This window comes from Phenylobacterium sp. (assembly GCF_036264965.1).
GTDB lineage: Bacteria > Pseudomonadota > Alphaproteobacteria > Caulobacterales > Caulobacteraceae > Phenylobacterium.
Genome location: NZ_DATAPY010000046.1, coordinates 1 through 84,004 on the forward strand (window position 1 = coordinate 1; position 84,004 = coordinate 84,004).

At 68.8% G+C, this 84,004-nt stretch carries 81 protein-coding genes, 2 tRNA genes and 1 pseudogene; 38 read left to right on the forward strand and 46 right to left on the reverse strand.

What is annotated here, in order from left to right:
* Nucleotides 1–947: biotin/lipoyl-containing protein (locus VHS75_RS06845; protein ID WP_329637864.1), on the forward strand; the 947-nt coding region annotated here is incomplete at its 5' end.
* A gap of 48 nt (nt 948–995) precedes the next feature.
* Nucleotides 996–1,406, forward strand: coding sequence for a DUF805 domain-containing protein (locus VHS75_RS06850; RefSeq protein WP_329637865.1), 411 nt, complete (start codon nt 996–998; stop codon nt 1,404–1,406).
* Between the two features lie 10 nt (nt 1,407–1,416).
* Here the strand turns inward: VHS75_RS06850 and VHS75_RS06855 are convergent, their stop codons facing one another.
* Together VHS75_RS06855 and lipB are read right to left on the reverse strand one after the other, a co-directional pair.
* The gene (locus VHS75_RS06855; protein ID WP_329637866.1) at nt 1,417–2,328 is read right to left on the reverse strand and encodes an SPOR domain-containing protein; all 912 of its coding nucleotides are present in this window, start codon (nt 2,326–2,328) and stop codon (nt 1,417–1,419) included.
* A gap of 63 nt (nt 2,329–2,391) precedes the next feature.
* Nucleotides 2,392–3,117 (reverse strand): lipoyl(octanoyl) transferase LipB, encoded by a 726-nt coding sequence (lipB, locus tag VHS75_RS06860; RefSeq protein ID WP_329637867.1) that lies wholly within the window; start codon nt 3,115–3,117, stop codon nt 2,392–2,394.
* 66 nt (nt 3,118–3,183) lie between these two features.
* Here lipB and VHS75_RS06865 point away from each other — a divergent pair, with 66 nt between their 5' ends.
* The 6 genes from VHS75_RS06865 to VHS75_RS06890 all read left to right on the forward strand — a co-directional run bounded on the left by VHS75_RS06865 (nt 3,184) and on the right by VHS75_RS06890 (nt 8,162).
* A complete protein-coding gene (locus tag VHS75_RS06865) occupies nt 3,184–3,435 on the forward strand; it encodes a FliM/FliN family flagellar motor switch protein (protein ID WP_414694250.1) in 252 nt (83 codons plus the stop codon).
* A 77-nt stretch (nt 3,436–3,512) separates the two neighbouring features.
* Nucleotides 3,513–3,597: transfer RNA gene (locus VHS75_RS06870), tRNA-Leu, on the forward strand.
* 63 nt (nt 3,598–3,660) lie between these two features.
* Nucleotides 3,661–5,082 (forward strand): magnesium transporter, encoded by a 1,422-nt coding sequence (mgtE, locus tag VHS75_RS06875; protein ID WP_329637868.1) that lies wholly within the window; start codon nt 3,661–3,663, stop codon nt 5,080–5,082.
* 85 nt (nt 5,083–5,167) lie between these two features.
* On the forward strand, nt 5,168–6,514 hold the full coding sequence (locus tag VHS75_RS06880; protein ID WP_329637869.1) for a lysozyme: 1,347 nt from the start codon (nt 5,168–5,170) through the stop codon (nt 6,512–6,514).
* Nucleotides 6,515–6,561: 47 nt separating this feature from the next.
* Nucleotides 6,562–7,728, forward strand: a complete 1,167-nt coding sequence (locus VHS75_RS06885) for an isovaleryl-CoA dehydrogenase (protein ID WP_329637870.1) — start codon at nt 6,562–6,564, stop codon at nt 7,726–7,728.
* A gap of 92 nt (nt 7,729–7,820) precedes the next feature.
* Nucleotides 7,821–8,162 (forward strand): DUF3574 domain-containing protein, encoded by a 342-nt coding sequence (locus tag VHS75_RS06890; RefSeq protein WP_329637871.1) that lies wholly within the window; start codon nt 7,821–7,823, stop codon nt 8,160–8,162.
* 115 nt (nt 8,163–8,277) lie between these two features.
* On the opposite strand, the gene VHS75_RS06895 is transcribed toward VHS75_RS06890, so the two are convergent.
* Together VHS75_RS06895 and VHS75_RS06900 are read right to left on the reverse strand one after the other, a co-directional pair.
* Nucleotides 8,278–8,883 carry a hypothetical protein gene (locus tag VHS75_RS06895; protein WP_329637872.1) on the reverse strand — a complete coding sequence of 202 codons (606 nt, stop codon included), beginning with the start codon at nt 8,881–8,883 and terminating at the stop codon, nt 8,278–8,280.
* A gap of 70 nt (nt 8,884–8,953) precedes the next feature.
* A complete protein-coding gene (locus tag VHS75_RS06900; protein WP_329637873.1) occupies nt 8,954–10,312 on the reverse strand; it encodes a S8 family serine peptidase in 1,359 nt (452 codons plus the stop codon).
* Between the two features lie 118 nt (nt 10,313–10,430).
* On the opposite strand from VHS75_RS06900, the gene VHS75_RS06905 reads away from it, so the two are divergent.
* Both VHS75_RS06905 and VHS75_RS06910 read left to right on the forward strand, forming a co-directional pair.
* Complete coding sequence (locus VHS75_RS06905; protein WP_329637874.1) at nt 10,431–10,925, forward strand: RNA polymerase sigma factor; 495 nt, start codon at nt 10,431–10,433, stop codon at nt 10,923–10,925.
* Nucleotides 10,922–11,605 (forward strand): anti-sigma factor, encoded by a 684-nt coding sequence (locus VHS75_RS06910; protein ID WP_329637875.1) that lies wholly within the window; start codon nt 10,922–10,924, stop codon nt 11,603–11,605. Before VHS75_RS06905 ends, VHS75_RS06910 begins: the two co-directional genes overlap by 4 nt.
* 6 nt (nt 11,606–11,611) lie before the next feature.
* Here VHS75_RS06910 and VHS75_RS06915 read toward each other — a convergent pair whose 3' ends face one another.
* Together VHS75_RS06915 and VHS75_RS06920 are read right to left on the reverse strand one after the other, a co-directional pair.
* A complete protein-coding gene (locus tag VHS75_RS06915; RefSeq protein ID WP_329637876.1) occupies nt 11,612–13,807 on the reverse strand; it encodes a penicillin acylase family protein in 2,196 nt (731 codons plus the stop codon).
* 304 nt (nt 13,808–14,111) lie between these two features.
* Nucleotides 14,112–15,893 (reverse strand): patatin-like phospholipase family protein, encoded by a 1,782-nt coding sequence (locus VHS75_RS06920; protein WP_329637877.1) that lies wholly within the window; start codon nt 15,891–15,893, stop codon nt 14,112–14,114.
* Nucleotides 15,894–15,990: 97 nt separating this feature from the next.
* Here VHS75_RS06920 and VHS75_RS06925 point away from each other — a divergent pair, with 97 nt between their 5' ends.
* From VHS75_RS06925 to VHS75_RS06935, 3 genes are all read left to right on the forward strand, one after another.
* The gene (locus VHS75_RS06925) at nt 15,991–16,401 is read left to right on the forward strand and encodes a DUF1489 domain-containing protein (protein ID WP_329637878.1); all 411 of its coding nucleotides are present in this window, start codon (nt 15,991–15,993) and stop codon (nt 16,399–16,401) included.
* A 115-nt stretch (nt 16,402–16,516) separates the two neighbouring features.
* Complete coding sequence (locus tag VHS75_RS06930; RefSeq protein ID WP_329637879.1) at nt 16,517–17,350, forward strand: division plane positioning ATPase MipZ; 834 nt, start codon at nt 16,517–16,519, stop codon at nt 17,348–17,350.
* Nucleotides 17,351–17,352: 2 nt separating this feature from the next.
* Complete coding sequence (locus tag VHS75_RS06935) at nt 17,353–17,784, forward strand: J domain-containing protein (RefSeq protein WP_329637880.1); 432 nt, start codon at nt 17,353–17,355, stop codon at nt 17,782–17,784.
* A 167-nt stretch (nt 17,785–17,951) separates the two neighbouring features.
* Here the strand turns inward: VHS75_RS06935 and VHS75_RS06940 are convergent, their stop codons facing one another.
* Nucleotides 17,952–19,232 carry a D-alanyl-D-alanine carboxypeptidase family protein gene (locus VHS75_RS06940; protein ID WP_329637881.1) on the reverse strand — a complete coding sequence of 427 codons (1,281 nt, stop codon included), beginning with the start codon at nt 19,230–19,232 and terminating at the stop codon, nt 17,952–17,954.
* Nucleotides 19,233–19,542: 310 nt separating this feature from the next.
* Between VHS75_RS06940 and VHS75_RS06945 the strand changes: the two genes are divergently transcribed.
* The 4 genes from VHS75_RS06945 (at nt 19,543) to VHS75_RS06960 (ending at nt 22,532) form a co-directional block, all read left to right on the forward strand.
* Nucleotides 19,543–19,980: a TIGR01841 family phasin gene (locus tag VHS75_RS06945; RefSeq protein WP_329637882.1), complete on the forward strand. Its 438-nt coding sequence runs from the start codon at nt 19,543–19,545 to the stop codon at nt 19,978–19,980.
* A gap of 156 nt (nt 19,981–20,136) precedes the next feature.
* Nucleotides 20,137–20,598, forward strand: coding sequence for a RidA family protein (locus tag VHS75_RS06950; protein WP_329637883.1), 462 nt, complete (start codon nt 20,137–20,139; stop codon nt 20,596–20,598).
* 10 nt (nt 20,599–20,608) lie between these two features.
* Nucleotides 20,609–21,358 carry a glycerophosphodiester phosphodiesterase gene (locus tag VHS75_RS06955; RefSeq protein ID WP_329637884.1) on the forward strand — a complete coding sequence of 250 codons (750 nt, stop codon included), beginning with the start codon at nt 20,609–20,611 and terminating at the stop codon, nt 21,356–21,358.
* A gap of 10 nt (nt 21,359–21,368) precedes the next feature.
* Nucleotides 21,369–22,532, forward strand: a complete 1,164-nt coding sequence (locus VHS75_RS06960) for a GNAT family N-acetyltransferase (protein WP_329637885.1) — start codon at nt 21,369–21,371, stop codon at nt 22,530–22,532.
* Here the strand turns inward: VHS75_RS06960 and VHS75_RS06965 are convergent.
* Nucleotides 22,529–23,119: a DUF4287 domain-containing protein gene (locus VHS75_RS06965; protein ID WP_329637886.1), complete on the reverse strand. Its 591-nt coding sequence runs from the start codon at nt 23,117–23,119 to the stop codon at nt 22,529–22,531. The genes VHS75_RS06960 and VHS75_RS06965 overlap by 4 nt on opposite strands.
* A 54-nt stretch (nt 23,120–23,173) precedes the next feature.
* Here VHS75_RS06965 and VHS75_RS06970 point away from each other — a divergent pair, with 54 nt between their 5' ends.
* On the forward strand, nt 23,174–23,611 hold the full coding sequence (locus VHS75_RS06970) for an HIT family protein (RefSeq protein WP_329637941.1): 438 nt from the start codon (nt 23,174–23,176) through the stop codon (nt 23,609–23,611).
* A 62-nt stretch (nt 23,612–23,673) separates the two neighbouring features.
* Here the strand turns inward: VHS75_RS06970 and clpA are convergent, their stop codons facing one another.
* The 5 genes from clpA to VHS75_RS06995 form a co-directional block, all read right to left on the reverse strand.
* Nucleotides 23,674–26,001 carry an ATP-dependent Clp protease ATP-binding subunit ClpA gene (clpA, locus tag VHS75_RS06975; protein WP_414694251.1) on the reverse strand — a complete coding sequence of 776 codons (2,328 nt, stop codon included), beginning with the start codon at nt 25,999–26,001 and terminating at the stop codon, nt 23,674–23,676.
* Nucleotides 26,002–26,007: 6 nt separating this feature from the next.
* A complete protein-coding gene (clpS, locus tag VHS75_RS06980) occupies nt 26,008–26,337 on the reverse strand; it encodes an ATP-dependent Clp protease adapter ClpS (protein WP_329637887.1) in 330 nt (109 codons plus the stop codon).
* Between the two features lie 150 nt (nt 26,338–26,487).
* Nucleotides 26,488–27,762, reverse strand: coding sequence for a DNA polymerase IV (locus VHS75_RS06985; RefSeq protein ID WP_329637888.1), 1,275 nt, complete (start codon nt 27,760–27,762; stop codon nt 26,488–26,490).
* Nucleotides 27,759–28,649: an ROK family protein gene (locus VHS75_RS06990; protein WP_329637889.1), complete on the reverse strand. Its 891-nt coding sequence runs from the start codon at nt 28,647–28,649 to the stop codon at nt 27,759–27,761. Before VHS75_RS06990 ends, VHS75_RS06985 begins: the two co-directional genes overlap by 4 nt.
* A 59-nt stretch (nt 28,650–28,708) precedes the next feature.
* Nucleotides 28,709–29,176 (reverse strand): hypothetical protein, encoded by a 468-nt coding sequence (locus VHS75_RS06995; RefSeq protein WP_329637890.1) that lies wholly within the window; start codon nt 29,174–29,176, stop codon nt 28,709–28,711.
* A 123-nt stretch (nt 29,177–29,299) separates the two neighbouring features.
* Between VHS75_RS06995 and VHS75_RS07000 the strand changes: the two genes are divergently transcribed.
* Nucleotides 29,300–30,712, forward strand: coding sequence for a pyridoxal-phosphate dependent enzyme (locus tag VHS75_RS07000; RefSeq protein WP_329637891.1), 1,413 nt, complete (start codon nt 29,300–29,302; stop codon nt 30,710–30,712).
* Between the two features lie 28 nt (nt 30,713–30,740).
* Nucleotides 30,741–31,904 carry a cystathionine gamma-synthase gene (locus tag VHS75_RS07005; protein WP_329637892.1) on the forward strand — a complete coding sequence of 388 codons (1,164 nt, stop codon included), beginning with the start codon at nt 30,741–30,743 and terminating at the stop codon, nt 31,902–31,904.
* Here VHS75_RS07005 and VHS75_RS07010 read toward each other — a convergent pair.
* A complete protein-coding gene (locus VHS75_RS07010) occupies nt 31,897–32,553 on the reverse strand; it encodes a hypothetical protein (protein WP_329637893.1) in 657 nt (218 codons plus the stop codon). The two genes, VHS75_RS07005 and VHS75_RS07010, sit on opposite strands and share 8 nt — an antisense overlap.
* Nucleotides 32,554–32,659: 106 nt before the next feature.
* On the opposite strand from VHS75_RS07010, the pseudogene VHS75_RS07015 reads away from it, so the two are divergent.
* Nucleotides 32,660–33,023 (forward strand): annotated as a pseudogene (locus VHS75_RS07015) (response regulator).
* 3 nt (nt 33,024–33,026) lie between these two features.
* A complete protein-coding gene (locus VHS75_RS07020) occupies nt 33,027–34,391 on the forward strand; it encodes a PleD family two-component system response regulator (RefSeq protein WP_329637894.1) in 1,365 nt (454 codons plus the stop codon).
* On the opposite strand, the gene VHS75_RS07025 is transcribed toward VHS75_RS07020, so the two are convergent.
* The 3 genes from VHS75_RS07025 to VHS75_RS07035 form a co-directional block, all read right to left on the reverse strand.
* Entirely contained in the window at nt 34,388–35,134 is a 747-nt protein-coding gene (locus VHS75_RS07025) for a hypothetical protein (RefSeq protein WP_329637895.1), read from the reverse strand. The genes VHS75_RS07020 and VHS75_RS07025 overlap by 4 nt on opposite strands.
* 214 nt (nt 35,135–35,348) lie before the next feature.
* Complete coding sequence (gene rpmG, locus VHS75_RS07030) at nt 35,349–35,516, reverse strand: 50S ribosomal protein L33 (RefSeq protein ID WP_215340033.1); 168 nt, start codon at nt 35,514–35,516, stop codon at nt 35,349–35,351.
* A gap of 114 nt (nt 35,517–35,630) precedes the next feature.
* Nucleotides 35,631–36,341, reverse strand: coding sequence for an NUDIX hydrolase (locus tag VHS75_RS07035; protein ID WP_329637896.1), 711 nt, complete (start codon nt 36,339–36,341; stop codon nt 35,631–35,633).
* 96 nt (nt 36,342–36,437) lie between these two features.
* Between VHS75_RS07035 and VHS75_RS07040 the strand changes: the two genes are divergently transcribed.
* Nucleotides 36,438–37,100 carry a TMEM175 family protein gene (locus tag VHS75_RS07040; protein ID WP_329637897.1) on the forward strand — a complete coding sequence of 221 codons (663 nt, stop codon included), beginning with the start codon at nt 36,438–36,440 and terminating at the stop codon, nt 37,098–37,100.
* Here the strand turns inward: VHS75_RS07040 and rnr are convergent.
* The 7 genes from rnr to VHS75_RS07075 all read right to left on the reverse strand — a co-directional run bounded on the left by rnr (nt 37,097) and on the right by VHS75_RS07075 (nt 45,888).
* Nucleotides 37,097–39,508, reverse strand: coding sequence for a ribonuclease R (gene rnr, locus VHS75_RS07045; RefSeq protein WP_329637898.1), 2,412 nt, complete (start codon nt 39,506–39,508; stop codon nt 37,097–37,099). The two genes, VHS75_RS07040 and rnr, sit on opposite strands and share 4 nt — an antisense overlap.
* Nucleotides 39,509–39,696: 188 nt before the next feature.
* Nucleotides 39,697–40,497: an alpha/beta hydrolase gene (locus VHS75_RS07050; RefSeq protein ID WP_329637899.1), complete on the reverse strand. Its 801-nt coding sequence runs from the start codon at nt 40,495–40,497 to the stop codon at nt 39,697–39,699.
* 122 nt (nt 40,498–40,619) lie between these two features.
* Entirely contained in the window at nt 40,620–43,232 is a 2,613-nt protein-coding gene (gene topA / locus VHS75_RS07055; RefSeq protein ID WP_329637900.1) for a type I DNA topoisomerase, read from the reverse strand.
* Nucleotides 43,233–43,449: 217 nt separating this feature from the next.
* A complete protein-coding gene (locus VHS75_RS07060; protein ID WP_329637901.1) occupies nt 43,450–43,722 on the reverse strand; it encodes a hypothetical protein in 273 nt (90 codons plus the stop codon).
* A gap of 90 nt (nt 43,723–43,812) precedes the next feature.
* Complete coding sequence (gene dprA / locus VHS75_RS07065; protein ID WP_329637902.1) at nt 43,813–44,898, reverse strand: DNA-processing protein DprA; 1,086 nt, start codon at nt 44,896–44,898, stop codon at nt 43,813–43,815.
* Complete coding sequence (gene plsY / locus VHS75_RS07070) at nt 44,895–45,536, reverse strand: glycerol-3-phosphate 1-O-acyltransferase PlsY (RefSeq protein ID WP_329637903.1); 642 nt, start codon at nt 45,534–45,536, stop codon at nt 44,895–44,897. The genes dprA and plsY overlap by 4 nt, the downstream gene beginning before the upstream one ends.
* Nucleotides 45,537–45,585: 49 nt before the next feature.
* Entirely contained in the window at nt 45,586–45,888 is a 303-nt protein-coding gene (locus tag VHS75_RS07075) for an ArsR/SmtB family transcription factor (RefSeq protein ID WP_329637904.1), read from the reverse strand.
* Between the two features lie 140 nt (nt 45,889–46,028).
* On the opposite strand from VHS75_RS07075, the gene VHS75_RS07080 reads away from it, so the two are divergent.
* Nucleotides 46,029–47,729 carry a class I adenylate-forming enzyme family protein gene (locus VHS75_RS07080; protein ID WP_329637905.1) on the forward strand — a complete coding sequence of 567 codons (1,701 nt, stop codon included), beginning with the start codon at nt 46,029–46,031 and terminating at the stop codon, nt 47,727–47,729.
* On the opposite strand, the gene VHS75_RS07085 is transcribed toward VHS75_RS07080, so the two are convergent.
* Complete coding sequence (locus tag VHS75_RS07085; RefSeq protein WP_329637906.1) at nt 47,730–48,170, reverse strand: LIC_13387 family protein; 441 nt, start codon at nt 48,168–48,170, stop codon at nt 47,730–47,732. It lies immediately after the preceding gene.
* Nucleotides 48,171–48,358: 188 nt separating this feature from the next.
* On the opposite strand from VHS75_RS07085, the gene VHS75_RS07090 reads away from it, so the two are divergent.
* Nucleotides 48,359–49,231 carry an undecaprenyl-diphosphate phosphatase gene (locus tag VHS75_RS07090; RefSeq protein ID WP_329637907.1) on the forward strand — a complete coding sequence of 291 codons (873 nt, stop codon included), beginning with the start codon at nt 48,359–48,361 and terminating at the stop codon, nt 49,229–49,231.
* Nucleotides 49,232–49,238: 7 nt separating this feature from the next.
* Here the strand turns inward: VHS75_RS07090 and pyrC are convergent, their stop codons facing one another.
* A complete protein-coding gene (pyrC, locus tag VHS75_RS07095; RefSeq protein ID WP_329637908.1) occupies nt 49,239–50,549 on the reverse strand; it encodes a dihydroorotase in 1,311 nt (436 codons plus the stop codon).
* A gap of 69 nt (nt 50,550–50,618) precedes the next feature.
* Nucleotides 50,619–51,599 carry an aspartate carbamoyltransferase catalytic subunit gene (locus VHS75_RS07100; RefSeq protein WP_329637909.1) on the reverse strand — a complete coding sequence of 327 codons (981 nt, stop codon included), beginning with the start codon at nt 51,597–51,599 and terminating at the stop codon, nt 50,619–50,621.
* Between the two features lie 105 nt (nt 51,600–51,704).
* Between VHS75_RS07100 and VHS75_RS07105 the strand changes: the two genes are divergently transcribed.
* Nucleotides 51,705–52,214 (forward strand): DUF1993 domain-containing protein, encoded by a 510-nt coding sequence (locus VHS75_RS07105; RefSeq protein WP_329637910.1) that lies wholly within the window; start codon nt 51,705–51,707, stop codon nt 52,212–52,214.
* On the opposite strand, the gene ruvX is transcribed toward VHS75_RS07105, so the two are convergent.
* From ruvX to VHS75_RS07120, 3 genes are all read right to left on the reverse strand, one after another.
* Complete coding sequence (ruvX, locus tag VHS75_RS07110; RefSeq protein ID WP_329637942.1) at nt 52,211–52,678, reverse strand: Holliday junction resolvase RuvX; 468 nt, start codon at nt 52,676–52,678, stop codon at nt 52,211–52,213. The two genes, VHS75_RS07105 and ruvX, sit on opposite strands and share 4 nt — an antisense overlap.
* Before the next feature lie 42 nt (nt 52,679–52,720).
* Nucleotides 52,721–53,467 (reverse strand): SDR family oxidoreductase, encoded by a 747-nt coding sequence (locus tag VHS75_RS07115; protein WP_329637911.1) that lies wholly within the window; start codon nt 53,465–53,467, stop codon nt 52,721–52,723.
* A gap of 78 nt (nt 53,468–53,545) precedes the next feature.
* The gene (locus VHS75_RS07120; RefSeq protein WP_329637912.1) at nt 53,546–54,127 is read right to left on the reverse strand and encodes a TetR/AcrR family transcriptional regulator; all 582 of its coding nucleotides are present in this window, start codon (nt 54,125–54,127) and stop codon (nt 53,546–53,548) included.
* A 123-nt stretch (nt 54,128–54,250) separates the two neighbouring features.
* Between VHS75_RS07120 and gatC the strand changes: the two genes are divergently transcribed.
* Nucleotides 54,251–54,538: an Asp-tRNA(Asn)/Glu-tRNA(Gln) amidotransferase subunit GatC gene (gatC, locus tag VHS75_RS07125; RefSeq protein WP_329637913.1), complete on the forward strand. Its 288-nt coding sequence runs from the start codon at nt 54,251–54,253 to the stop codon at nt 54,536–54,538.
* The gene (gatA, locus tag VHS75_RS07130) at nt 54,539–56,011 is read left to right on the forward strand and encodes an Asp-tRNA(Asn)/Glu-tRNA(Gln) amidotransferase subunit GatA (RefSeq protein WP_329637914.1); all 1,473 of its coding nucleotides are present in this window, start codon (nt 54,539–54,541) and stop codon (nt 56,009–56,011) included.
* 65 nt (nt 56,012–56,076) lie between these two features.
* On the opposite strand, the gene VHS75_RS07135 is transcribed toward gatA, so the two are convergent.
* Nucleotides 56,077–56,373, reverse strand: a complete 297-nt coding sequence (locus VHS75_RS07135) for a hypothetical protein (RefSeq protein ID WP_329637915.1) — start codon at nt 56,371–56,373, stop codon at nt 56,077–56,079.
* A 277-nt stretch (nt 56,374–56,650) separates the two neighbouring features.
* Here VHS75_RS07135 and gatB point away from each other — a divergent pair, with 277 nt between their 5' ends.
* On the forward strand, nt 56,651–58,144 hold the full coding sequence (gatB, locus tag VHS75_RS07140) for an Asp-tRNA(Asn)/Glu-tRNA(Gln) amidotransferase subunit GatB (protein ID WP_329637916.1): 1,494 nt from the start codon (nt 56,651–56,653) through the stop codon (nt 58,142–58,144).
* Nucleotides 58,145–58,153: 9 nt separating this feature from the next.
* Here gatB and VHS75_RS07145 read toward each other — a convergent pair whose 3' ends face one another.
* Entirely contained in the window at nt 58,154–58,330 is a 177-nt protein-coding gene (locus tag VHS75_RS07145) for a hypothetical protein (RefSeq protein ID WP_329637917.1), read from the reverse strand.
* 114 nt (nt 58,331–58,444) lie between these two features.
* Complete coding sequence (locus tag VHS75_RS07150) at nt 58,445–58,960, reverse strand: RcnB family protein (RefSeq protein WP_329637918.1); 516 nt, start codon at nt 58,958–58,960, stop codon at nt 58,445–58,447.
* A gap of 302 nt (nt 58,961–59,262) precedes the next feature.
* Here VHS75_RS07150 and VHS75_RS07155 point away from each other — a divergent pair, with 302 nt between their 5' ends.
* From VHS75_RS07155 to VHS75_RS07165, 3 genes are all read left to right on the forward strand, one after another.
* Entirely contained in the window at nt 59,263–59,535 is a 273-nt protein-coding gene (locus VHS75_RS07155; RefSeq protein WP_329637919.1) for a sel1 repeat family protein, read from the forward strand.
* Nucleotides 59,536–59,825: 290 nt separating this feature from the next.
* Nucleotides 59,826–59,915, forward strand: a tRNA-Ser gene (locus VHS75_RS07160).
* Between the two features lie 341 nt (nt 59,916–60,256).
* A complete protein-coding gene (locus VHS75_RS07165) occupies nt 60,257–60,760 on the forward strand; it encodes an SRPBCC family protein (protein ID WP_329637920.1) in 504 nt (167 codons plus the stop codon).
* 66 nt (nt 60,761–60,826) lie between these two features.
* On the opposite strand, the gene VHS75_RS07170 is transcribed toward VHS75_RS07165, so the two are convergent.
* From VHS75_RS07170 to kynU, 3 genes are all read right to left on the reverse strand, one after another.
* On the reverse strand, nt 60,827–62,233 hold the full coding sequence (locus VHS75_RS07170; protein ID WP_329637921.1) for an SH3 domain-containing protein: 1,407 nt from the start codon (nt 62,231–62,233) through the stop codon (nt 60,827–60,829).
* Between the two features lie 103 nt (nt 62,234–62,336).
* Complete coding sequence (locus tag VHS75_RS07175) at nt 62,337–64,133, reverse strand: ATP-binding protein (protein ID WP_329637922.1); 1,797 nt, start codon at nt 64,131–64,133, stop codon at nt 62,337–62,339.
* An 89-nt stretch (nt 64,134–64,222) separates the two neighbouring features.
* The gene (kynU, locus tag VHS75_RS07180) at nt 64,223–65,455 is read right to left on the reverse strand and encodes a kynureninase (protein ID WP_329637923.1); all 1,233 of its coding nucleotides are present in this window, start codon (nt 65,453–65,455) and stop codon (nt 64,223–64,225) included.
* Between the two features lie 172 nt (nt 65,456–65,627).
* Between kynU and VHS75_RS07185 the strand changes: the two genes are divergently transcribed.
* Nucleotides 65,628–67,373 (forward strand): CocE/NonD family hydrolase, encoded by a 1,746-nt coding sequence (locus tag VHS75_RS07185; protein ID WP_329637924.1) that lies wholly within the window; start codon nt 65,628–65,630, stop codon nt 67,371–67,373.
* A 3-nt stretch (nt 67,374–67,376) separates the two neighbouring features.
* Here the strand turns inward: VHS75_RS07185 and VHS75_RS07190 are convergent, their stop codons facing one another.
* Both VHS75_RS07190 and VHS75_RS07195 read right to left on the reverse strand, forming a co-directional pair.
* Nucleotides 67,377–67,628, reverse strand: coding sequence for a hypothetical protein (locus VHS75_RS07190; RefSeq protein WP_329637925.1), 252 nt, complete (start codon nt 67,626–67,628; stop codon nt 67,377–67,379).
* A gap of 64 nt (nt 67,629–67,692) precedes the next feature.
* Complete coding sequence (locus VHS75_RS07195; protein WP_329637926.1) at nt 67,693–68,268, reverse strand: sigma-70 family RNA polymerase sigma factor; 576 nt, start codon at nt 68,266–68,268, stop codon at nt 67,693–67,695.
* A gap of 192 nt (nt 68,269–68,460) precedes the next feature.
* Between VHS75_RS07195 and egtB the strand changes: the two genes are divergently transcribed.
* Entirely contained in the window at nt 68,461–70,719 is a 2,259-nt protein-coding gene (gene egtB, locus VHS75_RS07200; protein WP_329637927.1) for an ergothioneine biosynthesis protein EgtB, read from the forward strand.
* Here egtB and VHS75_RS07205 read toward each other — a convergent pair.
* The 5 genes from VHS75_RS07205 to VHS75_RS07225 all read right to left on the reverse strand — a co-directional run bounded on the left by VHS75_RS07205 (nt 70,711) and on the right by VHS75_RS07225 (nt 75,568).
* Nucleotides 70,711–70,929, reverse strand: a complete 219-nt coding sequence (locus VHS75_RS07205) for a general stress protein (protein WP_329637928.1) — start codon at nt 70,927–70,929, stop codon at nt 70,711–70,713. The genes egtB and VHS75_RS07205 overlap by 9 nt on opposite strands.
* Before the next feature lie 171 nt (nt 70,930–71,100).
* Entirely contained in the window at nt 71,101–72,444 is a 1,344-nt protein-coding gene (locus VHS75_RS07210; protein WP_329637929.1) for an ATP-binding protein, read from the reverse strand.
* Nucleotides 72,441–73,178, reverse strand: a complete 738-nt coding sequence (locus VHS75_RS07215; RefSeq protein WP_329637930.1) for a response regulator — start codon at nt 73,176–73,178, stop codon at nt 72,441–72,443. Before VHS75_RS07215 ends, VHS75_RS07210 begins: the two co-directional genes overlap by 4 nt.
* A gap of 49 nt (nt 73,179–73,227) precedes the next feature.
* Entirely contained in the window at nt 73,228–73,908 is a 681-nt protein-coding gene (locus VHS75_RS07220; protein WP_329637931.1) for an MBL fold metallo-hydrolase, read from the reverse strand.
* An 88-nt stretch (nt 73,909–73,996) separates the two neighbouring features.
* Nucleotides 73,997–75,568, reverse strand: a complete 1,572-nt coding sequence (locus tag VHS75_RS07225) for an amino acid permease (RefSeq protein ID WP_329637932.1) — start codon at nt 75,566–75,568, stop codon at nt 73,997–73,999.
* 126 nt (nt 75,569–75,694) lie between these two features.
* Between VHS75_RS07225 and hrpB the strand changes: the two genes are divergently transcribed.
* The gene (gene hrpB / locus VHS75_RS07230; RefSeq protein WP_329637933.1) at nt 75,695–78,184 is read left to right on the forward strand and encodes an ATP-dependent helicase HrpB; all 2,490 of its coding nucleotides are present in this window, start codon (nt 75,695–75,697) and stop codon (nt 78,182–78,184) included.
* Here the strand turns inward: hrpB and VHS75_RS07235 are convergent.
* On the reverse strand, nt 78,181–79,380 hold the full coding sequence (locus VHS75_RS07235; protein ID WP_329637934.1) for an alpha-hydroxy acid oxidase: 1,200 nt from the start codon (nt 79,378–79,380) through the stop codon (nt 78,181–78,183). The genes hrpB and VHS75_RS07235 overlap by 4 nt on opposite strands.
* Before the next feature lie 284 nt (nt 79,381–79,664).
* On the opposite strand from VHS75_RS07235, the gene VHS75_RS07240 reads away from it, so the two are divergent.
* Nucleotides 79,665–80,873 carry a pyridoxal phosphate-dependent aminotransferase gene (locus tag VHS75_RS07240; protein ID WP_329637935.1) on the forward strand — a complete coding sequence of 403 codons (1,209 nt, stop codon included), beginning with the start codon at nt 79,665–79,667 and terminating at the stop codon, nt 80,871–80,873.
* 176 nt (nt 80,874–81,049) lie between these two features.
* A complete protein-coding gene (locus VHS75_RS07245) occupies nt 81,050–81,487 on the forward strand; it encodes a hypothetical protein (protein WP_329637936.1) in 438 nt (145 codons plus the stop codon).
* A 5-nt stretch (nt 81,488–81,492) separates the two neighbouring features.
* Here the strand turns inward: VHS75_RS07245 and VHS75_RS07250 are convergent, their stop codons facing one another.
* Nucleotides 81,493–82,281, reverse strand: coding sequence for an RNA methyltransferase (locus VHS75_RS07250; protein WP_329637937.1), 789 nt, complete (start codon nt 82,279–82,281; stop codon nt 81,493–81,495).
* Nucleotides 82,278–83,216, reverse strand: coding sequence for a class I SAM-dependent methyltransferase (locus tag VHS75_RS07255; RefSeq protein WP_329637938.1), 939 nt, complete (start codon nt 83,214–83,216; stop codon nt 82,278–82,280). Before VHS75_RS07255 ends, VHS75_RS07250 begins: the two co-directional genes overlap by 4 nt.
* 140 nt (nt 83,217–83,356) lie before the next feature.
* On the opposite strand from VHS75_RS07255, the gene VHS75_RS07260 reads away from it, so the two are divergent.
* Complete coding sequence (locus tag VHS75_RS07260) at nt 83,357–83,989, forward strand: TetR/AcrR family transcriptional regulator (RefSeq protein ID WP_329637939.1); 633 nt, start codon at nt 83,357–83,359, stop codon at nt 83,987–83,989.
* The last annotated feature ends 15 nt before the right edge of the window (nt 83,990–84,004 follow it).

Consider the following 84,004-nt stretch of genomic DNA (forward strand, 5'->3'; position numbering starts at 1 on the left):
CCTACCGCGGCTTCCTGCCGTCGATCGGGCGGCTGGTCCGCTACGATCCGCCGGTTGAGGGCAAGGTGGACGGCGGGATCGTGCGCAACGACGCGGGCGTGCGCGAAGGCGACGAGATCTCGATGTTCTACGACCCAATGATCTCGAAGCTTTCCACCTGGGGCAAGACGCGCGAGGCCGCCATCGACGTCATGGGCCGCGCGCTGGAGGACTTCCACATCGAGGGCCTGGGCCAGAACATCCCGTTCCTCAGCAGCGTGATGGACCAGGAGCGGTTCCGGTCCGGCAAGCTCTCCACCAACTACATCAAGGACGAATTCCCCGACGGTTTCTGGGGCGCGGCGCCGACGCCGTTCCAGCGCGACCTGATGGCCGCGGTCGCCTGCGCCATGCACCGCACGATCACCCGGCGTGCGGCTCCGCAGCTGATGCGCGACGACTGGGTGGTGATCGAGCAGGGCGAGCGGCGGCTGGTGCGGGTCACCAACGGCGAGGCGCTGACGGTGGAATTCCTCGAAGACGGGCGCACGCTGAAACTGGAGGACGTCGACTGGCGTCCCGGCAAGCCGGTGTTCCGGGGCGTTCTCGACGGCCGCGCGTTTTCCGCCCAGGTGGAGCCGCAGCCGGAGGGCTTCCGCATCCGCCACCGCGCCGCCAGCGCCAAGGTGCTGGTGCTGACCCCGCGCATCGCGGAACTGCACGAGCGCCTGCCGCCGAAGAAAGCCGCCGACACCTCGAAGATGGTGCTCTCGCCCATGCCGGGCCTGGTGGTCACCCTCGACGTCACGGTGGGCCAGCAGGTCCGCGCCGGCGAGGCCGTGGCGGTCATCGAGGCGATGAAGATGCAGAACATCATCCGCGCCGAGCGCGACGGCGTGGTCAAAGCCGTCAACGCCGCCGCCGGCGACAGCGTCGCGGCCGACGAGGTGCTGGTGGAATTCGCCTGACGAAGGCCTCGGCGTTATGGTGAGCCGTCGGATTCGCTGGGGCGCGCCATGAACGGCCAGATCGACTGGAGCGAGCTGTTCTTCTCGGCCAATGGCCGGGCGGCGCGCATGCCCTCGCTGATCGCGGCGATGACGCTGCTGATCGTGGCGGTGTTCTACGAAGCCATCGCCGGCACGACGCTCCACTGGATCACCGGCTGGTTCGTCTATCCGCCGCTGTTCTATTGCAGCGTCTGCGTGCTCTCGAAGCGCCTGCACGACCGCGGCCGGTCGGGCTGGTGGGCGGCGCTGGTGCTGGTCTCGGTGGTCGCCGTCTGGCCGCAGCCGCACAGCTTCTTCGACTTCGTCTTCACCCTGGTGCTGATCTGGGCTGGCGTGGAGCTGGGCGCTATGCCCGGCGAGGCCGGCGCCAACCGCTACGGGCCGAACCCGCTCGGACAGGCCCTTTCACTCCCCTAATCGGGGAGCCTCAGCGCCGCACGAAACAGGCCTGGCCGGCGGCCGTCAGCTTCTTGCACAGGCTTGCCGCCTCGGAGGCGGAGCTGAAGCCGGTGATCAGCGCGCGGTGCACCGTCTTGCCGCCCACCTCGGCGGTGACGACGTCGGTGGCGTGGCCGGAGAGGTCGTCGGCGAACTTCTTCTTGAAGCGCGCGATCAGGCCCTGCGCGTCCGCGAGGTCCGGCGAGGCGCCGATCTGCACGGCGACGCCCGGGACGGCGGACGTCGCCGCGGCGGCTTTAGAATTGGCACGCGCCGGGGAGGTCGGGGCCACGCTGGATCGCAGAGCGGGCGTCTTCGGCGGGTCTGCGGCGGGCGCGCTCGTAAGCGGCGCAGGAGGCGCGGCCTTCGGCGCTGTGGCCGCCTTCGGCATGGGCGCCGGCTTGGCGGCGGCGATCTTCACCTTGCCGTTGAAGGGGCGGCGATAGTCGCGGTCGCAGAGCGCGCGGATCACCGCGCCCAGCGGTGCGCCGACGATCGGGTTGACCCAGGACGCATCGGCGTCGCGCACGGTGCGCGGGTCGCTGTGCAGGTCGCGGCCGTGGAAGCCGGTCATGACGCCCAGGCGCACCAGACGCCTATCGCAGTCGATGTCCACCGGGATGCTCCAGGAGGCGACGTCCTCATGGGCGAGGATCTGCGGGTCCAGGGCTTCGGAGACGATATTGGCCAGGAAACCGCGCGGCGCGCCCGTCGGCGTGGCCGAGGTGATCGCGGTCACCGCCGAGGGGCTGATGTCGACCACCTGGGGCAGGGTGATGGGCGTGTCGCGCTGCAGCCAACCGCCCACGTCGCCGAGCGCGCGGGACGGTGGATAGCTCACATCCTGGGCCGACGCCGGCGTGGCGGCAGCGAACGCGAAGGCAACGAGCAGGGCAGGCATCGCAAGCGGACGGTTTAGCATCCAGGCTTCCATCGCACCGATTCCGGGGCTTCGGGAAGCTGCCTACACTGGCGGATCGGCCGGCGCGAGGGGGCCGAACACTTCTTCGAAGCTGGCGCGCAACGCCGCGTCGGCCTCGTCCAGCGTCACCGGCAGGCCCAGGTCGACCAGGCTGGTGACGCCGTGTTCGGTGACGCCGCAGGGCACGATGCCGCTGAAATGGCTGAGGTCCGGCTCCACGTTCAGCGAAATGCCGTGGAAAGAGACCCAGCGGCGCAGCTTTACCCCGATGGCGGCGATCTTGTCCTCGCGAGTGGGCGCCCCGGCCTGTCGGCGCTCCACCCAGACGCCCACGCGGCCTTCACGGACCTCGCCGGCGACGTTGAACCGCTGCAGCGATCCGATCACCCAGGCCTCCAGGGCGGCGACGAAGGCGCGCACGTCGCGGCGGCGCTTCGTCAGGTCGAGCATGACGTAGGCCACGCGCTGGCCGGGGCCGTGATAGGTGAACTGGCCGCCGCGGCCGCTCTCGAACACCGGAAAGCGGTCCGCATCCAAGAGATCGCCCCGCTTGGCCGAGACGCCGGCGGTGTAGAGCGGCGGATGCTCCAAGAGCCAGACCAGCTCGCCCGCACGGCCCTCGGCGATCGCCGCGGCGTGCGCTTCCATCGCCGCGACGGCGTCCGGATAGGCCACCGGCGCCCGCGAAACCGCCCAACCGACGGACAAGTTGTCGCTGCGGCCGAAAACTGGCGCTTCCGTCGCTGGATTTAACACCCGGTCAAGCATGTTGGAGCCAATGTGGGGCTGGGCTGAGCCGACGCAAAGCCCTCGCGTATTGAGAGGCGTAACTCCGTGAGCCAGGTCAAGGCCGTCAATGTCGAGATTCAGGTGGTGCTGGGGCGCTCGACGCTCCCCATGGCCCAGCTGCTGCGCATGGGCCGTGGCGCGGTGATCCCCCTCGACACAGCGGTCAATGACGAGGTCTGGATCCTCGCCAACAACCACCCGATCGCCCGCGGCGAAATCCAGATCAACGACGAGAAGATCTCCATTGCCGTCACCCGCGAAGCCAACGTCTACGACTTCATGGCCGGCGGTCAGTAGACCGCCTTCTGCGCGGGGCCTTTTCGCCGCCCTTCACAAAGCCTTCGCCGTTTGCTACCCCCCGCGGCTCACCACGAGCGGTCGTGGCGGAATTGGTAGACGCGCAGCGTTGAGGTCGCTGTGGGGCAACCCGTGGAAGTTCGAGTCTTCTCGACCGCACCAGTGAAACAGGGCTCTTAATCATTCAGGAAAATAGCGCTTCGATATAGCCAGGGGAGGTCCGCCATGAGCCGTGAAACGGACGACCTTGAGCTGAGAGAGCGGCCTGAGACCGAAGAGGACCTGGAAGACCTCGCCCTTGGCGAGGACTATTCCCTAAATCCGGCCTACGTCCCGATGGTGGTCGACGCGCTCGACCGCGGGGACGCCGATCGTCTGCGCGAACTGTTGGGCGCCCTGCACCCGGCCGACGTGGCCGACCTGATGGGCTTCCTCTCGGCGGACGACCGCGAGGAGCTGGTCCCGCACCTGGACCCCGAGATCCTTGGCGAGGTGCTGTCCGAGCTCGACACCGAGATCCGCGAAGAGATCCTTGAGCACGTGCCCTCGCAGGTGCTGGCCAAGGCGCTCGGCGAGATGGAGAGCGACGACGCCGCCGACGTCGTCGACGACCTGGAGGCCGACAAGCGCGCCCAGGTGCTGGCCGCCATGCCCGAGGTCGAGCGGGCCGCCATTGAGACCACGCTGGCCTACGACGACGAGACCGCCGGGCGCCTCATGCAGCGCGAGGTGGTGGCTGCGCCGCAGTTCTGGACCGTCGGCCACACCATCGACTACCTCCGCAGGGAGGGCCAGGAACTGCCGGAGCTGTTCTTCGACGTCTATGTCGTGGACCCGGCCTACAAGCCGGTCGGCGCCTGTCCGGTCAGCCACCTACTACGCGCCCAGCGCGACACGCCGCTCGCCCAGATCATGGAGCAGGTCACGGAAATCCCGGTCGATATGGACCAGGAAGAGGTGGCCTACATCTTCGACAAGTACCGGCTGATCTCGGCGCCGGTCATCGAACCGGGCGGCCGGTTGGTGGGCCAGATCACCGTCGACGACATCGTCGGCGTCATCCAAGAAGAGACCGAGGAGGATATCTTGGCCCTGGCCGGCGTGTCCGACGCGGGCCGCGACGCCGGCTTTCTCGGCATCGTGCAATCCCGCCTGCCATGGCTGTTGATCAACCTTGTCACCGAAGCGCTCGCGGTGATTGTCATCGGCCCCTTTCAACCGATGATCGCCAAGATCGTCGTGCTGGTCATGCTGCTGCCGATCGTCTCCTCGCTGGGCGGCAACGCCGGGACCCAGGCGCTGACGGTCGCCGTTCGGGCCATCGCTAGCAAGGAGCTGAACGCCGCGAACGCCGCGCGGATCATCATCCGCGAACTGGTGGTGGGCCTGCTCAACGGCGCGGCCGTGGGCTTTGTGCTCGGCGCCGGCCTGTTCGTCTGGCAGCACGACTGGCGCCTGTCGCTAGTGGTATTCCTGGCGATCATCGCCAATCTGTTCGTCGCCGCCCTGGGCGGCATCCTCGCGCCGCTCGCCCTGGACAGGTTCGGACGCGACCCGGCGGTGTCGTCGTCGGTGGTGGTCACCTTCATGACTGACTTCTTCGGTTTCTTAGCTTTGCTGGGAATTGCCGCGCTTATCCTGTTGTAAGGATTGACCCAAGTAAGCCTACCGGCCCAGGACTTGCCGGTAAGCCTCAGCGCCTTCGTGCGTGTGTCAACTTGGGTCAGAGGGTATGGAGCCTCGCCATCGTGCGTCCCGGACTGCGCTTGAGCTGATCAAGCGGTTCGAGGGCTATCGCCAGACCGCCGCCCAGCTGCCCGATGGGCGCTGGACGATCGGCCATGGCCACACCCTGACCGCCCGCCAGGGCGCGGAGGTCTCCGGCGACGACGCCGAGGCCCTGCTGCTCTACGACCTGATCGGTGTGGGCCACGCGCTGAACGAGGCGGTGTTCACGCCGCTGAACCAGAACCAGTTCGACGCGCTCGCCTCCTTCGTCTTCAACATCGGTCTCGACAGCTTTCATCAGTCCGGCGTGTTGAAACGGCTGAACGAAGGCGCCGTGATCCAGGCCGCCTGCGAGATGGAGCTGTGGCGCAAGGCCAATGTCGGCGGCGAGCGGATCGTCATCGACGCCCTGGTCCGCCGCCGCTCGGTCGAGAAGACCCTGTTCCTGACTCCGCCGGGCGAGGCCTGGGTTCCGGCGCCATCGCCGATCCTGAAGCCGCTGCTTGACACCGACGCCCGGGACCTTGTCCCGCTGCAGGCCCCGGTGGAAGTCACCGCCGAGCTGGAGGGCGACCAGCTGGTCGTGCGCCGCGAGGGCGAGCCCACGCCGCGGCCGGTCGCCCCCGACGACGAGGATGGCGAGGGGCCCGCCAAGACGGCGGCGGAGGCGGTCACCGCGCGCCTGTCGACGATCTTCCAGGAGCCCGGCGAAGCGCCCGTCACGGAGGAGGACCGCGTCCACCCCGAGCACATCCCGGACGCGCCGCATCCCCAGGCCGACTTCGGAGCGCCGCCGGAAGAGCCTCGGGCCGAAGCGCCAACCGCCCCGCCGCCGCCCTTCGAGGACCCGGTGCCGTTTTTCCTGCGGGCGCCGGAACCCGAGCCCGAACCTGAGCCGCACGCCCCGCTGGAACCCTGGCGCTCCCGCATCGAGACCGAAGACGACGAGCCGCGCGGCGGCAGTCTGTTCGACGATCCGGATCTGGACGTCATCGAGGAAGCGTCCTTCGCCGATGTGCCGCTCTATGACGAAGACCCCTTCGCCCAAGACCGCGTGGTGATCGACGACGCCGCGCCGCCGGACTTCGAGGCACCCGTCGTCCAGCCGCTGCCGGTGCGGCCGCAGGGCGGCGTGCTGACCCTGCTGGCCCTGGCTGCGCTGGGTCTGGTGTTCTTTGGCGGCGGCATTTTCTGGGCGACCTATGCCCGCGCCGCCGGCGGCCTGATGGGACCCAGGCTGGTGGGCGGCCTGGCGGGGATCGCCGGCGTCGGCTTCTTCGTGGTGGCAGTCTATCTCCTGCTCGAACGGCTCGGCCGCGCGGCCGAACGCCAGGCGCGGGACCGCCACTAGCGGCTGGCGCCCTCGCGACTGCGGACGGCGCATGCTAAGCCCCCGCCATGATCCCCAACCACGGACCCAGCCTGGAATTCGGCCTCGGCGAGACCGCCGACGCCATCCGCGAGACCACGGCGCGCTTCGCCGCCGACAAGATCGCCCCGATCGCCGCCGAGATCGACGAGACCAACACCTTCCCGCGCCAGCTGTGGCCGCAGATGGGCGAGCTGGGGTTGCATGGCGTCACTGTCGAGGAAGAGTTCGGCGGCCTGGGCCTGGGCTACTTGGAGCATGTGGTGGCGATGGAGGAGGTCTCCCGCGCCTCCGCCTCGGTCGGCCTCTCCTATGGCGCCCACTCCAACCTTTGCGTGAACCAGATCCGCCGCTGGGGGACAGACGAGCAGAAGCGGCGCTACCTGCCGGGCCTGATCAGCGGCGAGCATGTGGGTTCTTTGGCGATGAGCGAGGCGGGCTCGGGGTCTGACGTGGTCTCCATGCGGCTCACAGCCCGCAAGACCGGCGACCGCTACGTCCTGAGCGGGACCAAGTTCTGGATCACCAACGCCCCGCACGCCGACACCCTGGTGGTCTATGCCAAGACCGACCCCGAGGCCTCCGGAAAGGGCATCACCGCCTTCCTGATCGAGAAGGGCTTCAAGGGCTTCAGCGTTTCCAAGAAGCTCGACAAGATGGGCATGCGCGGCTCCGACACCGCCGAGCTGGTGTTCGAGGACTGCGAGGTCCCGGAAGAAAACGTCATGGGCCCCTACAACGGCGGCGTGGGCGTGCTGATGAGCGGGCTGGACTATGAGCGCGCCGTGCTCTCCGCGGGGCCGCTCGGCATCATGCAGGCCTGCCTGGATGTGGTCCTGCCCTATGTCCGCGACCGCAAGCAGTTCGGAAAGCCGATCGGCTCCTTCCAGCTCATGCAGGGCAAGATCGCGGACATGTATGTGGCGCTGAACTCGGCGCGGGCTTACGTCTACGCGGTGGCCAGGGCCTGCGACGCAGGCATGACCACGCGGTTCGATGCGGCCGGCGCCATCCTGATGGCCAGCGAAAACGCCGTGCGGGTCTCGCTGGAGGCGGTCCAGGCGCTGGGCGGCGCCGGCTATACGAAGGAATTTCCGGTGGAACGACTCGTTCGGGACGCCAAGCTCTATGACATCGGCGCCGGCACCAACGAGATTCGGCGCTTCCTGATCGGACGGGAGCTGATCGGCGGATGAGGGCTCCGGGGGCCATTGTCGTCGTGTTGGGGCTGGCCAGCCTGGCCGGCTGCGCCAGCACGCCTCCGCCGCGTCCTCCTCCAGAGGCCGCCATGGCCTGTCCGACGGGACAGGAAGCGCGGCGCACCGCCCAGCTCTTCTTCGGGCGCAACATCGGCGACAAGCCCGGCGTCAGCGAGGTCGACTTCCAGGCCTTCATCGACAAAGAACTGACGCCGAAGTTCCCCGACGGCCTGACCGTCCTGGACGGCGGCGGCCAGTGGCGGGGCGACGAGAACAAACTGATCCGCGAGGCTTCGAAGGTGGTGCTGATCGTCCTGCCCAAGGGCCGCGACATGTCGGGCCGGATCGACGCCGTCCGGAATGCCTACAAGGGCCGCTTCCACCAGGACGCCGTGCTGTTGATCACCCAAGCGTCCTGCGTCTCGTTCTAAGCTCTGCGAATAGGTGAAGGGCCGCCGAATTGCTTCGGCGGCCCCTCTGCTGCGCGTCCGGCAAGCTCCTCTAGGAGCCTCTCCAGAGCCAGGCGCGCGCCTCCGCGTCGGCGGATTAGTGCGGGGCCGACGCAGAACCGCTGGCCGAGCCATTGGCCGAGCCGCTGGCGGAGATCAGCGGGGCGCCGCTCACCGCACCGGAGCCCGAACCGCCGGCCGAGGCGCCGGCCTTGCCCTTGCGCGGCGAGGCGCTGGCGCCGCCCGACGCCTGGCCGGAGGCCGAGGCGGTCTGACTGGCCGTGCTGAGCGTCGACTGCGCCTGTTGCTGGGCGCTGGCCGCGGTGTTCTGGGCGGCGCCGGACGCGGTCACAGCCGCGCCCTGGGCGGCCATCTGGGCCTGTTGCGCCGCGCCTGTGGCCGTGGCCTCGCCCGTGGCGACAGTGTCGCCGGCCTTGGTCTTGGCTTTGGAGGCGGTGGAGCGCGCCACGCCGACGCCGCGGCCGGCGGTGTCGGTGACCTGGGAGCCCAGCCGGCCGGAATTGGCGCCGAATCCACCGCTGGCCGAGCCGGTCAGCCCGCCGCTGAGGCCGCCGAGCCCGCCGGTCAGGCCGCCGCCGAGGCCGCCGCGCGCGCCGCCGCCCAGCAATTGCGCGTCGGCGACGGTGGCGAAGGCAAGGCTGGCGCTGAGGGCCGAGGCGATGAGGACTGCGGTCTTGCGCATGAGAAATCTCCTGTCGTTTGGTGGCATCACGCAGGACCAACGACGGCAGGCTGCGATTTCATCCCGCGGGCTAGCGTTTTTCTGTTCGCCCCGTCGGCGGCGCCGGCACGTCGACGCCCACCAGGCCATGTCCGAACGCAGGATCGCGGGCGGAAGCTTCGCGGCCGAGGGCGGCTGCCGCAGCCTGCGCCTGGCCCGGGTCCGGCGCGGTCATCCGCTGAGCGAGTTCTCCAGCCACGATAGGCGCGGCGAAGGACGTGCCCCGCACGGTGGCCACGCCGCCGCCCGGAGAGGCCGCGGCGACCACGCCAGGGGCCGCGAAGTCCACATGCGGTCCGCGGCCGGCCTCCGGCAACAGCCGCCGGTCGGGTCCGACCCCGGTCACTGCGATCACGCCTGGATAGGCGGCGGGGTAGAGCGCCGGGGCGGCAGGTCCATCGTTGCCGACGGGCGCCACGACCAAATGCCCGCGGGCGATCAGGGCCTGCACGGCGGCCTGCAGTAACAGGTTCGGCGGTCCCACCAGGCTGATGCTGATCACCGGCGTATGCATCTGGGCGAGCCAGCCCATGGCGCGCGCCACCGCCTCGGCCGAGCCGCCGGCTGCGGTCGGTCCGTAGACGTCGGCGACATAGAGTGTGGCGCCCGGCGCGGCGCCGCGGAATCCGCGGCCCTCGCCGGCGATCAGGGAGGCCACGGCGGTGGCGTGCGCCGTGGCGCGGGTTCCGCCCGGGGCGAACCCCTGCTGCACCAGGCGGACGTGGGTCAGGATCGGCGGGCTCGCCGCCACGGCGCTGTCGATGACGCCGACGGCCCGGTCATGGGCATCCGGCGCCTCGCCCACGGCGCTGGAGCCTTCCGCGCCGACCATCCCGGCTGGCTGGTAGAGGTGGTTGAACTCGTACTGCCCGGTGGGATCGAGCGCTTTCAGACGCTGTAGGGCTTCGATCGCCGAGACGCCGCGGGGAACACCAAGCACCACGGCGCGCAGGCCGAGCCCCGGGATGCCGCCGGCCGATCGCACGGTGAATCCGGCGTCCCGCAGCCGCGCCAGGGCGGCTTCCGAGACGCCAAGACCCAGGGCCTCGCCGCGCACCACCGGCTGGCCGCGGTCGTCGGCCTCCACCAGGTCGCGGTGGTCGTGGATCAGCCGCTGGGCGGCGGCCGCCCGGGCGCGGGTGACGGCCGAGAGCGCGCTGTCGGAGAGCGTGGTGGTGGTGGCCGCCACGTCCGGCAGGGTCGTCGTCGGCAGGGTGGGCGCGCGCGGCAACGACGGCAGGCTGGGAAGGCCTGCACCCGGAAGTCCCAGCCCGCTGCCGCCGCGCAGGATCTGCGCGGGCGCGGGCGATCCAGCGGCGAGCAGCGCGCACGCCGCCAGCGCCGCGCGGCCGAGGCGAAGACGTTCTGGACGGGGCCGATGGGCGGACATGACGTTTGACAGAACTCTCAAGGCAGCGCTTGGCGCCATGGCGCGTTTCGTTTTCTGCGGCGCTCCGGGATGAAACGCGCCGGCTTGGACGTTTCATCCCTTGAGACGAAGGTAGTCCTTGAACGGCTTGGACCATGAGATCGTCGAGCTCCTGCCGCGTCTGCGGCGGCTGGCGCGCGCGCTGGCGCGGAGCCCGGCCGACGCCGATGATCTGGTCCAGGCGACGGTCGAGCGGGCGCTCAGCCACCGTGGCCAATGGCGTCCGGGGACGCGCCTCGACAGTTGGATGTTCCGCATTATGAAGAACGCCTGGATCGACGAAACCCGCGCCCGCAGCCGCCGCACCGCCGTGCTCGCGCCGGAGGAAGCGGGCGAGCGGGTGGGCGACGCCGGCGCGGCGGCGGTCGAGGACCGCCTGGCCGTGAGCGAGGTGGCGCGCGCCATGTCGCGCCTGCCTGACGACCAGCGCCTGGCGGTGGCCCTCGTGCTCGTGGAAGGCCTTTCCTACAAGGAGGCGGCCTCGGTTCTGCAGGTTCCCGAGGGCACGCTCACCAGCCGCCTGGTGCGCGGCCGCAGCGCCCTGCTGGCCGACCTTGGGGAGACTGCGCCATGAGCCCGTCGCCGGAAGCCATCGCCGCCTATGTCGACGGCGAGCTGTCGCCGCAGGCCCGCGCGGCCTTCGAAGCCGAGATGGCCGCGGACATGGACATTGCCGCCGAGGTCGCCCGCCAGCGCGCGCTGCGCACCCGCTTGGCCGACGCCTACGACCCCATCTTGAGCGAGCCCGTGCCGCTGGCCCTGACGCTCGCCGCGCAGGCGGCCAACGACCAGGCCGCACTCCGGTTCGGCCCGCGCGGCTGGGCGGCGTTGGCGGCGAGCCTGGTGGTCGGCTTGGCGGTGGGCCTTGCCGTGCGGCCGGCTGAGGGGCCGCTCGCGTCCCGCGACGGCGCCCTGGTGGCTCAAGGCGGCCTGGCCAGGGCCCTGACCACGCAGCTGGCGACAGACGCGGGACCGGTGAAGGTGGGCCTGACCTTCCGCACCGCCCAGGCCGGCTATTGCCGCACCTTCGAGGCCGCGAGCGACCGGCTGGCGGGCGTGGCCTGCCGCGAAGGCGGCCGCTGGACGGCCCGCGCGGTGAGCGCCTGGACGCCGCCCGCAGCGACCGCCTACCGCACCGCCGGCTCCGACACCCCGCCGGCCGTCCTGGCGGCGGTCGACGGTCTGATCGCCGGCGCGCCGCTCGACGCCGCCGCCGAGCGGACGGCGCGGGACAGTGGCTGGACCGCCCGCTAGGCGGGCTCACCCGCCGGGGTGATAGGTCCGCTCAGTGTGGCCCGTGAGCTGGTCCGGATAGAAGTAGACCTCCCGGAAGTCGCCGGAGGCGTAGCGGCTGGCTTCGTCGGCGAAGTGTTTGGACGTCGGGTCGCCGCTCTCGCCGCCGGCAGTGACGGCGCGGGCGCGGATGCGCGGGCCGAACTCGATCACGGCCACGAAGCTGTTGCCGCTGGAGCCGTAGTATCTCTTGGTATCCGGATAGCGCTTGGCGCCGAACGAGGCGAGTGAGCCCCATTGGGCCGAGGCGAAGGGCACGGGGATCGACGGCGCCGCATCATCGAAGTGCGGGACGATGTCGTCGTTGACCCGCTGGAACCGGTTGATCTGGCCCCAGGGCGTCCGCCAGGTCCCGAAGTCCTGGGTCAGGCGGTCGGTGCTTTCTGCGAGGGCGTCGAGCTTCTGGGCCGGCGTGGCGCGCTCGGCCATGTAGTCGTCTACGTGCATGCCCGCCTTCTTGGCGTCGGCGGCGGTCTTGGCCCACAAGGCCTCGCCCCAGCCGACGCCCAGGGAGGTCTCGACGGAGGTGGCCGACCAGCGGTCGTCCCAGGCGCGCAGGGCCGCGATAGGTTCGGCGAGCCTGGCCTTCTGCGGATCGCTCGCGGGCAGGGCGTCGTAGGCGGCCACGAGCCCCGGAACCAGGCGCGCGAAGGCCGGCAGGTAGGAGTCGAAGTCGGTGGCGATCAGCTTGGCCAGGGTGAAATCGCTCTGGCCGGTCAGGACGCGGACCGCGTGCGGCGTACGCGGGTTGTCGCCGGCCTGGTCCATGTAGCGCGGGAAGTCGGCCTTCTTCGGGCTGTTCGGCCCGGCCGCATGCCAGGGGCTGTCGTTGGAATTGTAAACCCAGCCATTGGACGGGCTGATCACCTTAGGCATCTCGGTAAAGGGCGTCACGCCGCGCCAGTCGGTCGCGGGGTTCGAGCCATCGACCGGCTTCGTATAGTCGAAGCGGTTGTCGCGCTTGGGCATGAACTGCGGCAAGAGCAGCGCCGTCTCGCCCTTGGTGTCGGCGAACAGGGTGTCGTTCGACGAATTGGCCGCCAGCTCCGCCACCTTTAGGAAGGAGGCCAGGTCGGTGGTCTTGGTGCGTCCGAAGGACTGCTCCAGCGCCTCCACCGGCTTGTTCATCAGCGCCATGGCGATCCACTTGTCGTCCTTGGCGTGGACGATCGGGCCGTGGTGGGTGCGGTAGACCGTGAAGGTCTTGGCCGCCATCGTTCCTTCCGGCGTGCGGTAGGGCACGGTGATGGTCGAGACGCCGACCGGGCGCTCCTCCGCGCCGTAGCGGTAGAAGAGCTTGCCGCCCTTGCGCAGAATCGTCTCGGCGAACTCGTCGACCGTGTCGGCGCCGGTAGAGGTGTGCATCCAGCCGGCGTGGTCATTGAAGCCCTGGTAGATAAAGAACTGGCCCCAGGTCGCCGCGCCGTAGACGTTCAGCCCCTCGTCGCTGGTCATCTGCAGCTCGGAGCGGAAATAGAACGAGGTGTGCGGATTGATCAGCAGCAGGGCGTGGCCGTCCTTGGTGATCGACGGACCAATGGCCATGCCGTTGGAGCCCGCGGGCTCCTTGAACTTCAGGCTTTCAGCCTCGGCGAGCTCCATCTTGGCCGCGGCGATCTGCGGGCTACCGTAGAACGCCTCCAAGGCCGGAAGGGACACCTTCTCGATGTCGCCGCCGATGCTGCCCTCGGTGAAGCTGAGCGCCATCCAGGGTTCGAAGTGGGTGATGACCTTTGGGTGCGTCCCCGGATGGGTCGCCAGATAGTAATTCAGGCCGTCCGCCCAGCCGTCCATCAGCGCCTTCAGCCACACCGGGCTGGCGGCATATTTCGCTTTCAGGTCAATTGGATCGATGAACAGCCTCTGGCGCAGGTCCTGCCAGATCGCGCCCTGGCCCTCAGCCTCGGCGGTGCGGCCGAGCGAGGTCAGGTAGTTGGCTTCCACCCGGTTGAAGTCGTCCTCGGCCTGGGCGTAGATCATGCCGAACACGGCCTGCGCGTCGGTCTTGCCGTGCACATGGGCGATCCCCCAATCGTCGCGCACGATGGTTACCTGCGCCGCCTCGGCCTTCAGCCGCGCCAGGTCTTTCGCAGGCGCCGCAGCGGCGGGCAGGGCCAAGGCGCCGGCCAGCGCCAACAAGGTGATGAAACGCAACTTCGACATGCCTGAAGGCCCCTGGAATCCCTGGGCGGACCTTCGCGAGGCGGGATCGGGAATGCAAGCCGCAGACATGCGAAAGGCCGCCCCGTCGCCAGAGCGGCCTTTCCATAGTCGGACCGCAGAGCGGTGCGCGACCCCTTACCAATCAATGGCTTAGGCGCGGACCCCGCAAGCGGAGGTCCAGGTCACGGTCACCGGGCTGCGGTTTTCACTATGAGACACTGGATCACCTCCTTTCAGTTGCTGAGCAAGGACCCCGAATATGGGTCGCTTCGGGGCTTCGCGCAAACGGCGCAATGACGCATTTTCAGCGAACCGCCGGTCCCGCCAGTTTCTGCGCCGCCAGTTCTTCCAGGCTGCTGCGGCGGCGGAGCTCCTGGACGGGGCGGTCCAGCTTGTCGAGCGCCTCGATGGTCGCGCGATAGCCCTCGGCGACGGCGGGCGCGTAGGCGCTGAAGTCGCGGATTTCCACCTTCGAGGTGTCGGGCATGACGAGCACATCCGTAGCGTCCCGCGCGGCCGTCAGGTCCCGCGAGGTCGAGACCGTGGCGGCTCGCATCAGCAGCGAGACGATCGGCGGGCCCTTCTTCCATTCGCCTGACCAGATCCAGCGCCAGACGGAGGCGGGCCGGGCGACGTCGTCGGCGGTGATGCTGCGGCCGGTGGTGACGTCGACGCCGACGATGGGGCCGAGCTGGCTAGCGCGCATGACGTCAGCTGGGAAATTCTTCATCACCGCGCCGTCGACCAGCACATTGTTGTCGTCGGTCGCCGGCGGCAGGATGCCGGGCAGCGAGACCGAGGCCCTGAGTGCGCGGCGCAGCAGGCCGCGCCGGTGCATCTGATAGGCGCCGGTGGTCAGGTTCGACGACAGGCAGAAGAAGGGCAGCCACAGGTCGGCGATCTGGGTGTCGCCGAAGTGGTGGGCCAGCCGCTCGTTGACCTTCAGCCCGTGGGTCATGGCCAGCAGCGGCAGGGCGATGTCGGTCAGCGGGCTGGTGTCGACGAAGGCCGCCTTGATGCGGACTTCGAGCTCATCGTCGTTCCAGCCCATGGCCACGCCGGCGGCGATCACCGCCCCCATGGAGACCCCGCCGACGAAGTCGATGGGCACGCCGCGTTCGCGTAAGGCCCGCACCGCGCCGACGTGGGCGTAGGCCCGCGCGCCGCCGCCCGACAGCACCAGACCCACCGATTGGCCAGTGAGGATGCGCGCCAGGCGCTGCAGATCCGCCGGGGTCTCGCGGCGGATGTGGAACAGCCGCGCCGGCTGGGCCGCGTCAACCCAGGCCTCCGAGCCCTGCGGCCGTTCCAGGTCGGGCGGATGCACCAGGATCAGGTCCACCAGACGCTGGTCCTGCAGGGGCGAGCGGATGTCGTCGGCCTCCTTGGGCGGCTCTCGCTCGCCGCGCCCCACCCGGAACAGCCGGTCCACCTGGCGGGCGACGACCTGCCGCCACACGCCATCGTCGGCCTCGGCGACATAGAGCACGAAGTCATGGGTCTTCTCGACGTCGGAGAACCACTCCGTGGGCGCGGTCTGCGCCTCCACCCCGATGGTGGTTACGTGGTAGCCCAGCCGCCCGATCTCCGCTTCCAGCCGCTCAGCCAGGGTGCGCAAGGGCCGCGTGAAACCCAGCGCGATGAAGCCGAACACCGAGGGTTCGCCGACCCCGCCGCGGGTGGCCGCCTGGCGGCTGCGCAGCATCATCAGCTTGGCGAGCTCGATCATCACCGCGGTGTCGGCCTCGCAGGCCTCCAGGAAGACCTCGCGTGGGACCGCGATGATCTCAGAGTCGCGCAAGGCGACCACGTCGGCCGAGTGCGGCGATCCGGCGATCAGCGACATCTCGCCGGCCGGTTCTCCGGGCCGGATCACCCCGAGGAACTGCACCTCGTGGCCCTGCTCGCGGCGGAACGCGCCCAGCCGGCCAGCGCGGACGAAATAGAGCTGATCGGAGGTGTCGCCGGCCGCGAACAGGGTCGCCCCGCCAGGCAGGGAGAACCAAACGGACTCTGCCTGCACGCGCTCCTGATGGAAGAGCCGCGCCAGCGCCGACTCGTCGGGGATGTCTGGGAGCTGGGACACTGGGGCGGGAGCCTAACGTGGCCGCAGAGTCGCCGCCATGGGCCAGCGGCGTCCCGCCCACTGGTCAAATCGCCGGACCGGCCGTAAGCCAAGGGGCATGGCCCTGCACATGATCAAGCTCTGCGTCGGCGCGGCGACGGTCGAGGAACTGATCGACTGGCATGCGACGCACAACGACCCCGACGGCCACTGGATCATGCGCACCCGCCAGACGCCGAAACGGGCGGCCGAGCTGATCGACGGCGGCTCGCTCTACCGGGTGTTCAAGGGCGTGATCCTCTGCCGCCAGGCGATCCTGGACGTGAACACGGTGGGCGAGGGCGTGACCGCCCGCTGCGAGGTGACGCTGGATCCGACGCCGCTGCGCGTCGCGCCGACGCCGCGCCGCGCCTTCCAGGGCTGGCGCTATCTGGAGCCGAAGGACGCCCCGCCGGACCTCTCCATCGAGGCCTTCGGCGACGTGCCCACCGAGCTGGCCCGGCAGCTGCGCGAGGTCGGCGCCTGGTGATTCTCCACAGGGCGCGGCGACGCGCGCGTTGACGGGACTCCGGCTGGGGCGCTCCTCTAGACGCAAGTGAGTCGGTCGCAATTGGGGCAGGGCCGACCCTTGAGGAGTTCTGAACATGCCGCAGGCCAGTGTCATCGTGGTCGGCAATGAGAAGGGCGGGGCCGGAAAGTCCACCATCGCCATCCACACCGCGACCGCCCTGCTGCATGCGGGGGCCAGCGTCGCGGTGCTGGACCTGGACCTGCGCCAGCAGTCGACCTCGCACTTCTTCGCCAACCGCCGCGCCTGGCTCGACGCGAACGGCGTCACCGCGCCCATGCCGGTGGAGCACCCGCTGAGCAGCGATGGCGCAGCCCTGGCCCGCGCCACCGATGAGGAGGCGCTCGCCCGCTTGGAGGAGGCCTTCGCCGATGTCAGCGAGCGCGCCGATTTCGTGCTGATCGACACCCCCGGCAGCGACACGGCGATCAGCCGCGCCGCCCACGGCATGGCCGACCTGATCGTCACGCCGATGAACGACAGCTTCGTGGACTTCGACATGCTGGGCGTCGTCGACCCGGTGACCCTCGAGCTGAAACGCCACAGCCTCTATTCGGAGACGGTCTGGAACAGCCGCAAGGCCCGCGCCGTGAAGGACCGCAAGCAGATCGACTGGGTCGTGCTGCGCAACCGCCTGGCGCCCACCGAGGCGCGCAACCGCAAGCGCCTGGAAGAGCGGATCGAGACGCTCTCCCGCAAGGTCGGCTTCCGCATCGGCCCCGGCCTGCGCGATCGGGTGATCTATCGGGAGCTCTTCCCCTTCGGCCTGACGGTGGCGGACCTGTCGCCGACCATCCGCCCGGTGGTCATGTCCCTGCAGCATGTGGCGGCGCGCCAGGAGCTGCGGGCGCTGATGACCGCCCTGGGTCTCTCGGGCTTCTCCGACGCCGAGCAGATCGCCGCGGAATAGCCGTGCTGCTCTACCTCGCCCTCGGGGCCGCGCTGCTATGGTTCCTGGTGGGGCTGGGCCGCGGCAGCACTGTGTTGAAACGGCGCGAGTGGCGGTTCCTGTCAGGCGCCTTCTCGGTCGCAGCCTTCGCCGCGGCGGCCTACGTGGGCCTGCGCGGTGGCTGGGAGATCTCCATCGTCCTGGTGATCCTCGGTCTGTGGCTGGTGACCACGGCGCGGATCAATGCGCCGCGCGCGCCGCAGCCGCCGCAGGTTTCCAGCGAGATGAGCCTGAAGGAGGCCCGCTCGATCCTCGGCGTCGGACCTGACGCCACGCAGGAGGAGATCCAGGCCGCCTACAGCCGCCTGATCCGCATGGCCCACCCCGACAAGGGCGGGACCTCAGGCCTCGCCGCCCAACTCAATGCCGCGCGAGACCGGTTGCTGCGGGAGTAAACCCCAAGCTTTTCCCGCTTATCCCGGCGAAGGCCGGGATCCAGATGGAACCGCTCAGACGTGGGTTCTTTGAATTCAGAGTCCTTCCAATCCGCCATTCCGCTTTGAGATCTGGATCCCGGCCTTCGCCGGGATGAGCGGAGTTGGAGGAATGGACGAGGTGCGCCTCAGGCCGGTTCGATGACCATGCAGGCCAGCCGCTTGGCCTTCATCGCGTGGCAGGCGTCCTTGGCGTCGGCTTCGCTGAGGCCGGTGAACACCGCCTTGTACCTGCGGCCTTCCTTCTCGGCGGCGCCGCGGGCCCCGTCGACGTGGTCGGCGAACTTCTTCTCGACCAGGGCGATCTGCTTGTGGGCGTCGGTCTTGGAGCGGAACTCGCCCACCTGGACGGCCCACTTGGCCTTGGTGAGCGTGGCGCGGCCGCCGGCCACCTCGATCTTCGGAGCCTTGGCGGCGGGCGCGCCGGTCAGCTGGATCTTCAGCCCATCCTGGTCGCCATCGCCCTGTTCGACCGGCGCGCGGACCACCGGGCCGTTGAGCTCGGTGGGCTCGAACTGGTTCTGGGCGACAACGATCTTCTCACCCAGGCCGCGGCGGCGCATTACGTCGAAGCCGGTGAGCAGCAGGTCTTCGGCGTTCTGGTCGCGCTGCGCCGTCGTCGGCCCGCCCATGACCACGGCGATCAGGCGGCGGTTGTCGCGCACAGCCGAGACCGCCAGGTTGAAGCCCGAGGCGTTGGTGAAGCCGGTCTTCAGACCGTCCACGCCCGGCATGCGGCCGAGCAGATGATTGTGATTGGCGATGGTCTGACCGCGGAAGCGGAATTCCTGCATGGAGAACAGCTTGTAGTACTGCGGGTAGTCCCGCATCACCGCGCGCGACAGGATGGCGATGTCGCGGGCCGTGGTCAGCTGGCGGCTATCGGGCAGGCCTGAGGCGTTCACGAAATGGGTGTTCTGCATGCCTAGCTCCTGGGCGCGCAGGGTCATCAGGGCGGCGAAGCGGCTTTCCGTGCCGCCCAGCTTCTCTGACATGGCCACGGCCATGTCGTTGGCCGACTTGGTGGCCATGCCGTCCATGGCGTCCTCGACGCTGACCGAATCGCCGGCGCGCACGCCCAGCTTGGTCGGCGCCTGGGCCGCGGCGTGCGGCGAGACCATTACCCGGTCGTCCAGATGCAGCTTGCCCGAGGCCAGCGCTTCGAACGTCAGATAGAGGGTCATGATCTTGGTGATCGACGCCGGATAGCGCGGGCTGTCGGCGTGCTTGGCGTAGAGGATCTCGCCGGACTTCGCGTCCACGACGATCGCCGCATACTTCGTCTGCGACGCGGCCAGCAGGTTCTGGAAGTAGGGGATCTGCGCACTCGCCGGGGTGGCGATGGAACCGAGGGCTGTGGTCGCGGCCAGACCTAACGCTAGGAACAGGCGGCGGGCGTGCTGGATCATGCTTCGTCCGTCGAATCAAAGGTTTGCGAACGGCCGCTGGACCGCCCTTGAATCTTACTAGCATGACAGCCTGAAGCTGAAATTAGAGTAAACACCAGTTGAATGGGTTCTTTTGTCGCGGCGCGCCGCGGCGGCCGCGAATCTGGCGCTTCCCAAGGGGAAATCACGCCATTGTGCACTGCACAAAAACTCATTGACTGCTGCACTGCAACATGAGAAAAGACTCCTGCGTTTAACGGGCTCCCCCAGCCCTCGATCCGTCCCATTCCCCCGCGGCGTCCGCCGCACCTCTTGACCCAGGAGTTGACCAATGGCCGCCGCCACCGACGCCGTGAAGACCACCGTCGACCAATTCACCGCCGCCTCCAACGTCGCCTTCAAAGATGGCGTGGAAAAGACCCTCGCCGCCCTGAACGACGCCAACGCGCACTCCAAGAAGAACCTGGAAGCCGTCGTCGCCTCGGTGACCGCCGCCACCAAGGGCGCCGAAGCCCTGGGCGCGCAGGCCATGGCCTTCTCGAAGACCTCCTTCGAAAGCCAGGTCGCCGCCGCCAAGTCGCTGTCGGCCGCCAAGAGCGTGCAGGAAGTCGTCGAACTGCAGACCTCCTACGCCAAGTCGGCGCTGGAAGCCTACATGGCCGAAATGGGCCGCATGACCGAGATCGTTTCGGCCTCGGTGAAGGATAGCATGAAGCCGCTGAACGAGCGCGTGACCGCCATGGTCGAGCGCGTCCAAGCCGCTCGCTAAGAGAAGTTGCCCGCGTACGGCGGTCGACCCTCTTGGGTCCCGCCGATGGGTTTGAAGGCCCGGAGCACCCCCGCTCCGGGCCTTTTCTCATGCGGCCGCCTTTTCCTGGCAAGCCCGGTCTTTTCCTAATGGGGGGAGGGCGCTAGACCTGCGCCCATGTCCCAGATCGAAGACCGACTGGCCGCCGCGGGCGTTGTCCTGCCGCAGCCGAACGCCCCCGTCGCCAACTACGTGCCCTTCGTGCGGGTCGGCGACCTCGTCCACATTTCCGGCCAGGTGTCGCTGGACGCCAATGGCGGCATCAAGGGGGTCGTCGGCGAAGACGTTGACCTGGCCGCGGCCCGCGCCGCCGCGCGGCTCTGCGGCCTTTCCCTGCTGGCCCAGATGCGCGCCGCCTGCGAGGGCGACCTCGATCGGGTGGTCCGTGTGGTGAAGCTGGGCGGCTTCGTGCAGGCCGGCCCCGACTTCTTCGAGATCCCCCAGGTGATCAACGGCTGTTCCGACCTCATGGTCGAGACGTTCGGCGACGCCGGCCGCCACGCCCGCTCGGCCGTTGGCGTCTACCGCCTGCCGATGAACTTCGCCGTGGAGGTGGACGCGGTGGTGGCCATCTCGTGAGCGCCTCCTCGTGAAGGAACGATTCGGCGAGGCCTGGGAGCGGCTCTTCGAGCCGGCCATAGCCCACCGCGGCCTATGGGGCCCCGACGGTCCGCCGGAGAATTCCCTGGGCGCGTTCCAGGCCGCCTGCGCCGCCGGCTACGGCATCGAGCTGGACGTCCAGCTCTCCGCCGACGGCGAGGCCATGGTCTTCCACGACGACGACCTGGAGCGGATGACCGGCGCGCCCGGCCGCCTCTGCGACCGCACCGCCGCCGAACTCGCTGAACTGCGCCTGAAGGGCACGGACGAGCGCATCCCGACCCTGCCGGAGACCCTGGCCCTGGTCGGCCGCCGGGCCATGGTCCACATCGAGCTCAAGACGCCCTATGGCCACGTGGGGCCGCTGGAGCAGCGCACCCACGAGATCATCATCGACCACGCGGGGCCAGTCTGCGTGATCGGCTTCAATCCCTATTCGCACGCCTGGTTTGCCGAGCGGTTCCCTGGTGTGATGCGCGGGCTGGACTCCTATTCCTACAAGCGCGCGCCGCACCTGTCCGACGACCAGCGCAAGAGCTTTGCCCGCCTGGAGCATGTGGCGATCGCCAAGCCGCACTTCCTGGCGCTCGGCCTCGACATGCTTCCCAGCCAACAGGCCAGCGGCTTGCGCATCGAGGGCCTGCCCATCGTCGCCTGGACCGTGCGGGATCCGGCCCAATGGGAGGCGATCCGTGACAGCTGCGACAACCTGATCTTCGAGGGGTTCGCCCCTTGCTAAGGGTTTGCGTGTGAGCCTGAAACCGGCGGTTCGCATCTGCCGGCGCATCGCCGAGATCGGCCGCGAGGCCTGGGACGCCTGCGCATCCAACCCGGCCTATGTCGGCAACCCCTTCATCCAATACGACTTCCTGGACGCGCTCGAGGAGTCGAACTGCGCCGTCGAACGCACCGGCTGGGGACCGCAGCATCTGGCGATCGAGGACGAGGACGGCGCGGTGGCCGCGGTCATGCCGCTCTATCGGAAGTCCCACAGCCAGGGCGAGTACATCTTCGACCACGCCTGGGCGGACGCCTATGAGCGGGCCGGGGGCCAGTACTATCCGAAGCTGCTCTCCGCGGCGCCTTTCACGCCGGCGACGGGACCGCGGCTGCTGGCGCGACCCGACGTCGATGTCGACGAGGCGCGGCGGTTCCTGTTGGGCGGCGCGCTGACGCTCTGCGAGCGTTACGGCTCCTCGTCCTTCCACGTGAACTTCCCCACCGAGGACGAGTGGCGCTGGATGGGCGAGCAGGGCCTGGCCCTGCGCGAGGGCCAGCAATACCACTGGCATAACCGGGACTATGTCACCTTCGATGACTTCCTGGCCGCGCTCTCCTCAGGCCGGCGCAAGACCATCAAGCGCGAGCGGCGCGACGCCATCGAAGGGCTTGAGATCCTCTGTCTGACCGGCGCGGATCTCGGCGAAGAGCACTGGGACGCCTTCTTCGGCTTCTACATGGACACCGGTTCGCGCAAGTGGGGCCGGCCCTATCTGACGCGCCAATTCTTCTCCCTGCTGGGCGCGCGCATGGCTGATCGCGTGCTGCTGATCATGGCCCGGCGTGAGGGGCGCTGGATCGCCGGGGCGCTCAACCTGATCGGCGACGACTGCCTCTACGGCCGCAACTGGGGCTGCGTGGAGGACGTGCCCTTCCTGCACTTCGAGCTCTGCTACTACCAGGCCATCGAGTGGGCGATCGGGCACGGCTTGGCCCGCGTCGAGGCCGGCGCCCAAGGCCAGCACAAGATCGCCCGCGGCTATCTGCCCAGCCCCGTCTATTCCGCCCACTACATCGCCGACCCCGCGCTCCGCGGTCCCGTCGAACGCTTCGTCATGCAGGAACGAGCGGGCGTCGAGCAGGAGATGGAGTGGCTGACCGAGGAATATTCGCCGTTCAAGGCGGAAAGCTAACTCCGCTCCCACGCCTGCTTCAGCAATGCCGCGTCGATGTCGGCGGGGCTCTCCAGCAGCATCTTGGCCTTCAGCCGTTCCGACCAGCCCTCATTCTTCGGCGCCTCCAACCGGGGATCGTCCTGCGGCGTCAGGGCCAGGCCGAGCACCGCCTTGCCGGCCTTTGCGGGTTTGATAGAGGCGAACTGGAATTTGCGGGAGAACGCGGTGAACGCCTTGCGTTGGCCCATAACCACATCGGGCAGGGCTGTGGCCGCCGCCTGCAGCGCCTCAAGGATCGCGGTGGCCTGAGGATCGGTCCACAGCGCCGCCTTCAGTTTCTCTGGCTCGTCCCAACCCGCCGCTGACGGGAAGGCCACAGACAGCACGTGCATCGCGCGGTTCTGTAGCAGGCCGTAGCGCTCCTTGAGCCAGGCGGCCCGGGCGCGCTCCTTGGTCTCCGGACAGGTCCTGGCGATCGCCACCCACTCGTCCAGGGTCTTGCCGGTGTCGCGCTCAAGGCTCGCCTGCACCGAAGCGAACCACTTCTGCTGGCGGGGCGTCAGGCCCGGCGGCGGCGCCAAGGGCTTTGAGTCAGCGGTGGTCATCGTTCCACCCTCCAGAGCGATTTGCTACGACAGCTCCAATCAGGAGCGACGCGCATGAGCTTGGACGGGACCTACGACGGCGGCAACATCTTCGCCAAGATCCTGCGCGGTGAGGCGCCGGCCGCCAAGGTGTTCGAGGACGACCACGTCCTGGCCTTGATGGACGTCTTTCCGCAAGCCCGGGGCCACACCCTGGTGATCCCCAAACACTCGGCCGCCCGCAACCTGATGGACGAGGACCCGGCGGTGCTGAGCCACGTGATCCTGGGTGTCCAGCGGGTGACCCGCGCCGTACGCGCCGCCCTCAGTCCCGACGGCATCGTGGTGACCCAGTTCAACGGCGCCGCGGCCGGGCAGACCGTCTTCCACCTGCACTTCCACATCATCCCGCGCTGGGAGGGCGTCCCGCTCGGCCGCCACGCGGCCGGCGGAATGGCCGATCCGGCGGAGCTGAAGATCCTGGCCGAGCAGATCGCGGCGAAGATCAGCTAGCGCACCCACGAAAAAGCCCCGGGCGCGGACCCGGGGCTTTCCGTATCTGAAGCGAGCATCGGCTATTCGACCGTGAGGGCCTCGGCCTTGTCCTGCGCCGGGCTTTCGATGACCGGAGCGCCCGGCTCGTGGTCGTCGCCCTCAATGTCGAAGGCGAGCTTGCCGTCGCGCAGCACCACCTTGACGTGGCCGCCCTTGACCAGCTTGCCGAACAGGATCTCGTCGGCCAGCGGCTTCTTGATGTTCTCCTGGATGACCCGGCCCAGCGGACGGGCGCCGTAGAGTTCGTCGAAGCCGTTCTTCGCCAGCCAGTCGGCCGCATCGTCGGTCGTCTCGATGGTCACGTGACGGTCGGCGAGTTGGGCCTCCAGCTGCATGATGAACTTCTGCACGACCTGGCGGATGATCTCCGGGGTCAGCGACTTGAAGGCCACCACCGCATCGAGGCGGTTGCGGAATTCCGGCGTGAACACCCGCTTGATCGCTTCCTCGGCCTCGTCGTCCTGCTTCCCGCGGCCGAAGCCGATGGAGTTGCGCTGGGCGTCGGCGGCGCCGGCGTTGGTGGTCATGATCAGGACCACGTTGCGGAAGTCGATCTTCTTGCCGTTCGAGTCCGTCAGGGCCCCGTGGTCCATGACCTGCAGGAGGATGTTGTAGACGTCCGGGTGGGCCTTCTCGATCTCGTCAAGCAGCACGACCGCGTGCGGGTGCTGGTCGACGGCGTCGGTCAGGAGACCACCCTGGTCGAAGCCCACGTAGCCGGGAGGCGCCCCGATCAGGCGGCTGACGGTGTGGCGCTCCATATATTCGCTCATGTCGAAGCGCAGCAGCTCGATGCCCAGCGTCGAGGCCAGCTGGCGGGCGGTCTCCGTCTTGCCGGTCCCGGTGGGGCCCGAGAAGAGGTAGGAGCCGATCGGCTTGTTGGCGTCGCGCAGGCCTGCCCGGGCCATCTTCATGGCCGCGGACAGCTGGTCGATGGCGTCGTCCTGGCCGTAGACCGCGCGCTTCAGATCGCTTTCCAGTTGCTTCAGCGCCTCGGTGTCGGTCTTGGAGACCGACTTCGGCGGGATGCGGGCGATCTTGGCGACGACCGCCTCGACCTCCTTCAGGCCGATGATCTTCTTCCGCTTGCCCTCGGGCAGCAGCATCTGACTCGCGCCGGCCTCATCGATGATGTCGATGGCCTTATCCGGCAGCTTGCGGTCGTTGATGTACTTGGCCGACAGCTCCACCGCCGCCTTGATGGCGTCGTTGGTGTAGCGGAGCTTGTGGAACTCCTCGTAGTAGATTTTCAGGCCCTTCAGGATCTTGATCGTGTCGTCGATGGTCGGTTCGTTGATGTCGATCTTCTGGAACCGGCGGACGAGGGCGCGATCCTTCTCGAAGTGCTGGCGGAATTCCTTGTAGGTGGTCGAGCCCATGCACCGCAGGGTGCCCGACGCCAGAGCGGGTTTGAGCAGGTTGGAGGCGTCCATCGCCCCGCCCGAGGTGGCGCCCGCGCCGATCACCGTGTGGATCTCGTCGATGAACAGCACCGCGTCGGGGTGGTTCTCCAGTTCCTTGACCACCTGCTTCACGCGCTCTTCGAAATCGCCGCGGTAGCGGGTGCCGGCAAGCAGCGAGCCCATGTCCAGGGAGAAGATGGTCGAGCCGGCCAGGACCTCAGGCACCTGGTTGTTGACGATCTTGCGCGCCAAGCCCTCGGCGATGGCCGTCTTGCCCACGCCGGGGTCGCCCACCAGCAGAGGGTTGTTCTTCGTGCGCCGGCAGAGGATCTGGATGCAGCGCTCCACCTCGGCCGAGCGGCCGATCAGCGGGTCGACCTTGCCCTGCTTGGCCTTCTCGTTGAGGTTGACGCAGTAGGCTTCCAGCGCCTCGCCGCCGGTCTTGACGGTGGGCTTGTCCTCGTCGTCCGAGGCGCCCTTCACGGGCTTGGCTTCCGTGGCGCCCGCCTTCTTGGCGATGCCGTGGGCGATGTAGTTGACCGCGTCGTAGCGGGTCATATCCTGCTCCTGCAGGAAGTAGGCGGCGTGGCTCTCCCGCTCGGAGAAGATCGCCACCAGCACATTGGCGCCGGTGACCTCCTCGCGGCCGGAGGACTGCACGTGGATGACCGCGCGCTGGATCACGCGCTGGAAGCCCGCGGTGGGCTTGGCGTCCTCGCCGTCGTCCACGACCAGTGAGCGCAGTTCGGTGTCCACGTAGTTGGTCAGGGTGGTCCGAAGGGCGCCCAGGTCCACGTCGCACGCCCGCATGACGCCGGCGGCGTCCTCGTCGTCGACGAGGGAGAGAAGAAGATGCTCGAGGGTCGCGTATTCATGCTTGCGCTGGTTGGCGTAGGCCACGGCGCGATGAAGAGACTCCTCAAGGGGGCGCGAAAATGAAGGCAAAGGCCTCTAGTCCTTTTCCATGGTGCACTGCAGCGGGTGTTGATGCCGCCGCGCCGTATCAACGACCTGGGCTACTTTTGTTTCCGCCACCTCGTAGGTGAACACCCCACACACCCCCACGCCGTGTTGATGGACGTGAAGCATTATCCGAGTCGCGTCTTCGCGCGACTTATTGAAGAACTGCTCAAGCACATAGACGACGAATTCCATTGGCGTGTAGTCGTCGTTCAAGATCAGCACCCGATACATCGAGGGCTTCTGTGTCTTGGGCTTCGTTTGGGTGACGACCGCCGAGCGGATGCCCGTGTCCTGATCACCCATTTTACGATCGGCCATTCAATCGATCTCCTGTCGGCGCTGCCGCAACGCCGCCAATCGATTAGATATGCAAACCCGACCCATTTGGAAGGGTCGAATCGTCACGGCGCCTAGCGAAACCGTCGACGCCCAGGATAATTGGGCGGTATTGCCATTCGGTTTAGGACGTCAGTCGCGTTTTGTGACGCCCTTTGCCCGAAAAATGCGCCCTGAGGTCACCGCGCCGGCGCCGAAGCGGGCGCGCAGGGCGTCGAGGGTCTTTTCGCCGGCCAAGGCGCGGCGCTCGTCCCCGGCGAAGAAGTCGTCCTCCACCGCCGCGGCTTCGATCAGTTCGGCGAGGCCAATGCCGATCAGGCGGTAGGGCCGGCCCGTCGCCTCCTTGGCCAGCAATTCGCGCCCAACGCTGAACAGGGTCTTGGCGGTCTGGGTCGGCACCGGGATGGTCCGACGGCGCGTGTGGATGCGGAAGTCGGTGGTCCTGAGCTTCAGGGTCACCACCCGGCCGGCCAAGCCGTCGGCGCGGGCGTGGCGGGCCACCCTCTCGGCGAGCTCGGCCAGCACGTCCTCCAGGTCGCCAAGCGCTGTGAGGTCCTCGTTGAAGGTGGTCTCGGCGCTGATCCCCTTGCGCTCTTCGCTGGGGTTCACCGGGCGGCTGTCCTGGCCGTGGGCCAGGCGCGAGAGGCGCAGGCCATGGCTGCCGAACCGCTCGGCCAGTACCTTCAGATCCGCGCGGGCCAGGTCGCCCACGGTCCGGAAGCCCGCCTTGTCCAGGCTCGCCACCATCGCCGGGCCGACGCCGGGCAGGATCCGGACCGGCCTGGGCGCCAGGAACGTCTGCGCCTCCGCCCCGCCGATCACCGAAAAGCCGCGCGGCTTGTCGAGTTCAGAGGCGATCTTGGCCAGGAACTTGTTGGCCGACAGTCCGATGGAGACGGTGAGCCCGGTCTCCGCCTCGATCCGCGCCTGCAGCCGGGCCAGCGTGATGGCCGGCGGCGCCTTGTGCAACCGCGCGGTGCCCGACAGGTCCATCCAGGCCTCGTCCAGCGACAGGTTCTGGATCAGCGGCGTCAGCTCGCCGGCCAGCCCTAAGATACGCTTGCTCTCGAACCGGTACTTGCTGAAGTCCGGCTTGATGACGACGGCCTCGGGGCAGAGCTGCAGCGCCTTGAACATCGGCATGGCGGACCGCACACCCTTGATGCGGGCGATGTAGCAGCAGGTGGTCACCACGCCCCGCTTGCCGCCGCCGACGATCACCGCGCGGTCGCGCAGCTCCGGCCGGTCACGCTTCTCCACCGAGGCGTAGAAGGCGTCGCAGTCCATGTGGGCGATGGCCAGGTCGCCCAGTTCCTGATGCGCCACGACACGGGGCGAGGCGCAGTCGAGACAGCGCCGCACGGCCTGCTCGCCCTGCCAGAAGCAGTCGCGGCAGAAAGCCTTCACGGGAGCGGCCAGAGCCAGGCCGCGCCCCGCACGCCGGAGGAGTCGCCGTGCAGCGCTTTGCGGACGGGCGTCGTGAAGACGTCGCTGAATGTATACCCGCCGATCGCGGCCGGCAGCCGAGGGTAAAGCGCCTCGACGTTCGACATCCCGCCGCCCAGCACGATCACATCCGGGTCCAGGATGTCGGCGATCACTGCCAGGCCGCGGGCGAGACGGTCGATGTAGTCGTCCAGCGACGCCATGGCGGCCGGTTCGCCGCGCGCCGCGGCCTCGACGATCTGATGCGCGCTTCGATCCGTCCCATGCGCCCGGGCGAAGCCGGGGCCGCTGATCCAGTTCTCCAGGCAGTTCAGCCGCCCGCAGAAGCAGCCGGGTCCCGGCAGCTCGTCGGGCCGCGGCCAGGGCAGGGGTGTGTGGCCCCACTCGCCGGCGATGCCGTTGTGGCCGGCCAGCACCTGGCGCGCCACCGTCACGCCCGCGCCGCAGCCGGTGCCGATGATCACCCCGAACACGACGTGGGAGTCCGCGCCCGCGCCGTCCGTCGCCTCCGATAGGGCAAAGCAGTTGGCGTCATTGGCCAGGCGCACCGGGCGCCCCAAGACCCGCTCCAGATCGGCTTGCAAGGGCTTGTCGTTGAGGTGCGTGGTGTTGGCGTTGCGGATCTGGCCGGTGGCCGGCGACGGCGAGCCGGGGATGCCCACGCCGATGGTGGTCCCGCTGACGCCCGCCTGCCGTTCCGCCTCGGCGATCAGGTCGCGCACCGTCTCCAGACTGGCCTCGTAACTGCCCGGCGATAGCGCACGCACGCGAGCCTGGAAGCGGCCATGCGCGTCCAGCGCCGCCGCCTCGATTTTGGTTCCCCCGAAGTCCACGCCGATCCGGATCATGGCGGTGGTATACCGGATTTGCGACCGGGCCGCCTAAGGCCGAGCCGCCGGATTCCTTCCTAGGCCGGCACGCCGGCCTTCGCCAGGTTGGCCTTGGGGATCACCGCCTTGAACGGCGCGGTCTTGCCCTTGTCGCGGGCCAGTTCCGCCCAGGCCAGCGCGAAGGCGCTGGGCGAGCGGGGCTCGTTGGCCGTGGCGGAGAACCGCACTTTGCGCGCCGCCAGGGCCGCGGAGAGCAGCGCCCAGAGGTCGAGGTCCTCCTCCGGCGACTCCGCGCCAGGGCTTAGGCGCCTGGCGGCGGCCAGCACCGCGGGGCTCGCACTGCGGACCTCGACGATTGCGCCCGCCGGCGCGGCGGTCACGGCCGCGACGAGGGCCGAGAGCGCTATCCGCTCGGCCGTGACGCTGCGATCCCCACCGGCCGCGCCCAGCCGTGAACTGCCCTCGCTGAGCACATAGGCCCAGCCGCCGGCGCGAAACGACGCCTGGTGAGAGATTTCGACCCAAATCTGGATGTTGATGGACATGGGCGTGCCCTAGCACCTCCGGCCGGGTGAGCAATAGCCGCCGGCGTCCGCATCTCAGCGCAAGGATGTTGCGTTGAGCCCAGGTGGGGTAGTGATGGACCCTTCGCACGGAGTCGGTTTCCGATGATGCCCGCCGCCAAGACCTCCACGCCCGACACCCATGCGCCCGCCCCGGTGACCTCGGCGCTGGACCTGATCGGCCGCACGCCGGTGCTGGAGCTGACCGGCATGTTCGACTGCGGCCCCTGCCGCCTGTTCACCAAGCTGGAGAGCGCCAATCCCGGCGGGTCCATCAAGGACCGCATCGCGCGCACCATGATCGAAGCCGCTGAGGCCGATGGCCGGCTGAAGCCCGGCGGGACGATCATCGAAGCCACCGCCGGCAACACCGGCCTCGGTCTGGCTCAGGTCGGCATCCTGAAGGGCTACAGCCTGGTGCTGGTGGTGCCAGACAAGATGGCCCGCGAGAAAATCCAGCACCTTCGCGGCCTGGGCGTCGACGTGCGCATCACCCGCAGCGACGTCGGCAAGGGCCACCCGGACTACTACCAAGACATCGCCCAGCGCCTGGCCGCCGCCATGCCTGGCGCGGTCTACATGAACCAGTTCTCCAACCCGGCGAACCCCAAGGCCCATGAGACCACCACCGGCCCGGAGCTTTTCGAACAGCTCGACGGCGACGTGGACGCCATTGTGGTCGGCGTCGGCTCCGGCGGCACGCTCTCGGGCCTCGGTCATTATTTCAAGAAGGTCAGCCCCAAGACCGAAATGGTCCTGGCCGACCCGGCGGGCTCGGTGCTGGAGCCGCTGGTCAACCGGGGCGAGACGGTCGAGGCGGGCTCCTGGATCGTCGAGGGCATCGGCGAGGACTTCGTCCCCGACAATTGCGACCTGTCGCTGGTCAGGAAGGGCAACGCCTTCGCCGTCACCGACCGCGAGAGCGTCAACGCCGCCCGCGACCTGCTGTCCAAGGCCGGGGTCCTCGGCGGGTCGTCGTCGGGCACCCTGCTGGCTGCCGCCTTGCGCTACTGCCAGGCCCAGACCACGCCCAAACGGGTGGCGACCTTCGTCTGCGACAGCGGCAACAAGTACCTCTCGAAGGTCTTCAACGACCATTGGCTGGCCGACCAGGGCCTGACCGACCGGCCGATCACCGGCGCGCTCCGCGACCTCGTCGCCCGCAATGCTCAGCTGGGCGGGGCCGAGACCGTGGGGCCCGACGACACCCTGGACACCGCCTACAAGCGCATGCGCACCGCCGATGTCAGCCAGCTCCCGGTGCTGGACGACGGGCGGCTGATCGGCCTCCTGGACGAGAGCGACCTGCTGGCGGCTGTCGAGGGCGGGCCGGAGCGGTTCGGCGACTCCGTGGCCACCGCCATGGTCGCCAAGCTCAACACCCTGCAGGCCAACGAGCCGCTAGACGCGCTGATCCCCATCTTCGAGCGCGACGAGGTGGCCATCGTCCTCGATGGTCGAGAGTTCCTGGGCCTGATCACCCGCGTCGACCTGATCAACCATTTGCGCCGCGCCTGACGCGCCTCGCAGCGAGACCGGAGACCTCATGACCGACGGTTCCAATCGGCTGGCGTTCGAAACGCGCGCCATCCACGCCGGCCAGCATCCGGACCCCACGACCGGGGCGGTGATGGTGCCGATCTACGCCACCTCGACCTACGCCCAGGAGAGCCCGGGCGTGCACAAGGGCTTCGAATACTCCCGCAGCCAGAACCCGACCCGTTTCGCCTTCGAACGCTGCGTGGCGGACCTGGAAAGCGGCGTGAAAGGCTACGCCTTCTCCTCGGGCCTGGCGGCCATCGCCACGATCCTCGACATGCTGGAAGCCGGCGACCACGTCATCGCCTCGTCCGACCTCTACGGCGGCTCCTTCCGCCTGTTCGACAAGGTGCGCCGCAAGTCCGCAGGTCTGACCTTCAGCTTCGTCGATCTGGCCGACACTGCCGCTGTCGAGGCCGCCATCGGGCCGAAGACGCGGCTGATCTGGGTCGAGACGCCGACCAACCCCATGCTGCGCCTGGCCGACCTCGACGCGCTGGCCGCGCTGGCCAAGAAACATGGCGTGATGATCGCGGCCGACAACACCTTCGCCAGCCCCTATTGCCAGCGGCCGCTGGAGCACGGCTTCGACCTGGTCATGCACTCGACCACCAAATACCTGAACGGCCACTCCGACGTGGTGGGCGGCATCGTGGTGGCCGGCGCGGAAGGCGAGGTCGCCGACCGCATGACCTTCCTGCAGAACGCCGTCGGCTCGATCGCCAGCCCGTTCGACAGCTTCCTGGCCCTGCGCGGGGTGAAGACCCTGGCGCTGCGCATGGAGCGCCACTGTTCCAACGCCGCCGCCATCGCCGAGCGGCTGGAGGGGCACCCGGCGATTGAGACGGTGATCTACCCGGGCCTCGCGAGCCATCCGCAGCATGAGCTCGCCACGCGCCAGATGCACGGCTTCGGCGGCATGATCACCGTGATCCTCAAGGGCGACCTGTCAGCGGCCAGGCGCATGCTGGAGCGGACCGAGCTCTTCACCCTGGCCGAGAGCCTGGGCGGCGTCGAAAGCCTGATCGAGCATCCCGCGATCATGACCCACGCCTCGATCCCGCCGCACGTGCGCAAAGAACTGGGCATCTCCGACGCCCTGGTGCGCCTCTCCGTCGGCGTCGAGAACGTCGACGACCTGATCGCCGACCTTGAGCAGGCGCTCAGCTGATCGACGCCTCGATCGCCTCGCCGAGCTCGGCCCAGTCGTCGATGCGCGGGTGACGGTCTGAGCGCGGCGCGAGCGGGCGAAGGCGCAGGTCCGCCACGTGCTGGAAGGTCGCGGTGCGCGGCGAATGCTCTGCGACCGAGTCGAGATTGGGCAGCAGGTCGTCGATGAAGGCGCTCTTGGCGCGGGTCTGCGCCACCAGCCCGGCGGTGATCGGCCCCTTGGGCCCGCTGGAGAGGATCAGCGCGCGCGGCAGGCCGTGCCGCTTCAGCCATTCGCCGCGCAGCCGTTCGGCGTCGGCGGGAGCGTTGGACAGGATCAGCAGCTCTGCCCGGGGCCGCAGCTTGCGCAGCGCCTCCACCGCGCCCGGCGCCGGTTCGATCTCGCCGCAGCCCGTCCGGAAGAATTCATCGAACAGCCGGCGCCCCTCGGCGATGTCGAGATGTTCGGTCGCGCCCGGCCGGAACAGGTTCTGGAACAGCGCGAATCGCTCGAACCGCAGCTCATAGCCCCGCTCGGCCACGAAGGCGCCGAAGCCCTTCATGAACAGGCCTAACACCTCGTCCACGTCGACGATCACCAGGGGGCGATCCCGAGTCAGGCCGAGGCTTTCGAGGGTCGGCGCGCCCGGCGGGGAGGGAACCTCAACCACCGCATCTCCCTAGGCTAACGAAGTTTAAGGATATCCATGGGATGTACACATGAGGGTGGGGAATTCCGCGTTTCGCGGCAGCCACGAAAACAGAGCCGGGTCCTAAATGGCCAAGAAGGTCCTCATCGTCGAGGATAACGAGCTGAACATGAAGCTGTTTCATGATCTGCTCGATGCCCAGGGCTACGAGACGCTGCAGACCCGCGAGGGCCTCCAGGCGTTGGCGCTGGCGCGTGAGCACCGCCCGGACCTCATCCTGATGGACATCCAGCTGCCGGAGATCTCGGGCCTCGAGGTCACCAAGTGGCTGAAGGAAGACGAGGAACTGGCCTGGATCCCCGTGGTCGCCGTCACGGCTTTCGCCAAAGGGCGACGAGGAGCGGATCCGGGAGGGCGGCTGCGAGGCCTATATCTCCAAGCCGATCTCGGTCGTGCATTTCCTCGACACCATCAAGCGCCTGATGGGCTGAGCCATGACCGCGCGTATCCTGGTGGTTGACGATATCGAGGCCAATATCCGCCTGCTGCAGGCGAAGCTTGAGGCCGAGTACTACGAGGTGCTGACCGCGCCCGACGGCCCCACGGCGCTGGCGATCGCCGCCGCCGAGAAGCCCGACATCGTGCTGCTGGACGTGATGATGCCCGGCATGGACGGCTTTTCCGTCTGCCGCCGCCTGAAGGACGACCTTGAGACCCGTCACATCCCGGTGGTGCTGCTGACGGCGCTGGATGGCCGCTCCGACCGCGTGGCGGGGCTGGAAGCCGGCGCCGACGACTTCCTGACCAAGCCCATCGATGATGTCCTGCTGTTCGCCCGCGTGCGCAGCCTGACCCGCCTAAAGTCGGTGATCGACGAACTGCGGCAGCGCGAGGCCTCCGGCCGGCGCATGGGCGTGATCGCCGGCGTCGCCTCGCGCCTCGGCGGCACGGGCGGGCGCATCCTGATCGTCGACGACCATGCCCGTCAGGCCGAGCGGGTTTGCGCCGAACTCGCCATCGAGCATCGCCCGATCATCGAGATCGGCCCGGAGACCGCCTTGCTGGCCGCCCGCGGTCCGGTGGACCTGATCATCGTCAACGCCGCGGCCAAGAGCTTCGACGGCCTGCGCTTCGCCGCACAGATCCGCTCCGACGAGGTGACCCGCAACCTGCCGATCCTGGCCATCGTCGACTTCGACGAGCGTCCGCGCCTGGTGAAGGCCCTGGAGATCGGCGTCAACGACGTCCTGCCGCGCCCGATCGACCCGCAGGAGATGGCCGCGCGGGTGAAGACCCAGATCCGCCGCAAGCGCTACACCGACTATCTGCGCGAGAACCTCGACCTATCGCTGGAACTGGCGGTCACCGACCAGCTCACCGGCCTGCACAACCGTCGCTACATGGAAACCCAGCTCGACGCGCTGGTGCGCCGCGCGGTGGTGGGCGGCGGCGAGCCGGTGGCCCTGCTGGTGATCGACATCGACCACTTCAAGAAGATCAACGACAGCTTCGGCCACGGAGTGGGCGACGAGGTATTGCGCGAGTTCGCCGTGCGCCTGGCCTCCAACGTCCGCGCCATCGACCTTCCGGTCCGCTTCGGCGGCGAGGAATTCGTGGTGGTGATGCCGGAAACCGAATTGGCTGACGCCCATCGCATCGCCGAGCGCATCCGCCTGCACGTCGCCGGTTCGCCCTTCCGGGTCTTGGACGGCGGGGAGCTGCTGACCGTCACCATCTCCATCGGCGTGGCCGCCAGCCTGCCCACCGACGACCCGGCCAAGCTGATCAAGCGCGCCGACGACGCCATGTACGAGGCGAAGGCGCACGGCCGAAACCGGGTCATCGCAAAGGCCGCCTAGGCTCGCCCGTACACAAACTGGGTCAGCATCATGCGGGGCGTCGCAAGCACGTTCGGCGTGGGCGCATGCAGCATCAGTGGGTGCATCACGATCACGTCGCCCGGCTCGCCGAGCATCTCGCAGACGCGCACCCTGACGCCATCGACCTCGCTGCCCGCCTCCATGAAGCGCCGGATGCGCTCGCCCTCGTCGCGGCGCGAGGTCAGGGCGGCGAACCACGGCGATCCCGCCTCCAGCCGCTGGCGCGCCTGGGCCGAGGGCAGGGCGCCGCCGGTCTCCTCGAACAGCGCCTCGAACAGCCGGTGAGAGCCCGCCACATAGCCCGTGCCGCCGCCGCCCGGCCGCGAAGGCGCCAGGATCGCGAAGAGCCGCGCCAGGCGGAGATCGCCGGGTCTCGCGCCCAGGTCGATGTGCCAATGCTCGCGCGGGACATCCCAGGCCACCTCGCCGGTATGGAAGCTGACCAGCGGCAGGCCCCAATGCGCGGGCTCCTCCCACTGGCCCAACAGGACGTCCAGCACGGCCCGCACCGCCGGGCTCGCCATCGCGTCGAATTCGCCGGTCCTTGAGGAGAGCTTGGACGGACGAGCCGTCCGTTGCGGGTGGGCGGCTAGCTTGCGTCTCAGCGCGGCGGCCATCGCCTCGACGTCTGGGATGGGAATCGCACCCGGCAGCCGCACGACGCCGTCGCGGGCGTAGGTTTCAGCCTGGGCGGCGGTGAAGAGCTCGCGGGTGTCCTTCATCGAAGGCTCCTGAAAAGGAAACGCCCTGCGGGGAGCCCTTGGACGGCCGTAGCCATCCAAGGGCTCCCCGCAGGGCGGTACCCCGCGAACACCCGCAAGGCGCGGGTTGTTGAGGCCGATAGGGTCGCGCCGGCCGCGGCGCTCGTCAAGCCTAACGCAAAACGCCCGGCCGGAGCCGGGCGTTTCATGAAGCTTAATCAGGAGCTTGTGGGGGCTACTTGATCTTGCCTTCCTTGAACTCGACGTGCTTGCGCACGACGGGGTCGTACTTCTTCATGACCAGCTTGTCGGTCTTGGTGCGGGCGTTCTTCTTAGTGACGTAGAAGAAGCCGGTGTCCGCCGAGGAATTCAGGCGGATCTTGATGGAGGCGGGCTTCGCCATGGCGTGTCCTTGGGCGGGGCCGGACGGCCATTCTTGAAGAAGGGGCCAACGGCGGGTGTTCGAAGAGCCGCGGAAAATACGAATCCGCGGCGCAAAGTCAATGCGGTTGGCTGTCTAGAGCTGATCCGGTCGCATCGCCCCCTGGCGGAAGCGCATGAAAGGCTTGGGCCGGCTGGGGTCGTCCATTCGCAATACGGCTTCTTTCAGCATCATCCGGGTGACGGTCGGCAGCGGCAGGGTCTGCGCCTCGTCGAAGTCGACCCAGGCGATCTCCTCCAGTTCGCCGCAGTCGGCCTGGCGGTCGAAGCTCATCAGCCGTTCGGCGTCGGCCAGCAGGAACCAGGTGTCGAAGCGCTTGCCGACGCTGGGCGGAGTGATGGCGCGGGCGATCACGTCCACGGCCCCGAGGTCGGCCAGCGCGCCCTGGGCTGTGAAGTCGCGCCAGGGGCCGACGGCGGGGCGCACAGGCGCGGGCTGGGCCAGCAACAGACCGGTCTCCTCCCAGGTCTCGCGCACCGCCGCCGCCGCGAGCGCCCGGCCGCGCCCGGCCGGCAGGTAGGCGTCGAACAGGGCGGCGACCTCCGGCCTCATCTCTGTGGCGGCAGGCGCGCGATAGTCGGACCGATCGATCCGCCCACCCGGGAACACCCAGCGGTCGGGCATGAAGCTGTGGCCGGCGTGGCGCTTGCCCATCAGCACGCGCGGCTTCTTGGCGTCCCTGCGAATAATCAGAACGGTGGCGGCGTTCTTCGGCCGAACGGCGCGGGCGCCGGGGACCCGTGGCGGACCCTCGGGCTTGCGGAAGACGGTCTCGGTTTCACTCATCAAACAACTGTATGGCCCGTCGTGGCGCCGAGGGAAGGGCGCCCTTGCGGAAGTCCGCGGTCGCGCCATCATGCCTCGGCGAGGCTGGGGGACAGCATGACCGACAACGGCGACAGCAACGTCACCAAGCACGAGACTGTGGACGAGCGGCTGCTGAACCGGGTGATCTTCTTCACCGACGCGGTGTTCGCCATCGTGATGACCCTGATGATCCTCGACCTCAGGCCGCCGGCCTTCGCCAGCCTGGCGGGCAATGGCGAGGCGCTGCAGAGCATGGCCAGCCACTTATTCGCGCTGGTGATGAGCTTCGTGGTGATCGGGGTGTTCTGGATCGCTCACCTGGCGACCACACGCCGCCTGCGCCATTTCGACTGGCTGACGGCGGTGGCCAATCTGGTCTTCATGTTCCCGGTCTGCCTGATCCCGTTCGCTACCGCCTGGTGGGGACGCGACCTCAACGCGCCGTTCCCGTGGGGCATGTACTGCGGGATCATGGTGGCGAGTTCGCTGGGCAACCTGGCCCTGGTCCTGGCGGTCTCGCGGGACGGCGGCCGGCTTATGGGCGGCATTTCCGGGCGCGAACGCCTCTACCGGGCCGCGCGCGCCATAAGCCCTGGGATCGCCTTCGGGCTCGGCATCGCCCTGTTGTTCATGGGGCATCTGCACCTATCGCAGTTCAGCTTCGTGCTGATCCCGGTGCAGATCCTCCTCTATGCGCGGTTCGTGCAGCCGAAGCCGGCCGTGGCCGGAGCCGCCTAACGCCGGGGTCCGCCCTTCTTGCCGGTGCGGATGTTCTTCGGCCGGCCTTGAGGCCCGCGCTTCGGGCCCCTGAAGCCGCCCGGCGGCTTGGGGCCGCCGCTCCCGGGACGATTGTCGTTGCGCGCCCGCATGCCCAACCGTGGCCGTGGCGCGGTGGGGTCCGGCGCGGCCGGTTCGCTGAGCATCTCGAACAGCAGGCCGCCGGTGATCGGCGTCGCCTCGACCAGCTTCACGCTGACGTTCATGCCCAGCGGCCAGCGCGCCCCGCTCCGCTCGCCCACCAGGGCGTGGGAGCGGTCGTCGTGGACGAAATATTCGCCGCCCAGTTTCGAGACCGGCACGAGGCCGTCCGCACCGGTCTCGTCCAGCCGCACGAACAGGCCAAAGCGGGTGACGCCGGTGATCCGGCCGGGGAACTCTGCGCCCACCCGGTCGGCCAGGAACGCCGCCACATAGCGGTCCGTCGCGTCGCGCTCGGCGGCCATGGCCCGGCGCTCGGCGAAGGTGATGCTCTCGGCGGTGTCCTTCATCTTCTGGATGTCGCGGTCCGAGAGGCCGTCGGAACCCAGGCCGAGCGCCGTGATCAGACCCCGGTGGACGATCAGGTCGGCGTAGCGGCGGATCGGCGAGGTGAAGTGGGCGTACTTGGCGAGGTTCAGGCCGAAGTGGCCGATGTTCTCCGTCGAATAGATCGCCTGCATCTGGGTGCGTAGGACGACCTCGTTGATGATATCGCCGTTCGGCGTGCTGCGGGTCTCGTCCAGCAGCTTGTTGAACCGGTCGGTGCGGGGCGCCTCGCCCTTGGACCAAGCGATGTCCAGCGTCTGCAGGAAGTCCACCAGGGCCTGGACCTTCTCGGCGCTCGGCGTGTCGTGGATGCGGTAGATCAGCGGGATCTTCTTGGCTTCCAGGGTCTCGGCGGCCGAGACGTTGGCCTGGATCATCATCTCCTCGATCAACTTGTGGGCTTCGAGACCGGCGCGCGGGGTGATCGAGGCGACCTCGCCCTCGCGGTTGATGACGATGCGCCGCTCGGCGCTCTCGATGGCCAGCGGCGAGCGGATGTCGCGGCCCTTCTTCAGCACCGCATAGGCGGCGTAGAGCGGCTGGATGATCGACTTGGCGATCGGGCCGGTCTTGTCGTCCGGCCGGCCGTCGGCGCAGGCCTGGGCCTGTTCGTAGGAGAGCTTGGCGGCCGAGCGCATCAGGCCGCGGACGAACTTGTGGGACCGCTTGCGGCCGTCGGCGCCGAAGACCATGCGCACGGCCATGCAGGCGCGGTTCTCGCCCTCGCGAAGGCTGCACAGTCCGTTGGACAGCACCTCCGGCAGCATGGGTTCCACGCGGTCGGGGAAGTAGACGCTGTTGGCCTTCTCCCGCGCCGTCTCGTCGAGGGCGGAGTTCGGCCGCACATAGGCGGCCACGTCGGCGATGGCCACCCAGACGATCCAGCCGCCGGGGTTCTTCGGGTCGTCGTCCGGCTGGGCATAGACCGCGTCGTCGTGGTCGCGGGCGTCAGCCGGGTCGATGGTGATGAAGGGGACGTCGCGCAGGTCTTCGCGGCCGGCCAGGGTCGGCGGTTGGGCGGCCTCGGCTTCGGCCTCGGCGGCGGCTGAGAAGCCGGTGGGGATGCCGTGGGCGTAGATCGCCAGCAGGGAGGCCGAGCGCGGCTCGTCCTCGCGGCCGATCACCTCCAGCAGCTTGCCGCGCTTGGGGCCGTAGCGGGTCTCGGCCGTCGTCGCCTGGGCCAGCACCAGGTCGCCGTCGCGTAAGGTCTGCGCCTGCGGATCGGTGAGCAGCAGGCTGTCCTTGGAGCGGCGGTCCACCGGCTCGACACGCACTTCGCGGTGGCTCTTGCGGATGACGCCCAGGATGCGCTGGCCGCCGGCGCCCAGGGCCTTGATCAGGCGGGCCTCGCTCGTGCCGTTCTCCAGCTTCACGAAACGGACCAGCAGGCGGTCGCCGATGCCTGGCGCCGGGCCTACGTCATCCTTGCGGCTGGCGGCCAGGACCACCAGCGGGGCATCCTCGCCCTTGGTGAGCTTGACGTAGAGTTCGCCGTCCGCGTCGCGCTCGATGACGTCGACGACGCCGACCTCGGGCAGGGCGCCTACTTCGGCGAAGCCGCGGCGGCCGCGCTTGGCCAGGGCGCCGTCCTCCTGCAGGGTCTGCAGCATCTGGCGCAAGGCGCGACGCTCCTCGCCCTTCAGGCCGAAGACCTTGGCCAGCGTCGCCTTATCGGTCTCGCCGCCTTCGCGGATGTATTTCAGTAGGGTGTCGCGGTCGGAGATGCCGCGTTGCGGGCGGGGTGCGGTCTTGGCGGGCGCCTTGACGGCTGGTTTGGCCGCGGCGGGGCCCGCGGGCTTGGTTTGGAAACGTGAGCCCTTGGGGGCGCGAGTCTTAGGCATAAGGGGTGCTTAGCACCTTTCGTAGGCGGTCTTGAGGATTGGAATGGGGCGCGCGAACCCCTGCGCGGCTCCCATCGCCTTTGAGTGAAAGAGGCATTTTGGGAGCAGGGCGGTCGTCGCGGCCGGTCGGCCAGCGATGCGCAACGCTCATATAGGCGCTCGGGGTTAAGATTGCACCCCTGACGCGGTCAGCCTCCCGTCAGGAAGGCCGTCATGGCAGGGACGGCGGTTCGGTCCTGGATGATGAACAGGTGGCCGCCGTCGAAGAATTGCAGCGCCGCGCCGGGGATACGGCTCGCCATCTTCTCCTGGGTGGCAGGGAGGGCGATGCCGTCATAGCGGCCGGCCGCGATCATCGTCGGACAGGCGATCTGCGGTAGTCGGTCCCAGGTATCGTGGGCGGCGCGGGCGGCCAACTGGCGGTGGGCCCCCATGGCGTGGCCGGGCTCGTCCGCATAGGGGGCCGCGGCGCCCATGGCGACGAAGAGGGCGTACTGGTCCGAGTGCGCCGCAGCCCAGGCGTCGTCGCGGCGCGTGTCGCTGATCGGGATCATGTGCTTGGCGCGGGCCTCGCCCTTCAGATGCTCGATCTCGTGGAACGGGAAGGACGCGCCGCCGGCCCCTCCCGGCGAGGTGCAGGCCAGCACAAGGCGTTTCACGCGGCCCGGATGCCGAAGCGCCAGCTCCTGGGCCACCATGCCGCCGAACGAGACGCCGACCACCAGGGCCTGGTCCCATCCCTGGTCGGCCATCAGCGCCGCGGCGTCGTCGGCGTAGTCGGCCATGGAATAGGGAACATCCGGCTTTCCGGTCTGACCGAGGCCGCGCTGGTCGTAGGCCAGCAGGTCGAAGCTCTTCGCCAACGGCCCGTCGAAGACGTTCGGCTTCACCCTCAGATCGCCGCCGGTGCCGGAGATGAACAGCAGCGGCGGACCGGCGCCGGCGCGTTCGTAGTGGATGTCCAGTCCGTTGGCGGTAGCGACGGGCATCCCAAAACCCCGAACGTCCCGGCGAAGGCCGGGACCCAAGCTGAAGTTCGATAGAGACCAAGGCCAGGGCTGTCCGCAAGCCCGAATGGGTCCCGGCGTTCGCCGGGACGGCCGGTGAGGGGCTAGGCCGAAGCCTTCTTCTTCGCTGCCGGCTTCTTCTTGGCCGCCGTCTTCTTGGCCGGAGCCTTCTTCGCGGCGGCAGTCTTGGGCGCCGCTTTCGCCTTCGCCCCGCGGGCCGGCTTCTTGCCGCCACCCTTGGCCGCGCGCTCGGCCAGCAGTAGGACCGCCTGTTCCAAGGTCACGTTCTGCGGATCCGTGCCGCGGGGCACGTTGGCGTTGGTCGCGCCGTGCTTGATGTAGGGGCCGTAGCGGCCCGACAGCACCTTGACCGGCGCGCCGTCGGCCGGGTGCGCGCCCAGGTCCTTCAGCGCGGCGGTCTCGCCGCGTCCGTTGCGGCCGCCGGCGCGCTTTTCGGCGAGTAGGGTCACGGCGCGGTTCAGGCCCACCTCGAACACCTCGTCAGCGCCCGACAGATTGGCGTAGGTTCCAGCGTGCAGCACGAAGGGTCCGAAGCGGCCGATGCCGGCCAGGATCGGCTGGTTGTCCTCCGGATGCAGCCCCACCTCGCGCGGCAGGCGCAGCAGGCGCAGGCCCTTCTCCAGGTCCATGTCCGGCGCCGACCAGCCCTTGGGCAGGCTGGACCGCTTGGGCTTTTCGCCCTCGCCAAGCTGGACGTAGGCGCCGAAGCGGCCGGATTTCAGGAACACGGTCAGGCCGGTGTCCGGATCGACGCCCAGTTCGCGGTCGCCGGAGGGGCTGTCTCCGTCCTCGGCCTCCGAGATCGGGCGGGTGTAGCGGCATTCCGGATAGTTCGAGCAGCCGACGAAGGGCCCGAACCGGCTGGTCTTCAGGCTGAGCCGGCCGGCGCCGCAGGTCGGGCAGGTGCGCGGGTCGGAGCCGTCGGCCTTGGGCGGATAGAGGAAGGGCGCCAGCGTCCCGTCCAGCGCGTCCAGCACCTCGCGGGTGGAGACCTTCAGCACTTCCTCGGTCTTCGGGAAGAAGTCGGTCCAGAATTCGCGGAGCAGCACTTTCCAGTCGAGTTCGCCGGCGGAGACCAGGTCGAGCTTCTCTTCCAGCGCCGCGGTGAAGTCGTACTCCACGTAGCGGAGGAAAAACTCCTCCAGGAAGATGGTGACGAGGCGTCCCTTGTCCTCCGGAATGAACCGGTTCTTGTCCATCCGCACATATTCGCGGTCGCGCAGCACGGTCAGGACCGAGGCGTAGGTGGAAGGCCGCCCGATGCCGAGCTCCTCCATCTTCTTGACCAGGCTGGCTTCCGAGTAGCGCGGCGGCGGCTCGGTGAAGTGCTGGTCAGCGCGGGCGGCGGCGACCTTGGCGGCCGCGCCTTGCGTCACCTGCGGCAGCTTGGAGACCGCTTCGTCCTCGGGGTCGTCGCGGCCTTCCTCGTAGACGGCCAGATAGCCATCGAAGAGGGTCACGTCGCCGGAGGCGCGCAGCGCCGTCTTCCCATCGCTGGACTCCAGGTCGATGGTGGTGCGCTCGATGCGCGCGCTCTCCATCTGCGAGGCGATCATCCGCTTCCAGATCAGCTCGTAGAGCCGGCCGAGGTCGGGATCGAGCCGCAGCTTGCCCGGATTACGCGCCAGGCTGGTCGGGCGGATCGCCTCGTGGGCCTCCTGGGCGTTCTTCGCCTTGGTGGAGTAGAACCGCGGCTTCTCCGGAACATACTCGCGGCCGTAGAGGCCGCCGATCACGCCGCGCGCCTCGTCCAGCGCCTCGGGTGCGGTCTGCACGCCGTCGGTCCGCATGTAGGTGATCAGGCCGACGGTCTCGCCGCCGATGTCGACGCCCTCGTAGAGCCGCTGCGCCGCCTGCATGGTGCGCTGCGCGTTGAAGCCCAGCTTGCGCGAGGCTTCCTGCTGCAGGGTGGACGTGGTGAAGGGCGGCGGCGGCGAACGCTTGGCCGGGCGCTTCTCGACCGCGGCGATGGTCAGGGTCGCGGCCTTGACCGCATCTCGCGCCGCGAAGGCCGAGGTCTCGTTGGCCAGGTCGAACTTGGTGAGGCGCTTGCCCTCATGCTTGGTCAGGCGCGCCAGGAAGGGGTCGCCGCCGGCCGAGACGTCGGCCTCGACGGTCCAGTATTCCTGGGTCTTGAACAGCTCGATCTCGATCTCGCGGTCCACCACCAGACGCAGGGCCACCGACTGCACGCGGCCGGCCGAACGCGAGCCCGGCAGCTTGCGCCACAGCACCGGCGAGAGCGTGAAGCCGACGAGATAATCCAGCGCGCGGCGGGCCAGGTAGGCGTCCACCAGCTCCATGTCGATGTCGCGCGGCGCCAGCATGGCCTCGGTCACGGCGGACTTGGTGATGGCGTTGAACACCACCCGCTGGATCGTCTGGCCCTTGATGACCTTCTTCTTCTGCAGCACCTCCAGCACGTGCCAGGAGATCGCTTCGCCTTCGCGGTCGGGGTCGGTGGCCAGGATGATCTTGTCGGCGCCCTTGGCCGCCGCGATGATCTCGTTCAGCGGCTTGGTCGAGCGCGCGCCCACTTCCCAGGTCATGGCGAAGTCTTCGTCGGGGCGGACGGAGCCGTCCTTCTCCACCAGATCGCGGACATGGCCGACGCTCGCCAGGACCTTGTAGTCCGAGCCGAGGTACTTGTTGATGGTCTTGGCCTTGGCCGGGCTCTCGACGACGACGAGGTTCATGCGTGGGGGGTTCTGGCGTTCCGCTGCGGTCGGCCCAGCGTCCGGGCCGCTTAAAGGACGCGGAAAGTGGGGGCGGCGCCTAGGGGCTGTCAACGCCCCTTGCGAGGCCTGGCGCCCGAGCCCCCTAAAGGGGCTCCTTTTTTCGGGGCGCCGGTACGAAAAGGCCGGCGCCCTTTCAGGAGCGCCGGCCCGGCCGTCGTTTCAGAAGTGTGTCAGCCTACTGTGGGCGGCGCGCCGCCATCATCTTCGCCATGGCGTCCTTGCAGGGCGCGCTGACCTTGTCGGCGGAGTCGCGCAGGCACATCATGGTCTCGCGGCCCGCCGCCTTGCCGTCGCAGAGGGTCTTGGTGTCGGTGGCGCAGGCGTCCATCATCGCCTTGCGGGCGGCCTGCATCTCCGGCGACGGGCTCTGGCCGCCGGCCGGCGGTTGAGCGAAAGCCGATCCGGCGACGGCCAGCGCGGCGAGGGTGATCGCGATCCTGAGCTTCATAGAGTGGGTTCTCCGACTTGGTTTTGAGCGGTCATCGTAGACGCTGTCCCTAACCCTATTATTTCCGCGCCTTGCGGTGACATTGCGGCGTTAGCTGGACGAGACCATGCCGCCGGGCAGCAGCTCGCAACGCCCCGCCAGCGCGAGTTCCACAAGGGCCGCGAAGACCGCCGGCGCGGGGCCGCCGGTGGCCCCTACGAGTTCGTCGCGGGAAACCGGGGTGGGCGAGAGCAGCGCGGCCACAGACGCGCGCAGGGCGTCGTCCGGATCGGCCGGCGGTCCCTGGTCGTAGCGGCGATCCGGCTCGTGCAGGCTGCGCAGGCCTTCAAGGGCCCGCAGCACGTCCTCGGCGCCATCGCACAGGGCGGCGCCCTGGCGGATCAGGTCGTTGGTCCCCTTGGCGCGCGGGTCGAGGGGCGAGCCCGGCACCGCCAGCACTTCGCGCCCCTGTTCGCCCGCCAGGCGCGCGGTGATCAGCGAGCCGGAGCGCAGTTCGGCCTCCACCACGACCACGGCCCGCGACAGGCCGGAGATGATCCGGTTGCGGTGCGGGAAGTCGCGGGCGACCGCCGTGCGGCCCGGCTCGCTCTCCGAGACCACGCAGCCGGCCTCGACGATGCGTGCGTAGAGCCCGGCGTGTTCCGGCGGATAGATGTCGTCGATCCCGCCGCCCAGGACCGCCACCGTGCCGGTGGGCAGGCCGCCTTCGTGCGCCGCGGCGTCGATCCCCCGCGCCAGGCCGGAGACGATTACATGACCCGCCTGGCCCAGCTCCGACGCCAAGCCGCGGGCGAACCGCTGCCCGGCCGCCGAGGCCACCCTCGCGCCGACGATCGCCACGCCGGACCGGTCGAGGATCTCGATGCGCCCTCGGGCCCACAGGATCGGTGGCGGCGGATCGAGGGCGGCCAGCGCGGACGGGAAGGCGGCCTCGCACGACGCGATCAGCCGCGCGCCCAAGGCTGCGCCGTCAGCCAGCTCCTTGTCGACAGCGGCGTCGGTCGCCAGCCGTATGTTGCGGCCGCCGCGTTTGGCCAGGTCGGGCAGCGCCTCCAGCGCCCGCGCCGCGGTCCCGAACCGCTGCAACAGCTGGTCGAAGGTGATCGGGCCGACGTTCTCGGTGCGCGCCAGCTTCAGCCAATCGCGCCGCTCGGCGTCCGACAGCGCCTGCGTCACGCGGTCGGCGCTTTCTTCGACCCGCCCATCCGCGGCTCTTCGCCCTTCAGCAGGCGGCGGATGTTGGCGTCATGGCGGACGTAGATCAGCACGGCCATCACCAGGGCGAGCGCCGCCACCGGCTGGCGATGCAGCAAGAGCGCCGCGACCGGGGCCACCACAGCCGCCGTCAGAGCCGCGAGGGACGAGATCCGGAATAGCGCCGCCATCAGCAGCCATGTGGCGCCGGCGATCAGCCCCACCGGCCAGGCCGCCGCCAGCAGGGTGCCGAAGAAGGTCGCCACGCCCTTGCCGCCCTTGAACTTCAGCCAGACCGGGAAGATGTGCCCGAAGAAGGCCGCGCCACCCGCCAGGCTGGTCAGCACGGCCTGGGCGTCGTTGCCGAGGCCCCGCGTGGCCAGCCACGCGATCAGCACCGCCAAGGCCCCCTTGCCGCCGTCGCCGATCAGGGTCAGGGCCGCCAGGTCGCGCCGGCCGCTGCGTAGCACGTTGGTCGCGCCGATATTGCCCGAGCCGATGGCCCGCGGATCGCCGGCGCCGGCCGCACGCATCACGATCACCCCGAACGGGATCGAGCCCAGCAGGTAGCCACCGACAACGGCGGCGCCGAGCTGGACGGTCGTCAGGCCCTCGAACATGAACGCTCCCCCTTGGGACAGAGTCCTAGCCCGGCGGGCTCACCGGCGCCTAGACCTCGGCGTCGAAGGCTGTCTTCAGCGCGGCGATGGCGGCTTCGTTGCGGCGATAGAAGGTCCACTGCTTGATCCGCTTGGGGATCACCAGGCCGGCCTGGGTCAGGATGCGCATGTGCTCGCTGAGCGTCGGCTGGCTGACCGCCAGCTTGGCGGCGATATGGACGCCGCAGACGCCGTCCTCCACCAGGTCGCCATCCACCTGCGGCGGGAAATGGGCGCGGGGGTCCTTCAGCCAGTCCAGGATCAGCAGGCGGCGGTCGTTTCCGAGCGCCTTCAGGGCGTCAACGATAGGCATCTCCAAGTGGCTAAGTCCCAATGCGGTGACGCGCAACGCCTTAGCGGCTTCCTTCGGCGCCCCCTCTTCGCCTATGTGACGTTCAAGGCCGCACACAGACGGCTGCGAGCGCGATCTTGCGCAGCATAGTCGAGGGTAGGATGCACTACGCGGAACTCAACCAGGCCTGGGCGGATCTTACGGGGCCGGGCGCGCCCTTCGAGGTCGAGGAGATCGAGGTGCGCGGGGCGCGGCTGCGCAGCTTCAAGAACGTTCCGCCCAGCGTCCGCGCGCTGTGGTTGTCCACCGCTCCGTTCGGGCCGCGCGACTACCTGGTCTACGGCGACGAGCGCATCACCTATGCCGAGGCCCACGCCCAGGTGGCTTCGATCGCCAACTGGATGCTCAGCGTCGGCGTGAAGCCCGGCGACCGGATCGCCATCGCCATGCGCAACTATCCGGAGTGGATGCTGATCTACTGGGCCGCGGTTTGCCTGGGCGTCGCCGTGGTCGGCATGAACGCCTGGTGGACGTCGGCTGAGATGGCCTATGGCCTCAGCGACGCCAAGCCGAAGGTCTTGTTCGCCGACGGCGAGCGCATCGCGCGCCTGGCTGAGCAGCGGTCGATGTTGGGCGAGGCGGTTCTGGTGGCCACGCGGACCGAGACCCTGCCGGACAAGGCCGTCGCCTGGGCCGAGGTGATCGCCTTCGGGGGCTCGCTCCCCGCCGTCGAGGTCGATCCCGACGCCGACGCCTGCATCTTCTACACCTCCGGAACGACGGGCTTCCCGAAGGGCGCCCAGCTGACCCACCGCGGCTGCGTCACCAACCTGATGAACATGGTGTTCTCCGGCCAGGTGCAGGCGCTGGCCACAGCGCGGGCCACGGGCGTCGCGATCGATCCGGCCGCGCCGCCGCCGATCCCGGTGACCCTGATCACCACCCCGCTGTTCCACGTCACAGCCAACAACTGCGCGGCCTATGTGACCACCGCGGCCGGCGGGAAGATGGTGCTGATGTACCGCTGGGACGCCACCACCGCCCTGGAGTTGATCCAGCGTGAGCGGGTGAGCGGCGTCAGCGGCGTGCCGGTGATGTCCCGCGAACTGGTCACCCACCCGGACTTCGCCAGGTACGATACATCGAGCCTCCTGACGGTTGGCGGCGGCGGCGCCCAGCTGCAGCCCGACCTGGTCGCCAAGATCGACTCCACCGTGGCCACCGCCCGGCCCAACACCGGTTACGGCATGACCGAAACCTGCGGGATCATCACCGCGGTGGCCGGCGACTTCTTCGTCGACAAGCCGGCGAGTTGCGGCCGGGCCATGCCGACCTTCGAGGTCAGGATCGTCGGCGACGACGGCCAGGCCGTGGGCGCTGGCCAGCCGGGCGAGCTGTGGGTCAAGGGCGCGCCGGTGATCAAGGGCTACATCAACCGCCCCGACGCCACCGCGGAGTCGATCACCGACGGCTGGCTGCATACCGGCGACGTGGCTTACATCGACGAGGACCAGTTCCTGTTCCTGGTCGACCGCAAGAAGGACATGGTCCTGCGTGGCGGCGAGAACATCTACTGCGCCGAGGTCGAAGCGGTGCTCCATCAGCATGCCGGCGTCGCTGAATGCAGCGTCTTCGGCGTCCACGACGACAGGCTGGGCGAGGAGGTCGGGGCCGCGGTGGTCATGCGGCCGGGGCAGGCGGTGGACGCCGCCGAACTGCGCGAGCATTGCGCGGCCCTGATGGCCCGCCACAAGATCCCCCGCTACATCTGGCTGCTCGATGCGCCCCTGCCGCGCAACGCCAGCGGCAAGTTCCTGAAACGCGAGCTGCGCGAAGGGCTGAAGACGGTCGAGGCGGCCTAATCAGGCCGTCGCAGTCCGGGTCTGGGTCGCACCTTGGCCCAGGGTCACGAAGGCTGCGCCGATCGCGAGCGTGATCACCGCCGAGACGATCTGCGGTGCGGCGAAGAGGTAGCGCCAGTCCAAGCCCAGCGTCGCCAGGTTGCTGAGGAACAGCACCGCCACGAAAGCACGGCCCTCGCCGGGATGGCGCCGGTCCTGCCGCGCCAGCAGCCAGAGCACGCCCGCCTGGGCCAGCATCAACGCCGAGATGACCAGGCCGAAGCCCACATAGACATCCCAGTAGGTGCGGACCGATCCGCCCAGGTCGAATGGCGCGGCCTCCATCGCCCGTCGCGCGGCGAGCTGCGCGCCGGGCTGCGTCTTGGTGAAGCCGAAGGTGTGGGCGAGCGTCAGCAACAGGCTGGCGATGGCGGCGGTGCGAAGCCAAAAGCGTCCAAGCATCGCCTTGCTCACATAGGTAAGTAATAACTTACCGTAAGTTTTTACTTACATGATGTCAATCGCGCCGGGTGAGGCGTCGGACGCCAAAACACGATCTGAGCATCGGCTCGACCTCCACGGGCCTTGCCCTCCAGCGCACCTCCATGACAAGGGGGGCAACCAGTTCTCGTTGGGCCCAGGGAAGCAGCATGGCGGACGCGTGTAGCGGTGGAGTCGACACCGGCTTTGTCGCCTTGGGTTACGCCAAGGTCGCGCTGCTCGGGGTAGTCCAGGGGATCACCGAGCTGCTGCCGATCTCGTCGACCGCCCACATGCGGGTGGTCCCGCTGGCCCTGGGCTGGCCCGATCCCGGCGCGGCCTTCTCCGCCGCCATGCAGCTAGCCGCCCTGGTGGCGGTGGTGAGCTACTTCTGGAGCGACGTGGCCGCCCTGGCCGGCGGCTCGGTGCGGGCGCTCGCGAAGGGACGGTTCGGGGATCGCGACCTGCGCCTGGTGTTCTGGATCGCCGTCGCCACTCTGCCCATCGCGGTCGCCGGCCTGCTGCTGTCGCCGGTGCTGAACGCCTGCGGATCGCCGCTGCGCGGCGTGCCGGCGATCGGCGTCGCCTGCATCGTCATGGGCCTCCTCCTGGCCGCGGCTGAGATCTGGGCGCGGCATCAGCGCACCATGGATCAGGCCGGCGGGCGCGACGCGATCCTCATCGGCGTGGCCCAGATCGGCGCCCTGATCCCCGGGGTTTCGCGGTCCGGATCGACCCTGACCGCGGCGCTGGCGCTCGGCCTCAAGCGCGAGGACGCCGCGCGGTTCTCCTTCTTGCTGGGCATCCCGGCCATCGCGCTGGCCGGCCTGAAGGAGCTGTGGGAGCTGCACAAGGCCCACCTCGACGCCCACGGCTGGAGCGTGCTGGGTGTCGGCATCGCTGTCGGCGCGGTCTCGGCGCTGGCGGCGATCTGGGGCCTGATGCGTTTCCTGGAGCGCTTCTCGACCTGGCCCTTCGTCATCTATCGGATCATGCTGGGCGTCGTGCTGTTGGCCGCGGCCGCGGCAGGATGGGCCCGATAGGGCGCGATCAGCCGCCGGCGTAGACGGTTCGGCCGTCCACCACGGTGCGCAGCACCTTGCCCTGCAGCCGCCGTCCATCGAAGGGCGAGTTCTTGGACTTCGAGATCAACTTGTCGGCGTCGATGATCAGCGGCGCGTTCAAGTCGCAGAGCACCAGGTCGGCCGGCGCGCCCTTGGCCAGACGGCCTTGCGGCAGCTTGAGCAGGTCGGCAGGCGCGCTGGTCACGGTCCGGATCAGGTCGAGCAGCGGGATGCGGCCTTCGTGGTGGAAGGTCAGCAGGGCCGGCAGCAGGGTCTGCAGGCCCACCGCGCCCGGCGCGGCCTCGTCATAGGGCAGGCGCTTGTCCTCGGCCGGCGCGGGCGCATGCGCGCTGACCACGATGGAGATCAGGCCGGAGGCCACGGCCTCGATCACCGCCTGGCGATCGTCCTCGCTGCGCAGCGGCGGGTCGACCTTGCAGAAGGTGCGGTAGTCGCCGATGTCGATCTCGTTGAACGACAGATGGTTGATCGAGGTGGTGGCGGTGACCGGCAGTCCGCGCTCGCGGGCCCGGCGGAAGCTTTCGATGGCGTCGGCGGTGGTCAGCTGGTCGACCAGGAACGGCGCGCCGGTCAGCTCCACCAGCGCCAGATCGCGCTCCAGCATGATCTTCTCGGCGATGGCCGGAACGCTGGGCAGGCCCATCCGCGAGGCGAACTCGCCCTCGCTGGCCGCGGCGCCCGCCGACAGCCAGGGATCGGCCGGCCGGTGCGCCACCAGCACCCCGAACGCCCTGGCGTAGCTGAGCACCCGGCGGAGCACCTTGGAATCGACGATCGGCCGGTCGGCGTCGGTGACATAGAGGCAGCCGGCCTCGGCCATCAGCCCGATCTCGGCCATCCTTTGGCCTTCGCCGCCCTTGGTCGCCGCGCCGGCCGGATAGACCTTCACCAGCTCAATGTCGCGGGCGCGGCGCAGGATGAAGTCCACCACCGACGGCTCGTCGATCACCGGATGGGTGTCGGGCTGCACGACGATCGAGGTGACCCCGCCGGCCGCCGCCGCCAGGGCCGCCGATTTCAGTGTCTCCTTGGTCTCCGTGCCCGGCTCGCCGGTCTTGACGCGGATGTCCACCAGGCCGGGCAGCAACAGAGCGCCGCGGCCATCGACCACCTCGATATCCTTGGAGAGCGGGCCCAGGTCGGCGCCCTTCACCACATCGGCGATGACGCCCTCGGTGACGATGATCCCGCCGGGGCCGTCATAGCCGCCGGCCGGGTCGATCAGCCGGACGTTGGCGAAGGCGATGGGGCGACCATGTGCCGGCGAAGAGGTCATGCTACTTCGCTCCCTTCAGGGAGCTTCGAAGCATTGGGCAGAGCCCTCCGAAGCCTTGGCGAAGGAGGGTCATCGGTCGTTCTCTAGCCGAGCGGCCAGCGAGGTCAGCACCGCCATGCGTGCGGCGACGCCCATCTCCACCTGGTCCTGGATCAGGCTGACCGAGAGATCGTCGGCCACGTCTGAGTCGATCTCGACGCCGCGGTTCATCGGCCCGGGGTGCATCACCCGCACATGCGGCGCGGCGAAGGCCAGCTTCTCGCGGTCGAGGCCGAAGAAGCGGAAGTATTCGCGCTGCGACGGCGCCATGACGCCATCCATCCGCTCCAGCTGCAGGCGCAGCATCATCACCACGTCGCAGCCGGCGACGCCTTCGCGCATGTCGTGGAAGATGGCCACGTTCCAGCGGTCGGCCTGCGGCGGCATCAGGGTCGGCGGGCCCACCAGCCGCACTTCGGCGCCCAGCATCTGCAGCAGGGCGATGTTGGAGCGCGCCACGCGCGAATGCGCCACGTCCCCGCAGATTGCCACCTTCAGGCCCGCGATCCGCCCGAAGGCGCGGCGCATGGAGAGCGCGTCGAGCAGGGCTTGGGTCGGATGCTCGTGCTGGCCGTCGCCCGCGTTGATCACCGAACAGGAGACCTTCTGCGACAGCAGCGACGCGGCCCCAGACGAGGAATGGCGCACCACCAAGAGGTCCGGTTGCATGGCGTTCAGGGTCACCGCCGTGTCGATCAGGGTCTCGCCCTTGGCGATCGAGGACGAGCGCGGGCTCATGTTGACCACATCGGCGCCCAGCCGCTTGCCGGCCAGCTCGAAGGAGCTTTGGGTCCGCGTCGAGTTCTCGAAGAACAGGTTCATCAGCGTCCTGCCCTTGAGCAGGTCGAGCTTCTTCGAGGTCTGGCGGTTCAGGCTGACGAATCCGTCGGCCAGATCGAGGAGATTGGCCACCTCGACCTCGTTCAGATCGGTGCTGGATAGGAAATGCCGCTTCGGGAAGGAGAAGGTCCGTTGCAGGACCTCGTTCAGACCAGGCGGCGTCGTAGTCATTAAAGCCGCGTCTTAGGCGGCTTTGATCGGGGAGGGAAGCGGCGCTTTGCCGACTCTTGCCGGCACGGCTAGGAGGAACGGCCAGAGCCGCCCAGGAACCCAACCATGACCATCAGTCTCTTCAGCTTCATCAATCTCTTCGACCGGCAGCTGGATAACGCCGCCAACATCCTGACCAAGGGCGCCCAGTTCGCCAAGGACGGCGGCCATTCGGAAGAGGACATGCTGAACTGGAGCCTGATCGGCGACATGGCGCCGCTCCGCTTCCAGCTCATGGTGGTCTGCAACTTCACGCGGCAGTGGCCGGCGCGGGTGGCGGGCCTGCCGGCCCCGGCGGAAATCGATCAGACCCTGGACGTGGCGGGCTTCCACGCCGCCATCGCCGACGCCAAGGCCTACCTGAAGACCCTGACGCCGGAGCAGTTCGCCGGCCGCGACGACGTCCCGCTGACCTACATGCTGGGCACCGGCCTGGAGCCGACCCTCCCGTCCGGCCAGTGGCTGACGGTTTTCGCCACGACGAACATCTATTTCCACCTGTCCACGGCCTACGGGATCCTGCGGTCCAAGGGCGTCCCCATCGGCAAGTCGGACCTGTTCGCCGGCGGCCTCTAGCCGTTCCGCAGCCGGTCCAGGGCCCCCTGAAGGATCCAGCCCGCCGCCGCCTTGTCGACCACCTCGGCGCGGCGGGCGCGGTTCATGTCGGCCTCATCGATCAGCATGCGGTTGATGGCCATGGAGCTCATCCGCTCGTCCCAGAAGGCGATGGGCATGTCCTTCAGACGCAGGAGATTCCGGGCGAACGCCCGGCTCGACTGGCAGCGCGGGCCTTCGGTCCCGTCCATGTTCACCGGCAGGCCGATGACGATCCCGCCGGCGCCGCGGCTCTCCATCAGCTTGAAGAGCGCCTTGGCGTCGTCGGTGAACTTCACCCTGCGGATCAGCTCTAGGGGGCTCGCCACGGTGCGCGTGGCGTCGGAGGCCGCGACCCCGATGGTCTTTTCCCCCAGGTCCAGGCCCACCAGCGGCGTGTACGGCGGCAGGGCGGCGGGAAGTTCGAGGAGGTCGACGACGGCCATGGTCACCCATAGCCGCCGCGACCGGCGCCCGCCAGCGAGGCGTCAGAGGGTGAAGCCGCCATCCACGGTCAGCGATGCGCCGTTGATGTAGCTCGATTGTGGACCGGCCAGGAACGCCACCAGATTGGCGATCTCCTCCGGCTCGCCGACTCGGCCGAGCGGGCTCTGCGCCGTCAGCCAGGCCCGGTGCGGGCTGTCGGCTGGGTTCATGTCGGTCTCGGTCGGGCCGGGCTGCACGTTGTTGATGGTGACGCCCTTGGGCCCATAGTCGCGCGCCAGGCCGCGCGTCATGGCCGCGATCGCCCCCTTGGTGCTGGCGTAGATGGCGCCGCCTGGGACGCCGACGCGGTCGGCCACGATGCTGCCGATCATGATGATCCGCCCGCCTTCGCCCATCACCGCCTGAGCGGCCTCCGCCGCCACAAGCGGCCCACGGACATTGACCGCGTACATCCGGTCGAACTCATCGATGTCATAGCCCTGCGGCCGGCGCATGCCGATCAGGCCGGCGTTGTTCACCAGGATGTCCAGCCGGCCGAAGCGCGCCACGGTCAGCGCCACCGCATCGCGCACGGCCCGCGGATCGGCGCTGTCCGCGCGAACCGCCGCAGCCTGGCCGCCGCGCGCCGCAACGTCAGCCACGACCGCGTCGGCCTGCGCCGCGGCGTTCGCGTAGGTGAACAGGACCGAAGCCCCGTCTGCCGCCAGCCGACGGACGATGGCGGCGCCGATCCCGCGTGAGCCGCCAAGCACAAGAGCGACCTTGTCGCCGAGGGGTAGGGTGGTCATGGAAAACATCCTCTGGTTAATGGAACGAACAGTCCAGAATTGGACAAAGCTTGGGCCGTTTCAGCGGGGCGGTCTGGTCTATCGGGGCTTCAAGCTGCCGACGGCGAAGGCCGCGACCTCGCGCAGCACGTCGGCAGGCGCGCCGGCCTTGGCCTGCACCTTCAGGCCCGCAAGGGTCGCGGCGATGAAACGGGCGGCGGACCGCGGGTCGACGGCGCTGTCGACGTCGCCTGCCGCCTTCCCGGTCTCCAGTAGGCGCACGAGGTTGGCCTCGAGAAGCTCGCCGCTGGCGCGGCCGGCCGCGGAGACATCGGGATCCTGTCCGAACTCGCAGATGGCGTTGATCCCCATGCAGCCGCGCGCGCGCAGCGGTTCGGGCTCGTTGGCGAACCGCAGGAGCAACCCTTCGATCGCGTCCGTAGCGGAGGCCGCATTCCGCAGGGCCGCAAGATGCCCGGCGACGTTCTCCGTGTTGTACCGGGTTAGCGCCTCGAGATAGAGGCGGCGTTTGTCGCCGAAGGTGTCGTAGAGGCTTTGGCGGCCGATCCCCATGGCGACCGTCAGGTCGTCGGTGGACGCGCCGGCGTAGCCCTTCGTCCAGAACACATCGAGGGCGGCTTGAAGCGCCGTGTCGCGATCGAAGGCCTTGGGTCTTGCCATCCCGCGAAGATAGAGTTTTGGAACGATGGGTCAAGAACTATGCCGGTCTCAAAGCCGAGCGAGCGCTTGCAAAGACGTCGCCCAGGCGGCTAACCCACGCCCTCAAGTTCATGGAGGGATGGCATGGCCATCGACGCGGCGACCGTACGCAAGGTCGCGAGGCTCGCGCGGATCGCCGAGCCTGAGGAGAAGCTGGAAGGCCTGGCCAAGGAGCTGAACGGCATCATGGCCTGGATCGAACAGTTGAACGAGGTCGACACCGACGGGGTCGAGCCGATGACCTCGGCCGTCCACGTGGCCTTGCCCATGCGCGGCGACGTCGTGACCGACGGCGGCGATCCGGAGGTGGTGCTGTCCAATGCGCCCAAGCGCGCCGGGAATTTCTTCGTTGTGCCGAAGGTGGTCGAATAGATGTCCGACCTCACCTCGCTGACCCTGAAGGCCGCCCTTGACGGCCTCAACGACAAGTCCTTCTCCTCGGTGGAGATCACCCAGGCGCATGTCGAGGCTGTGGAGGCCGCCCGTGCGCTGAACGCCTACGTGCTGGAGACGCCGGAACGGGCGATCGAGATGGCCAAGGCTTCGGACACGCGCCGCGCGTCGGGCAACGCCGGGCCGCTGGACGGCGCGCCGTTGGGCATCAAGGATCTCTTCTGCACCAAGGGCGTGCGCTCGACCGCGGGCTCGAAGATCATCGGCGAGTTCGTGCCCACCTACGAAAGCACCGTCACCTCGAACCTGTGGCGCGACGGCGCCGTCATGCTGGGCAAGCTCAACATGGACGAGTTCGCCATGGGCTCGTCAAACGAGACCTCGGCCTGGGGGCCGGTGGTCAATCCGTGGCGGGCTGAGGGTGGCAACGCCAAGCTGACGCCCGGCGGCTCATCGGGCGGTTCGGCCTCGGCGGTGGCCGCGCAGCTCTGCCTGGGCGCCACCGCCACCGACACCGGCGGGTCGATCCGCCAGCCGGCCTCGTTCACCGGCACGGTCGGCGTCAAGCCCACCTACGGCCGCTGCTCACGCTGGGGGATCGTGGCCTTCGCCTCGTCGCTGGACCAGGCCGGGCCGATGGCGCGGACGGTCGAGGACACCGCGATCCTGCTGAATTCCATGGCCGGGCACGACCCGAAGGATTCCACGAGCCTTCCCGTCGAAACCCCTGATTTCACGAGTTTTGTCGGCAGGTCGGTCAAGGGGCTGCGGATCGGCGTGCCCAAGGAATATCGGGTCGACAACATGCCGCCTGAGATCGATGCGCTCTGGGAACAGGGCATCGCCTGGCTGAAGGACGCCGGCTGCGAGATCGTCGAGGTCAGCCTGCCGCACACCAAATACGCGCTGCCGGCCTACTACATCGTGGCGCCCGCCGAGGCGTCCTCGAACCTCGCCCGCTATGATGGCATGCGCTACGGCCTGCGCGTCGAGGGCGGCAACCTGACCGATACCTATGAACGCTCCCGCGCCGAGGGCTTCGGCGCTGAGGTCAAGCGCCGCATCCTGATCGGCACCTACGTCCTCTCGGCGGGCTACTACGACGCCTACTATGTGAAGGCGCTGAAGGTCCGCCGCCGCATCGCCGACGACTTCGACCAGGCCTTCGAGAAGGTCGACGCCCTGCTGACGCCCACCGCGCCCAGCGCCGCCTTCAGCCTCGGCGACCGCTCGGACGATCCGGTGGCCATGTACCTGAACGACATCTTCACGGTGACGGTGAACCTGGCCGGCCTGCCGGGCATGAGTGTGCCCGCGGGCCTCGACGCCGCGGGCCTGCCGCTCGGCCTGCAGCTGATCGGCCGCGCGCTGGACGAAGGCACGCTGTTCTCGCTGGGCGGCGCGCTGGAAAAGGCCGCCAACTTCCAGGCGAGGCCCGCGAAGTGGTGGTAGCCGCCTAAGAAAAATCCCTCCCCGCGAGGGGAGGGATCTCTTTGGACCCTAGATGGTCCGAAAGCTTACTTGCCGGCGGCCTTGTCGAGGTCGGCCTGGATTTGCTTCAGCTTGGCGTCGTCGATGGCGCCTTGGCTCATCGGAGCCACCTGGGCCAGGGTCATGTCCTTGATCTGGTCCATGTACTGTTCAATGCCGGGGACGTCCTTCTGCAGGACGGCCTTGCCCTTGTCGTCAGCCCAGATGGCCGCGATCGTGGACTTGTCGACGGTCAGCGGGCCGGCGGCCGGGGCTTGCGCGAAGGCCGGGACGGTGGCGAGGGTCGCGAGGGCTGCAAGGCCCGCAACGAGCTTGGTCTTCATGGCTTGTGGGTCCTTCCCCAATGGTGTGTCCGCGAAGCATGAGTGCGACTGCGGGGCGCCGCGCAAGCAAGAAGCGATAGCGCGGCAATTTGGCTCGCCCAGAAAAACGGCGAGATTGCGAACGTTGCTCGTTTATTTCAGCGTGTCGAGATCGGGCTCCCAGCCTCTTCGTCCGTGCGAAATTGATGGCCTCATTTGGCGCTCCGCGCAAGGTGACGCTTGAGTCATCCTTTTGCCCGGCCTTCCGCTTTGCAGCGGTCGGCGCTAGGGAAACGGCATGAGCGAGAAGAGCAAGCAGATCGAGGGCCGCACCGGCCCGTGGGAAATTGTCCTGGGCCTGGAGGTGCACGCCCAGGTGGCTTCCAACGCCAAGCTGTTCTCCGGCGCGGCGGTGGGCGCGGGCGCGGGCCCCAACACCCAGGTCAGCCTGGTGGACGCCGCCATGCCGGGCATGCTGCCGGTGATCAACCGCCACTGCGTGGAGCAGGCGGTGAAGACGGGTCTTGGCCTGAAGGCGCAGATCAACCTGAAGAGCCACTTCGACCGGAAGAACTATTTCTACCCCGACCTGCCGCAGGGCTATCAGATCAGCCAGTACAAGCACCCGATCGTGGGCGAAGGCGAGGTGATCGTCGAGCATGACGACGGCTCGACCTTCGCCGTGCGCATCGAGCGGCTGCACCTGGAGCAGGACGCCGCCAAGTTGCTTCACGACCAGGACCCGAACGCCACCTACGTCGACCTGAACCGCGCCGGCACCGCGCTGATGGAGATCGTCTCCATGCCGGACATGCGCTCGTCGGAAGAGGCCGCGGCCTATGTGAAGAAGCTGCGCACCATCCTGATCTATCTGGGCACCTGCGACGGCGACATGGAGAAGGGCAACCTGCGCGCCGACGTGAACGTCTCGGTTTGCCGCCCCGGCGACTACGAGAAGTTCCGCGAGACCGGCAGCTTCAGCCACCTGGGCACGCGTTGCGAGATCAAGAACGTCAACTCCTACCGCTACATCCAGGCCGCCATTGAATATGAGGCCCGCCGCCAGATCGAGATCCTGGAGGACGGCGGCAAGATCGATCAGGAAACCCGCCTGTTCGACCCGACCAAGGGCGAGACCCGCTCCATGCGCTCCAAGGAAGAGGCGCACGACTACCGCTACTTCCCCGATCCAGACCTGTTGCCGCTGGAGCTGGATCCGGCGTGGGTGAAGGCCATCGAGGCGACGCTGCCGGAGCTGCCGGACGCCAAGAAGGCGCGCCTGCAGGCGCAGTACGGGCTCACCGCCTACGACGCCGAGGTGCTGATCACCGAACAGGCCCGCGCCGACTTCTACGAGGCCGCGGCCAAGGGCCGCGACGCCAAGCTGGTCGCCAACTGGGTCACCAACGATCTGGCGGCGCGGCTCACCACCGGCGGGATCGAGATCGAGAACAGCCCGATCCTCCCCGGCGCCATCGCCGAGCTTGTCCAGCTGATCGAGGAGGGCGTGATCTCCTCCAAGATCGCCAAGGACGTCTTCGAGCGGATGTGGCTGGGCGAAGGTTCGGCCGGCGAGATCGTCGAGAAGCAGGGCCTTCGCCAGGTCTCCGACACCGGCGCCCTGGAAGCCATAATCGACAGGCTGATCGCCGAAAATCCCGGCCAGGCCGCCCAGGTGAAGGAAAAGCCCCAGGCGATCGGCTGGTTCGTCGGTCAGGTGATGAAAGAGACCGGCGGCAAGGCGAACCCCGGCGTGATCAATCAGATGCTGAAGGCCAAGCTCGGCGGCTGATCGCGCGGCTCAACGGAACAGCGCCCGCAGGCCCATCGCCACCAGCGTCCAGAGCCCGATCGACAGGGCCCCGGCGATCAGCAATCCGACCCCGATGGGCCATCGTGCGCGTCTGACCTTGAGCGCGCGCCGCGACCTGATTCCGGCGCGGCCGGTCGCGGAATCAGGGATCGACGGGCTGGCCATGCGAAGACCACCAACTGCCCAGGCGCGCGTAATCCGCACCTTGGGTTGCACTACACCCCTACAAAAGCGGGCGAATGGCCAGTTGTACTACCAAGAGTTGTCTCAAGCTAGAGCTTAATATGGCACGACGTCGAACACCTGTCGGGTGGACTGCGAGACCATCGCCCAACCGCGCGAGGTGCGCACCCACTCATAGCCACGCGGCGGCGGCCGCAGGCGCAGACGCTCCGGATCCTGGATCACCTCGCCGCCGCCGCCGGGTCCAAGATAGCCGCCGCGCCGCGCCGCGCCGCCATAACCGGGCGGCGCCGCATAGGCCCGGGGATCGTAGCGCGGATCGGCGCGGTAGCCGCCCCGCGGGTCCACCCGCGGATCGACAGCTTGCGGATAGCTTCGGGGATCGTAGCCGCTCGCGCCACGGTATTCGTCGCCGCGATAGGCCTCTCCCGGCGCCCCCCGCGGCGGTCCCTGACCCTGGCCCTGGCGTTGGCCCATCCAACGGCCTTCGCCGCGGGCAGGGGCCTGTTGGTGGCCTTCTTCATGCCGCTCCTTGCCCACGGCCGAGCCGGCCGTCGCCAGAGGTCCGGCGACGAGCGCGATAGCGGCCAGTAGTGGGATCAGGCGACGCATTTCGCCAATCATCCTCAAAACGCATGCCCCAGAGCCATAACGAGTATGGGGGCGATGCTTACAATGTCAGGCACGCCTGAACTGCGCCTGAACAGCTTCGGTGGATGGCATCAAACCCCGAGCTTGGCCACAAGGCGACTGCGAAGCTGAACTGCGACCTTTTAACACCTATGGCCAGATGAAGGCCTGACAACAGCCGCCTTAACCATGTGTTCAGCGCGCGCCTGTTTCCATGGGTTCCGATGAGGTCGGTGAACGGTGTCCAGAACGGGCTCCAACCGATCAAAAAAGGGACAAAGGTCATGCTTGCGCAAATGCAAGTCGCCAGTGAAGGGCTCCCGCTGCCGAGTGCGGAAGCTTCAGGCGACGAACTCTTCCGTCTGGGTCTGCTCTATTCGACCGGTCAGGGCGGCGCGCCGCTGGATTACGTTTCGGCGCACATGCTGTTCAACCTGGCCGCCATGCGCGGTTCGGTAGAAGCCAAGGTCTATCGCAAGGAGCTCTCGGAAGAGATGGCCTCCGACGAGGTGGCCGAGGCCCAGCGTCAGGCCCGCGAGTGGCTCGCCCACGGCTGAAGCCGTCGGCTATGTCGTTCCAGGACGGGATATAGTCTCGTTGAAACAGAGTGTTGCCCACGGCTGTGCATCGTGCGAGGGCGACAGCTCGTGCGCCAGGCCTGCCGCTTGGGCCCTGAGGCCATAGGCCTCGACGCCTTCGGAGGCGCGGTTCGCCGGTGCAACGCCGCGCTAGCCGTCTAGGCAGAACCCCTATCGTCAGCTAGAAACCGCGATCCCGCCATGGACCCTTCGATCCTGGTCCGCTGCGGGGCGATGACGCCAGGAGGAATCCTGAGCGTTTTCAGCAAGGTGACGTGGCCGAGTGGCTGAAGGCAACGGTTTGCTAAATCGTCATACCTGAAAGGGTATCGAGGGTTCGAATCCCTCCGTCACCGCCATTGCAGCCCGCGTCAGCGACGCAGGCGCCCAGCATTGAGCCGACATCGGAAGGGCATGGGCGGCCCTCGGCGGCTAGCCGCACCGAATGTCCCATTCATGACCAGGCGTCATCAGTCTTCGGACATTGCCGCGTTTCACTTTGGAAGCCGGCAGGTTCAGACAGGGCGTGGCGGTGGCCCCATGACTGCCGCGCACCGGAGATATTTCCATGAAAGCAGGACCGCCAGCCCGTTTCGGAGCCAGGCTCCTCGGCGCCGCTCTGACCGCTCTCACCCTGACGGTTGCGTCCGCGTCGGCCCAACCGGTTTCCCACCACGCCAATCTTGGAAAGGCGCCTCACATGACGATGCGGCACGACCTCGCGACCCGCGCCAAGGCCATTCACTGGCCCGAAGGCTTCAATCCCGAGACGGCGGACCTCTTCTCGCACAATTCGCTGCTGATCCTCGCCAGCTGCGAGAGGGTCTGGAGCCACATCGTCGACGCTGAGAAGTGGCCGCAATGGTATCCGAACAGCAAAGACGTGAGGTTGTTGAACGGGGCCAAGGTCCTGGGTGACGGGACCACCTGGCGCTGGACCACCTTCGGTCTGCCGCTCGAAAGCCGGGTCCACGAATACGTCCCGCACACCCGGCTCGGCTGGTACGGTTACGCGCCCGGCGCGCAGCCGACCTTCTACCACACCTGGTTCCTTGCCCCGCAGGGCGCGGACTGCAGGGTGGTGATGGATGAAGCCGGCATCGGCAAGGACGCCGCGCACCTGCGCGAAACCGACGAGAGCCTCATGCATCGCGGCCACGACCTGTGGCTGGCGACCCTTAAGTGGGTCTCGGAAGGTCAGTGATCCGGCCGCGCCTTCGACCCGTCGTCTCTGGCGTCACGGGCGCCGCCATCGCCCTCACGAACCGCGTCAGCGGCCCGAGCCTCCAGCCTGGCGCATAGGGGGCTCCAAATCGGCATTGAGGGACCTCAACAGATCCACGCCGCCCGTCCGCGCAGCGAGCGCCTGGTGGTTCAGCACCTGGACGTTGGGCGGCGGTGGTGGAGCGGCGGCGGCCTGCGTCCTGCCTTTGCCCTTGCGTTTGGCCGGCGCTTCCGGCGGCGCCGCGGCGCCGGGCTCAGCCAGGTCGGCGCCGCGGACATAGGCCGGGGTTCCGGCGACGTCTATCTCCCACCAGGAGAGGTCCTGCGCCGAATGCCCGGACAGCGTGACCGTGCGGCCCGCCGGCAGATTCATGACCACGCTCGCCTTGGCGTTCGGCGCGGAGCGGGCGACGGTCCCGCGGGTGGTGATGAAGGTCGGCTTGGGCGGTGGCGGCGCATTCAGGCCGGCGATCGGGATCAGCCTCAGCGCCGCCCGCGAAGCTTCGGCGGCGTAGGCGGGCGCCTGGTCCCCGAGAATTTCCGCCTCCGACCTGGCCTCGGCGAGCGCCAGAGCCTGGGTGAGGGTCCTGGCGACCGTCGTGTGCTGCTCCGTGAGGTCCTGACTAAGGCCGAGGTCGGCGCCGACGGCGGACCTCAGGCTGGCCTGACCACGGGCCAGCTGCTTGCGCTCCTTGTCGTCAGCGGCGGCGGCGAGCGTGGCCTTGTAGTCGGCGACCTGCCGGCTACGGCAATCGGCGAGCACCTTGACCTGCGTGGCGGTGTCGGTGGTCACGGTCACCTGGCTCGCGGCGTCGCCGTCGATGGACTGCGCCATCAGCCTGGTGTCGTTGCCGAACTGCTCCTGCTTGATCTTGATGTAGAGGTCCAGGTTGCCGCTGATCGCCGTCACCACCGAAATGGCCAGCAGCGCGCGCGCGTCCTTTTCCTGGCCAACCAGGCTGGACGGCAGCGGCGGCCCGAGACCCGGCACCTTCAGCGTCAGGGCCTCGGTCATCATGGCGTTGTTTTCGGCGCTGACCGGCTGGCCGTTCGCGTTGGGGCCGCCGGGCCCTTTGCCGTTCATGGTGTTGATGGCGTTGCTGACCTGGCCCGCCTGCCTCGCCATGCTGGCCAGCGAGAACAGTGGGTTGCTGGCCATCAGCATCGAAAGCCCCACCTTGGCGTCGGCGGCGAAGGTGGCGGTCAGCCGCGCGCGACGCAGATCGCCATACTCCTTCTGGCGCTCGACCAGAGGCTCGCGTTCCGCCGCGCAGACCGCCTGTGCGGCCTTGACCTCTTCCGGATGCAGGCTGGGCAGCGTCACCGCGTGGGCTTCGACGGTCGGCAGACCGGACAGCACCGCGACGGTCAGCGCACGCGCGGCCGTCAGTTGGGCCAGCCGCCCCAGTGCGCACGACCGGCGCCTCTGCCGGTGACCTGCGAAACGCCCCATCTCGCCTTCGCCCCCGAAGTCGAAATGATTTCAACATGGTTAAAGCGCGGCGCGCAACCTCTCTGCGACGATCGCGCGCAGGCGTCAAAGAGGCGGGAAGGGTCTAGGCCGCCGAGACTACGGCGTGTTCGGACGTGTCTTCGACCGGCTCCAGAGCCTGCTCCATCGCCTGGAAGAGGGCGGCGATGTCGATGGGTTTGGGCACCATGCCGTCCATGCCGGCGGCCTCGTACTCGGCCACCTGGTGGGTCATGGCGTTGGCGGTCACCGCCAGGATCGGGGTGCGCGGCCGGCCCGTCGCCCGCTCGCGCTCGCGGATGGCGCAGGTGGCCGCCACGCCGTCCATGATCGGCATCTGGATGTCCATCAGGATGATGTCCCAGTGCTGCGCCTCCCAGGCCTCCAGCGCCTGCCGGCCGTTCTCCACCAGGGTGGGATTGACGCCGGCCTGGCTCAGCAGGGTCTTGAGGACCAGTTGATTGGTGTCGTTGTCCTCCGCGGCGAGCACCCGCAATTCCTGCGGCGCGCCAGGCTCGGCGGAAGCCGCTTCGGGGCGGATAGCCTCCTCGCGCGCCACAGCCGGCGTCAGCGGCAGGCGCACCACGAAGCTCGAACCGGCGCCCAGTTCGCTGGACGCCTCGATGACGCCGCCCATCAGCTGGGCCATCTCGTGGCAGATGGCGAGGCCCAGGCCCGCGCCGCCATAGCGCCGGGTGCGCCCGGAATCCGCCTGGAAGAAGCCCTCGAAAAGATGCTCCAGGTCCTCGGGGCCGATACCGATGCCGGTGTCGTAGACCGTGAACACCACCTCGCCGGCGCTGCGGCCGACGGTCAGGGTGATGCCGCCCTGCTCGGTGAACTTCACCGCATTATCGGCCAGGCTGTAGAGCACGCGCCGGATGCGCGCGGAGTCGCCGTCGTAGCGGCCGCGGGCGTCCTCGGTGATCTCGAAATTGAAGGACAGGCCCTTCTTATCGGCCAGTGGCTGGTAGGCGGCCACGACGCCGCGCACCAGATGTTCCAGGTCGAATTCGGCGATCTCCAGCTCCAGCGTACTGCACTCGATCTTCGACAGGTCCAGCAGATCGTTCAGCACCGCCAGCAGGCTCTCGCTGGATCGGCGGATGATCTTCACCCGCTCCTGCTGCACCTGGGTCAGCCGCTCGGTGGTCAACGCCTGGGCCATGCCCAGCACCCCGTTGAGGGGCGTACGCAGTTCGTGGCTCATGGTGGCGAGGAAGTTGGACTTGGCGCGGTTGGCGGCCTCGGCGGCGCGCTCGCGCTCCTCGGCGGCTTGGCGCGCGTCCATGAGCTCATCCCAGGCGGCGGCGAGCTGGCCGCGGGCTGACCAGAACTGCAGGCCGAAGGTGCCCAGGGTGAAGGTGGCGATCAGCGCGGCCACCGGCTGGCCCTGCGTCAGGGAGAGCCTCACCTGGGTGAAGGCCAGCAGCCCCAGGATCGCGATATAGGGCGACATCGCCGCCAGCAGGATCCACTTGGAGCGATAGTAGCGCATCAGCACATTGACCATGGAGGAGGTCATCAGCGCGAAGGCGAACAGCCGCTCGGAGGGCCCGCCGCGGGCGATGAGGGCGAGCGCGCCCAGGGCATAGAGCGCGGTCGCCGCGATGCGCAGGGCCGGCGCCCAGGCGGCCACGCCCGGCGAGACCTGGTCCTTGGCGATCCGGCGCAAAAGGCGGTCTTCGGCGGCCAGCACCGCGATGGCGGCCGCGGCCCAGCCGGCCACATAGGGCCAGGGCGTGACGTGCAGGGTGGTCACCACCACCATGGCCACACCCACCGCCTGGACGGCGAAGTTGCGGCTGGCGTGGACGGCGAAGGCGACAGCCTGCTTGAGCTGCCGATTCGGGGCGGCTTCGTTTCCTGGGCGGGGAGACATCTGGGTGGTCCTCCTCTCGCCGCGTAACATGCCCATAAAGTCCTGACGCAAGGTTACGACCCCAAGTTGCGTCCCGGTTGTAGTCGCCGTCAGGTCACCGCCGCGCGCCGCTGGAATTGCGGCTGATCCCAGGCGCGGGTCGCAAGGACATCCGCCAACGCCTGCGCTGCGTCCCAGACCTGGGCGTAGCTGAGGAACAGGGGCGAAAAGCCGAAGCGGGCCATATCGGGCGCCCGGAAGTCGCCGATGACGCCGCGCGCCATCATCGCCTGCACCACCGCGTAGCCCTGCGGGTGGGCGAAGGAGACGTGCAGGCCACGCTGCGCGGGCTCGCGCGGGCCGGTCAGGACGAGGTCGGCGTCGGCCGCGCGCGCCTGGGCCTCGGCGATGAACAGCTCGGCGAGCGCCAGGCCCTTGGCCTCCACCGACGCCGGATCGGCCTGAAGCTGCAGGTCGAGGCCGGCTTCCAGCGCCGCCAGGCCCAGGATCGGCGGCGTGCCGGTGATCTGGCCGCGGATGTCGGCGGCGGGGCGGTAGCCGTCCTCGAAGGCGAAGGGCTCGGCGTGGCCCATCCATCCGGTCAACGGCGAGCGGATCGCCGCCTGGTGGCGCTTGGCCACGAACAGGAAGGCCGGCGCCCCGGGGCCGCCGTTCAGGTACTTGTAGCTGCAACCCACAGCCAGATCGGCCTGGGCCTCGTTCAGGTTCACGGCGATAGCGCCGGCGCTATGGCACAGGTCCCACAGCATCAGCGCGCCCTTGGCGTGGGCGGCGGCGGTGACGGCGGCCAGGTCCCAGCGGCGCGAGGTCTTGTAGTGGACCTGGGTGAGGATGACCGCGGCGGTGTCCTCGTCAATCGCCTCGATCAGCTCATCCGGCGCGACCGTCCTCAGTCGCACGCGGCCCTCCAGCAGAGCGCCGAGGCCCTGCACGGCGTAGAGATCGGTCGGGAAGTTGCCGGCCTCCGACAGGATAGTGGTTCGCCCCGGCCGCAGCGAACAGGCGCCCGCGGCCAGCTTGAAGAGGTTCACGGTGGTGGAGTCGGCGACCGTCACCTCGCCGGGCGCGGCGCCGATCAGCCGAGCGATCTTGTCGCCCACCCGGGTCGGCGCGCCGATCCAATCGGCGGTGTTCCAGCTGCGCACCAGGCCTTCGCCCCATTGGCGGCGCGAGACGTCGGCAAGGTGGTCATGGACCGCCAACGGCGGCGGTCCGAGCGAATTGCCGTCGAGGTAGATCACCCCGTCCGGCAGGGCGAAGGCCTGGCCGAAACGCGCCAGCGGATCGGCCGCGTCCAGCGCCAGGGCCTCGTCGCGGGTCACGGTTGCGGTCGCTTGGACATGCAAGGCTCATAGAACGCGGAAGCGGCGACAGAAAGGGGCGGCTGACGGGCGTGGGCGGCCTGTGCTTAAGTCCCGCCCTGCGGTCTCGCCGCCGCGGCATTTGAACCAAGGCATTTCGCGCGGGCGAAGACCCGCCGGGGGGAATTCCAAGATGAGCAAGCTGACCCGTTTCGCCGTGGCCTCCGCCCTGGCCCTTAGCCTGGCCGCCGGCATGGCCGCCGCCGCCGACAAGCCGGCTGACAAGAAGGCTGCCGCCGCGGCGGTCGCCGCCGCCAAATGGCCGGGCCTGCCGCCGGGCGCGGTCGAGGAATATGCGGTGATGCGCGACGGGACCAAACTCGCCGCCAACGTCTTCAAGCCCGCCGGAGCCGGCCCCTGGCCCGTGGTCATGACGCGCACGCCCTATCTGAAGGACGGCCGCATCGACAAGGAGCACGATCCGGATGGCTCGAAGATGCGCGAGGCCCTGGTCAAGCAGGCCAGGCACTACACCGACGCCGGCTATGTCTTCGTCCTGCAGGACACCCGCGGCAAGGGCCGCTCGCAGGGCTTCTACGCCGCCTTCGAGAACGATGTGGAAGACGGCTACGACAGCGTCGAGTGGGCCGCCAGGCAGCCCTGGAGCAACGGCAAGATCGGCCTGACCGGCGGCTCGGCCATGGGCATCACCGCCAATGAGGCCGCCATGGCCGCCCCGCCGCACCTGAAGGCCGCCTACGTCGTGGTCGCCCCCTACGACCTCCTGGCCAATAGCTATCCGGGCGGCGTGCTGAAGGAGAAGGACGTGCTCGGTTGGTCGAAGGGCCAGGGCGTCTCCGACGAGGTGCTCGACACCCAGCGCCGCCGCGTCGAGGACGACGTCTTCTGGAACCGCTCAGCGATGAGCACGAACCGCAAGTACATCCAGATCCCGATCTACAACGTCGGCGGCTGGTACGACATCTTCAACCACGGCAATATTTCCAACTTCGAGTACCTGCAGAACCACGGCGCGAAAGGCGCGCGCGGCAATCAGAAGCTGATGATGGGTCCGTTCGGCCACGGCCCGCTGAGCGGGAATCTGGAATACCCCGGCTTCGATCGCCTGAACCTCGCCAGCGACCAGGAACTGCGCTGGTTCGACTACTGGCTGAAGGGCGTCGACAACGGCGTCATGGCCGAGCCGCCGGTGACCTATTTCATGATGGCCGGGGCGGAGAAGGGCGCGATCTCGCCGAAGAACGGCATGCGCACCTCGGCCAACTGGCCGCCCGCCAATCGCGAAGTGCGTTTCTACCTGACGCCTGACAAGACCCTGACCAACAAGACGCCGAGCGGCGAGGGGACCAAGCTCAGCTACCGCTTCGACCCGGCCAACCCGGTCCCGACCGTGGGAGGCGCAAACCTCACCTTCGAGCGCGGACCGATGGACCAGCGGGCGATACCGGCGCGGCAGGACTACCTGCGCTTCACGACCCCGGCGCTGGACAAGGACCTGACGATCTCAGGCCCGGTGAAGGTCGAACTCTATGGCGCCACCGATGGTCCCGACACCGACTTCATGGCCAAGCTGGTCGACGTCTACCCCGACGGCTACGAGGCCCTGGTGCTGGACGCCCCGATCCGCGCGCGCTTCCGCAACGGTCGGATGCCCGACCAGGTGAAGATGATGACGCCGGGCGCGCCGGAGGAGCTGGACATCGACCTCTGGTCGACGGCGATCACCTTCGAGAAGGGCCACCGGATCGCGGTGCACATCACCTCGTCCAACAGCCCGCGCTTTGAGGTGAACCCCAACACCGGCGAGGCGGCCGGCGGGCATGCCAAGGCGCCGCGCGTGGCGACCAACAGTGTCTATATGGACGCGTCCCACCCGTCGGCCCTGGTCCTGCCCGTGGTCTACCCCGACGGCAAGTAGCGGCTAGGTCTTGTCGCCGGGCTTACGCTTGGGCGGCTTCGGCTCGTCGTAGTCGTGGAAGAAGCCGAACCGCACGCCGCCCTGGTGATAGCCGGGGCGGTAGGTCTGGTCGTGGCCGAATTCGGCGCCCGGAGAGCCGGCGCGCTCGCGCTCGTTGCGCTTCAGGGCCTTGTTCAGCCGTGCATCCTCGACCTCGAATTCGGGCTCGGTCGGTGTCTCCGCCGCGGCGCCTGGATCGTGTTCTTTATCGGCCATGGCGTGCATCCCTTTCGTCGACGTCCCTAGGACATCAACGGCCAAGGCCAAGCTCGCGTTCCCGTCAGACCCGCTCGGCCGCCGCCATGATCTCCAGCGCCATCACGTCGGTGGCGTCGTCGGCTTCCATGATCTTCAGAAGGCGCGCACGGGCGCGGTTGACGCGGCTCTTGATCGTGCCGAGCGCGCAGCCGCAGATCTCCGCCGCCTCCTCGTAGGAGAGGCCCGCCGCGCCTACCAGCACGAGGGCCTCTCGATGCTCGTCGGGCAGCTTGCGCAAGGCGTCCTGCAGCGAGTGGACCGCGATGCTCCAATCCTGGGTCGGCGCCGACCTCAGTGTCCCCGCGTACTCGCCGGTCTCGTCGCGCACCTCGCGGCGGCGGCGCACGACGGCGGTGTAGTAGGTGTTGCGCAGGATCGTGAACAGCCAAGCGCGCAGGTTCGTGCCGGGCTCGAACTTCTCACGATTGGTCCAGGCCTTGATCAGCGTGTCCTGCACCAGATCGTCGGCGTCGGAGCTGTTGTGGCAAAGCGACCAGGCGAAGGCGCGCAAGGCCGGGATCAGGTCCACCACCTGATCGCGCCAACTCGGCGGTTCGGACGCGCGGCGGGCGCGGAGGGTCGACTTGTCCGGCGTCATAACGCTTTGCCTTTCGCCGCCCCGGCGCTCGGAGAACGCGGCCTCCTGCCATCCGTTCCGGCTTTTCGAACGTGGAAAAGTCGCCCGATCGGGAACCTTGTTCGCCCGTCGAGGTTGCGCCCGCGCCGGGAATGCTTAGGTCATGGGCCGGCGGGAGGCGCGTCCGGGTGCGGGCGCGCGGAGAGGAGGCCTATGGTCCAGTCCGATGACCCGCAGCGGCTCGCGCCGGCGAGCGCGCACGCGACGACTACCGCTGCGCATACCCCGCTATCGAGCGATCTGCACCGCTACCGCGCGGTGCGCCAGGCCACCGAGGCCCTGACCCGCTGGCTGACGCCGGAGGACCAGCTCGCCCAGTCCATGCCGGACGCCAGCCCCACCAAGTGGCATCTGGCGCACGTCACCTGGTTCTGGGAGACCTTCCTGCTGATCCCGAACCTGGCGGGCTACAAGCCCTTCGACCCGCGGTTCCACTATCTGTTCAATTCCTACTACGAGGCGCTCGGGCCCCGGCAGCCGCGGCCGGAGCGGGGCCTGCTGACCCGCCCGTCTCTGGACGACGTCATCGCCTACCGCGCGCACGTCGACGCGGCCATGAGCCGGCTGCTGGCTGACGGCGCCGGGGCGCTTGCGCCCTTGCTGGATCTTGGGCTGGCCCATGAGGAACAGCATCAGGAACTGATCCTGATGGACATCCTGCATCTCTTCGCCCAGTCGCCGCTGCAGCCGGCCTATGCGCCGCCGCGCCATGCGCCCTCAGGCCAGCCGCCGGAGCCGCTGCGCTTCATCGGCTTCGAAGGCGGGCTGGTGGAGATCGGCCACGACGGCTCGGGCTTCGCCTTCGACAATGAGGGGCCGCGCCACAAGGTCTGGCTGGAGCCGTTCGAGGTCGCCGACCGCCTGGTCACCAACGCCGAGTGGCTGGCCTTCATGGCCGACGGCGGCTACCGGCGGCCGGAGCTGTGGCTCTCCGAAGGTTGGGCCCGGGCCCGGGCCGAGGGGTGGGACGCGCCGCTCTATTGGCAGGAAAACGCGGCCGATCAGGGCGGGAGCTGGAGCTCCATGACCCTGCACGGCCTGCGCCCGATCGATCCCGCCGCGCCCGTCGCCCACGTCAGCTTCTACGAGGCCGAGGCCTATGCCGCCTGGGCCGGCGCTCGCCTGCCCACCGAGGCCGAATGGGAGCACGCCGCCCAGGACCTGTCGGTGGCCGGTAACTTCGTCGGCGCGGGGCGCCTGGCGCCCGCCGCGCCGCCGCCCGCCGCGGGGTTGCGCCAGATGTTCGGCGACCTCTGGGAATGGACCCGCAGCGCCTACGCGCCCTATCCGGGGTTCAAGCCCGCGGGCGGCGCAGTGGGCGAGTACAACGGCAAGTTCATGGCCGGCCAGTTCGTGCTGCGCGGCGGGGCCGCGGTCACGCCCGCCGGCCACACCCGCGCCAGCTACCGCAACTTCTTCTATCCCCAGCAGCGCTGGATGTTCTCGGGCGTGCGGCTGGCTCGTGACAGTGTCCGCGACGCCCAGGCCGAGGTGACGCGGGAGTTCAAGGCCGACGTGCTGGCGGGTCTTTCCCGGTCGCAGAAGGCCGTGCCGCCGAAATACTTCTACGACGCCGAGGGCTCGCGTCTGTTCGAGGCGATCACCGAGCTGGCGGAATACTACCCGACCCGCACCGAGGTGGCCCTGCTGCGCAGGATCGCGCCGGAGATCGCGCAGATCATCTCGCCTGGCGCGGCGCTGGTGGAGTTCGGCAGCGGGGCCAGCACCAAGACCCGCCTTCTGCTCGACGCCGCTCCGCAGATCGGGGTCTACGCCCCCATCGACATCAGCCAGGCGGCGCTCGACGAGGCCGCCGCGGCCATCCGCCGCGACTATCCGAAGCTCGTGGTGGCGCCGTTGCTGGAGGACTTCACCCGCGCGATCACTTTGCCGGCAGCCGCGCAGAACCGCCCGGTCACCGGCTTCTTCCCCGGCTCGACCATCGGCAACTTCACGCCGGACGAGGCGCACGCCTTCCTGACGAGCGCCCGCGGCCTGCTGGGCGTGGGCTCGCGCTTCCTGGTGGGCATCGACGTGGTGAAGGATCGCGACGTGCTGGTGGCGGCCTACGACGACGCCCTAGGCGTCACAGCGGCCTTCAACAAGAACCTGCTGGTGCGGATCAACCGCGAGCTGGGCGCCGACTTCGACCTGGACGCCTTCATGCACCGGGCCATCTGGAACTCAGGTGAGAGCCGTATCGAGATGCACCTGGAAAGCCTGAAGGACCAGAAGGTGCGGGTGGCGGGCGAAAGCTTCGCCTTCGCCAAAGGCGAGACCATCCACACCGAAAACTCGGCCAAGTTCACGGTCGAGGCTTTCGCGGGTCTGGCGCAGAAGGCGGGCTGGACGCTGGAAACCAGCTGGCTTAGCGAGGCGCCCGCCTTCGCCGTGGTGTCGCTCTTAGCCTAGGTCGCCGCGCGTGCGGGTGCGGCCGCCGCCCCGGCTGGCTTCGCCGCCCTTGCGGCCGGCGGAGGCCGCGAGATCGCGGTCCTTGGCGAAGCTGCGCTTCTCGCCGGGCACCGAGGCGCCGCCTTTGCGGGCGATTTCGCGGCGGCGTTCAGGGTTCATGGCCGCGAAGCCTCTACGGGCGCGGGGCTTTCCGGTGTCAGCGGTGGGCATTGGGAATACGCTCCTCGGGCGACTGGTGACGTTGCGGTGGGGCTAACCAACGAGCAGCGGCCAAGGTTGCGTCGAAAATCGACATAACTTCGCTATGGAAGCGAGCGGGGCGCAAAGCTTCGCCTTGCGGCGGCCCTCCGCAAGGTCATCACAAGTTCTTGAGGTCCGGCTCTAGAGCGGCAGTTGGACCCGCGCCGTCAGGCCGCCGCCGGCGCGGTTGACCAAGTCCACGTCGCCCCCGTGGCCGCGGGCGATGGAGCGCACCACCGCCAGGCCCAGGCCGATGCCGCCGGTCTGCCGGCTGCGCGACGGTTCGCGGCGATAGAAGGGCTCGAACACCTTCTCGCGGTCCGACGGCGGGATGCCCGGACCGTCGTCCTCGATCTCGACGAAGGCGTTGGAGGCATCGCGGAAAACGCGAGTACGAGCACGTCCTCCGAATTTCACGGCGTTTTCCAGCAGGTTGGAGAACAGCCGCCGCAGCGCCATGGGATCGCCCTCCAGCACCACCTTCTCGCCGCTCTCCACCTCGGTGGACGCGCCGGTCTCGGCCATCTCGTCGCAGAGGCTCTCCAGCAGGGACGACAGCTCTAATGGCGTCCGCTCGCCCGGCCGGCTGGCGTCTCGCACGAAGGTGAGCGCCGCGGAGATCATCTCCTCCATCTGGTCGATGTCGGCGCTCATCTTGGCCTTCTGGTCGTCCGGCAGGCTTTCGATGCGGAAGCGCAGGCGGGTCAGCGGCGTGCGCAGGTCGTGCGCGATGGCGGCCACCATGGCGGTGCGGTCTTCCACATAGCGGCGCAGGCGGGCCTGCATGTCGTTGAAGGCGCGCACGGCGATGCCGATTTCGGACGGGCCGGTCAGTTCCAGTGGCTCCGCGCGCGGGTCGCGGCCCAGCCGCTCGGCGGCGTCGGCGAAACGCTTGATCGGCGTCGAGAGCCGGCGCGCGAAGACATAGGCCACCGGCGCCATGACCAGGGCCGAGATCACGAACCACAGTGCGATCCGCATCTGCCAGGGGTCAGGCCCAAAGGCCGGTTGCGGCCGGATGACCGCCCAGCGCCCGTCCGGCTGGCGAAGGCCCACTTCGAAGGGGGCCACAAAGAAGTGCTCCTCGCGCACCCCCTCGCGGGCCATGCGCTCGCGGATAATTCGAAAAACCCGCCGGTCGGCAAGGGGGCCGGCGTGGGTGGCCAGGACCACGCGATCTTCGGAGACGCCCAGGTCCTTGGCCAGCCGGGCGCGGATCGCCGGCGCGTTGGCGCTCTCCATGGCCGGGCCCGGCGGCTTGGCGACCATCCGGAGTTCCAGCGGCCGGCGCTCGGTGAACCCGGGGGCAGGCCCGCGGAAGGTCTGCTCGATCTCCGACAGGCGATAGAAGTCGGGGGTCGGCGGCGGCAGGTTGAAGATCAGCAGCAGGTTGATCGCCTCGGCGAGCACCAGCGCCAGGCCCACCAGCGTCGCCAGCTGGACGAACAGCGAGGCCGTCGGCCGTCCGCTGCGCGAGAACTTCACGTGCGTTTCACCTTCGCGGTGAACATGTAGCCTTCGTTGCGGATGGTGCGGATCAGCTCGTGGCTGCCGCCGCCGTCGTCCAGCTTGCGCCGCAGCCGGCTGATCTGCACGTCGATCGCCCGGTCGAAGGCGTCCGAGTCTGGGCCGCGCGCGAACTCCAGAAGCTGGTCGCGGGTCAGCACCCGCTGCGGCCGCTCGACGAAGGCCCGCAGCAGCGAGAACTCGCCGCTCGACAGGTTCACCACCACGCCGGCCGGCGAGCGTAGTTCGCGGCGCACGAGATCGAGCCGCCAACCCGCGAACTCGCAGCCCGCGCCCACACCGCCGCTGCTCGACCGTTGCTCGGCGCGGCGCAGCACCGCGCGCACCCGAGCCAGAAGCTCCCGCGGATTACAGGGCTTGGCCAGATAGTCGTCGGCGCCCAGCTCCAGGCCGACGATGCGGTCGGTGTCCTCGCCCATGGCGCTCAGCATGATGATCGGCGGGCCGCCTTCGCCGTTGGCCAGCCGCCGGCAGACCGCCAGCCCGTCCTCGCCCGGCAGCATGACGTCAAGCACGATCAGGTCGACGGGGCCGCGCTCCAGCGCAGCTTCCATCTCGGTGGCGTCGCCGGCGGTGTCGACCTTGTAGCCGTGCTTGCCCAGGAAGTCGGACACGACATCGCGGATGCCGGGGTCGTCGTCGACCATCAGGATGCGGGCGCCCGCGCTGCTCATATCGAGGATCTGCTCCATGGCGACGACGTTGCTGCTGTCGCGTAACGCGGCGATTTCGCGGCTGAAATCACGAGGGCGACAAGACTTCGTCGGCGACAAACGGGTTGGTCTTGCGTTCCTGGCCGAAGCTGGACATCGGCCCATGCCCCGGCACGAAGCGCACATCGTCGCCCAGGGGCCAGAGCTTACCAGTGATCGCCGCGATCAGGTCGGCGTGATTTCCGCGCGGGAAGTCGGTGCGGCCGATCGAGCCCTGGAACAGCACGTCGCCCACCTGGGCGAATCGCGCCTCGCGGTGAAAGAAGATCACGTGACCCGGCGTGTGCCCCGGGCAGTGGTAGACCTCGAACTGGGTCTCGCCGAGCGTGACGACGTCGCCGTCCTGCAGCCAGCGGTCCGGGGTGAAGCCCTTGGCGTCCGGCATGCCCCACTTGGCGCCCGAGGCGTCGATCTGGTCGATCCAGAAGGCGTCGTCCGGGTGCGGCCCCTCGATCGGGACCCCGGTGGCCGCCTTCAGCGCCGCCGTGCCTCCGGCATGGTCCAGGTGGCCGTGGGTGATCCAGATCTTCTCGAGCGTCAGGCCCTGACTCTCCAGCGCCTCCAGCAGGCGCGGCACCTCGCCGCCCGGATCGATCACCGCGGCCTTCATGGTCTTGGCGCACCAGACGATGGTGCAGTTCTGCTGGAGCGGCGTGACCGGCGCGATCAGGGCGCGGATCGGAAGCGGGGGCGGCTGGGGCGCATTCATCTGGTCCCTATGATCGTGTGTTACGCCCCATAAGAAAAGGCCCGGGCGAAACCCGGGCCTTTCCGTCGCAGTCCTGAAAGCTCGAGGGCTAGAGCGGCGTGCCGCCCGGACCCTCCACCAGCGGCTCGTCCATCTCGACGCCGTTGCGCACGTTCGACTTCCAGAAGCCGTAGCAGAAGTAGAAAACCAGCCCGAGCACCGTCCAGACGAAGAACAGCCCCTTGGACTTGTTGTCGAGGCTGAGGAACAGCACCACGCAGCCGATGATCGAGGCCGGCGCGATGATGAACAGGAACGGCGTCTTGAACGGCCGCACGCGCTTCGGGTCGGTGAAACGCAGGACCATGACCCCGACGGACACCGCCGCGAAGGCGAACAGCGTGCCTGAGTTGGAATAGTCCGCCAGTTGCCCCACCGGCAGGAAGGCCGCGAAGACCGCCACGACGAGGCCGGTCACCAAGGTGATGATCCAGGGCGTCTTGAACTTCGGATGCACCGTCGACAGCACCGGCGGCAGCAGGCCGTCGCGCGCCATCACGAAGAAGATCCGCGTCTGGCCGTACATCATCAGTAGGACCACCGAAGGAAGCGCGATGGTCGCCGCCAGCGCCACGACGCTGCCGAAGAACGGATGGCCGATCTCGTGCAGGACGTAGGCGAGGGCGTGCTTGGAGCAGACCAGCGGCGTATGGGCGCCCAGGGCCGTGCAGGCGGCGGAGAATTCGGGCGAACCCGGGTCATAGGCCGCACCACTGGCGTCGAGCAACGGCTGCGCGCCATAGGCGCCGACCGCGCCGCCGGCCGCGAGCAGGTAGAAGACGGTACAGATCAACAACGAGGCGATCAGCCCGATGGGCACATTGCGTTGCGGATTTCGCGTCTCTTCGGCCGCGGTCGAGACCGCGTCAAAGCCGACGTAGGCAAAGAAGATCGAGGCCGCCGCGCCCAGAACCCCCGTTCCCGACGACCCTAGAGGATTGCCCCAACCCCGCGGTGTGAACGGTGTGAAATTGCTGACGTGGCTCGCCATGAGCGGAAGCGTGATGGCGATGAACAGGGTCAGCGCTGCGACCTTGATGGCCACCAGCACCCCATTGACCGTCGCGCTTTCCTTGGTGCCGATGATCAGCAGCGTGGTCACGGCGATGGTGATGATCACCGCCGGAAGATTGATGATCCCGCCGGCTTCGCCGCCCTCCAGGAAGGACCCGAGGGAGACCCTCGGGCCGACAGTCAGCGCGTGAGGCAAGAGCTGGATGCCCTGGTCGCTGAAGAGGCCCAGTATGTGCCCAGACCATCCGACCGCCACCGCGCTGGCTCCCAGCGCGTATTCCAGGATCAGCGCCCAGCCGACCAGCCATGCGACGAGTTCGCCCATGACCGCGTAGGAATAGGTGTAGGCCGACCCCGCCACCGGCACCATCGAGGCCAGTTCGGAATAGCAGAGCGCCGCAACCGCGCAGACCGAGCCGGCGATGATGAAGGAGACCATCATGCCCGGACCGGCCTTTTGGGCCGCGGTCGCGGTGAGCACGAAAATCCCGGTCCCGATAACCGCGCCGATGCCCAGCATGGTGAGCTGGACTGGCCCGAGCGACCGATGCAAAGACTTCTTTTCCGCCGTCGCCAAAATGGCGTCGAGCGACTTAATTCGCCACATATTGCCTCCGAGGAGCGGTTCCCCCCGGGGAACGCTGTCAAATTTGACGGGACCGTGACGTGGTTGTGCCTCGCCGGTCAAGCGTCAAGGCTTGGCGTTGCCCCAGGCGACCGATAGAGCGCAAGAATGTTCCCTATCCACGAGGCCTTGCCCGCCCTGAAGGCGGCGCTGGCGGCCGACCCCGCCGCGGTCCTCGTGGCCCCACCCGGCGCCGGCAAGACCACCGTGGTCCCGCTGGAGCTTCTGGCCGAGCCCTGGCTAGCGGGCGGCAGGATCATCATGCTCGAACCGCGCCGCCTGGCCGCCCGCGCGGCGGCCGAGCGGATGGCCCAGACCCTGGGCGAACCGGTGGGCCAGACCGTCGGTTTCCGGGTGCGGATGCAGTCCAGGATTTCGGCGGCCACCCGCATCGAGGTGGTCACCGAAGGCGTCTTCACCCGCATGATCCTCGCCGATCCGGAGCTGGCGGGCGTGGCCTGCGTGATCTTCGACGAGTTCCATGAGCGCAGCCTCGACGCGGACCTGGGCTTGGCCCTGGCCCGCGACGCCCAGGGCCTGCTACGCGAGGACCTGCGGATCCTGGTGATGTCGGCGACGCTGGATGGCGCGGCGGTCGCGCGGCTGCTGGGCGAGGCTCCGGTCATCGAGAGCCTGGGCCGCGCCTATGCGGTGGAGACCCACTACCTCGGTCGCGACGAACGCCTGCGCCTGGAAGACCGCGTGGTCCGCGCCGTCGAACGCGCGCTGGCCGAGGAGACCGGCTCCCTACTGGTCTTCCTGCCGGGGCAGGGCGAGATCCTGCGCACCGCCGAGCGACTGGCCGAACGTCCGCGGGCCGGCGTCGAGATCGCCCCGCTCTATGGCGCTCTCGATCCGCGCGATCAGGACCGCGCCATCGCCCCCGCGCTGGCCGGGACCCGCAAGGTGGTGCTCGCCACCTCCATCGCCGAGACCAGCCTGACCATCCAGGGTGTCCGCGTGGTGATCGACGCCGGCCAGGCCCGCGTGCCGCGGTTCGATCCATCCAGCGGGCTCACGCGGCTGGCCACCGTGCGCGTCTCGCGCGCCGCCGCCGACCAGCGCCGCGGCCGCGCGGGCCGCACCGAACCGGGCGTCTGCTACCGCCTGTGGGACGAGGCCGAGACCCGGGCGCTGCCGGCTTACGCTGACCCGGAAATCCTCGACGCCGACCTGTCCGGCCTGACGCTGGACCTGGCCCGCTGGGGCGCCAAGGACGCCTCGGGCCTGGCCTTCCTCGACCCGCCGCCCGCCGCCGCCTTCGCCGAGGCGCGCAGCCTGCTCGTGCGGCTGGAGGCCCTGACCGGCGACGGCGTGCTCACCGCCCACGGCCGCGCGCTCGCCGATATGCCGCTGAACCCGCGCCTGGCGCACATGATCCTGAAGGCCGCCGCCACCGGCCAGGCGCATCGCGCCGCGCGGATCGCCGCCTTGATCGTCGAGCGAAACCTCGGCGGCCGCGACGCTGACCTTCGCCACCGTCTCGACGCCCTCGACCGCGACCGCAGCCCCCGGGCCCGCGACGCCAAGGCGCTCGCCGACCGCTGGGCGGCATCCACCCCCGCTGGGGGTGGCTCGCGAAGCGAGGGGGGCCGAGCCGCGAGCGGCTCGGAGGCCGGGCGGGCAGGGGACGCCGAGCCGTTGTCCGAAGGCCTGCTGCTGGCCTTCGCCTATCCGGAGCGCGTCGCCCGCGCCCGCGGCCCGCAGGGCGAATTCCAGCTCGTCTCCGGCCGCGGCGCCTTCCTCGAAGCCACCGATGCGCTCGCTCGCGAGACCTGGCTGGCGGTTGCTGAACTCGGCGGCGGCGAGCGGCGCGACCGCATCCTGCTCGCCGCGCCCCTGGATGAAGCCGAATTGGCGGAGGCCTTCGCCGCCCAGCTCACCGTCGAGGACCGACTGGAGGAAAGTGGCGCCGGTCGTCTGCGCGCCAAACGCCTGACGCGCCTCGGCCGCCTGACGCTGCGCGAGACCGTCGACGACAATCCCGATCCCGCCCTGATCGCCGCCGCCCTGGCCGACCGCGTCCGCACCGAGGGCGTCGCCATCCTTCCCTGGGGCGAGGCCGCCGCGAGTCTTCGCCAGCGCGTCGCCTTCCTGCGCCAGCGAGACCCCACCTGGCCCGACCTTTCCGACGCCGGCCTCGGCGAACGCCTCAAAGACTGGCTGACCCCGATCCTGCCCGGCGTCCGCGCGCTGGGAGCCCTGAAGCCCGACGTCCTCGACGGCGCCCTGCGCGCCCTGATCCCCTGGGACCTGCAGCGGCGCCTGGACGCCGAGGCGCCCGCCCGCTGGACCGCGCCTACCGGCAACAGCTTCGCCATCGACTACGCCGCCGAGGCCGGCCCGCGCGTCGATGTCCGCGTGCAAGAGGTGTTCGGCACAGCCGTTCATCCAACCGTCGCGGGCCGCCCCATCACCATGTCGCTGCTCTCGCCCGGCCACCGCCCGATCCAGACGACCCAGGACCTGCCCGGCTTCTGGAAAGGCTCCTGGAAGGACGTGCGCGCCGATATGCGCGGCCGCTATCCCAAGCACCTGTGGCCCGAAGATCCGGCTGTCGCCCTGCCGACCGCGCGCGCCAAGCCCAGGGGAACCTAGGCTCTGCGGATCACTGCCGCCGGCGTGATCTCCTTCAGCGACCGCGCGCCGACGCCGACCATGGCCAGCCGAAGTTCGCTGTTCAGCACGTCCAGGGTCCGCTCCACGCCCGGCTGGCCGAACGCGCCCAGCCCCCAGATGTAGGGCCGCCCGATGCCAACCGCGGTGGCGCCCAGCGCCAGGGCCTTCAGCGCATCGGTCCCGCGCCGCACCCCGCCGTCCACCAGCACCGGAATACGGCCGTGCACGGCGGCGACCACCTCGGGCAAGGACTCCAGCGTCGCCCGGCCGGTCTCGGTGGCGCGCCCGCCATGGTTGGAGACCATCACCCCGTCGCAGCCGTATTTCACCGCCAGCGCCGCGTCCTCGCCGGACTCCAGCCCCTTCACCAGCACCTTCATCCTGGTGAAATCCCGCAGCCGCCGGATGAAGTCCCAGGTCATGGACGAGGAGGTGTTGAGCAGGCCCGTGGTGTCGATCCCCTGGTACATCGGCCGGGCGGCGAGCGCGCCGGGCCCGGCGGCGCCATGACAGGCCGCGCATTGGCGCGTGTCGGCGCGAATCGCCCGGCTGAGGGTTTCGGTATTGCGCCCGGCCGGCAGATCGACGGTCACCGCCACCGCCGTGCAGCCGGCCCGCTCGGCGCGCGCGACGATCTTCAGGGCCACGTCCAGGTTGGAGGACGTGTAGAGCTGGTACCACAACGGTCCGCCGTGGGCGGCCACCACATCCTCCACGCCCGTCGAGGTGGCGGAGGACAGGATTTGCAGCGCGTTCCTGGATTTCGCCGCCCGCGCCGAGGCCAGTTCGCCCTCGGCCTGGAACGCCTTCTGGCTGCCGAGCGGGCAGAGGAAGATCGGGCTGGCGTAGCGGATCCCGAATAGCTCCAGGCCCATGTCGACCTTGCTCACGTCCACCAGACGGCGCGTGCGCAGCTGGTAGCGGGCGTAGGCGGCGTGGTTGGCGTTCAGCGTCTCTTCGCCGTCCACCCCGGTCATCAGGTAGCCCCAGTGCGCCACGGGGATATTGCGGTGCGCCACCTTCTCCAGATCGAAGACGTCCAGCGCGTCGGACGCCTTGGCGACCAGCTCGTCAGGTCCGCCCGTCGGCTGCGCCAGCGCGCGCGCCGCCAACGGCAAGCCGGCATAGAGCGGGCTCGCGGCCAGGAACCTCAGAAACGCCCTGCGGTCTTCCATCACGACTCCCCCCGGAGCAGTTGTTCGGCCAACGATGCAGGCCTGGCGCGGCCGTGGCTACAGCGATCATCGGGCCCCGGCGCCCAAGGCGTCGGCGGCGGGCAGCTCAAAAGCTGACTTTTATGCGCCACTAGTGCGTGCAGCTTGGGCGCCTGCGGGGTCGTGAGAGCTCGGTCCGCGGATTCCGGTTGCGGTCTGCGAAGCTTGCTCGCCAACACTTGGCCATTGATCCGCAAGCGGCCGCCGAATCGACGGTCGCCGCGCCTCGAGAAGGATGATTGCCGGTGACCGACTCCGCCTCTGACAGCTCCCTGATGGACCGCCGCGCCCTGCTGCGCACCGCCGCCTTCGCGGCCGCCGCCATCCCGATCGCCACCGAAGCCTCGATGGCCCAGGCCAAGCTCGCCTCACAGATGATGGGCGTGCTGCCGCCGGACGCGGTGATCATCAACGCCAACGAGAACCCACTCGGGCCCTGCAAGGCGGCCTGCGAGGCGATCACCAAAATCCTGCCGCTGGGTGGGCGCTACGACCGGATGGGCGAGCTCACTGCGCTCACCAACGAATACGCCGCCCTCCACGGCCTCAAGCCGGAGAACATCGCCTTCTACGCCGGCTCCTCGGAGCCGCTGCACTATACGACCCTGGCCTTCACCGGCCCGGGCAAGGGCCTGGTCATGGCCGACCCGTCCTATGAATCGGCCAACATGGCCGCGCAGATCTCCAAGGCCCCGGTCCATAAGGTCCCGCTGACCAAGACCTATTCGCACGACGTGAAGGCCATGGTCGCCGCCGACCCGAACGCCGGCCTGATCTACATCGTCAACCCGAACAACCCGACCGGCACCATCACGCCGCGCGCGGAGATCCTCTGGGCGCTGGAGAACAAGCCCAAGGGCTCGATCCTGCTGGTCGACGAAGCCTATATCCACCTGTCGGACGAGCAGCACGTGCTCGATCAGGTGGCGGCGGGCAAGGACATCATTGTCCTGCGCACCTTCTCCAAGATCTATGGCATGGCCGGCATCCGCTGCGGCGTGGCCATCGCGCGCCCGGACCTGCTGGACAAGCTGACGCCCTACTACCAGAACGCCATGCCGGTGACGGCGCTGGCCGCGGCCCGCGCGTCGCTGGCCGACAAGGACCTGATCCCGACCCGCAAGAAGTGGATCGCCGACAGCCGCATCGAGACCCTCGCGTGGCTCAAGTCCAATGGCTACAAGCCGGTCGGGACCTCGGTCTCCAACTGCTTCATGATCGACACCGGCCGCCCGGCCCACACGGTGATCGCCGGCATGCAGAAGGAAAAGGTCTACATCGGCCGCATCTGGCCGGTCTGGCCCAACGCCGTCCGCATCTCCGTCGGTTCGCCTGAGGACATGGCCGCCTTCCGCACCGCCTTCAAGAAGGTGATGGATGCGCCCGCCGTGGCCTCCAACGCCGCCCTGAAGACCGGCCCGGTGGGCGTGACCCACGACAAGTTCTTGTCCTAGCACCGACCGCCTCGGCCCCGGCGACGGGCCGGCGAGCGAATATCTGGGAGGGGCGCTGGGCGAAGGCCTGGCGCCTCTCTGCCGTTCCGAGAACTTATGAGTTTTTTATGCCTCTGAAATACTGGCGGTATCTACGCGGCTGAAGCTTCGGGCGATTTTAGCTCGGAGAGCCGCTCATGAAGCTTGCCATCGTGCTCGGCGTCGCTGTCCTCGCCCTCACGGGCGCTGCGGCCGCGCAGGGAATCGAAGGGGCGATCCGCGACGCCGTTCCGAAGCAGGCCTTCGGCCCCGATCCGGTGCAGCCCCTCGGGTCCCATTGGACCAATCCCCAGCTCTGGGACGGCTACGACGACCCGGAGCGTCCCGTGGGGCGCGATCTGACACCGTTGCCCAGCGGCCTGCAGACCCGGATGACGCAGCAGGTGGCCGACGGCCTGAAGGTCGCGGTGCCGCAGATGCGCCTGGCCTGCGCCGTCGACCGCCAGTCGCTGTGCGCAGGCAAGACCAGCAACCTCTCGGCCGACCGCTGCCTGGAATACTACCGCCTCAAGGTCAGCAAGCCCTGCCGCCAGGCCTGGGATCAGCTGACCAAGGCCGCCGAGGGCCGGCTCTAGGGCCTTTAGGCCGCCGCGTAGATCATGATGCCCGTCGCCACGGACAGGTTCAGGCTGTCGGCCCGGCCGCGCATAGGGATCTTCACGTTGACGTCGCACAGGGCGGCCATGTCGGGCGGCAGGCCCTGTTGCTCGTTGCCCATCAGGATCAGGGTCGGCCGCTGATAGACCGCCTCGCGGTGGTCGACCTCGGCGCTCAGGAGCGTGCCCACCACCGAGCCCGGCCAGCCGTTGCGCCAGGCGGCGAACTCCGCCTCCGAGGCCTTGATCAGCGGGACGGCGAAGATCGAGCCCATGGTCGCGCGCACCGCCTCCACCGAATGGGGATCGCAGCATTCGCCCACCAGGATCACCCCGCCGCAGCCGGCGGCGTCGGCGGTGCGGATGATGGTCCCGAGGTTGCCCGGATCGCGCACCCGATGCAGCGCCACCCAGCAGTGGGCCGCCTGCGGTTCCAGGGTCGCCAGGTCGGCGAACACCTGGCGGAACACGCCCACCACCGCCTGCGGATTATCCCGCCGAGAGACCTTGGCCAGGATGTCCTGGGTGACCTCGATGACTTCGCCGTTGGCGGCCAGGGTGGCGGCGACCGCGGTCTTGGTCAGTGGGTGCGCGCTGGCGTCGGGACCGTGCATCAAGATCGCCGGGGCGTGGCCGGTCTCGACCCCCTCGATCACCGCCTTAAGGCCCTCGGCGACGAACAGGCCGGTCTCGTCGCGTTCCTTGCGCAGGTGCAGGGCGCGCACGGCCTTCACCGTCGGATTGGTCAGCGAGGTGACGGCGCGGCTCGTCATGCCGACTCCCCATTTGCCGACCAACGGGCGAAGAAGCTCATGCCGATCTCGCGGGCGCCGTCTTCCTGCACCAGGGCCAGCTCGCCCCACTCGATGTTTCCGCCACGGCCCTTCAGCTTGTCGGTGAGCAGGCCCGACAGCGCCGCACCACTGATCCGCTCGGCATAGGCGTTCAGCACCAGGAACCTGGCGTTTTCCGAAAGAAGTTCGGCGCATAGGCCGGCAAGTTCAGGCAGATCCTCGAACAGCCGCCAGACTTCGCCGTCCGGCCCGCGGCCGTATTTCGGCGGGTCGAGGATGATCCCCTCGTACTTCGAGCCGCGGCGCACCTCGCGCTGCACGTATTTGCGCGCGTCCTCGGTGATCCAGCGGATCGGCCGCTCGGCGAGGCCCGAAAGCGCCGCGTTCTCCCGCGCCCAGGCCACCGCCCGCTTCGAGGCGTCGACATGGGTCACCGCCGCGCCGGCCGCCGCCATCGCCAGGCTGGCCACGCCGGTATAGCCGAACAGGTTCAGCACCCGTGGTTGCCCCTGCGCCGCCGCTCCCCGCACCGCCGCCTCCAGCCACTCCCAGTTCGCCGCCTGCTCGGGGAAGAAGGCGAGGTGGCGGAAGCTGGTGAAGCGGCCGTTGAATTTCACGTCGCCCCACGACAGCGGCCAGGTCTCCCCATTTGAAAGAGGGGCCGCCTGCCCCTTCAGCTTCCAGCGCCCGGCGTCTTCCTCGTCGGTGGGGTCGAACATCGCGTCGGCGGCGTCCCAGGCCGAGGCGGGCAGGGCGGGCGTCCACAGACACTGCGGCTCGGGCCGCACCACCGTGACGCGGCCATAGCGCTCCAGCTTGCGGCCATGGCCGCTGTCGATCAGCCCATAGTCGGCCCAGCCCCGCGTGCGCATCACGCTGGGCAGGTCGGCCACCTGGGGATCTGCACCGCTCATGGTCCGCGCTTACGCGGTCGCAGGCCGCCTCGTCCAGACGAGATGCGCGTCCGGCGCTCTGCGACAGAACCGTAACCGCACTTGTCACAATGACGGAATTGGGGTCCCGTAGCGGAAGGCAAACAACAAGAAAGACGCCATTGTCGGTCGCCGCCACACCTCCGCGCCGTTCCGCCCGCAAGGCCAAGGGCGACGGTCACCTCCGCCGCGCCGAAATCCTCGAAGCCGCCGAACGCATCTTCATCGCCGAGGGCTACGAGGGCGCCACGATCCGCAAGATCGCCGACGAGGTCGGGGTCTCCTCCACCGCCCTCTACATGCATTTCCAGGACAAGGGCTGCATCCTGCTCGAGATCTGCGAGCGGACGCTGCGCCTGCTCTACGAACGCAACAGCGAGATCGCCGCCAAGCCGCTCGATCCCGTCGTGCGCGTGAAGATGATGCTGGAAGCCTACATGCGCTGGGGCATGGAGCATCCGAACGCCTATCAGCTGGTCTATTCCGGCCGCCCGGCGCCCGCCGGCCCATGGCCCGAGGACACCCGCGACCTCTCCACCCAGTGCTACGAAAGCTTCTGCGGCGTGGTGCGCGAGATCGGCGCGGCCGGTCGCCTGCGGGCCGGAACCGTCGACTCGGCGGCCCAGGCGCTCTGGATGTCCTGCCACGGAGTCGTCGCCCTGATGGCCTCGCGCCCCAACTTCGGCTGGGCCGACCGCGACGAGCTGGTCGCCGTCACGCTCGAGGGCCTGCTGAACGGCCTGGTCGCCGACTAGCGGACCTGCCGATGC

Coding starts and splice junctions, on each gene's coding strand:
- VHS75_RS06850 (WP_329637865.1), top strand. CDS start 996: ATGAACGGCCAGATCGACTGGAGCGAGCTGTTCTTCTCGGCCAATGGC.
- VHS75_RS06855 (WP_329637866.1), bottom strand. CDS start 2,328: ATGCCTGCCCTGCTCGTTGCCTTCGCGTTCGCTGCCGCCACGCCGGCG.
- lipB (WP_329637867.1), bottom strand. CDS start 3,117: ATGCTTGACCGGGTGTTAAATCCAGCGACGGAAGCGCCAGTTTTCGGC.
- mgtE (WP_329637868.1), top strand. CDS start 3,661: ATGAGCCGTGAAACGGACGACCTTGAGCTGAGAGAGCGGCCTGAGACC.
- VHS75_RS06880 (WP_329637869.1), top strand. CDS start 5,168: ATGGAGCCTCGCCATCGTGCGTCCCGGACTGCGCTTGAGCTGATCAAG.
- VHS75_RS06885 (WP_329637870.1), top strand. CDS start 6,562: ATGATCCCCAACCACGGACCCAGCCTGGAATTCGGCCTCGGCGAGACC.
- VHS75_RS06890 (WP_329637871.1), top strand. CDS start 7,821: ATGGCCTGTCCGACGGGACAGGAAGCGCGGCGCACCGCCCAGCTCTTC.
- VHS75_RS06895 (WP_329637872.1), bottom strand. CDS start 8,883: ATGCGCAAGACCGCAGTCCTCATCGCCTCGGCCCTCAGCGCCAGCCTT.
- VHS75_RS06900 (WP_329637873.1), bottom strand. CDS start 10,312: ATGTCCGCCCATCGGCCCCGTCCAGAACGTCTTCGCCTCGGCCGCGCG.
- VHS75_RS06910 (WP_329637875.1), top strand. CDS start 10,922: ATGAGCCCGTCGCCGGAAGCCATCGCCGCCTATGTCGACGGCGAGCTG.
- VHS75_RS06915 (WP_329637876.1), bottom strand. CDS start 13,807: ATGTCGAAGTTGCGTTTCATCACCTTGTTGGCGCTGGCCGGCGCCTTG.
- VHS75_RS06925 (WP_329637878.1), top strand. CDS start 15,991: ATGGCCCTGCACATGATCAAGCTCTGCGTCGGCGCGGCGACGGTCGAG.
- VHS75_RS06930 (WP_329637879.1), top strand. CDS start 16,517: ATGCCGCAGGCCAGTGTCATCGTGGTCGGCAATGAGAAGGGCGGGGCC.
- VHS75_RS06940 (WP_329637881.1), bottom strand. CDS start 19,232: ATGATCCAGCACGCCCGCCGCCTGTTCCTAGCGTTAGGTCTGGCCGCG.
- VHS75_RS06945 (WP_329637882.1), top strand. CDS start 19,543: ATGGCCGCCGCCACCGACGCCGTGAAGACCACCGTCGACCAATTCACC.
- VHS75_RS06950 (WP_329637883.1), top strand. CDS start 20,137: ATGTCCCAGATCGAAGACCGACTGGCCGCCGCGGGCGTTGTCCTGCCG.
- VHS75_RS06965 (WP_329637886.1), bottom strand. CDS start 23,119: ATGACCACCGCTGACTCAAAGCCCTTGGCGCCGCCGCCGGGCCTGACG.
- VHS75_RS06970 (WP_329637941.1), top strand. CDS start 23,174: ATGAGCTTGGACGGGACCTACGACGGCGGCAACATCTTCGCCAAGATC.
- clpS (WP_329637887.1), bottom strand. CDS start 26,337: ATGGCCGATCGTAAAATGGGTGATCAGGACACGGGCATCCGCTCGGCG.
- VHS75_RS06990 (WP_329637889.1), bottom strand. CDS start 28,649: ATGATCCGGATCGGCGTGGACTTCGGGGGAACCAAAATCGAGGCGGCG.
- VHS75_RS06995 (WP_329637890.1), bottom strand. CDS start 29,176: ATGTCCATCAACATCCAGATTTGGGTCGAAATCTCTCACCAGGCGTCG.
- VHS75_RS07000 (WP_329637891.1), top strand. CDS start 29,300: ATGATGCCCGCCGCCAAGACCTCCACGCCCGACACCCATGCGCCCGCC.
- VHS75_RS07005 (WP_329637892.1), top strand. CDS start 30,741: ATGACCGACGGTTCCAATCGGCTGGCGTTCGAAACGCGCGCCATCCAC.
- VHS75_RS07020 (WP_329637894.1), top strand. CDS start 33,027: ATGACCGCGCGTATCCTGGTGGTTGACGATATCGAGGCCAATATCCGC.
- VHS75_RS07025 (WP_329637895.1), bottom strand. CDS start 35,134: ATGAAGGACACCCGCGAGCTCTTCACCGCCGCCCAGGCTGAAACCTAC.
- rpmG (WP_215340033.1), bottom strand. CDS start 35,516: ATGGCGAAGCCCGCCTCCATCAAGATCCGCCTGAATTCCTCGGCGGAC.
- VHS75_RS07035 (WP_329637896.1), bottom strand. CDS start 36,341: ATGAGTGAAACCGAGACCGTCTTCCGCAAGCCCGAGGGTCCGCCACGG.
- VHS75_RS07040 (WP_329637897.1), top strand. CDS start 36,438: ATGACCGACAACGGCGACAGCAACGTCACCAAGCACGAGACTGTGGAC.
- rnr (WP_329637898.1), bottom strand. CDS start 39,508: ATGCCTAAGACTCGCGCCCCCAAGGGCTCACGTTTCCAAACCAAGCCC.
- VHS75_RS07050 (WP_329637899.1), bottom strand. CDS start 40,497: ATGCCCGTCGCTACCGCCAACGGACTGGACATCCACTACGAACGCGCC.
- topA (WP_329637900.1), bottom strand. CDS start 43,232: ATGAACCTCGTCGTCGTCGAGAGCCCGGCCAAGGCCAAGACCATCAAC.
- VHS75_RS07060 (WP_329637901.1), bottom strand. CDS start 43,722: ATGAAGCTCAGGATCGCGATCACCCTCGCCGCGCTGGCCGTCGCCGGA.
- plsY (WP_329637903.1), bottom strand. CDS start 45,536: ATGTTCGAGGGCCTGACGACCGTCCAGCTCGGCGCCGCCGTTGTCGGT.
- VHS75_RS07075 (WP_329637904.1), bottom strand. CDS start 45,888: ATGCCTATCGTTGACGCCCTGAAGGCGCTCGGAAACGACCGCCGCCTG.
- VHS75_RS07080 (WP_329637905.1), top strand. CDS start 46,029: ATGCACTACGCGGAACTCAACCAGGCCTGGGCGGATCTTACGGGGCCG.
- VHS75_RS07085 (WP_329637906.1), bottom strand. CDS start 48,170: ATGCTTGGACGCTTTTGGCTTCGCACCGCCGCCATCGCCAGCCTGTTG.
- VHS75_RS07090 (WP_329637907.1), top strand. CDS start 48,359: ATGGCGGACGCGTGTAGCGGTGGAGTCGACACCGGCTTTGTCGCCTTG.
- pyrC (WP_329637908.1), bottom strand. CDS start 50,549: ATGACCTCTTCGCCGGCACATGGTCGCCCCATCGCCTTCGCCAACGTC.
- VHS75_RS07100 (WP_329637909.1), bottom strand. CDS start 51,599: ATGACTACGACGCCGCCTGGTCTGAACGAGGTCCTGCAACGGACCTTC.
- VHS75_RS07105 (WP_329637910.1), top strand. CDS start 51,705: ATGACCATCAGTCTCTTCAGCTTCATCAATCTCTTCGACCGGCAGCTG.
- ruvX (WP_329637942.1), bottom strand. CDS start 52,678: ATGGCCGTCGTCGACCTCCTCGAACTTCCCGCCGCCCTGCCGCCGTAC.
- VHS75_RS07115 (WP_329637911.1), bottom strand. CDS start 53,467: ATGACCACCCTACCCCTCGGCGACAAGGTCGCTCTTGTGCTTGGCGGC.
- VHS75_RS07120 (WP_329637912.1), bottom strand. CDS start 54,127: ATGGCAAGACCCAAGGCCTTCGATCGCGACACGGCGCTTCAAGCCGCC.
- gatC (WP_329637913.1), top strand. CDS start 54,251: ATGGCCATCGACGCGGCGACCGTACGCAAGGTCGCGAGGCTCGCGCGG.
- gatA (WP_329637914.1), top strand. CDS start 54,539: ATGTCCGACCTCACCTCGCTGACCCTGAAGGCCGCCCTTGACGGCCTC.
- VHS75_RS07135 (WP_329637915.1), bottom strand. CDS start 56,373: ATGAAGACCAAGCTCGTTGCGGGCCTTGCAGCCCTCGCGACCCTCGCC.
- gatB (WP_329637916.1), top strand. CDS start 56,651: ATGAGCGAGAAGAGCAAGCAGATCGAGGGCCGCACCGGCCCGTGGGAA.
- VHS75_RS07145 (WP_329637917.1), bottom strand. CDS start 58,330: ATGGCCAGCCCGTCGATCCCTGATTCCGCGACCGGCCGCGCCGGAATC.
- VHS75_RS07150 (WP_329637918.1), bottom strand. CDS start 58,960: ATGCGTCGCCTGATCCCACTACTGGCCGCTATCGCGCTCGTCGCCGGA.
- VHS75_RS07155 (WP_329637919.1), top strand. CDS start 59,263: ATGCTTGCGCAAATGCAAGTCGCCAGTGAAGGGCTCCCGCTGCCGAGT.
- VHS75_RS07165 (WP_329637920.1), top strand. CDS start 60,257: ATGACGATGCGGCACGACCTCGCGACCCGCGCCAAGGCCATTCACTGG.
- VHS75_RS07170 (WP_329637921.1), bottom strand. CDS start 62,233: ATGGGGCGTTTCGCAGGTCACCGGCAGAGGCGCCGGTCGTGCGCACTG.
- VHS75_RS07175 (WP_329637922.1), bottom strand. CDS start 64,133: ATGTCTCCCCGCCCAGGAAACGAAGCCGCCCCGAATCGGCAGCTCAAG.
- VHS75_RS07185 (WP_329637924.1), top strand. CDS start 65,628: ATGAGCAAGCTGACCCGTTTCGCCGTGGCCTCCGCCCTGGCCCTTAGC.
- VHS75_RS07190 (WP_329637925.1), bottom strand. CDS start 67,628: ATGGCCGATAAAGAACACGATCCAGGCGCCGCGGCGGAGACACCGACC.
- VHS75_RS07195 (WP_329637926.1), bottom strand. CDS start 68,268: ATGACGCCGGACAAGTCGACCCTCCGCGCCCGCCGCGCGTCCGAACCG.
- egtB (WP_329637927.1), top strand. CDS start 68,461: ATGGTCCAGTCCGATGACCCGCAGCGGCTCGCGCCGGCGAGCGCGCAC.
- VHS75_RS07205 (WP_329637928.1), bottom strand. CDS start 70,929: ATGCCCACCGCTGACACCGGAAAGCCCCGCGCCCGTAGAGGCTTCGCG.
- VHS75_RS07215 (WP_329637930.1), bottom strand. CDS start 73,178: ATGGAGCAGATCCTCGATATGAGCAGCGCGGGCGCCCGCATCCTGATG.
- VHS75_RS07220 (WP_329637931.1), bottom strand. CDS start 73,908: ATGAATGCGCCCCAGCCGCCCCCGCTTCCGATCCGCGCCCTGATCGCG.
- VHS75_RS07225 (WP_329637932.1), bottom strand. CDS start 75,568: ATGTGGCGAATTAAGTCGCTCGACGCCATTTTGGCGACGGCGGAAAAG.
- hrpB (WP_329637933.1), top strand. CDS start 75,695: ATGTTCCCTATCCACGAGGCCTTGCCCGCCCTGAAGGCGGCGCTGGCG.
- VHS75_RS07235 (WP_329637934.1), bottom strand. CDS start 79,380: ATGGAAGACCGCAGGGCGTTTCTGAGGTTCCTGGCCGCGAGCCCGCTC.
- VHS75_RS07245 (WP_329637936.1), top strand. CDS start 81,050: ATGAAGCTTGCCATCGTGCTCGGCGTCGCTGTCCTCGCCCTCACGGGC.
- VHS75_RS07250 (WP_329637937.1), bottom strand. CDS start 82,281: ATGACGAGCCGCGCCGTCACCTCGCTGACCAATCCGACGGTGAAGGCC.
- VHS75_RS07255 (WP_329637938.1), bottom strand. CDS start 83,216: ATGAGCGGTGCAGATCCCCAGGTGGCCGACCTGCCCAGCGTGATGCGC.